The sequence below is a fragment of the Pseudomonas sp. D(2018) genome, from assembly GCF_005502555.1.
In the GTDB taxonomy this organism is placed as follows: domain Bacteria; phylum Pseudomonadota; class Gammaproteobacteria; order Pseudomonadales; family Pseudomonadaceae; genus Metapseudomonas; species Metapseudomonas resinovorans.
Map to the genome: position 1 here is coordinate 1 of NZ_SCOK01000020.1, position 100,586 is coordinate 100,586.

The 100,586-nt window shown below is 64.5% G+C and carries 94 protein-coding genes and 2 pseudogenes; 56 read left to right on the top strand and 40 right to left on the bottom strand.

The genetic code is table 11. The features are described from left to right. Window positions 1–360: 360 nt before the first annotated feature. Together FFS60_RS14545 and FFS60_RS14550 are read left to right on the top strand one after the other, a co-directional pair. Window positions 361–1,095, top strand: a complete 735-nt coding sequence (locus FFS60_RS14545) for a DUF599 domain-containing protein (RefSeq protein WP_028629426.1) — start codon at window positions 361–363, stop codon at window positions 1,093–1,095. Then, window positions 1,092–1,481, top strand: a complete 390-nt coding sequence (locus FFS60_RS14550) for an MAPEG family protein (protein WP_028629425.1) — start codon at window positions 1,092–1,094, stop codon at window positions 1,479–1,481. Before FFS60_RS14545 ends, FFS60_RS14550 begins: the two co-directional genes overlap by 4 nt. A gap of 58 nt (window positions 1,482–1,539) precedes the next feature. Here the strand turns inward: FFS60_RS14550 and FFS60_RS14555 are convergent, their stop codons facing one another. Next, window positions 1,540–1,764: a hypothetical protein gene (locus FFS60_RS14555; protein WP_028629424.1), complete on the bottom strand. Its 225-nt coding sequence runs from the start codon at window positions 1,762–1,764 to the stop codon at window positions 1,540–1,542. A 172-nt stretch (window positions 1,765–1,936) separates the two neighbouring features. Between FFS60_RS14555 and FFS60_RS14560 the strand changes: the two genes are divergently transcribed. The 6 genes from FFS60_RS14560 to FFS60_RS14585 all read left to right on the top strand — a co-directional run bounded on the left by FFS60_RS14560 (window position 1,937) and on the right by FFS60_RS14585 (window position 7,466). After that, complete coding sequence (locus tag FFS60_RS14560) at window positions 1,937–2,392, top strand: PaaI family thioesterase (RefSeq protein WP_028629423.1); 456 nt, start codon at window positions 1,937–1,939, stop codon at window positions 2,390–2,392. Beyond that, complete coding sequence (locus FFS60_RS14565; RefSeq protein WP_137822355.1) at window positions 2,389–2,832, top strand: PaaI family thioesterase; 444 nt, start codon at window positions 2,389–2,391, stop codon at window positions 2,830–2,832. Before FFS60_RS14560 ends, FFS60_RS14565 begins: the two co-directional genes overlap by 4 nt. Before the next feature lie 40 nt (window positions 2,833–2,872). Further along, window positions 2,873–4,117: an MFS transporter gene (locus FFS60_RS14570; protein WP_137822356.1), complete on the top strand. Its 1,245-nt coding sequence runs from the start codon at window positions 2,873–2,875 to the stop codon at window positions 4,115–4,117. Window positions 4,118–4,291: 174 nt separating this feature from the next. Further along, entirely contained in the window at window positions 4,292–6,190 is a 1,899-nt protein-coding gene (htpG, locus tag FFS60_RS14575) for a molecular chaperone HtpG (RefSeq protein WP_137822357.1), read from the top strand. A 214-nt stretch (window positions 6,191–6,404) separates the two neighbouring features. Continuing rightward, a complete protein-coding gene (locus FFS60_RS14580; protein WP_028629419.1) occupies window positions 6,405–7,193 on the top strand; it encodes a dienelactone hydrolase family protein in 789 nt (262 codons plus the stop codon). Between the two features lie 3 nt (window positions 7,194–7,196). Next, window positions 7,197–7,466 (top strand): dienelactone hydrolase family protein, encoded by a 270-nt coding sequence (locus FFS60_RS14585; RefSeq protein WP_137822358.1) that lies wholly within the window; start codon window positions 7,197–7,199, stop codon window positions 7,464–7,466. A 60-nt stretch (window positions 7,467–7,526) separates the two neighbouring features. Here the strand turns inward: FFS60_RS14585 and FFS60_RS14590 are convergent, their stop codons facing one another. Next, the gene (locus FFS60_RS14590; RefSeq protein WP_171016526.1) at window positions 7,527–8,387 is read right to left on the bottom strand and encodes a pirin family protein; all 861 of its coding nucleotides are present in this window, start codon (window positions 8,385–8,387) and stop codon (window positions 7,527–7,529) included. A gap of 20 nt (window positions 8,388–8,407) precedes the next feature. Then, window positions 8,408–8,827 carry an OsmC family protein gene (locus FFS60_RS14595; RefSeq protein ID WP_028629416.1) on the bottom strand — a complete coding sequence of 140 codons (420 nt, stop codon included), beginning with the start codon at window positions 8,825–8,827 and terminating at the stop codon, window positions 8,408–8,410. Window positions 8,828–9,014: 187 nt separating this feature from the next. Between FFS60_RS14595 and FFS60_RS14600 the strand changes: the two genes are divergently transcribed. From FFS60_RS14600 to mddA, 5 genes are all read left to right on the top strand, one after another. Then, a complete protein-coding gene (locus FFS60_RS14600) occupies window positions 9,015–9,989 on the top strand; it encodes an amidohydrolase family protein (RefSeq protein WP_256658091.1) in 975 nt (324 codons plus the stop codon). A gap of 63 nt (window positions 9,990–10,052) precedes the next feature. Next, entirely contained in the window at window positions 10,053–10,517 is a 465-nt protein-coding gene (locus tag FFS60_RS14605; RefSeq protein ID WP_028629414.1) for a DUF3859 domain-containing protein, read from the top strand. Between the two features lie 65 nt (window positions 10,518–10,582). Continuing rightward, a complete protein-coding gene (locus FFS60_RS14610; RefSeq protein ID WP_028629413.1) occupies window positions 10,583–11,302 on the top strand; it encodes a response regulator in 720 nt (239 codons plus the stop codon). Window positions 11,303–11,515: 213 nt separating this feature from the next. Then, window positions 11,516–14,338: a PAS domain S-box protein gene (locus tag FFS60_RS14615; protein WP_028629412.1), complete on the top strand. Its 2,823-nt coding sequence runs from the start codon at window positions 11,516–11,518 to the stop codon at window positions 14,336–14,338. Between the two features lie 94 nt (window positions 14,339–14,432). After that, window positions 14,433–15,206, top strand: coding sequence for a methanethiol S-methyltransferase (mddA, locus tag FFS60_RS14620; RefSeq protein WP_028629411.1), 774 nt, complete (start codon window positions 14,433–14,435; stop codon window positions 15,204–15,206). A gap of 63 nt (window positions 15,207–15,269) precedes the next feature. Here mddA and fabB read toward each other — a convergent pair whose 3' ends face one another. The 3 genes from fabB to FFS60_RS14635 form a co-directional block, all read right to left on the bottom strand. Then, complete coding sequence (gene fabB, locus FFS60_RS14625) at window positions 15,270–16,487, bottom strand: beta-ketoacyl-ACP synthase I (protein ID WP_028629410.1); 1,218 nt, start codon at window positions 16,485–16,487, stop codon at window positions 15,270–15,272. A gap of 11 nt (window positions 16,488–16,498) precedes the next feature. Beyond that, entirely contained in the window at window positions 16,499–17,014 is a 516-nt protein-coding gene (gene fabA / locus FFS60_RS14630; protein ID WP_028629409.1) for a 3-hydroxyacyl-[acyl-carrier-protein] dehydratase FabA, read from the bottom strand. Window positions 17,015–17,272: 258 nt separating this feature from the next. After that, entirely contained in the window at window positions 17,273–19,180 is a 1,908-nt protein-coding gene (locus FFS60_RS14635; protein ID WP_137822360.1) for an ATP-binding protein, read from the bottom strand. Between the two features lie 324 nt (window positions 19,181–19,504). Between FFS60_RS14635 and FFS60_RS14640 the strand changes: the two genes are divergently transcribed. The 11 genes from FFS60_RS14640 (at window position 19,505) to FFS60_RS14690 (ending at window position 29,234) form a co-directional block, all read left to right on the top strand. Continuing rightward, entirely contained in the window at window positions 19,505–20,527 is a 1,023-nt protein-coding gene (locus tag FFS60_RS14640; protein WP_028629407.1) for an NAD(P)H-dependent glycerol-3-phosphate dehydrogenase, read from the top strand. Between the two features lie 28 nt (window positions 20,528–20,555). Beyond that, entirely contained in the window at window positions 20,556–20,903 is a 348-nt protein-coding gene (locus FFS60_RS14645) for a DUF4389 domain-containing protein (protein ID WP_028629406.1), read from the top strand. Further along, window positions 20,900–21,364 carry a phosphohistidine phosphatase SixA gene (sixA, locus tag FFS60_RS14650; protein WP_028629405.1) on the top strand — a complete coding sequence of 155 codons (465 nt, stop codon included), beginning with the start codon at window positions 20,900–20,902 and terminating at the stop codon, window positions 21,362–21,364. Before FFS60_RS14645 ends, sixA begins: the two co-directional genes overlap by 4 nt. 105 nt (window positions 21,365–21,469) lie before the next feature. After that, a complete protein-coding gene (locus tag FFS60_RS14655) occupies window positions 21,470–23,137 on the top strand; it encodes an AMP-binding protein (RefSeq protein ID WP_137822361.1) in 1,668 nt (555 codons plus the stop codon). 50 nt (window positions 23,138–23,187) lie between these two features. Further along, complete coding sequence (locus FFS60_RS14660; RefSeq protein ID WP_028629403.1) at window positions 23,188–23,634, top strand: hotdog fold thioesterase; 447 nt, start codon at window positions 23,188–23,190, stop codon at window positions 23,632–23,634. A 203-nt stretch (window positions 23,635–23,837) separates the two neighbouring features. Continuing rightward, on the top strand, window positions 23,838–24,641 hold the full coding sequence (locus FFS60_RS14665) for an AraC family transcriptional regulator (RefSeq protein ID WP_137822362.1): 804 nt from the start codon (window positions 23,838–23,840) through the stop codon (window positions 24,639–24,641). A gap of 42 nt (window positions 24,642–24,683) precedes the next feature. Then, the gene (locus tag FFS60_RS14670) at window positions 24,684–25,334 is read left to right on the top strand and encodes a LysE family translocator (protein ID WP_028629401.1); all 651 of its coding nucleotides are present in this window, start codon (window positions 24,684–24,686) and stop codon (window positions 25,332–25,334) included. A gap of 85 nt (window positions 25,335–25,419) precedes the next feature. Further along, window positions 25,420–26,226, top strand: a complete 807-nt coding sequence (locus FFS60_RS14675) for an alpha/beta fold hydrolase (protein ID WP_137822363.1) — start codon at window positions 25,420–25,422, stop codon at window positions 26,224–26,226. Then, a complete protein-coding gene (locus FFS60_RS14680; protein ID WP_028629399.1) occupies window positions 26,223–27,086 on the top strand; it encodes an alpha/beta fold hydrolase in 864 nt (287 codons plus the stop codon). The genes FFS60_RS14675 and FFS60_RS14680 overlap by 4 nt, the downstream gene beginning before the upstream one ends. Window positions 27,087–27,245: 159 nt before the next feature. Next, complete coding sequence (locus tag FFS60_RS14685; RefSeq protein WP_137822364.1) at window positions 27,246–28,049, top strand: DUF4892 domain-containing protein; 804 nt, start codon at window positions 27,246–27,248, stop codon at window positions 28,047–28,049. A gap of 99 nt (window positions 28,050–28,148) precedes the next feature. After that, window positions 28,149–29,234 carry an AI-2E family transporter gene (locus FFS60_RS14690; RefSeq protein ID WP_256658088.1) on the top strand — a complete coding sequence of 362 codons (1,086 nt, stop codon included), beginning with the start codon at window positions 28,149–28,151 and terminating at the stop codon, window positions 29,232–29,234. Window positions 29,235–29,409: 175 nt separating this feature from the next. On the opposite strand, the pseudogene FFS60_RS14695 reads toward FFS60_RS14690, so the two are convergent. The 10 genes and pseudogenes from FFS60_RS14695 to FFS60_RS14735 form a co-directional block, all read right to left on the bottom strand. Then, window positions 29,410–29,628, bottom strand: a pseudogene (locus FFS60_RS14695) (cell filamentation protein Fic); the annotation flags it as partial. Continuing rightward, the gene (locus FFS60_RS14700; RefSeq protein WP_137822365.1) at window positions 29,628–29,798 is read right to left on the bottom strand and encodes a YhfG family protein; all 171 of its coding nucleotides are present in this window, start codon (window positions 29,796–29,798) and stop codon (window positions 29,628–29,630) included. The pseudogene FFS60_RS14695 and the gene FFS60_RS14700, both read right to left, overlap by 1 nt. Before the next feature lie 153 nt (window positions 29,799–29,951). Further along, window positions 29,952–30,698 carry a response regulator gene (locus FFS60_RS14705; protein WP_137822366.1) on the bottom strand — a complete coding sequence of 249 codons (747 nt, stop codon included), beginning with the start codon at window positions 30,696–30,698 and terminating at the stop codon, window positions 29,952–29,954. Between the two features lie 278 nt (window positions 30,699–30,976). Then, a complete protein-coding gene (locus FFS60_RS14710) occupies window positions 30,977–31,882 on the bottom strand; it encodes a hydroxymethylglutaryl-CoA lyase (RefSeq protein ID WP_028630058.1) in 906 nt (301 codons plus the stop codon). Between the two features lie 181 nt (window positions 31,883–32,063). Beyond that, window positions 32,064–32,255 (bottom strand): hypothetical protein, encoded by a 192-nt coding sequence (locus tag FFS60_RS28690; RefSeq protein ID WP_218570597.1) that lies wholly within the window; start codon window positions 32,253–32,255, stop codon window positions 32,064–32,066. Between the two features lie 6 nt (window positions 32,256–32,261). Beyond that, window positions 32,262–34,205: an acetyl/propionyl/methylcrotonyl-CoA carboxylase subunit alpha gene (locus FFS60_RS14715; RefSeq protein WP_137822367.1), complete on the bottom strand. Its 1,944-nt coding sequence runs from the start codon at window positions 34,203–34,205 to the stop codon at window positions 32,262–32,264. Window positions 34,206–34,207: 2 nt separating this feature from the next. Beyond that, the gene (locus FFS60_RS14720) at window positions 34,208–35,002 is read right to left on the bottom strand and encodes a gamma-carboxygeranoyl-CoA hydratase (protein WP_137822368.1); all 795 of its coding nucleotides are present in this window, start codon (window positions 35,000–35,002) and stop codon (window positions 34,208–34,210) included. 101 nt (window positions 35,003–35,103) lie between these two features. Beyond that, entirely contained in the window at window positions 35,104–36,711 is a 1,608-nt protein-coding gene (locus FFS60_RS14725) for a carboxyl transferase domain-containing protein (protein WP_137822369.1), read from the bottom strand. Window positions 36,712–36,820: 109 nt separating this feature from the next. Then, entirely contained in the window at window positions 36,821–37,984 is a 1,164-nt protein-coding gene (locus tag FFS60_RS14730; RefSeq protein ID WP_028630062.1) for an isovaleryl-CoA dehydrogenase, read from the bottom strand. Window positions 37,985–38,023: 39 nt separating this feature from the next. Continuing rightward, window positions 38,024–38,422, bottom strand: a complete 399-nt coding sequence (locus tag FFS60_RS14735) for a MerR family DNA-binding transcriptional regulator (RefSeq protein WP_137822370.1) — start codon at window positions 38,420–38,422, stop codon at window positions 38,024–38,026. A gap of 221 nt (window positions 38,423–38,643) precedes the next feature. On the opposite strand from FFS60_RS14735, the gene FFS60_RS14740 reads away from it, so the two are divergent. From FFS60_RS14740 to FFS60_RS14755, 4 genes are all read left to right on the top strand, one after another. Next, entirely contained in the window at window positions 38,644–40,545 is a 1,902-nt protein-coding gene (locus tag FFS60_RS14740) for a sigma-54-dependent Fis family transcriptional regulator (protein ID WP_028630064.1), read from the top strand. 160 nt (window positions 40,546–40,705) lie between these two features. Next, window positions 40,706–42,439, top strand: coding sequence for an ABC transporter ATP-binding protein (locus tag FFS60_RS14745; RefSeq protein ID WP_137822371.1), 1,734 nt, complete (start codon window positions 40,706–40,708; stop codon window positions 42,437–42,439). Further along, window positions 42,429–43,103: a peptidase S8 gene (locus tag FFS60_RS14750; protein ID WP_028630066.1), complete on the top strand. Its 675-nt coding sequence runs from the start codon at window positions 42,429–42,431 to the stop codon at window positions 43,101–43,103. The genes FFS60_RS14745 and FFS60_RS14750 overlap by 11 nt, the downstream gene beginning before the upstream one ends. Next, window positions 43,096–44,385 (top strand): NAD(P)/FAD-dependent oxidoreductase, encoded by a 1,290-nt coding sequence (locus FFS60_RS14755; RefSeq protein WP_137822372.1) that lies wholly within the window; start codon window positions 43,096–43,098, stop codon window positions 44,383–44,385. The genes FFS60_RS14750 and FFS60_RS14755 overlap by 8 nt, the downstream gene beginning before the upstream one ends. Before the next feature lie 273 nt (window positions 44,386–44,658). Here the strand turns inward: FFS60_RS14755 and FFS60_RS14760 are convergent, their stop codons facing one another. The 3 genes from FFS60_RS14760 to FFS60_RS14770 all read right to left on the bottom strand — a co-directional run bounded on the left by FFS60_RS14760 (window position 44,659) and on the right by FFS60_RS14770 (window position 46,814). After that, entirely contained in the window at window positions 44,659–44,892 is a 234-nt protein-coding gene (locus tag FFS60_RS14760; protein ID WP_028630068.1) for a hypothetical protein, read from the bottom strand. 82 nt (window positions 44,893–44,974) lie between these two features. Beyond that, window positions 44,975–46,177 (bottom strand): NAD(P)/FAD-dependent oxidoreductase, encoded by a 1,203-nt coding sequence (locus FFS60_RS14765; RefSeq protein WP_028630069.1) that lies wholly within the window; start codon window positions 46,175–46,177, stop codon window positions 44,975–44,977. Between the two features lie 250 nt (window positions 46,178–46,427). Beyond that, on the bottom strand, window positions 46,428–46,814 hold the full coding sequence (locus FFS60_RS14770) for a response regulator transcription factor (protein ID WP_028630070.1): 387 nt from the start codon (window positions 46,812–46,814) through the stop codon (window positions 46,428–46,430). A gap of 387 nt (window positions 46,815–47,201) precedes the next feature. Here FFS60_RS14770 and FFS60_RS14775 point away from each other — a divergent pair, with 387 nt between their 5' ends. The 8 genes from FFS60_RS14775 to FFS60_RS14810 all read left to right on the top strand — a co-directional run bounded on the left by FFS60_RS14775 (window position 47,202) and on the right by FFS60_RS14810 (window position 60,526). Beyond that, the gene (locus tag FFS60_RS14775; RefSeq protein ID WP_137822409.1) at window positions 47,202–48,128 is read left to right on the top strand and encodes a LysR substrate-binding domain-containing protein; all 927 of its coding nucleotides are present in this window, start codon (window positions 47,202–47,204) and stop codon (window positions 48,126–48,128) included. Between the two features lie 118 nt (window positions 48,129–48,246). After that, entirely contained in the window at window positions 48,247–48,918 is a 672-nt protein-coding gene (locus FFS60_RS14780) for a response regulator transcription factor (protein ID WP_028630072.1), read from the top strand. Between the two features lie 78 nt (window positions 48,919–48,996). Further along, the gene (locus FFS60_RS14785) at window positions 48,997–54,483 is read left to right on the top strand and encodes an AAA family ATPase (RefSeq protein ID WP_137822373.1); all 5,487 of its coding nucleotides are present in this window, start codon (window positions 48,997–48,999) and stop codon (window positions 54,481–54,483) included. A gap of 245 nt (window positions 54,484–54,728) precedes the next feature. After that, window positions 54,729–56,180, top strand: a complete 1,452-nt coding sequence (locus FFS60_RS14790) for a sensor histidine kinase (protein WP_256658089.1) — start codon at window positions 54,729–54,731, stop codon at window positions 56,178–56,180. Further along, entirely contained in the window at window positions 56,177–56,803 is a 627-nt protein-coding gene (locus tag FFS60_RS14795; RefSeq protein ID WP_137822374.1) for a response regulator transcription factor, read from the top strand. Before FFS60_RS14790 ends, FFS60_RS14795 begins: the two co-directional genes overlap by 4 nt. Before the next feature lie 98 nt (window positions 56,804–56,901). After that, window positions 56,902–57,390 carry a heme-binding protein gene (locus tag FFS60_RS14800; protein WP_028630076.1) on the top strand — a complete coding sequence of 163 codons (489 nt, stop codon included), beginning with the start codon at window positions 56,902–56,904 and terminating at the stop codon, window positions 57,388–57,390. Window positions 57,391–57,607: 217 nt separating this feature from the next. After that, window positions 57,608–58,366, top strand: coding sequence for a DUF4239 domain-containing protein (locus tag FFS60_RS14805; protein ID WP_137822375.1), 759 nt, complete (start codon window positions 57,608–57,610; stop codon window positions 58,364–58,366). Between the two features lie 192 nt (window positions 58,367–58,558). Continuing rightward, a complete protein-coding gene (locus FFS60_RS14810; RefSeq protein ID WP_137822376.1) occupies window positions 58,559–60,526 on the top strand; it encodes an alkyl/aryl-sulfatase in 1,968 nt (655 codons plus the stop codon). Window positions 60,527–60,648: 122 nt separating this feature from the next. Here the strand turns inward: FFS60_RS14810 and FFS60_RS14815 are convergent, their stop codons facing one another. From FFS60_RS14815 to FFS60_RS14830, 4 genes are read right to left on the bottom strand one after another with little or no spacing between them, the layout of a single operon-like run. Further along, the gene (locus tag FFS60_RS14815; protein ID WP_137822377.1) at window positions 60,649–61,044 is read right to left on the bottom strand and encodes a DUF202 domain-containing protein; all 396 of its coding nucleotides are present in this window, start codon (window positions 61,042–61,044) and stop codon (window positions 60,649–60,651) included. Window position 61,045: 1 nt separating this feature from the next. Further along, complete coding sequence (locus FFS60_RS14820; RefSeq protein ID WP_028630079.1) at window positions 61,046–61,420, bottom strand: YidH family protein; 375 nt, start codon at window positions 61,418–61,420, stop codon at window positions 61,046–61,048. A 60-nt stretch (window positions 61,421–61,480) separates the two neighbouring features. Continuing rightward, window positions 61,481–62,851 carry a DUF1329 domain-containing protein gene (locus tag FFS60_RS14825; protein WP_137822378.1) on the bottom strand — a complete coding sequence of 457 codons (1,371 nt, stop codon included), beginning with the start codon at window positions 62,849–62,851 and terminating at the stop codon, window positions 61,481–61,483. A gap of 12 nt (window positions 62,852–62,863) precedes the next feature. Beyond that, entirely contained in the window at window positions 62,864–64,714 is a 1,851-nt protein-coding gene (locus FFS60_RS14830; RefSeq protein WP_137822379.1) for a DUF1302 domain-containing protein, read from the bottom strand. A gap of 307 nt (window positions 64,715–65,021) precedes the next feature. Between FFS60_RS14830 and FFS60_RS14835 the strand changes: the two genes are divergently transcribed. Next, the gene (locus tag FFS60_RS14835; RefSeq protein WP_137822380.1) at window positions 65,022–65,993 is read left to right on the top strand and encodes a LysR family transcriptional regulator; all 972 of its coding nucleotides are present in this window, start codon (window positions 65,022–65,024) and stop codon (window positions 65,991–65,993) included. On the opposite strand, the gene FFS60_RS14840 is transcribed toward FFS60_RS14835, so the two are convergent. The 9 genes from FFS60_RS14840 to FFS60_RS14880 form a co-directional block, all read right to left on the bottom strand. Continuing rightward, window positions 65,957–67,255, bottom strand: coding sequence for an MFS transporter (locus FFS60_RS14840; RefSeq protein ID WP_137822381.1), 1,299 nt, complete (start codon window positions 67,253–67,255; stop codon window positions 65,957–65,959). The genes FFS60_RS14835 and FFS60_RS14840 overlap by 37 nt on opposite strands. A 71-nt stretch (window positions 67,256–67,326) precedes the next feature. Further along, entirely contained in the window at window positions 67,327–68,490 is a 1,164-nt protein-coding gene (locus tag FFS60_RS14845) for an acyl-CoA dehydrogenase family protein (RefSeq protein WP_137822382.1), read from the bottom strand. Between the two features lie 13 nt (window positions 68,491–68,503). Beyond that, window positions 68,504–70,051: an AMP-binding protein gene (locus FFS60_RS14850; protein ID WP_137822383.1), complete on the bottom strand. Its 1,548-nt coding sequence runs from the start codon at window positions 70,049–70,051 to the stop codon at window positions 68,504–68,506. 318 nt (window positions 70,052–70,369) lie between these two features. Further along, entirely contained in the window at window positions 70,370–70,627 is a 258-nt protein-coding gene (locus tag FFS60_RS14855; RefSeq protein ID WP_137822384.1) for a hypothetical protein, read from the bottom strand. Then, entirely contained in the window at window positions 70,624–71,091 is a 468-nt protein-coding gene (locus FFS60_RS14860) for a BRO family protein (RefSeq protein ID WP_137822385.1), read from the bottom strand. Before FFS60_RS14860 ends, FFS60_RS14855 begins: the two co-directional genes overlap by 4 nt. 427 nt (window positions 71,092–71,518) lie before the next feature. Next, window positions 71,519–73,516 carry a DUF3732 domain-containing protein gene (locus tag FFS60_RS14865; protein WP_137822386.1) on the bottom strand — a complete coding sequence of 666 codons (1,998 nt, stop codon included), beginning with the start codon at window positions 73,514–73,516 and terminating at the stop codon, window positions 71,519–71,521. Further along, complete coding sequence (locus FFS60_RS14870) at window positions 73,500–74,006, bottom strand: three component ABC system middle component (RefSeq protein ID WP_137822387.1); 507 nt, start codon at window positions 74,004–74,006, stop codon at window positions 73,500–73,502. The genes FFS60_RS14865 and FFS60_RS14870 overlap by 17 nt, the downstream gene beginning before the upstream one ends. Then, entirely contained in the window at window positions 74,003–75,208 is a 1,206-nt protein-coding gene (locus FFS60_RS14875) for an ABC-three component system protein (protein WP_137822388.1), read from the bottom strand. The genes FFS60_RS14870 and FFS60_RS14875 overlap by 4 nt, the downstream gene beginning before the upstream one ends. A gap of 249 nt (window positions 75,209–75,457) precedes the next feature. After that, window positions 75,458–77,110 carry an SIR2 family protein gene (locus tag FFS60_RS14880; protein WP_137822389.1) on the bottom strand — a complete coding sequence of 551 codons (1,653 nt, stop codon included), beginning with the start codon at window positions 77,108–77,110 and terminating at the stop codon, window positions 75,458–75,460. A 293-nt stretch (window positions 77,111–77,403) separates the two neighbouring features. Between FFS60_RS14880 and FFS60_RS14885 the strand changes: the two are divergent. Then, window positions 77,404–77,544 (top strand): annotated as a pseudogene (locus FFS60_RS14885) (integrase); the annotation flags it as partial. Window positions 77,545–77,838: 294 nt separating this feature from the next. On the opposite strand, the gene FFS60_RS14890 reads toward FFS60_RS14885, so the two are convergent. The 7 genes from FFS60_RS14890 to FFS60_RS14920 form a co-directional block, all read right to left on the bottom strand. After that, complete coding sequence (locus FFS60_RS14890) at window positions 77,839–78,366, bottom strand: cytochrome C (protein WP_137822390.1); 528 nt, start codon at window positions 78,364–78,366, stop codon at window positions 77,839–77,841. 15 nt (window positions 78,367–78,381) lie between these two features. After that, window positions 78,382–78,903: a methylamine dehydrogenase light chain gene (locus FFS60_RS14895; protein ID WP_028630094.1), complete on the bottom strand. Its 522-nt coding sequence runs from the start codon at window positions 78,901–78,903 to the stop codon at window positions 78,382–78,384. A 15-nt stretch (window positions 78,904–78,918) separates the two neighbouring features. Beyond that, window positions 78,919–79,530, bottom strand: coding sequence for a methylamine dehydrogenase accessory protein MauD (gene mauD / locus FFS60_RS14900; RefSeq protein WP_028630095.1), 612 nt, complete (start codon window positions 79,528–79,530; stop codon window positions 78,919–78,921). A 3-nt stretch (window positions 79,531–79,533) separates the two neighbouring features. After that, window positions 79,534–80,073 (bottom strand): MauE/DoxX family redox-associated membrane protein, encoded by a 540-nt coding sequence (locus FFS60_RS14905; protein WP_028630096.1) that lies wholly within the window; start codon window positions 80,071–80,073, stop codon window positions 79,534–79,536. A gap of 12 nt (window positions 80,074–80,085) precedes the next feature. Then, window positions 80,086–81,240, bottom strand: a complete 1,155-nt coding sequence (locus FFS60_RS14910; RefSeq protein WP_137822391.1) for an amine dehydrogenase large subunit — start codon at window positions 81,238–81,240, stop codon at window positions 80,086–80,088. A 442-nt stretch (window positions 81,241–81,682) separates the two neighbouring features. Then, on the bottom strand, window positions 81,683–82,756 hold the full coding sequence (locus FFS60_RS14915; protein ID WP_256658093.1) for a polyamine ABC transporter substrate-binding protein: 1,074 nt from the start codon (window positions 82,754–82,756) through the stop codon (window positions 81,683–81,685). A gap of 236 nt (window positions 82,757–82,992) precedes the next feature. Beyond that, a complete protein-coding gene (locus FFS60_RS14920) occupies window positions 82,993–83,610 on the bottom strand; it encodes a LysE family translocator (protein WP_137822393.1) in 618 nt (205 codons plus the stop codon). A gap of 133 nt (window positions 83,611–83,743) precedes the next feature. Between FFS60_RS14920 and FFS60_RS14925 the strand changes: the two genes are divergently transcribed. The 18 genes from FFS60_RS14925 (at window position 83,744) to yjiA (ending at window position 100,206) form a co-directional block, all read left to right on the top strand. Then, a complete protein-coding gene (locus FFS60_RS14925) occupies window positions 83,744–84,190 on the top strand; it encodes an Lrp/AsnC family transcriptional regulator (RefSeq protein ID WP_028630100.1) in 447 nt (148 codons plus the stop codon). Window positions 84,191–84,587: 397 nt separating this feature from the next. Beyond that, window positions 84,588–86,657, top strand: a complete 2,070-nt coding sequence (locus FFS60_RS14930; protein ID WP_137822394.1) for a bifunctional diguanylate cyclase/phosphodiesterase — start codon at window positions 84,588–84,590, stop codon at window positions 86,655–86,657. Window positions 86,658–86,731: 74 nt separating this feature from the next. Beyond that, the gene (locus tag FFS60_RS14935; RefSeq protein ID WP_028630102.1) at window positions 86,732–87,001 is read left to right on the top strand and encodes a metal-sensing transcriptional repressor; all 270 of its coding nucleotides are present in this window, start codon (window positions 86,732–86,734) and stop codon (window positions 86,999–87,001) included. A 120-nt stretch (window positions 87,002–87,121) separates the two neighbouring features. Beyond that, complete coding sequence (locus FFS60_RS14940) at window positions 87,122–87,562, top strand: YeeE/YedE family protein (RefSeq protein WP_137822395.1); 441 nt, start codon at window positions 87,122–87,124, stop codon at window positions 87,560–87,562. After that, the gene (locus FFS60_RS14945) at window positions 87,559–87,996 is read left to right on the top strand and encodes a DUF6691 family protein (RefSeq protein WP_137822396.1); all 438 of its coding nucleotides are present in this window, start codon (window positions 87,559–87,561) and stop codon (window positions 87,994–87,996) included. Before FFS60_RS14940 ends, FFS60_RS14945 begins: the two co-directional genes overlap by 4 nt. 25 nt (window positions 87,997–88,021) lie before the next feature. After that, window positions 88,022–88,885 (top strand): MBL fold metallo-hydrolase, encoded by an 864-nt coding sequence (locus tag FFS60_RS14950; RefSeq protein ID WP_137822397.1) that lies wholly within the window; start codon window positions 88,022–88,024, stop codon window positions 88,883–88,885. Between the two features lie 146 nt (window positions 88,886–89,031). Continuing rightward, on the top strand, window positions 89,032–89,415 hold the full coding sequence (locus FFS60_RS14955) for a DUF2946 domain-containing protein (RefSeq protein ID WP_137822398.1): 384 nt from the start codon (window positions 89,032–89,034) through the stop codon (window positions 89,413–89,415). 57 nt (window positions 89,416–89,472) lie between these two features. Next, window positions 89,473–89,718 carry a hypothetical protein gene (locus FFS60_RS14960; protein WP_137822399.1) on the top strand — a complete coding sequence of 82 codons (246 nt, stop codon included), beginning with the start codon at window positions 89,473–89,475 and terminating at the stop codon, window positions 89,716–89,718. 77 nt (window positions 89,719–89,795) lie between these two features. Then, on the top strand, window positions 89,796–90,185 hold the full coding sequence (locus tag FFS60_RS14965) for a DUF2946 domain-containing protein (protein WP_256658090.1): 390 nt from the start codon (window positions 89,796–89,798) through the stop codon (window positions 90,183–90,185). Window positions 90,186–90,293: 108 nt separating this feature from the next. Then, on the top strand, window positions 90,294–92,333 hold the full coding sequence (locus tag FFS60_RS14970) for a TonB-dependent receptor (protein ID WP_137822401.1): 2,040 nt from the start codon (window positions 90,294–90,296) through the stop codon (window positions 92,331–92,333). Next, window positions 92,330–93,754 (top strand): PepSY domain-containing protein, encoded by a 1,425-nt coding sequence (locus tag FFS60_RS14975; RefSeq protein WP_137822402.1) that lies wholly within the window; start codon window positions 92,330–92,332, stop codon window positions 93,752–93,754. The genes FFS60_RS14970 and FFS60_RS14975 overlap by 4 nt, the downstream gene beginning before the upstream one ends. After that, entirely contained in the window at window positions 93,751–94,524 is a 774-nt protein-coding gene (gene exbB / locus FFS60_RS14980) for a tonB-system energizer ExbB (protein WP_137822403.1), read from the top strand. Before FFS60_RS14975 ends, exbB begins: the two co-directional genes overlap by 4 nt. Before the next feature lie 98 nt (window positions 94,525–94,622). Next, the gene (locus FFS60_RS14985; RefSeq protein WP_137822404.1) at window positions 94,623–94,823 is read left to right on the top strand and encodes a hypothetical protein; all 201 of its coding nucleotides are present in this window, start codon (window positions 94,623–94,625) and stop codon (window positions 94,821–94,823) included. A 290-nt stretch (window positions 94,824–95,113) separates the two neighbouring features. Further along, the gene (locus FFS60_RS14990) at window positions 95,114–95,701 is read left to right on the top strand and encodes a hypothetical protein (RefSeq protein WP_137822405.1); all 588 of its coding nucleotides are present in this window, start codon (window positions 95,114–95,116) and stop codon (window positions 95,699–95,701) included. Window positions 95,702–95,788: 87 nt separating this feature from the next. Beyond that, a complete protein-coding gene (locus FFS60_RS14995; RefSeq protein WP_218570598.1) occupies window positions 95,789–96,406 on the top strand; it encodes a LysE family translocator in 618 nt (205 codons plus the stop codon). 405 nt (window positions 96,407–96,811) lie between these two features. After that, window positions 96,812–98,869: a carbon starvation CstA family protein gene (locus FFS60_RS15000; RefSeq protein ID WP_028630111.1), complete on the top strand. Its 2,058-nt coding sequence runs from the start codon at window positions 96,812–96,814 to the stop codon at window positions 98,867–98,869. Between the two features lie 13 nt (window positions 98,870–98,882). Beyond that, on the top strand, window positions 98,883–99,086 hold the full coding sequence (locus tag FFS60_RS15005; RefSeq protein ID WP_028630112.1) for a YbdD/YjiX family protein: 204 nt from the start codon (window positions 98,883–98,885) through the stop codon (window positions 99,084–99,086). Between the two features lie 145 nt (window positions 99,087–99,231). Further along, window positions 99,232–100,206, top strand: a complete 975-nt coding sequence (gene yjiA, locus FFS60_RS15010; RefSeq protein ID WP_137822406.1) for a GTPase — start codon at window positions 99,232–99,234, stop codon at window positions 100,204–100,206. 104 nt (window positions 100,207–100,310) lie between these two features. Here the strand turns inward: yjiA and FFS60_RS15015 are convergent. Further along, a partial coding sequence (locus FFS60_RS15015) for an OprD family outer membrane porin (protein ID WP_137822407.1) occupies window positions 100,311–100,586 on the bottom strand: 276 nt, incomplete at its 5' end.

A 100,586-nucleotide genomic window follows, 5' to 3' on the forward strand; every position in this document is an offset into this window, starting at 1 on the left:
CAGGTCGAGTAACTGCTGCTGGAAAGACATAAAAAATCCGATGCCAGAGATCTGGCATCGGATTCTCGGGGAGCCTCGGCAACAGCTCAAATGCTTATGTGAACAGCATTACGCCGAAGGGCGGCCTTTTTCGTGGCGCTGGGTAACGGGGAGGAGAGGCGCTTGCTTAGCCATCGGGTCTCGTAAAGTGCGCCGGAATCCCACTTCAGGAGTTCCGTCCGCTCAGGTCTCCCGGCGCAGCTTGCCGGCCCGGATACCGGTCGAATGACCAGCGCGTTTCCGCTTGGTAGTGCATTGCAGGTGTCGTGTTGTCATGGCCATGGATCGCTATAATTCGCCGCGTTCTTACAAGGAATTTGCATGTCGACCATTCTGCGCAACTGGCCTCATCTGGTGGCCATTCTCTGGTTCATTACCTGCTGGGTGGGGTACACCCGCTACGCCATCTGGAAGGGCAAGGACACCGCCTGCCTGGCTTCGGTCCTGCATCTCTACCGCGAGGACTGGATGCGTCGCCTGTTGCTGCGCGACAACCGTATCGCCGACGCCAGTGTGATCGGAAACCTTGAGCGCAATGCCTCGTTCTTCGCCTCCAGTACCCTGATTATCCTGGCCGGCATTCTCACGGTGTTCGGATCCACTGATCGCGCGGTGTCGGTGCTGGCCGACCTGCCGTTCGTGCAGGCTGCCAGCCGCAGTATTTCCGAGTTGAAGCTGTTGGGTCTCGCCGTCGTCTTCGTCTACGCCTTCTTCACCTTCAGTTGGTGCATGCGTCAGTACAACTTTGCCGCCATCCTCGTGGGATCGGCGCCGATGATCGGAGAGAAACACGTCAGCGAGCAGGAGAGGAAGGCCTTCGCCGAGCGTACCGCGCGGGTGATTTCCCTGGCGGCCAACCAGTTCAACTTCGGCTTGCGCAGCTACTATTTCGGCTTGGCCATGCTGGCCTGGTTCATCAATCCCTGGTTTTTCATCATTGCGACCACGGGTGTTGTGCTGGTGCTGTACCGCCGCGAATTCCATTCCGATGTGCTGGATGTGATGGTCTACACCCCAACTCACGCGCTGGAAGCGCCCAAGGAGAAGGTCGAATGAGTATTCCTTTCTGGTGCCTGTTCTTCTCGGCCCTGCTCATCTACCTGGCGAAGATTCCCGTGGCCAAGGCCATGCGTGAAGAGGGCAGGGGCTACGACAACCGTCATCCACGTGCGCAGCAGGCACGGTTGACGGGTTTCGGTGCGCGGGCTGTGGCGGCGCATCAGAACAGCATCGAGATTTTCCCGCTGTTCGCCGCCGGTGTGCTCATGTCCCATGTCACCCAGACCCACGGCTACTTCGTCGACCTGCTGGCGATCATCTTCATCGTGTCGCGCGTGCTCTACCTGTTCCTCTATTGGAACGACAAGGCCACCCTGCGCAGCTTGGTCTGGGTCGTCGGCCTGGTCTGCTGCCTGTTGTTGATGCTCAGTCCGGCGCTCTGACCCACGGAAACAACAAGGCCCGCGCAATGCGGGCCTTGTCGTAGCTATTGCCAGGAGTTTACTGGCTCTGCTCCTCGGTCGGTGCAGTCTCCGGAGCGGCCGGAGCGGCGGGTGCGCTCGGAGCCGGGGCGGCTTCCGGAGCCGGAGTCGGGGCTGGGGCCGGTGCGCTCGGCTGGGATTCGGTCGCCGGTGCAGCCGGTGCCTGGGCCTCTTCCTTCTTGTCGCAGGCAGCGAGACCAAGGCTAGCGGCCAGGAGCAGGGCGAGAGACAGGGTTTTCTTCATCATTGAGCCTCCATGTGTGGCTTTTCCTCATCGATAGGCGTTGGAGTTTGTGACCTGTTTCTAAGTTCCGTGCTTAATGCAAAAAGCCTTACCCGAACGCTTGGCCACGGCGTAGGCGCGTCCGTCAGGGTATCATTTAGCACTTTGCCCACTTTCCGCCAAGGTTGCAGTCATGACGGACAATTCCCTTATCGAACGGTCGCAGCGCTTTCTTTCCGCGTTGCGCCACTGCCAGGTGCTCGGCCTAAGCGTGCATGACGCCACTCCCCAGGGCCTGACCCTGCGTTTGCCTTACAGCCAACAGATCATCGGCAACCCGGAAACCGGCGTGATCCACGGCGGCGCCATTACGACCTTGATGGACACCACCTGCGGCATTTCCACGGTCTGCGTACTGCCGGAGTTCGAGATCTGCCCGACCCTGGACCTGCGCATCGACTACATGCACCCGGCCGAGCCGCACAAGGACGTCTACGGATTCGCCGAGTGCTACCGGGTGACGCCCAATGTCATCTTCACCCGTGGCTATGCCTATCAGGACGACCCGACCCAACCCATCGCCCATGTGGTCGGCGCCTTCATGCGCATGGGCAAGCCCGGCCAGTTGAAGCAGGGAGGTGCAGTATGAGCCTCGACTTCAACGCGCTGGTGCGCGAGGCCCAGGAGAAGAATGACTACGACTCGCTGGTGTGCCTGATCCCCTACGCCAAGCTGATCGGCATGGAATGCCTGCGCCTGGGGGATGACATGGTGTTCCGTCTTCCAGCAAGCAAGGAAAACATCGGCAACCCGACCCTGCCGGCCATCCACGGCGGTGTGATCGCCGGTTTCATGGAACATGCGGCCATGCTCCACCTGCTGATGTTCATGGGCACGCCACATATGCCCAAAATCATCGACTTCTCGATAGATTACCTGCGCGCCGGACACTATCGTGACACCTTCGTCCAGTGCCAGGTCTGGCGACAAGGCCGCCGCGTCGCCAACGTCGCCATCACCGCCTGGCAGACCACCCAGACCGAACCCATCGCCACCGCACGCGCCCACTTCAAGGTCGATGAACCCTGAGGGGCGCCAGTAAGGTCCGGTCGCTCTCAAGGAAAGTCCGATGGTTGCGTTACTGATACTTGGTGGCCTACTGCTGATCGTCACCGGCCTGGTCTGGCTGGTGATGCTCGCTTTTGGTACCAGTTTGCTCTGGGGCTTTGGCAGCTTGTTGCCGCCGGTCACGCTGGCCTATGTGCTCAACCATTGGCGCACCGCGCGCAAGGCTGTGGCCCTGGGCGCGATGGGCTTCATTCCGCTGGTGGTGGGGCTGACGATGCTGGCCGCGCAGGACCCTGAGCGGTTGCAGTCAATCATCAGCCTTCGCTGGCTGGGCGATGAGCCGCAGGCCGCGTCAGAGCTGGATATCCGTCTCAACGGGGAGCTCAACGGCCAGCGTTTCTCGCCGCTACAGGCCGAACTGGTGGACGGCATTCTCAGCCTGCGCGAGGGGCAGGATTTCTACGCCCGTCGCGAGTTGACCATTCGTGTCGGCAACCTGCCGAAGGGGGCCTTGCGCCTGGACGTGCTGCCCCAGGACCCTGGACCGCAACCGGAAGTCGAGATCAGTTGGCTGCTACCGGAGCAGGAACTACCGGAGGCCCGGCGTATCCCCCGTGGCTACACCCTGCATCTGGACTTGCAGCCCGTGGCGCCAAACCGTCTGGCCGGCGACTTCCATCTGGTCTTGCCGCCGAAGTTCGCCACTACGCTCACGGGCCATTTGGAGGTCTTTACCGACCGTCTGCGCTACCGCGATGGACGGGTGGATACCACCTATGACTCTCGCGACACCCTGGCCTATGTGGTTCGTGACTACCTGCAGCGGCGCTTCGCCACCCATAACGTAGAGCTGGCCCAACTGCCAGCTGTCAGCTTGCCGGCGCGCGATTTGGATCTGGACGTGGAGGCCCGTGTCGACGGCCAGGTTCAGCATCTGGCCTTGCAGCTGGCCAAGAGCGCGGCCCGGGGCTGGCGTGTGCGCCATGACAGTTTCCCGCCACTGACCACTCCCAGCGTGGCGCCTGAAACGCCTAGCGGGGCGCAGGAGCTGGCGCCTCTCGCGGACACCGGTGCGGTGGATCGTCGCTTGCGTTTCTCGCTGCAACGTTTGCTGAACACCCCCAGCCAATACCAGGAGCTCAGCATGCGCGTGTACACAGTGCGTGGCAGCACCGCCGAAGGCCGCTTCGCCGGCCTGGATCGCGATGGCCGGATCCTCATTCGTCGTAACCTGGGCGGGGCAGGGGCCGCCAGTTTCAGTTTCGATGTCGAAGAGGTGTCCGACGTGGAGCTGCTGGAGCCCTGAGCCGGTCGAGTGAAACGCGCTTCTCTTTTCACTGTTTCCGGGCAATGGCAGGTGCCATTGGCGGGCAAGTACTGTTCGATTTTCCTAAGCACTTGAAATCCTTGTCGAAGCCCCCATCTGGATGACATCCGCCGCCGTATGCGGCTCAAACCATCCACGTGGAGTTAGACGACCATGAGTGTGGAAACTCAAAAAGAAACCCTGGGCTTCCAGACCGAGGTGAAGCAACTGCTTCACCTGATGATCCATTCCCTGTATTCCAACAAGGAAATCTTCCTCCGCGAGCTGATTTCCAACGCCTCCGATGCTGCCGACAAGCTGCGCTTCGAAGCGCTGGCCAAGCCCGAGCTGCTGGAAGGCGGCGCCGAGCTGAAGATCCGCGTCAGCTTCGACAAGGACGCTCGCACCATCACCCTCGAAGACAACGGCATCGGCATGAGCCGCGACGAGGTGATCGCGCACCTGGGCACCATTGCCAAGTCCGGCACCGCCGACTTCCTGAAGAACCTTTCCGGCGACCAGAAGAAGGACTCCCACCTCATCGGTCAGTTCGGCGTGGGCTTCTATTCCGCCTTCATCGTCGCCGACAAGGTAGAAGTTTTCACCCGCCGCGCCGGTCTGTCGGCGAGCGAAGGCGTGCACTGGTCGTCGCAAGGCGAGGGCGAGTTCGACATCGCCACTGTCGACAAGGCAGAGCGTGGCACCCGCATCGTCCTGCACCTGAAGAGTGGCGAAGAGGAGTTCGCCGATGGCTGGCGTCTGCGTAACGTCATCAAGAAATACTCCGACCACATCGCCCTGCCCATCGAACTGCCGAAAGAACACCACGGCGAAGATGCGCCCGCCGAGCAGGAGTGGGAAACCGTCAACCGCGCCAGCGCGCTCTGGACTCGCCCGCGTACCGAGGTCAAGGACGAGGAGTACCAGGAGTTCTACAAGCACGTTGCCCATGACTTCGAGAACCCGCTGTCCTGGAGCCACAACAAGGTTGAAGGCAAGCTGGAGTACACCTCGCTGCTCTATGTTCCGGCCCGTGCCCCGTTCGACCTTTATCACCGCGAGGCACCGCGTGGCCTGAAGCTGTATGTGCAGCGCGTGTTCATCATGGACCAGGCAGAACAGTTCCTGCCGCTCTACCTGCGTTTCATCAAGGGCGTCGTGGACTCCAATGACTTGTCGTTGAACGTCTCCCGCGAAATCCTGCAGTCGGGTCCGGTGATCGACTCCATGAAGTCGGCCCTGACCAAGCGCGTGCTGGACATGCTGGAGAAACTAGCCAAGAACGAACCCGAGCAGTACAAGGGCTTCTGGACCAACTTCGGTCAGGTGCTGAAAGAAGGCCCGGCCGAGGACTTCGCCAACAAAGAGAAAATCGCCGGCCTGCTGCGCTTCGCCTCCACCCAGGATGCATCCGGTGAGCAGAGTGTTTCCCTTGCCGACTACATCGGCCGCATGAAAGAAGGCCAGGACAAGATCTACTTCCTCACCGGCGAGAGCTATTCGCAGGTCAAGAACAGCCCGCACCTGGAAGTCTTCCGCAAGAAAGGCATCGAAGTGCTGCTGCTCACCGACCGTATCGACGAGTGGCTGATGAGCTACCTGTCCGACTTCGACGGCAAGGGTTTCGTGGATGTCGCCCGCGGTGACCTGGACCTGGGCAAGTTGGACTCGGAAGAGGACAAGAAGGCCCAGGAAGAAGTCGCCAAGACCAAGGAAGGCCTGATCGAGCGCCTGAAGAAGGTGCTGGACGAGCAAGTCAGCGAAGTGCGCGTTTCCCACCGACTGACTGACTCCCCGGCGATCCTCGCCATCGGCGAACAGGATCTGGGCCTGCAGATGCGCCAGATCCTTGAGGCCAGTGGCCAAAAGGTGCCGGACTCCAAGCCGATCTTCGAGATCAACCCGGCCCACCCGCTGATCGAGAAGCTGGATGGCGAGCAGGACGAGGACCGCTTTGGCGAGCTGTCCCACATCCTCTTCGACCAGGCCGCCCTCGCCGCCGGCGACAGCCTGAAGGACCCGGCCGCCTACGTGCGCCGCCTGAACAAGCTGCTGGTGGAACTCTCGGCCTGATAAGAGGCTGGAACGGAACAGGCCCGCGAATTGCGGGCCTTTTTCGTTGTGGGTGCTTGACGCTTCGGCGGAGCGAATTCGTTCGCTACGCCGACCGCACAAGGCCAGGTCGACACTGCCGCGCTCTTGAAATCCCATGCAACGAACCCGGCAGGAGGGCTCAGCCGGCATTGGGTCTAACCTTAGTCATTCCCCCTGGCACTGGAGAGTCCCCATGAACCGTTTGCTCCTGCCTTCGCTGCTGTTCGCATTCGCCGGTCCCGCTTGTGCAGCCATGGTTACCCAGGCTGTTCCGTACGAGATAGACGGCAAAGCCTTTGAAGGCACCCTGGTCTATGACGATGCGGTGAAGACCCCACGCCCCGGCCTGCTGATGGTGCCCAACTGGCTGGGCGTGACCCCGGCCGCAGCCGAGCAGGCCAAGGAAATCGCCGGCCAGCGCTACGTGATCTTCATTGCCGACATGTATGGCAAGGACGTTCGCCCAACCAATCCGGACGAAGCCAGGGCCGCCGCGACGGCCGTACGCGGTGATCGGCCCTTGATGCGCAAACGTGCCCAGGCCGGTGTGGAGACTCTCAAGGCCCAGGCTGGGCAGGTGTCGCTGGACCTGGCGAGTCTCGGCGCCATCGGCTTCTGCTTCGGTGGCGGCAGTGTCCTGGAACTGGCGCGCTCAGGCGCACAGCTGAAGGGCTTCGTGTCTTTCCACGGCAACCTGGACACGCCGAACCCGGCCGATGCGCGCAATATTCGCGCGCCGGTACTGGTGCTGCATGGCGCTGACGACCCTGCCGTGCCCAAGACCCAGGTAGAGGCTTTCACTGCCGAAATGACGGCCGCCAAGGCCGATTGGCAACTGGTCAGCTACGGTGGTGCGGTGCATTCCTTCACCGAGCGCGGGGCCAGCGTGCCCGGGCGTAATGAATACAATCCCAAGGTCGCTGCCCGGGCCTACCAGGCCATGAACGACCTGTTCGACGAAGTCTTTGGCGGAACGAGGTAATCCATGACGCAGATCCAATCCCAGAATATCCAGGGCGCGGTCCTGATGTTGGATGGCGCGTTGGACCCGCTGGTGCCCCGTGAACAGCTACCGGCCTTCGCCAGGGAGATGGGCGAGGCCGGAGTGGATTGGCAGTTGCTGAGTTATGGTGGCGCGGTGCATTCGTTCACCGATCCTGCCGCCAACAGTCCTGGTACCGCGCAATACAACGCCACGGTTTCGCGGCGCGCCTTCACCGCCATGTACGCGCTGCTGGACGAAGTCTTCGCCTGAGCCCTAAGCCAGGTGTGCGAGCCCGTAGGGTGGGCTTCAGCCCACCACCCGCCGTCCAGATCAGCGCGGCAACTCAATGCGGCTGGTTTCGCCCGGCACCACTGGCCAGTCTCCGGCCGCCCAACGGCTGCGCGCCTGCTCGATCAGTTCCGGGCTGCTGGACACGAAATTCCAGTTCATCCGTCGCGGCCCATCCAATGGTGAGCCGCCGATCATCGCCAGGTGGCTACCGCTGCATGCGGAAAGCACGTACTCCACGCCCTCTGGCAGCACCACCAGACTGCGTGCTTCGAGCGGCTGGTCGTCCAGCATTGCTTCGCCTTCCAGCAGATAGAGCGCCCGCTGGGGATGTTCGCAGGGGATGGTCAAGGTGGCGCCGGCTTCCAGATGCAGGTCTGCGTAGAGGGTAGGGGAGAGCACCGGTACAGGCGATTCCAGGCAGAAGCCGGTTCCGGCGATCAGGCGGATGCGCACACCGAGTGCTTCCTGCTGCGGCAGGCTCGCCGCCGGATGATGGCTGTAGCTGGGTTCGCAATCCTCGAATTCCTTCGGCAGGGCCAGCCAGACTTGCAGGCCGTGTGCGCGCGAGCCGCTGGTCATCAGCTTCGCCGGGGTGCGCTCGACATGGGCAACGCCGCGGCCAGCGGTCATCCAGCTGACGTCGCCCGGCTTCACCAATTGGTCCGAGCCCAGGCTGTCCTTGTGTTGCAGCTCGCCTTCGAACAGGTAGGTGAGGGTGGATAGGCCGATATGGGGATGCTGGCGCACGTCCATGCCGGTGCCGGGGGTGTAGTCAGCTTCCAGCATGTGGTCGAAGAACACGAAGGGCCCGACGCTGCGGCACTGGGCCGACGGCAGCGGTCGGAGGATGGGTTGCCCGGCGACTTCTTCGGCGCGCGGCCGTATGGTGAGAATGTTCATGCTCAGGTTTCCTGCTCGGGTCACTGGCTGAAGTTGCCTTCGGCAAGGCGCGTTTCGATGCTCACTTCCACCTGGGTCATCAGCTTGTGTACCGGGCACTTGTCGGCGATGCGCAGCAGGGTGGCGCGTTGCTCGTCGGTGAGGGCGCCGCGCAGGGTCAGTTTCACATCCAGGCGGTAGTGCCCCTTGCGTTCCTCGCTGTCGTCGCGGGTCACCTCAACGTCCACGCCAGTCAGCGGGATGCCGTTTTTCTGGGCGTAATAGGTGACGGTCAGGGCCTTGCAGCTGCCCAGCGCTGCATCGAAGTAGTCATGAGGCTCCGGGTCCCCACCGGCGCCGCCAAGGTCCGTCGGCAGGTCAGTGAACAGCGGTGCCTTGCCTTCCAGTTCGATGCGTTGGCGGGTGCCGTTGGCGGAATCACGGGTGAGACGGATGGTCATGGTGGGCCTCCTGGCCGATGAGCGGAACAGTCCCCGCTAGGCTAGCGCAAAGGGCGGCGGCCGGGCAGCGGGTAACCCGGTTGAACGCGGTCAGCCGGCTGCCGGTCTATAGTCGCTCATACATCCGGGAGGACCTGCCTTGTATCGACTGAGGACCAGTCTCGCCGCACTGCTGCTGACGGCGACCATGCCGGGGGAAGCGCGCGAGTACCACTACAGCGACGCCCACCTGCACTACGTGGATTTCTTCCAGGAAACCGATGGCATGAAATCCCTCCTGGATGCGATGGACAAGGGTGGCATCGACCACGCAATGATCTCTGGTATTCCGGTGGCCAAGAAGTGGCACGAGGATGAACCCAAGCGGCCGCGCTACTACGCTGGCGACGACGCCGGAGCCTACTGGTACAGCGCCACCGACGTGCTGGTGGCCGCAGCGGTGAAGCAACTGCCGGTCGAGCAGCGCAAGCGTTTTCATCCCTTTCTCAGCGGTTTCAACCCCAACGACAAGAACTCCGACGCCCACATTCGCCGCATGCTCGAACTGGACCCGGGCCTTTGGCAGGGTATTGGCGAGGTGTTCACCCGCCACGACGACCTCACCGCCCTCATCGATGGCGACACGCCGCGCGCCAACAACGAGGCCATGAGCCGCATCTACCACCTGGCGGCCGAGTACGACCTGCCGGTGCTGCTGCACTCCAACATCACCTCCAAGCGTGAGCGCAATCCGCTTTACCTGCAGGAAGTGGAAGAGCCGCTGCGCAACCATCCGCACGTGCGCTTCATCTGGGCCCACGCCGGCTCCAGCCTGGAGATCCACCGCCACCAGACGAAGATGGACTTTCTCCTGTCCACCCTGGAGCGGATGCTGGGGGCCTACCCGAACCTCTACGTCGACCTCTCCTGGAGTGTGCTGAAACCCTACTTGCTGGATGCCGGCGGCAAGCCGGACCGGCGCTGGCTGGCACTGGTGGAGCGGTATCCAGACCGCTTCATGCTGGGCTCCGACGTGGTCGGGCATTTCGACGGCCTGGGGGACTACCTGGCGGCCTACAATGCCTTCCTCGACGCCCTGCCCGAAGCGGTGGCGCGCAAGGTTGCGCGGGACAATTTCCTGGCAGTGCTCCCGCGCAAACACCGGAGCGACATCGCGCAGTGAGTCTGTCACGAGGCTGTCATGGCCGCGTCATAACCTCGCGCCACCGCAAACAAGGAGCGCGACATGATCCCCTTTCGAATGACAGCACTCGTGGCCCTGGGCCTGGCTTCCGGCGTGGCCCTGGCTGATGTACGGGTGGATGGCCCGGTGGAGTACGGCATCTTCGAATCGCAGTATCAGGACTACCAGCCGGGCGAGCGCGTGCTGACCCGCAGCAACCAGAATATCGAGCAGACCGACGAGATCCCGGCCAAGTTGGGCACCAAGTTCGGCATGCGTTACACGCTGCTCGGCAAGCAGGAAAAGGACACCCCGCTGACCCTGCTGTACTTGACCCCCGGTGTGGTTACCCCGGACGGCAAGCGTCACGACAAGTTCGTGGTTGAGCAGAAGATGGCCCCCGGCGCGCCGACGGACGTGATGGCCTACGAATTCACCGAGCACTACGAAGTGGTGCCGGGCGAGTGGCGTTTCATGGTGTTCCAGGGCGACCGTCTGTTGGCCGAGCAGCGTTTCACCGTCCGCTGAGCCCGCGCGTGTCGTCAGGGCGCGCTATATTCGCTGGGTCATAGGTAGGCGCGAGGCGCGGGTCCATGGCCGAACAGATCAGCATCCTGGTGGTGGACGACGACGAGGCGATCCGCGAACTGTTGCTGGATTACCTCGGCGGTCAGGGCTACCAGGTCCATGCCGTCGGCGACAGCGGCCAGCTGCGCGCGCGGTTGGCCGAGGCGCTGCCCGATCTGGTGCTGCTGGATGTAGGGCTGCCCGGCGAGGACGGCCTGAGCCTTGCGCGCTACCTGCGCGAACATCACGACCTGCCGGTGATCATGGTCTCCGGCGCCGGCACGCCACTGGATCGCATCGTCGGGCTGGAGGTCGGTGCTGACGACTACCTGGCCAAGCCCTTTGACCCGCGCGAGCTGCTGGCGCGGGTCAAGACCGTGTTGCGGCGCTATCGTCGCGCCCCGGCGGCTTCCACCCAGCCCGCCACGGAAAGCGAGGGCACCTGCCTGCAACTCGGCCTCTGCCGCCTCGATCTGCAAAGCCGCCAGCTGCTTGACGCCGCCGGAGAGGAAATCCCCCTGACCGCCATGGAGTTCGACCTGCTCCAGGCCTTCGCCCAGCGACCCAACCGGCCGTTATCTCGCGACCAGTTGTTGAACCTGACTCAGCATCGCGACTGGAACCCCTTCGACCGCTCCATCGACATCCGCATAGCGCGCCTGCGCCGCAAGTTGGAAACGGACCCGGACAAACCGCAGATCATCCGCACCGTTCGCGGCGTCGGATACATGTTCGTCCCGGGCTGAGTCTGCAAGAAGCGGTAGGGGCGAAATCATTGCCCGTAGGCGCTGGCTGTTGGCTCGATGGTAAATCTCTTGCAACAGCTAACGCAGACATGCGAATGAATTCGCCCCCACGTCAGCCCTTTGTTTCAATTGTTTCAATGGCTCCGAGGCCCTCCGGGCGCGGCCCGGCTGTCTCTATACTCAGGCTGTCCGCTACCTCCGGAGGGCCTACCGGTGAGCCAGCCCCTGACCAGTCGCTTCGCCGTCAGTGCCGAAGAGCATCGCTTGCGGCAGATCGTCGATAACAGCAGTGCGGTGATCTACGTGAAGGACCTCGACGGCCGCCTGGTCCTGGTCAACCGGGCCTTCGAGCGGCTGTTCAAGGTCCGCGCGGAACGCGTGCTGGGGCATACCGACCACGATTTCTTTCCCAGGGAAATGGCCGATGTGCTGCGCGCTAACGACGTGCGTGTAGCCCAGCTCGGCCATGAGCTGGAGTTCGAGGAACAGGTGCCCATGGGCGGTGGTATCCGCACCTATCTGTCGAACAAATTCCCACTCTTCGATGGTGAAGGGCGGGTCAGCGCTATCTGCGGCATTTCCACTGACATCAGCTCACGCAAGAGCCTGGAAGAGGTGCTGCGATTTGTTGCGCTGGGCGTTTCCGCCGCCACTGGCAACGAAGTGTTCGAGGCCATTGCCCGCTACATGGTGCGCTCCCTGAATGCCGACTTTGCCTTTGTCAGCCGCATCAGCGACCAGGGGCCGCAATGCCTCACCACGCTGGCGCTCTACTACGAAGGACGCTTGCACCAGAACGCTACCTATGACCTGAAGGGGACGCCCTGTGCCGAGGTATTCGGTCGCAGTTTCCACTTCGTGCCTCGCGACCTGCGCTGTTCCTACCCCAGCGACGAAGTGCTGGCCGCTTTCGGTGTCGACAGTTATGCCGGCTACCCGCTCTTTGCCAGTGATGGCCGGCCGCTGGGCCTGATCGCCGCTGGCCGGCTGGGGACGATGAGCGATCGTGACAGGGTGGAATCCGTGCTGCGGATTTTCTCGGTGCGGGCCGCCGCAGAAATCGAGCGGCTGGAGGCGGAAGCCAGCTACCGGGCAATCTTCAACAACTCCGAAGATGCCATCTTCGTCCACGACATCGAGAGTGGCGCCCTGGTGGACGTCAACCCCAAGGCCTGTCGCGCCTACGGCTACAGTTACGAGGAAATGCTCAAGCTGGACATCGATGCCTTCAGCGCCGGCTACGCCCCGTATACCGGCAAGGACGCGGCGGGTTACCTGGCCCGCGCCGCGGCCGGCGAGGTGCAGCGCTTCGAATGGCATCGACGCAACCGCGACGGAAGCCTGCACTGGGATGAAGTGCTGCTGAAGCGCGTCACCATTGGCGGCGTTGACCGCATCCTGGGCATCACCCGCGAGATTACCCAGCGCAAGGAGGCCGAGCAGGCCCTGCGCGCCAGCGAGCTGCAGTACCGGGCCATCACCAACACCGCCCTGGACTGCTTCATCAGCATGGACGAGGCCGGGCGCGTGCTGGCCTTCAACCCGGCGGCCGAGCAGTGCTTTGGCATCAGTCGTGAGCAGGCGCTGGGGCATTCGCTGCTGAAGTTGATCATCCCGCCGCGTTTCCGCGATGCCTATGAACATGCACTGGAGCACTACGTGCAGACCGGCCATGGCGCATTCCTCGGCAAGCGCATGGAGGTGGTGGCGCAGCGCGCCGATGGCCGAGAGTTTGCCGCCGAGCTGGCCCTGACCCAAGTGCCGGGTGACGAGGGGCCGCGCTTTATCTGTTACTTGCGCGACATCACCGAACGTACCCAGGCTGAAGAGGAACGTGCCCGACTGGAGCAGCAGCTACGCCAGGCTCAGCGCATGGAGGCCATCGGGCACCTGACGGGCGGCATCGCCCACGATTTCAACAACTTGCTGACCAGCATGCTGGGCTACACGGTGATGGCCCAGGAGCTGGCGGAGCAGGACAGTGATGAGCGCCTGCGCAAGTACCTGTCGCGGGTTCAGCGCTCGGCGGAGAAGGCTCGCGACCTGATCCAGCAGATGCTCACCTTCAGCCGGGGCAGCCGCGGCAAACCGCAGGTGGTGGCGCTGGACTTGCTGCTGGGGGACTTTATCCGCCTGGTGGAGTCCACCCTGCCGGCGACGGTCGAGCTGGAGGTGCAGCTGGGTCACGACCTGCCCCGGGTACTGGCCGATCCTGTGCAGCTGGAGCAGGTGCTGATGAATCTCTGCATCAATGCCCGCGACGCCATGGGCAGCGTCGGGCAGTTGCGGGTGAGCCTGGCACAGCAGGACCTGGCGGGCGTCTGTGCCTCTTGCCAGCAGCGGATCGCGGGACACTTCGTGGCACTTACCGTCAGCGACAGCGGGCCGGGGATCGATCCGGCGCTGCGGGCGCAGATATTCGAGCCGTTCTTCTCCACCAAGGCCAGCGGTCAGGGCAGTGGCATGGGCCTATCCATGGTGCACGGCATCGTCCATGAGTATGGCGGCCATATTCATCTGGACAGCGCGCCGGGGCAGGGTGCCACCTTCCGTGTGCTGATGCCGGCCCATGGCCCGGCGTCGAACGCGGACGCTGCAGTCGCGCCGGCCGCAGAGCGCCCACAATTGCGTTCGGCCTTGCAGGGGCGGGTGGCCGTGGTGGACGACGACGCTACGGTAGCCGAGTTCATGGGCGAACTGCTGGAGGGCTGGGGGTTGGAGGCCGGCATCTTCTGCGATGCGGAGCAGGCCAGCCTGCTGCTCTGTGCCGACCCTTATGCCTGGGACTTCATCATTCTCGACCAGAGCATGCCGCGTCTCTCTGGCCTGCAACTGGCGCGGCGCCTCCTGGCGTCTCGCGCCGACCTGCCCATCGTGCTTTACACCGGTTTCAGCGACGCCCTGCTGGAGAGCGAGGTGCAGCAGCAGGGCGTCAAGGCACTGTTGACCAAACCCCTGAACCAGCAGCGCCTGCACCAACTGTTGCAGGCCTGGCTGGGCAGTCCGAGGAGCGGATACAAAGCCGAAACAAACTGAGCGCTGCCAGCCATAGGGCTGATACAGGACGGGACGAAGCTGGTGTCCAAGGCGGGGCGTTTCCGCCGACCAGAACCCGAGGCAGGAGCGCATCATGTTCACTTACTTCAAGCGCAGTTCGATTTTCTTCTACGGCCTGATCAGCTACCTGATCTTCCTGGCCACCTTCGTCTATTCCATCGGTTTCATCGCCAACCTGCCGTTCGCGCCGCGAACCCTGGATGGCGAGCCACGCCTGCCGTTCTGGATCGCCCTTGGAATCGATGTGGCGCTGCTGGCCATCTTCTCCGTACAGCACAGCCTGATGGCCCGCCCGGCCTTCAAGGCCTGGTGGACGCAGTGGATACCACCGGCGGCTGAGCGCAGCACCTATGTTCTGTTTTCCAGTCTTGCGCTGATCCTGCTGTACAGCTACTGGCAACCCCTGGGCGGTGAAATCTGGAACATCGAAAATCGTTCGGGCCGCCTGGTGATGGGCGCGATCTTCGGCTTCGGCTGGGCGCTGGTGCTCTACGCCACACTCCTGATCAACCACTTCGATCTGTTCGGCCTGCGCCAGGTCTGGCTGAACCTGCTGGGCAAGCCCTACACCGAGTTGGAGTTCAAGACTCCGGGCGCCTACAAGCTGGTGCGCCATCCGCTCTACCTGGGCTGGTTCCTGTGCTTCTGGGCCACTCCGACCATGAGCGCGGCCCACCTGCTGTTCGCGGTACTGACCAGCATCTACATCCTGGCTGCCATTCAGCTGGAAGAACGCGACCTGCTGCGGGCGCATCCTGAATACGCCGACTATCGGCGCCAGGTGCCCATGCTGCTGCCGCGTATGGGTGGCCGGGACAAAGCTGAGCACGATCGCGAAGCGGCCTGAACCGCAGAAAGCAGAAAGCAGAAAGGGCGCCAATGGCGCCCTTTCTTCGTTGCGAAACAGCCGTTAGCCGTTGAAGCGGCGCAGCACCAGGGTGGCGTTGGTGCCACCGAAGCCGAAGCTGTTCGACATCACGGTGTCGACCTTGGCGTTCTCGCGGGTCTCGCGCAGGATCGGCAGGTCGGCGACTTCCGGGTCCAGTTCGTCGATGTTGGCGGAACCGGCCATGAACTTGCCTTCCATCATCAGCAGGCAGTAGATGGCTTCCTGCACGCCGGCGGCGCCCAGGGAGTGGCCGGACAGGCTCTTGGTGGAGCTGATGGCCGGGGCCTTGTCGCCGAACACTTCGCGCACGCCGCGGATTTCCGCCACGTCGCCGACCGGAGTGGAGGTGCCGTGAGTGTTCAGGTAGTCGATCGGGGTGTCGACGGTGGACAGCGCCAGCTGCATGCAGCGGATGGCGCCTTCGCCGCTCGGGGCGACCATGTCGTAGCCGTCAGAGGTCGCGCCGTAGCCGACGATTTCGGCGTAGATCTTGGCGCCACGCTTGAGCGCGTGCTCCAGCTCTTCGACTACCACCATGCCACCGCCACCGGCGATGACGAAACCGTCACGCTTGGCGTCGTAGGCGCGGGAGGCTTTCTCCGGGGTTTCGTTGTACTGGGTGGAGAGGGCGCCCATGGCATCGAACAGGCAGCTCTGGCTCCAATGTTCTTCTTCACCGCCGCCAGCGAAGACCATGTCTTGCTTGCCCAGTTGGATCTGCTCCATGGCCTGGCCAATGCAGTGCGCGCTGGTGGCGCAGGCCGAGGAGATGGAGAAGTTCACGCCCTTGATCTGGAAGGGGGTGGCCAGGCAGGCGGATACGGTGCTGCCCATGGTGCGGGTCACACGGTATGGGCCAATGCGCTTGACGCCCTTTTCACGCAGGGTGTCGATGGCTTCCATCTGGTTGACGGTCGAAGCGCCGCCGGAGCCGGCGATCAGGCCAACACGCGGGTTGGAGATCTGCTCTGCGCTCAGGCCGGCGTCTTCGATGGCCTGCTGCATGGCCAGGTAGGCGTAAGCAGCGGCATCGCCCATGAAACGGAAGATCTTGCGATCGATCAGTTCTTCCAGGTTCAGGTTGACGGAGCCGGACACCTGGCTGCGCAAACCCATCTCCGCATAGGAGGGGTTATGGCGAATACCGGCACGGCCGGCGCGCAGGTTGTCGGAGACGGTGGCTTTGTCATTGCCCAGGCAGGAAACGATGCCCAGGCCAGTGATCACGACGCGACGCATGCGGATGTCCTTCAGAAGCTGTCGGTAGAGGTGAACAGGCCGACGCGCAGGCCTTCGGCGCTGTAGATCTCGCGGCCATCGACGGCAACGGTGCCGTCGGCGATGCCGAGGATCAGCGAACGATTAATAGTGCGCTTGATATGGATGTTGTAGGTGATCTTTTTCGCGGACGGCAGGACCTGGCCGAAGAACTTGACTTCGCCGGAGCCGAGGGCGCGGCCGCGGCCAGGGTTGCCCTGCCAGCCGAGGTAGAAGCCGACCAACTGCCACATGGCATCGAGGCCGAGGCAGCCGGGCATGACCGGATCGCCCTCGAAGTGGCAGGCGAAGAACCACAGGTCAGGATTGATATCGAGCTCGGCGACGATCTCGCCTTTGCCGTACTTCCCGCCGGTCTCGCTGATATGCACGATGCGGTCGATCATCAGCATGTTGGGGGCGGGCAGTTGCGCATTACCAGGGCCGAACAGCTCGCCGCGACTGCAGCGCAGCAGGTCTTCCCGGGAATAGGCGTTTTGTTTGGTCATGCGAGCTCCTCAATGGTCCCCGTGTGGCACAGGGCTTTGCATTCATCCTGCTGCCGTGGCCGTTGTAGGGGGGCCAGCTGGCAGACTAGTCATAGACTGTTGCGTTGCGGTGAAAGTCACAGAGTGGCGAGCACAGTCGTTCACCTGAGTGACCTTGACCCGCCCAAAGGGCGCGACAGGGGCATCCCGCTCGCAAAGCGTGGTGCACTTTAACATCCCGGAACACTCGACGAATGTCTGGAAACAGCATCAATCGTTTCAGTCCGACGGTTTGCTTAGCCAGCGCTGCATCACCCGCAGCAGGTCGGCGCGCTTGAAGGGCTTGGCCAGGTAGTCATTCATGCCTGCGGCCAGGCAGGCCTCGCGGTCGCCCTGCAGGGCGTTGGCGGTGAGGGCGATAATCGGCAACGTTGCGCCGCCATTCATCTGGCGAATCTGGCGCGTGGCTTCATAGCCATCCAGCACCGGCAGGCGGCAGTCCATGAGAATAGCGGCATAGTGATGGCGTGACGCCTGGTGCACGGCTTGTGCACCGTCGCCCACCAGGCTCACCTGGAAACCGAGGCTGCGCAGCATGGCCTCTATCACGGTCTGGTTCACCGGGTTGTCCTCCACCAGCAGCACGTGCTGACCGCTGCCTTCACTGGGGGCGTGTGCCTGATTGGTAAGCGTTTCGGCTCCCTCGGGACGGAAAGGCAGGGGAATTTCCAGGGTGAAGACCGACCCCGAACCTTCATGGCTTTCGGCCCGCAGCGTGCCGCCCATGCGTTCGGCCAGGGTGCGGGCGATGGGCAGGCCGAGGCCGGTGCCGCCATAGCGGCGGGAGATCGAGTGATCGGCTTGCTGGAACGCATCGAACATATGCTCCAGGCGGTCGGGGGGGATGCCGATCCCGCTGTCGTGCACGGCACAGGTGAGCCAGAGCACTTCGCTGTCCAGTGCCTGCCAGCGGGTTACGACCTTGATGCCACCTTCCTCGGTGAACTTCAGGGCGTTGCCTACCAGATTGACCAGGATCTGCCGTAGGCGCGTCGGGTCGCCCTGCGCCTCCACCCGCTCCAGGCCGCCCTGGGTGTCCAGCGTCAGGACCAATCCGCGCTGCTGGGCACTGTGCTGGAACACTTGCACCGAACCCAGGATCAGGTCCAGCAAGTTGAAGGGAATGCGTTCCAGCTCCAGGGCGCCGCGTTCGATACGAGAGAAGTCGAGGATGTCGTTGATCACCTTGAGCAGGTGCTCGGTGGACTCGGTGGCCAGCGCCGCGTACTCCGTCTGTTCCTCGGTCATCTCCGTGGTTTCCAGCAGCTGGAGCATGCCCAGCACGCCGTTCATGGGGGTGCGCAGTTCGTGACTCATCATCGCCAGGAAGTCGGATTTGGCCCTGTTTGCCATTTCTGCTTCCTCGCGTGCCTTGATCAGCTGACCCATCGCCTGCTGCTGCTCGTGGCTGGCCTGTTGCAGGCCGCTGGCGAGGTTGTTGATGTGGCGGCCGAGGTCGCCCAGTTCACTGTCGTCTACCACGGGTAGGCTGGCGTCGTAGTTGCCGTCCTGGATGGCCTTGACCGCGTCGCCCATCGCGCTGATGGGTTGCGATAGGCGAGTGGCCAGGCGGCGCGCGAGCAGGAAGGTGAGGAGGAGGGCCATGAACGCGAGCACAGTGGCCTTGAGGAGGATCTCCTGCTGGCGGCTGCTGAAGGCGTCGTTGGACATGCCCACGACTACGCGACCCAAGTAGTTGCCGTCATTGCTGCGGCTGTCTCCCCTGGCCAGGGTGCGCTGCGCCTGCAGGTGCATCTGCTGCTGGATGATGGGCGCGTGGAAAACCTCCACCTGCGCGCCGCTCTTCTCGAGGCGGTCCTGCTGCTCCAGGTAGACCAGGATATTGTCGGCGCGGTCGCGCACTTCGAGAAACCGCACATGGGGCGTGCCCAGGCTGGCCTGGAGCAAGCCTTCCAGTACCTCCAGGTTGCCGGTGACCACACCGTATTCCGCTGCCGGTGCGAGCTGACTGGCGATCAACTGGCCAGTGTGGTTCAGCTCCTGACGCAGGTCCTGCAGGCGGGCGAAGGTGAAGAATCCGGTGAGCAGCAGGGTCAGCAGCAGTGCCGGGCCGAGGCTGATCAACTGGGTGCGGGTGTGGATGTCCCAGCGATGCCGCAAGGTCATGGGCGCGGCTCTCCTTCAGCGGCGGGAGAGTTCGGCGATCGGGGGGAGGGTAGGCACATCTTCCTTTTGCCTCGGTGCGGGGGCGTCCGTGAGGTGAATCTATGTTGGAACTTTAGTCTTGTTATGCCCCAATGCTGGGGGAATTTTTGATACGCGGCGGTCGTTGGGGCGCGAATGCGGCAACCTTGACGTCAAAGAACTGCGGCATCTTAACCGAGGATGATCGCTTTGCCAGCGCGATGGCTCTGGATTGGCGCTGGCCGGTAGACGGCGCCTCCGTATAATGCGTGGATTCGCCATTCCTTTGGCCTACATGGACCCGTTATGACTGAACAGCAACCCGTCGCGGTGCTCGGCGGCGGTAGCTTCGGCACCGCCATCGCCAACCTGCTGGCCGAGAATGGCCAGCGCGTGCGCCATTGGATGCGCGACCCCGAACAGGCCGAGGCGATCCGCACCCTGCGGGAGAACCCACGCTACCTCAAGGGTGTGAAGATCCACCCCGGTGTCGAACCGGATACCGATCTGCCCGCCGTGCTCGCCGATTGCGAGCTGGTTTTCGTCGCCGTGCCGTCCAGTGCATTGCGACCGGTGCTGGAGCCGGTGTCCGGGCTACTGACCGGCAAGCTCCTGGTCAGTACCACCAAGGGCATCGAGGCGAAAAGCTTCAAGCTGATGAGCCAGATTCTCGAAGAAGTGGCTCCGGATGCGCGCATTGGCGTGATTTCCGGCCCCAACCTGGCCAAGGAAATCGCCGACCACGCGCTGACTGCCACGGTGGTTGCCAGCGAGGATGCCGAGCTCTGCCAACGGGTACAGTCCGCGCTGCATGGCCGTACCTTCCGTGTCTACGCCAGCCAGGACCGCTTCGGTGTCGAGCTGGGCGGTGCGCTGAAAAACGTCTACGCCATCATCGCCGGCATGGCCGCCGCCCTGGACATGGGCGAGAACACCAAGAGCATGCTGATCACCCGCGCCCTGGCGGAGATGACCCGCTTTGCCGTCAAGCTGGGCGCCAACCCCATGACCTTCCTGGGGCTGGCCGGTGTGGGCGACCTGATCGTCACCTGTTCCTCCCCCAAAAGCCGCAACTACCAAGTGGGCTACGCCCTGGGCGAGGGCCTGTCCCTGGAAGACGCGGTTTCACGTCTGGGCGAGGTTGCCGAGGGCGTCAACACCCTCAAGGTTCTCAAGAGTCGTTCCGAGGAGCTGCAGGTCTACATGCCGCTGGTCGCGGGGCTGCATGCCATACTTTTCGAAGGGCGTACGTTGGCCCAGGTGATCGAGCTGCTGATGCGCGGCGAGCCCAAGACCGACGTAGACTTCATTCCAACCACCGGCTTCTGATTCACACTTTCGGACAAGGAGATTCCCCATGAGTGAAGAGCGCGAAGACCTGCAGCGCGAGCACATCCTGCTGCGCGTCCTGTGGATGCTGATCTTCGTCATCGTCTGGCAACTGGCTGAAATCGTGCTGGGTGCAGTGGTCCTGCTGCAGTTGGGCTACCGCGCCTTCTACGGTGCACCCAATGCCGGCCTGCTGTCGTTCGGCGACAGCCTGAGCCAGTACCTGGCTCAGATTGGCCGTTTCGGCACCTTCAACACCGAGGAGAAACCCTGGCCCTTCGCCGATTGGCCCGAGGCTCGTGCTGCCGAGGGCGAGGCGCCCCATGCGGTGCCGCCAGCTGCTCACCCGGTGCGTGACGAAGAGCCCAAGCTGTGAGGCTCTGGCTGCTGCGCCATGGCGAGGCTGAACCCCGCGCCCGGACCGATGCCGAGCGCGAGCTGACGCGCCACGGTCGCAAGGACGTGCTGCACACAGCTGCCCAACTCGCCGGGCAGCCGCTGGGCGCCATTCTGGCCAGCCCCTATGTGCGGGCGCAGCAGACCGCTGAGCTGGTTCGTGATGCCCTGGCCTTCAGCGGTGCCGTTGGCACCGCGCCCTGGCTGACCCCGGACAGCGACCCGCGAGAGGCGCTCGACTTCCTCGCCGAACGCAGCGAGCAGGACCTGTTGCTGGTCACCCACAATCCCTTCGTCAGCGAACTGGCCGGTCTGCTGATCCATGGCCATCGCCAGGAGCCGCTGCCCATGGGCACTGCCAGTCTGGCCGAGTTGGAGGGCGACCTGCTGGTCCCCGGTCTCATGTCCTTGCGCGCCGTCCATCACGTTCGCCATCACTGACGATTCGCAACATTTCTTAACTTGCGCCTCCTCCCAAGTGCGTGGAATAGTCGACCAAGCAAGTGCTTGGTTGTCCCCTAAAAAAAGAACAAAGGAGGAGGCCCTGTGGCTGATGCAGTCCGTTTGCCGCTTGAAATGTTTTTCGAGCGTGAAGCCCGTCACCCGAATACGCGCTACCTGGTCCAGCCGCTCGGCGGCGGACGGATCGAGGAGCTGACCTGGGCCGATGTGGGCGAGCAGGCCCGTCGGGCCGCCAGCTGGCTGCGGGGGCGTGACCTGCCCCAGGGCAGCCGTATCGCAATCATTTCCAAGAATTGTGCCCACTGGATCGTGGCCGACCTCGCCATCTGGATGGCTGGCCACGTTTCCGTTCCCCTCTATCCCAACCTCACCGCCGAGTCGGTGCACCAGGTGCTGGAGCATTCCGAATCGGCCCTTGCCTTCATCGGCAAGCTCGATGACTGGCCCGCCATGGCCAGCGGTGTGCCTCAGGGCGTGCCGACCATTGCACTGCCGATTCACCCGGCGGGTGAGTTCGACTTCAACTGGGCCGACCTGCAGGCCGTCAACCCGATCCAGGACAGCCCCAAGGGCGCCCCGGATCAGCTCGCCACCATCATCTACACCTCCGGGACCACCGGCACGCCCAAGGGCGTCATGCACAATTTCAGCAATTTCGCCTTCGCTGCCGGTCATGGCGTGGAACTGTTCCAGACCGGAGAGGACGACCGCCTGCTGTCCTACCTGCCGCTGTGCCACGTGGCTGAGCGGATGTTCGTGGAGATGGGGTCGCTCTACGCCGGGCAGACGGTGTTCTTCGCCGAGAGTCTGGAAACCTTCCTCGATGACCTGCGCCGTGCCCGTCCCACCGCGATCTTTGGTGTGCCGCGCATCTGGACCAAGTTCCAGATGGGCGTCTATTCGAAGATGCCGGCGGCAAAGCTCGATCGCCTGCTTCGGCTGCCTGTCATCGGCCGCATCGTCGGCCGCAAGGTGTTGGCTGGCCTCGGCCTGGATGCCGTGCGCAACGCCCTGTGCGGCGCCGCGCCAGTGCCCGGTGCGCTGCTGAACTGGTACAAGCGCCTCGGCCTGGAAGTGGCGGAGGTGTATGGCATGACCGAGAACTGCGGTTATTCCCACCTGTGCCTCAAGGGGCGGCACAAGCCCGGCTGGATCGGCCAGAACAGCCCCGGCGTGGAGGTCCGGATCAGTGAGGAGGGCGAGGTGCAGGTGCGCAGCGGCGCCACCATGCAGGGTTACTACAAGGACCCGGAACGCACTGCCGAGACCATCACCGAAGACGGCTTCCTGCGGACCGGCGACAAGGGCGAGCAGGACGCCGACGGCAACCTGCGCCTGACCGGCCGCATCAAGGAAATCTTCAAGACCAGCAAGGGCAAGTACGTGGCGCCGGCGCCCATCGAGAATCGCCTCGCCGTGCATCCGCGCATCGAACAGGTCTGCGTGGTGGGCGACGGCCTGCCCCAGCCCATGGCCCTCTGTGTGCTCTCCGATGTTGGGCGGCAGGAGGCGGCGAACAGTGCCCGCGCCGAGCTGGAAGTCAGCCTGCGCAACCTGCTGGAGGAGGTCAACGGCGACCTCGACAAACACGAGCGCCTGCAGGGGCTGGTGCTGGTCAAGGAAGTCTGGGCGGTGGACAACGGCTTCCTCACCCCGACGCTGAAGATCAAGCGCAACAAGGTGGAAGATGCCTACGGCAAGCGCTTCCCTGAATGGCTCGAACGCCAGGAAGCGGTTGTCTGGCACGAATGATCCAGCCAGGTCGGGACGCTTCGTCCCGGCCTCCCACAAGGAGTGACCCCATGGGCCTGTGGCGACAAATCCCCGATCTCGCGCACCTCAACGAATCCCTGACGAACACCATTGGCGAAGGCCTGGACATCCGCTTCGAGGCCTTCGACGAAGAATCCCTGACCGCCAGCATGGTGGTCGACCAGCGCACCCATCAACCCTACGGCCTGCTTCACGGCGGCGCCTCAGTGGTGCTGGCGGAAACCCTGGGCTCCACTGCCAGCTACCTGTGCATCGATACCGCGCGCTTCTACTGCGTGGGGCTGGAGGTCAACGCCAACCACCTGCGAGGTCTGCGCAGCGGCCGCGTCACGGCTGTCGCCCGCCCGGTACACCTGGGCCGGACCACCCATGTCTGGGACATCCGGCTCTCGGGCGAAGACGGCAAACCCAGCTGCATTTCCCGCCTGACCATGGCCATCGTGCCCCTCGGTGCCGAGCCGCCGCGGCGCGGCTGACATGTAGGAGCGTCAGGCTTCATGCTGCCGTCACAGCTGCGTAGAGTGGATCACGCTTCACCGATCCACCATCGGAGCATGGGCGGGCATCGGACGGTGGAAATGAAAAGCGATTTCCACCCTGCGGGACTACGTCACTCCGGACCAATCCTTCCGCAATTTTGTCCAAGAAGCGCACGGCGCCACGGAGTAAAGTGGCGCCCATGGACCAGACCAACCACATCCCCAGCTGCCTGCCGGGCGTCCGCCTGATCGACGCCCAGTACCAGCACTTCGCCTTTCCCCGGCACTTCCATCTGGAGTACCACCTGGGGTTGGTGGTGCGCGGCCGGCAACGCTACCTGCACCAGGGTGAAAGCCATCAGGCCGACACCGGGGACGTGCTGTTGATGGCGCCGGAGCAGATCCACGATGGTGCCGGAGTCGATGGCCAGAGCTATCAGATCCGCGTGCTGGCTTTCGACCCGCAATGGCTGGACGACGCCAGCCGCAGCTTGAGTGATGAGCGCCAGGGCGCGCCGCGCCTGACCACCAGTATTCTTCGCGACGCCACACTGCGTGGACAGCTGCAAACGTTGCACGGCGCGCTAGCCCAAGGCTCGCGGCTGGAGCAGGAAAGCCAGCTCTGGCCGACCCTGGCCAACCTGCTGGGGCAGGGTTCCACGCTACGCGTCCGTGAGCCGGAACATGGCTTCGATGCCCGCACCTGGGCGCGCTTGCGGGAGTGGCTGGAGTCGCGTCTCTATGCACCGCCCTCGCTGGAGGAGCTGGCCGCGTTCTGCGGCCTCAGCCCCTGGCAGGCGTTGCGCCGCTTCAACCGTCAATGCGGACTGCCGCCTCACCAGTGGCTGACGCAGTTGCGTCTGGAACGTGCCCTGCCAAGGGTGCTGCGCGGCGAGGTTCTGAGCGAAGTGGCGCTGGACCTGGGTTTCTACGACCAGGCGCACTTCTCGCGGCTGTTCCGCCGCACCTATGGCGTGCCGCCGGCCAAGCTGCGCAACCGCTGACCCGCCATCACCGCTGAATCCTCACGATCCTGGAGAACATCCATGCAGGAGACTTCCGTCTTGCTGTCGCTGGCGGCCGTGTTCGCCGTCGCCCTGGTCAGCCCCGGCCCCGATGTCGCGCTAGTCGTTCGCACCGCCGTGCATCAAGGGCGTCGGGCGGGGTTGCTCAGCGCACTGGGCCTGGCCTGCGGCATCCTCGTTCACGGCACCCTGGTGCTGACCGGCGTGGCGCTGTTGCTCAGTCGCTCGCCGCTCCTGTTCGATCTGCTGCAACTGCTCGGCGCCAGCTACCTCGGCTGGCTCGGCGTCGGTGCCGTGCGCAGCTGGTTCCAGCGCGGGGAGGGCGCCAATGGACGGCTGGCCAGCGCGCTGCCGCCCTCAGCCCTGGGGCCCTGGCTGCGAGGGCTGGCCACCAACCTGTTCAATCCGAAAGCGCTGGTGTTCTTCCTCGCGCTGCTATCGGGGCTGATTCCGGCGGATATGTCCGTTGCCGGCAAGCTCGGTGCCGCCGGCATCCTTTTCGGCATGGGGCTGGCCTGGTTCAGCGTGCTGGGCCTGGCGTTGACCCGTGGCAGCGCCCAGCAGCGCCTGCTGCGCGTCGCGCCGGTCATCGATCTGGCCTGCGGGCTGGTGTTCCTCCTGGTGGCGTTGGCCATAGTCGGGCGGCTGTTGGCACCGGGGGTTTGGCAGTAGCGCCATCATCACTGGCGGTTACAGTCATTGCCGCGTGAACGAGGCTGCCGGAGAATCCCCAGCATCCCCCGACGAGCTGGACGCCATGTCGCACACCATCTTCTTCGCCCACGCCAACGGCTTTCCTTCGGCCACCTACGGCAAGCTCTTCGCCGCCCTGGCCCCGGACTTCCGCGTCGAACACCTGGAACAGCACGGGCACGACCCGCGCTTCCCGGTGAACGACAACTGGGAGAATCTGGTGGACGAATTGATCCACCACCTGGAAGGGCAAGGCGATCCGGTCTGGGGCCTGGGTCATTCGCTCGGCGGCGTGCTGCACTACCATGCCGCGCTCCTTCGCCCCGACCTCTATCGTGGCGTGGGGATGCTGGACTCCCCGGTATTGACCCTGGCCGACCGCATCGTCATCCGTGCGGCCAAGCGCTTTGGCTTCATCGACCGCATCACCCCGGCCGGCCGCACCCTGGGTCGTCGCGAGGAGTTCGGTGACTTCAACGAGGCCCGTGGTTACTTCGCCGGCAAGGCCCTGTTCCGCCGTTTCGACCCCGAGTGCCTGGACGCCTATGTCCAGCATGGCCTGGCACGCCAGGGCGAAAGCCTGCGGCTGAAGTTCGACGCCGCCACCGAAATCAGCATCTACCGCAGCGTGCCGCACCGCACGCCGGGCCGTCCGCAGCAGCTCAAGGTGCCTTTGGCGCTGGTGCGCGGACGCCACAGCAAGGTGGTGTTGCCGCACCATGCGCGGTTGCTGAAGCGGGTACCACACGGGGAATACCTGTCGCTGCCCGGTGGGCATATGTTCCCCCTCGAACGCCCGCAGGAAACCGCCGAGCTGCTCAAGTCCGTATTCGGCCGCTGGGACGGCCGCCGTCAGGAGGCCAGCGCATGACTGCCCAGGTCGAAGAAATCCGCCTCAACCTGCCGCACATCGAACTGGCAGCGCACCTCTACGGGCCCGAAGACGGCCAGCCGGTGATAGCCCTGCACGGCTGGCTGGACAACGCCAACAGCTTCGCCCGCCTGGCGCCGCGCCTGCCGGGGCTGCGCATCGTCGCCCTCGACTTCGCCGGCCACGGGCTGTCCGCCCACCGTGCACCGGGGGCCAGCTACCTGCTGTGGGACTATGCCGCTGATGTGCTGCTGGTGGCCGAACAACTGGGCTGGGAGCGTTTTTCCCTGCTTGGCCACTCCATGGGCGCCATCGTCTCGGTGATGCTGGCCGGTGCCATGCCCGACAGGGTCGAGCGCCTGGCCCTGATCGATGGCCTGATGCCCTACACCGGCGAGGCCGAGCAGGCGCCGACCAAGCTGGGTGAGGCGCTGCGCGCGCAACTGGCGCTGACGGGCAAGCGCAAGCCGGTCTACGCCGCTATCGACCGCGCCGTCGAGGCACGCATGCGTGGCACTGGTGGGGTCAGCCGCGAGGCCGCTGAACTGCTCGCCGAGCGCGGCCTGATGCCGGTGCCTGGTGGCTACACCTGGCGCACCGACAGCCGACTTACCCTGCCGTCGCCGCTGCGCCTGACCCGCGCCCATGCGCTGGCCTTTGCCCATGCGGTGAAGTGCCCGTCCATGCTGGTGCTGGCGGAGGAGGGGCTGCTGCATGTGGAACCCAAGTTCGCCGGCCTGCTGGAAGGGTTGTCATTCGACGTGCATCGCTTGCCTGGCAAGCATCACCTGCACCTGGATGACGAGGCCGGTGCCCAGGCGGTAGCAGACTGTTTCAATCCCTTCTTCGCGATTCCTTGACTTGAACCCGCCAACCGGGAAGGCTGGCGGCTTTTGGTCAGGGAACAGCGGGATGGTCGAAACCGTTGTGCGGCGCGGCTCGATCCGTGGCAAGCGGCAGGAAAAGGCCCGAAAGCTGGTCCAGACTGCTCACTCCAGGACCTATCGATAAGGATGCGCATGCGCCTCACCCTTCTTGCCGGCTTGCTGCTGGCAACATCCGCCCAGGCTGCCGACCCGCCTGGCAGCCACGACCTGGCAGCGCTGCCGCGCTTTCCCCACGCCGAAATCACCGAGTTCCAAGAGAGCCCGGACCAGGAACGGGTCTTCCCGCAAAGCTCCATCCGCCGTATCAGCAATAAGTTGCGCATGGAGCGCAAGGTCGAAGTCGAAGGGCGACAGACCTCGGTGACGTATCGCCTGCCCGCCGGCCACAGCTCGGCCGACGCCTTCGACCGCGCCCGAAAGGACCTGCTGGCCAATGGGGCCGAGCTGCTCTACTGGTGCCAGGGCCGCGACTGCGGCTCCAGCAGCCTCTGGGCCAATTCAATCTTTGGAAACGCCAAACTGTATGGCTCTGATGAGCAACAGGCTTACCTGCTACTGCGTCTGGCCGAACCGCACCAGGACAGCCTGCTGGCCCTCTACAGCATTACCCGGGGCAACCGCCGGGCCTACCTGTATGCCGAGCAACTGGATGCCAGCGCGCCCCTGGGTGAACTGCTGCCCACACCCGATACCCTGATGCGTGAACTCAAAAGCAGCGGCGAGCTGCACCTGGCCCGTCTACCGAACGAGCCGTCGGACGCCTGGGCCACGCTGCTGGGGCGTTGCCTCAACCTCGACAGCACCTTGCGCGTCAGCCTGGCCGGCGCAGGTGCCGAAGCCTGGCGCGAAGCGCTGGTGGGGCAGGGCGTGCGTGCTGCTCGACTGGAACTGGGCGAAGGCAAGGCCCCTGGCCTGCACCTGAACCTTCTGCGCTGAGAAACGGTCAGGATCAGTCTCTATGCTTGTGCTTGCCGGTCACGCAATGCGTTCTGGCAGGCACGGCCTTTCTTATCTGCTCGCCGGAGTGATTCAGGGATGTTGAACAACGATCGCCTATTGGTGCAGATACTCTTGCTGACCTTGCTCGGCGCATGCCTCTGGGTGCTGGCGCCCTTTGTCTCGGCGCTGTTCTGGGCTGCCGTGCTGGCCTTTGCCAGCTGGCCGCTGATGCGCCTGCTGTGCAACCTGCTGAAGGGCCGCGAAACCGCCGCCGCCGGTGTGCTCACGGCAGGCTGGGTGGTGCTCGTGGCGTTGCCCCTGGCCTGGCTGCTGGGCAACCTGGCCGAGCATGTGCGCGACGCCACCGAACTGGTGAAGAACGTGCAAGTGGAAGGGTTGCCGCCGCCGCCGGCATGGCTGCCGGAGATTCCCCTGGTGGGTGAGCGCCTGGTGCGCGTCTGGCATTCCATCGATGCCCAGGGCTCGGCCATCTTCGCCAGCCTCAAGCCTTATATGGGGCAGGCCGGCAACTGGGTGCTGGCGCGCAGCGCGCAGATCGGCGGCGGCATCGTCGAGCTGGTGCTTAGCCTGGTGCTGGTGTTCTTCTTCTATCGCGATGGCCCGCGCATGGCCTTGTTCGTCGAACGTGGCCTGGAGCGGTTGATTGGCGAGCGCGCCGAGCATTACCTGGCGCTGGTGGCCGGCACCGTGCAGCGGGTGGTCAACGGCGTGATCGGTACTGCCGCTGCCCAGGCCGTGCTGGCGCTGATCGGCTTCTGGATTGTCGGCGTTCCCGGTGCCCTGGTGCTGGGTATCGCCACCTTTGCCCTCAGCCTCATCCCCATGGGGCCACCGCTGGTGTGGGGGCCGGTCACCGCCTGGCTGGCCTGGCATGGTGATTATGGTTACGCCATATTCCTCGGTATCTGGGGCATGTTCGTCATCAGCGGCGTGGACAACGTGCTGAAGCCCTACCTCATCAGCCGGGGCGGCAATCTCCCGCTGGTGGTGGTATTGCTCGGGGTATTCGGCGGCATTCTTGCTTTCGGCTTCATGGGGCTGTTCCTCGGCCCCACCCTGCTGGCGGTGGCCTACAGCCTGATCTCGGACTGGATCGGCGATACGCAGCCGCAGGTGGTGGTTCCGCCGGAGACCAAGGTGCAGGAGCATCCGCCATCCTGAGGGGGCCGTGGTCATGAGTCATCGGCTCTGCCTGTGACGATCGAGCATCCCTGATGTACAGGATGAAGCCGGATTGCCTGTAGGAGCGAGCTTGCTCGCGAACAGCCCGAGCACGATCTTTCGCGAGCAAGCTCGCTCCTACACGTCAGTAGCCCGGATGAAATCCGGGGAAAGTCCAATTGTAGATGTCCTGGAACAACTGGTGATGAATACGCTTTAGGGATACCAAGTCGTATGGCGGGGGGATGAATTCGATTTCGCTGGCAGCGATTGCGGAGAGTGTGCGCTCTGCTTCGTTGAGCGCTTCGTCAGAGGTTAGGCCCAAGCGGTTTCTAAGCACCGAAGTGCCGGGGTAGCAGTAGGGGTCTTGGCCGACGCCGTATTTGTCGACCATCAGCCTTGCTTGTTGCGGTAAGCGTCCAGGGCAGCTTCGCGAGTAGGCAGCTTGCGGTCCGCATCGGCCGGCGTCACGTCAAAGCCTTCCAGACGGAGACTGGCGGCATAGTTGGACTGGCGCACCTTGGCGAAGTAGGCCTTTTTGGCCTGTAGGGACAGAGCTGGCATTGGGTCGCGTCTCTCGCTGATTACTGCGCGATTATAGCGGATACCCCGGTTGCGTAGTGGGCAACAGCGGCTGCCGAAAGTGGTGACTACATTAGGCGTTTTTTCTGGAAAGCTTTGGTTTGGCGAGGTTGGCGGGTGCCTGGACAGCCCGTTTTATGGGCCTTTGGGGTACAGCAGGTTGCCGCTCGGGTGATTGATCAGGCGCGGCGAGCGCGGGTCGTCGCCGAGCTTCTGCCGCAGGCGCGAGACCAGCAGGTCGATGCTGCGGTCGAAGGCCTCGATCGAACGACCCCGCGCAGCGTCCAGCAACTGCTCGCGGCTGAGCACCCGGCGCGGGCGTTCGAGGAAAACCCAGAGCAGGCGGAACTCAGCGTTGGAAAGCGGCACCACCAGCCCTTCGGGCGACTGCAACTGGCGCAGCACGCCGTCCAGACGCCAGGCGTCGAAGCGGATGCTGCTGCGGCTGTCGGTGCGAGGCGTGTCGTGGTCGTCACGCACCCGACGCAGGATGGTCTGGATGCGTGCCACCAGTTCGCGTGGCTCGAAGGGTTTGGCCATGTAGTCATCGGCACCCAGCTCCAGGCCGATGATGCGGTCCGCCGGCTCACAGCGGGCGGTGAGCATCAGGATCGGGATACCCGACTCCGCACGCAGCCAGCGGCACAGGGACAGGCCATCCTCGCCGGGCAGCATCAGGTCCAGCACCACCACGTCGAAGCGTTCTTCGGCCAGGGCCAGGCGCATGGCCTGGCCATCGTCCACGCCCACCGTCTCGATATTGAAGCGCGCCAGATAGCCGCAGAGCAGCTCACGGATGGGCGCGTCATCGTCCACGATCAGGGCGCGGACGCTCCAGCGGTTCCGGGGAAAGGGCGTGTCCGAAGCGGAAGTCGATTGCATGGTGAAGCTCGTGCCGAGGGGGAGGGCGGGCGTTTGCCGGCCCAGGAACTACAAGGAGGGATGCTACCGCGCGCGAGGCGTTGCGGCCATTGGCGGGCAAGGCTGGGGCAGGCGGGTATCGGGGACATGTCGGGTTTGTATCGGGGAGGATACAAAGCGGCCGAACGCGTGCGTGCTTCGGGTGGATGCGCTCATTGGCGACGGACGTCGCGTGGCGCGGTGGATTCCCTCACGTCCAGCCCTTACCCATTCGGAGAGGGCTGGGAGTGGGGGATGCCTCAGCCTGCCCGAGCGAGAATGGCGCGCGCCACCCTCGACCCGTTCTCCTTGCCCAGCACCGCGCAGATGCGTTGCCCGGCTTCCACCAGCTTGTTCATGTCGATACCGGTCTCGATGCCCATGCCGTTGAGCAGGTAGAGCACGTCTTCGGTGGCGACGTTGCCGGTGGCGCCCTTGGCGTAGGGGCAGCCGCCGAGGCCGGCGACCGAGCTGTCGAACACGGTGATGCCTTCCAGCAGGCTGGCATGGATGTTCGCCACGGCCTGGCCGTAGGTGTCGTGGAAGTGACCGGCGAGGCGGTCACGCGGCACACGGGTGCCCACCACGTTGAACAGGTGGCGGGTGGCGCCGGCCGTGCCGGTACCGATGGTGTCGCCCAGGGACACTTCATAGCAGCCCATGGCGTAAAGCTCGGCGGCAACGCTAGCCACTTGCTCGGCGGGCACCTCGCCTTCGTAGGGGCAGCCCAGCACGCAGGACACATAGCCACGCACGCTGATGCCGTGGGCCTTGGCCGCGTCCATCACAGGCACGAAGCGCGCCAGGCTCTCGGCGATGGAGCAGTTGATGTTCTTCTGCGAAAAGGACTCGGACGCGGCCGCGAACACCGCCACCTCCTTCACCCCGGCTTCCACGGCGGCTTCGAAGCCCTTGAGGTTCGGCGCCAGGGCGGCGTAGGTCACGCCGGCCTTGCGCTGGATCTGCGCGAAGACTTCGGCGGAGCCGGCCATCTGCGGCACCCACTTGGGCGAAACGAAACTGCCCACTTCCACATAGCCGAGGCCGGCGGCGGTGAGATCGTCCACCAGGCGCACCTTGTCGGCGACGCTGATGGGTTGCTTCTCGTTCTGCAGGCCATCGCGCGGGCCGACTTCGACCAGGCGGACCTTGCTGGGAATAGTCATTGCGTCATCTCTCTTTCGGTGCGAAACCCATCAACCCCGCGATGGGTTTCGCGGGCTCTACCCATCCTACGGTCATACCGGGTCAGGCTTCTTCCAGCTTGTAGGATGGGTAGAGCGAAGCGATACCCATCAACTCCGCGATGGGTTTCGCGGGCTCTACCCATCCTACGGTCATACCGGGTCAGGCTTCTTCCAGCTTGTAGGATGGGTAGAGCGGAGCGATACCCATCAACTCCGCGATGGGTTTCGCGGGCTCTACCCATCCTACGGTCGTACCGGGCCAGGCTTCTTCCAGCTCGTAGGATGGGTAGAGCGAAGCGAAACCCATCAACTCCGCGATGGGTTTCGCGGGCTTAACCCATCCTACGGTCATGCCGGGTCAGGCTTCTTCCAGCTCGACGAGGGCGGTGCCTTCGTTGACCAGCTCGCCTTCGCTGCAATACAGCGCCTTGACCACGCCATTGTGGGGCGCGCGGATGCTGTGTTCCATCTTCATGGCTTCGAGCACCACCAGGGCGGTGCCGGCTTCTACTGTCTGCCCGGCTTCCACCAGGACGCGCACGATACTGCCGTTCATGGGCGCCGTCAGCCCGCCGTGGTGGGCGTGGCTGGCTTCGACTTCCTCGATCGGGTCGACCCGGCCGACGCTGCGCAGCTCGCCATCCCACTCCAGGTAGAGGGTTTCGCTCCGGCGGATCGCCAGATGCTGGCGGCGCAGGCCGTCCTGCTCCAGGGTGACGTATTCGCCCTTGAGCTGGATCGGGCTGGCGGCGGTGCCACGCAGGCGTATGACCTGGCGCTCGTCGCCGCAGGTCAGGTGCAGGTCGGTCGCGCTCGGCAGGCCGGCACGCCAGCCGCTGTTGCGGCTCCAGGGCGAGTGCGGGTCGTCGCCGCGCACGCGCTCGGCCTCGCTCTGGCGGAAGGTTTCGCCAGCCACCTGCCAGAAGACCGGGGGCAGGGCGGCCGGGGCGGGCAGCAACTGCTCCTGATGACGGGCAATGAAACCGGTGTCCAGCTCGGCAGCGGCGAAGGCCGGGTGGGCCAGCACGCGGCGCAGGAAGGCCAGGTTGGTCTTGAAGCCGCCCACGGCGGTTTCGTCGAGCATGGCCAGCAGGCGTTGGCGGGCTTCTTCGCGGTTCTCGCCCCAGGCGATCAGCTTGGCCAGCATGGGGTCATAGAAGGGCGATACTTCGTCACCTTCGGCCACCCCGCTGTCCACGCGGCGGCCGGGGCCGGCGTTGGCTTCGCGGTAGAGGGCCAGGCGGCCGCTGGCGGGCAGGAAGTCCTGGTCCGGGTCTTCGGCGTAGAGGCGCACTTCGATGGCGTGGCCGATCAGCGGCACCTGCTCCTGGGTAATGGGCAGGGCTTCGCCACGGGCAACGCGAATCTGCCAGGCCACCAGGTCCAGGCCGGTGATGGCTTCGGTCACCGGGTGCTCCACCTGCAGGCGGGTGTTCATCTCCATGAAGAAGAAGTCGCCGCGTTCATCCAGCAGGAATTCCACGGTGCCCGCGCCCACGTAGCCGATGGCCTGGGCAGCACGCACGGCGGACTCCCCCATGGCCTTGCGGATTTCCGGCGAGAGGCCGGGGGCGGGTGCTTCTTCCACCACCTTCTGGTGGCGGCGCTGGATGGAGCAGTCGCGCTCGTTCAGGTACAGGCAGTTGCCATGGCTGTCGGCGAATACCTGGATTTCCACGTGGCGCGGCTTGAGGACGTACTTCTCCACCAGCATGCGCGAGTCGCCGAAGGCAGACTGCGCTTCACGCTGGGCGGAGGCCAGGGCCTCGGCCAGCTCGCTTTCACGCTCCACGACCTTCATGCCCTTGCCACCGCCACCGGCGGCGGCTTTCAGCAGCACTGGGTAGCCAATGCGCTCAGCGGCGGTGCGGAAGGTGTCCAGGTCCTGGGCTTCGCCGTGATAGCCGGGCACCAGCGGCACGCCGGCAGCTTCCATCAGCGCCTTGGCGGCGGACTTGCTGCCCATGGCGTCGATGGCGGTGGCCGGTGGGCCGAGGAAGATCAGCCCGGCATCGGCGATGGCGCGGGCGAAACCGGCGTTCTCGGAGAGGAAGCCGTAGCCGGGGTGGATGGCCTGGGCGCCGCTGGCCTTGGCGGCGGCGATGAGCTTGTCCACCAGCAGGTAGCTTTCCGCCGGCTTGGCGCCGCCCAGGTCCACGGCCACATCGGCCTCGCGCACGTGGCGGGCGTTGCGGTCGATGGCGCTGTGCACGGCCACGGTACGGATACCCAGCGCCTTGGCAGTGCGCATGACGCGGCAGGCGATTTCACCGCGGTTGGCGATCAGCAGGGTGGTGATCATTGTTATTGCTCCTGCCAGGACGGTTTGCGTTTCTCCAGGAAGGCGCGCAGGCCCTCCTGGCCTTCGGGGCTCACACGGATGCGGGCGATGGCGCTTTCGGTGTAGCGGCGCAGATTGGGGCTGAGGGCACCGCTGCCGACTTCGCGCAGCAGGTCCTTGGTGGCGCTCATGCCCTGCGGGCTGTTCTGCAGCAGGTTGGCCGTCCAGGCTTCCACGGCCTGGTCCAGCTCCTCGGCTGGATAGCACTCGGCGAGCAGGCCCAGTTCACGGGCGCGTTCACCGCTGAAGCGTTCGGCGGTCAGGGCGTAGCGGCGCGCGGCGCGCTCACCGATGGCCTGGACGACGAAGGGGCTGATCACCGCCGGGGCCAGACCAATGCGCACTTCCGACAGGCAGAACTGCGCGTCCACGGCGCCGATGGCCATGTCGCAGCAACTGATCAGGCCCAGCGCGCCACCGAAGGCCGCGCCCTGCACCACTGCGAGGGTTGGTACCTTGAGGTGGTAGAGGTTGTACATCAGCTCGGCCAGTTCGCGGGCATCGTCGAGGTTGGCGGCGTAGTCGAGCTGGGCGGATTCCTGCATCCAGGCCAGATCCGCGCCAGCGGAGAAGTGCCGGCCACGGCCGCGCAGGACCAGGAAGCGCACCTTGCCATGCGCCTTGACGGCATCCAGGGCGAGGATCAGCTCTCGGATCATCCCGGCGTTGAAGGCGTTGTTCTTGTCCGGACGGTTCAGCCAGAGGGTGGCGACGCCGTTGTCGGCGATGTCCAGTTGCAGCGTGTTGAAGTCGGTCATCCTGCTCTCCTGTAGGAGCGAGCTTGCTCGCGATCAGCGGTGGTACCCGGGTTCGCCAGCAAGCTGGCTCCTACGATGGCTCCACCGCTCGCAAGCAGGGTTTACATGCGGAACACGCCGAAAGTGGTTCGCTCGATCGGGGCGTTGAGGCTGGCCGAGAGGGCGAGGCCGAGCACGTCGCGGGTCTGCGCCGGGTCGATCACACCGTCGTCCCACAGCCGTGCGCTGGAGTAATACGCATGCGCCTGGCGCTCGTACTGCTCAAGGATCGGCTGCTTGATGCGGGCTTCGTCGTCGGCGCTCAGGCTGTGGCCAGCACGTTCGCTCTGCTCGCGCTTGACCTGGGTGAGCACGCCAGCGGCCTGCTCGGCGCCCATCACGCCGATGCGGGCGTTGGGCCACATCCACAGGAAGCGCGGGTCGTAGGCGCGGCCGCACATGCCGTAGTTACCGGCACCGAAGCTGCCGCCGATGATCACGGTGAACTTCGGCACCTTGGCGCAGGCCACAGCGGTCACCAGCTTGGCGCCGTGCTTGGCGATGCCGCCTTCTTCGTACTTCTTGCCCACCATGAAGCCGGTGATGTTCTGTAGGAACAGCAGCGGGATGCCGCGCTGGCAGGCCAGTTCGATGAAGTGCGCGCCTTTCTGCGCGGCTTCGGCGAAGAGGATGCCGTTGTTGGCGAGGATGGCGATGGGGTAGCCGTGCAGGTGGGCGAAGCCGCACACCAGGGTGGTGCCGAACAGCGCCTTGAACTCATCGAACTCGGAGTCGTCCACCAGGCGGGCGATGACTTCGCGTACGTCGAAGGGCTGCTTGGCATCGGCCGGGATCACGCCGTACAGCTCATCGCTGGCGTAGCGCGGCGCCAGGGGCGTGCGCAGGTTCAGTTCGCCAGCCTTGCGCCAGTTGAGGTTGGCGATGCTGCGCCGGGCCAGGGCCAGGGCGTGCTCGTCGCTCTCGGCGTAGTGGTCGGCCACGCCGGACACCTTGCAGTGCACGTCGGCGCCGCCCAGTTCTTCGGCGGTCACCACTTCACCCGTGGCGGCTTTCACCAGCGGCGGACCGGCGAGGAAGATGGTGGCCTGGTTGCGCACCATGATGGTTTCGTCGCTCATTGCCGGCACGTAGGCGCCGCCGGCGGTGCAGGAGCCCATGACTACGGCGATCTGCGGGATGCCCATGGCGCTCATGTTGGCCTGGTTGAAGAAGATGCGGCCGAAGTGCTCACGGTCCGGGAACACGTCTTCCTGGCGCGGCAGGTTGGCGCCGCCGGAGTCCACCAGGTAGATGCAGGGCAGGCGGTTCTGCTGGGCAATGGTCTGGGCGCGCAGGTGCTTCTTCACGGTCAGCGGGTAGTAGGAGCCGCCTTTCACCGTGGCGTCGTTGGCCACGATCATGCATTCCACGCCTTCCACGCGGCCGATGCCGGCCACCACACCAGCGGCGGGTACGTCTTCGCCATAGACCTCATGGGCGGCGAGCTGGCCGATTTCGAGGAAGGGCGAGCCGGGGTCCAGCAGGCGATTGATGCGCTCGCGGGGCAGCAGCTTGCCGCGCGAGGTGTGGCGTTCCTGGGCCTTGGCGCCGCCGCCTTCATGGATGCGGCCGAGCAGACTGTGCAGGGCGCCGACCTGTTCGAGCATCGCCGCGCTGTTGCGGGCGAAGTCCGGGGAACGGGTGTTGATCTGGGTGTGCAGGATGGCCATCTGGCGCGCTCCGTCGAGTGTCTGTACCGGCGCTTTCCTGTAGGAGCCAGCTTGCTGGCGAAGGCTTGTCCGCGAGCAAGCTCGCTCCTACAGGGGCTCGGTGTGGCGATCAGCGGGTTTCGTTGTACAGCTCGCGGCCGATCAGCATGCGGCGGATTTCGCTGGTGCCGGCGCCGATCTCGTAGAGCTTGGCGTCGCGCAGGAGACGGCCCGCCGGGTACTCGTTGGTGTAGCCGTTGCCGCCCAGCAGTTGGATGGTGTCCAGGGCCATCTTGGTGGCCATTTCGGCGGTGTAGAGGATCACTGCGGCGGCGTCCTTGCGCGATTCCTCGCCGCGGTCGCAGGCCTTGGCCACGGTGTACAGGTAGGACTTGGAAGCGTTCATGCCGGCGTACATGTCGGCCAGCTTGCCCTGCACCAGTTGGAATTCGCCGATGGACTGCTTGAACTGCTGGCGCTCGTGCACATAGGGCAGCACCACGTCCATGCAGGCGCTCATGATCCCGGTCGGGCCGCCGGAGAGCACGGTACGTTCGTAGTCCAGGCCGCTCATCAGCACGGCCACGCCACGGCCTTCCGCACCGAGGATGTTTTCTTCCGGCACCTCAACGTCTTCGAACACCAGCTCGCAGGTGTTGGAACCGCGCATTCCCAGCTTGTCCAGCTTCTGGTGGCGGGAGAAGCCCTTGAAGTCGCGCTCGACGATGAAGGCCGTCATGCCGCGTGAGCCGGCGTTGACGTCAGTCTTGGCGTAGATCACGTAGGTGTTGGCGTCCGGGCCGTTGGTGATCCACATCTTGTTGCCGTTGAGCACGTAGCGGTCGCCTTTCTTGTCGGCGCGCAGCTTCATCGACACCACGTCCGAGCCGGCGTTGGGCTCGCTCATGGCCAGCGCGCCGACGTGTTCGCCGGAACACAGCTTGGGCAGATACTTGAGCTTCTGCTCGTGGGTGCCGTTCTTGCGGATCTGGTTGAGGCAGAGGTTGGAGTGCGCACCGTAGGACAGGCCGACCGAGGCGGACGCGCGGCTGATTTCTTCCATCGCCACCACGTGAGCCAGGTAGCCCATGTTGGTGCCGCCGTATTCCTCTTCCACGGTCATGCCGAGCAGGCCCATGTCGCCGAACTTGCGCCACATGTCCATGGGGAACTCGTTATCACGGTCGATCTGCGCGGCACGCGGGGCCAGTTCGGCTTGGGCGAACTGATGGACGGAATCGCGCAGCATGTCGATGGTCTCGCCGAGACCGAAGTTGAGAGTGGGGTAGCTCATCGTTACACCTGTGCTTGTCATTGTCGGAGGATGAGTGGATCAGGCGTTGACGCCCTGTTTGCGTTCGGTTTCGGCCATGGCCGCCAGGCAGCGTTCCTCGGCCGTATCCAGTTCCAGCTGCATCTGCTGGATATCCAGCAGCTGCTGTTCAAGCTGCGCGCGGCGCACGGCGATCTTGTCCATGAAGGTCTGCAGCTGCTTGCGGTTGCCGCTGCTGGGGTCGTAGAGGTCGATCAGTTCCTTGCATTCGGCCAGCGAGAAACCGATGCGCTTGCCCCGCAGGATGAGCTTGAGCGCCACCAGGTCCTTCGGGCTGTAGATGCGCTCCTGGCCACGGCGCTCGGGGCTGAGCATGCCTTGCTCCTCATAGAAGCGGATGGCGCGGGTGGTGACGTCCAGTTCGCGGGCCAGATCGGAAATGCTGTAGGTGGTGGGCATGGTCGGGGCTCGTGGCTGTGTTTACCTTTACGTTAACGTAAACCTGTGCCAACCTGACTGTCAACTACGCTTCGCAAGAGCAGGCGACGGCCGGAATGGCTTGATACTTGCTGCCTGCAGGGGAGTTGGCCCGCTCTTTACGGACGTGGGCCGGGGGTGTAGACATTCAAGGCGAGCGACTTGACCGCCGGCCCATGCCGGGGCGCACGCTGGAGCGAGAGATGGCGCAAGACATTCGAATAAAAACCGCTGCCGATCCATTGCACGAGTCGCGTCAGGCTCGTTTGAAACTGGCCAGCGAAGGCGAACTGCCCCAGGGCGTGCTGCGCGACGAGATCGATGCCTCGTGGCGGCGCAGTCTCGGCCACGGCCTCAATTGCCTGGAGGGCGAGCAGGTCGAGCAGCGGCACGACCTGCAATTGCTGCTGGACAGCAACCGCCTGCTGATCGATGCCGCCACGCCGGAGCTGGAGTACCTGGTCAGCCAGCAGGGCAAGGGCGGGCTGATCATCCTCGGCGACGCCCAGGCCAACGTCCTGGCCATCGAAGGCCAGACCGAATTCCTCAAGAGCTTCGGCCTGCGCGACCTGCGTCCCGGCAGCTGCTGGAGCGAGTCCCTGCGCGGCACCAACGCCATCGGCACCGCCGTAGTGGAAGGGCGACCGACCCTGATCAACTGCGGCGAACACTACCTGGACCGCCTCAGCCCGTTCTCCTGCACCTCGGTGCCCCTGCGCGACCCCCAGGGCCGGGTGGTCGGCGTGATCGACCTGACCCGAGAAGGGGTCATGGCCCAGCCCCAGGACAACCTCGCCACCCTGATGCTGGCCGCCGGTAACATCGAGAGCCGCATGTTCGGCCTCTGCTACCCGGATCATCTGGTGCTGGCCTTCCACAGCCGCCCGCAATATCTCGGCAGTGCCTGGCACGGCCTTCTGGCCGTCAGCCTGGACGGCGAGGTACTCGCGGCCAACGAGCGTGCCTGCGACCTGTTGCAGATACGCCGCGAAGCGCTGGTGGGCCGCCGTTCGAGCGACCTGATCGGTGAGCGCTCGCCGCAATTCATCACCCGTCTGTTGCAGGGCGGGGTGAGCAGCGTGCAGACCGCCAAGGGCGAGTTCTTCTTCCGCGCCCTTCAGGTGCCGCGCCACACCAGCCTTGGCGGCACCGCACCCGCTGCCAGGGCGCCGGCCTCGCAGAAAACCTTGCTACTTGATGAACTGGCCGGACGCGACAGCCGTTTCGCCCGCGCCCTGCGCATGGCGCGCCAGGGCCTGGCCAATGAGCTGCCGGTGCTGCTGCTGGGCGAGACCGGCACCGGCAAGGAAGTGGTGGCCCGCGCGTTGCACCAGTCCAGCCCGCGTGCCGACAAGCCGTTCGTGGCGGTGAACTGCGCCGCCATCCCGGAGGGCCTGATCGAGTCCGAACTCTTCGGCTACCGCGAAGGCGCCTTCACCGGTTCGCGTCGCGGCGGCATGGTCGGACGGCTGATGCAGGCCCACGGCGGCACCCTGTTCCTCGACGAGATCGGCGACATGCCGCTGAGCTTGCAGGCGCGCCTGCTGCGGGTGCTGCAGGAGCGCAAGGTGGCGCCCCTGGGTGCCGGCGAAGAGCAGGACATCGACGTCGCCGTGATCTGCGCCACCCACCGCGACCTCAAGCGCCTGGTGCAGGAAAAGCACTTCCGTGAAGACCTTTACTACCGCATCAACGGCGTCAGCCTGCGTCTGCCGGCCCTGCGCGAGCGGGATGACCTGGGCGGAATGATCAGCGGCGTGCTGCACAAGTTCGGCGCGTCCAACGTAAGCCTCGACAAGGACCTCACCGAACTGCTGTCCGGCTACGACTGGCCGGGCAACATCCGCCAGCTGGAAATGGTCCTGCGCTCGGCGCTGGCCATGCGTGAGGCGGGCGAGAAGGTGCTGGGGCTGGATCACCTCACCGACAGCCTGCTGGACGAACTCACCGCCAGTTGCCGCCAGCCCGGCAGCATCCGCGAGAACGAGCTGGAGCTGATCCGCAGCGCCCTGGACCGCCACCAGGGCAATGTCTCTGCCGCCGCCGACGCCCTCGGCATCAGCCGCGCGACCCTGTATCGCAAGCTGAAGCAACTGAGGGGATGACTCGCCCAAGCTGCCAATGCGGGGCTGAAACCCTGTGGGGGCGAATTCATTCGCTAAGCAGACCGCAGGTCTGCCCTGCAAGACCGAAGGGGGCTGCGTTGCAGCCCATAGCGAATGAATTCGCCCCCACAATGAACGTGCAATCCCTGGCGATTACCCGATGACCCGTCTCCTCCTCAAACTGGTGGAAACCAGCGACCCCGACCTGCTGCGCCGTGCCCTGGCCTGGCTCTATGGCTTCGTCCGCCCGCAGCTGCGTGCCATCCTCGTGCTGCTGGGCCTGTCCCTCGGCGCCTCCCTGCTGGTGCTGGCCCAACCCTGGCTGACCAAGACCCTGATCGACGACGGCCTGCTCGCCAAGGACTTCGGCCTGCTGGTGCAGGTGGCGGTGGCAATGATCGCCGTCGGCATCCTCGGCACCGTGCTGTCTGGCATCAACCGTTACCTGCACACCCGGCTCTCGGGGCGCATCCTCTTCGCCCTGCGGGATGACCTGTACCGCCACCTGCAGCAACTCTCGCCGGCCTTCTATGGCCGCAAGCGCATCGGCGACATCCTTTCCCGGCTGGATGGCGACGTGGCGGAAATCCAGCGCTTCGCCGTGGATTCGCTGTTCTCCGCCGTCTCCAGCGTCATCGGCCTGATCGGCGCGGTGACCCTGATGCTGCTGCTGTCCTGGCAACTGTCATTGCTGCTGGCGCTGCTGATCCCCATCGAAGTGCTCTGGCTGCGCTGGATGCGACGCAAGGTCGAGCGCGAGGTGCGCAGCCTGCGCGAACGCTCGGCGGACGTGTCGTCGTTCCTGGTGGAAACCCTGCCGGCGATGAAGTTCATCCAGGCCGCCGGTCAGCAGAAACGCGAGTCCGGCCGCCTGGAAAGACTCGGGCAGGGCTACATGAGCCAGTTGCTGCGCGTGCAAATCACCGAGTTCTTCACCCATGCCGTGCCCGGCACCCTGACCTCGCTGTCCCGCGCCTGTGCCTTCCTCATCGGCGGCTACTGGGTGATCCAGGGCACCTGGCAGTTGGGCGCGCTGATCGCCTTCTCCACCTACCTCGGCATGGCCGTGGGGCCGGTGCAGAGCCTGCTGGGTCTCTACGTTGCGCTGCAACGGATGACCGTGAGCCTCGGCCGGGTGATGGAACTGCAACAGGAGCCGGTGCCGGTACGCCAGCCCGACGCGCCCAAACCTATGCCGGAGGGCAGGGGAGAGCTGCGCCTGGAAGGCGTGCATTTCGCCCACGAGCAACGTGCCGGTGCCGTGCTGCGCGACGTAGACGCCTGCATTCCCGCTGGCCTCAAAGTCGCCATCAGCGGCGCCTCGGGCGTCGGCAAATCCACCCTGATCGACCTGCTGCAACGCTTCTACGACCCGGACCAGGGGCGCGTCCTGCTGGATGGCGTCGACCTGCGCGAGCTGGACCTCTTTGCCCTGCGTCGGCGCATCGCCGTGGTCAGCCAGGACATCATCCTGTTCCGTGGCACCCTGGCGGAGAACCTCGGCTACAGCGCCCCCGACGCCAGCCGTGAGGCCCTGGAACAGGTGGCGCGGCTGGCCCGCCTGGACAGCCTGATCGAATCCCTGCCGCTTGGCCTGGACAACCCACTGGGCGAGCGCGGCCAGCAACTTTCCGGCGGGCAGAAACAACGCATCGCCATCGCCCGCGCGCTGCTGCAAGACCCGCTGATCCTGGTGCTGGACGAAGCCACGTCGGCGGTGGACGAAGCTACCGAGCGCGAAGTGATCGCCGCCATCGACCAGCTCTTCGCCGGGCGCACGCGCATCCTTATCAGCCACAGGCCATCCACCCTGGCCCAGGCCGACATCGCCTTCCGCCTGGAGCACGGCCAGTTGCACAGCCTGGAACCCGAGCAGGTGAGCCATGGCCAATGAACTCGCTATCGGCATTATCGACAGCGGCTTCGCGCCGGAGCAGGGGAGCCACGTTGCCCTGGCCCGGCGCTTCTGGCTGGAAGGCGGTGAGTTGCTCGATGGCGACACGCAGCCGGATGCCCTTGGCCACGGCAGCGTTGTGCTGGACACCTTGACGCGCCAGTGCGGCCCGGTCCGCCTCTGTGTGGCCCAGGTATTCGCTGAGCGCTGGCAGACCAGCCCGCTGCAGATTGCCGCTGCCCTTCACTGGCTGATCGAGCAGAACGTGGCCCTGGTCAACCTGAGCCTCGGCCTGCGCAACGACCGCCCGGTGCTGCGTGAGGCCTGCGTGCTGGCCCATACCGCCGGCATCCTGCTCTGCGCCTCCAGCCCGGCCCAGGGCGAGCCGGTGTACCCGGCGGCCTATCCGGGCGTGATCCGCGTGACCGGCGATGCCCGCTGCGCGCCGGGGCAATGGTCCTGGCTGAACAGCCCGCAAGCCGACTTCGGTGCCCATGTGGCAGCGGCCAATGGCGTGGCGGGTTCCAGCGTCGGTTGCGCGGCCCTTTCCGGCATCATCGCCGGCTTCCTGCAAGCCCATCCCGGCGCCGGCCGCGAGGCTGTGCTCCAGTGGCTACGCGAGGGTGCGGCCTTCACCGGACGGGAGCGCCGTGGCCATGACTGAGATCGTCGTGCTGGGTGCCGGCCCGGCTGGCGCGGCAGTGGCCCTCGGGCTGCGTCGGCTGGGCTACTCCGTGCGGGTGGTCAGCGAATGGCGCCGCTTTGCGGCAGTGGAGGGCGTGTCCCAACGGGTGCTGGATGGGTTGCGGCAAGCCGGTCTTGATCGTGCGCTGGCCTGCGCCGCCGCTCCCTCGCCGCGGCGGGTGCAGTGGAACGGCGACGGCCAGTCGATCAATCAGGAATGCCTGCTGGATCGCCCGCAGTTCGATGCTGCCATCCGCGAAGACCTGCGCGCTGCCGGCATCGAGGTGCTGGCGGCGCGCGTGCTGAAAGTGGAAAGCACCGGCGATGGTCATCTGATCCATATCGAACCGGGCGAACCCCTGCGCGCGGACTTCCTCGTCGAAGCCCGTGGCCGCCAGGCGCCGCTGGCCGGTGGTCGCCTGCGCGGACCGGAAACCTTGAGCCTGCTCAACCAGTGGCAGGACGCCCCCGGTCAACCGGCCTCGGCGGTGGAAAGCCTGCCCGATGGCTGGGCCTGGATGGCGCGCCTGACGGACGGCCGCTGCTACTGGCAGATCACCCTCAACGCCCGCGATCTGCCGCCCAAGGAGCAACTACCCGACTACTGTGCCCACCGCCGCAGCGAGTCCGTGCTGGTGCGCGAGCTGTTCGGCGCCCAGGCCCTACAGCCGGCCAGCCTGCACGCCCGCAGCAGCACGGCGATTCTCTTCCACGAGGCCAGCGGCCCCAACTGGCTGCGGGTAGGGGATGCCGCGATGGCGGTGGACCCGCTCTCCGGCAACGGCATCTTCCAGTCGCTGTCGTCGGCCCTGCAGGCATCGGCAGTGATCAACACCATGATTCAACGCCCCGAGTGCGCCGAACTGGCCCGGCGTTTCCACCAGCGCCGGGTGGAACACCTCTTCCTGCGCTTCGCCCGCACCGGGCGGGACTTCTACGCCCTGGAACAACGCTGGCCAGACGCAGCCTTCTGGCGCGACCGCCGCACCTGGCCCGACGCCGAGCCCATGCACGCGCCGGCGGACTTCAGCCAGGTGCGCGTGGAGCGCGCACCGGTGATTCATGGCGACCTGATCGAAGAAGCCAATGTGGTTGTAACGGCGGACCAGCCGCTGGGCATCTGGCACCTGCAAGGCATCGAACTCGCCCCTGTCGTTTCCGCCCTGCATCGGGGTGAGCTGCCCCAGGCCCTGGCCACCCTCCCGGAGCAGCCTCGTCGCCTGGTGCAAGGCTGGCTGCTGGCCCAGGGCTACAGACCCTGAACCCCGCTCGGGCCACTGCTTTTTCTGTTGGGGGCGAATTCATTCTGCTTGGCAATTGAGATGGCTATGTCTGCGTTACGTGTTGTCGGGCGCTGCATTGCCCGTAGGAGCTGGCTTTCCAGCGAATGGCCGCGTTTCGCTGGCAAGCCAGCTCCTACAAGGCTCTTGGCCCGATGGTCAATCTCTCGAAACAGCTAACGCAGACATAGCGATTGAAATCGCCCCTACAACGGCAACGCCTGGCCGACCGACCTTACGAATCGGTAGAGGCAATCAGGTGCTTGCATTGAAGCGGTACAGCGCGTGCAGGCGCAGCACGTAGCCGATCTTGATCGAGGTCGGACCCAGCATCGTCAAAAGGTGCGCCAGTACCAGCGCACCGATCGACAGGTAGGCGTCAAGGAAGTAGGCCAGCAGGACCCCGATTGCCAGCATCGCCGCGCCGCCTGCCAGCATATGGGTGGAGATTTTCAGTACGCGCCTGGGTGATTCGAAGAAGGCCAACATGGCCGGCTCCCTCTACAGAAGCAGCAGCGTTGCTCGGCTGGCTTCCGCCACGGGGTGACGGAAGCCAGGGTCGGATGAGGGCTCAGGCCACCGGAATCATCGGGTCAGCGGCTGCCAGGGCGGTGCTGCGATCAGCTGCCGGGGGGTAGATCCAGATGCTGTTGATCTGGCTCTTGAGCTCCTTGGCCTCCTGTTTCAGCAGCTTGACCTGGCGGTCCCAGCCTTCGGTGAACACCGCACCCCAGGCGCCGAGGTCCAGGCAGGTCACGTACTTGGGCTGGCGGTAGGCGGTGGGCGGCACGCCCAGCAGGTCGGCCGCAACGTTGTTGCCGGCATGGCGACCGAGGGAGATCGCGTGCTGGCAGGACATGGCGGCGAAGTTGCCCAGGTCATCGGTGGCGGCATAGGCAACGTCGCCAGCGGCGAAGATGTTGTCCTGACCGAATATCTTGAGGTTCTGATCCACGTGCAGGCGTCCCTGGCCATCGCGCACGCTGGTCAGTTGCTCGGTCAACGGGCTGGCGCGAAAACCAACGGTCCAGATCAGCGTCCGGCTCTCGATGCGACGGCCATCGGAAAGGGTCACGCCATCGGCGTCGACCGCCGATACGCTGGTATTCAGCTCCCATTCGATACCCAGGTGTTCGCTGGCCTCGACTATCGGCGGGCGGATTCCATCGCCCATGGCTGCCGCAATCTTCGGGCCGCGGTCGACGATGATCACGCGGATATGCTGGTCATCGCCGAGTACGGCGCGCAGGCGTGCCGGCATCTCCGTGGCGGTCTCGATGCCGGTGAAGCCGCCACCGGCGATCACCACGGTGTTGCGCGCGTCGCTGGCCGGCAGGTCTTTGAGGGACTTCAGGTGGTTCTCCAGGCGCACGGCCGACTCGATCTGGTCGACATCGAAGGCGTGGTCCTGCAGGCCGGGTACCGGCGGCCGGGCCAACTGGCTGCCGGTCGCCAGTACCAGGCGGTCGTAGCCCAGTTCGTGCGGCTGGCCGGCCTCGTCGCGGTAGCCGACGATCCTGGCCTGCTCATCGATGCGCTCGGCCGTACCCTTGATGAAACGCACGCCTACCGTGTCGAGCAAGGCCTCCAGGGGCGCGAACATGGCATGCACGTCGGGCTCGTAGAAACGCGGACGGATGCGCAGTTCGGCCTGGGGCGCCAGCAGGGAAATATCCACGTCGTGACGACCGTGCATGTCCAGCAGGCGCGCTGCGCTCAATGCACTCCAGAGTCCGCCGAATCCCGCGCCAATTACCAGAATATGCTGCTTCATGACTTGCTCCTGAAAAGAGTGGGTAAATGACATTGAAGTTGTTAGTTCATGTTCGGCGGAACGAGTTATATAGGCCGGGTTTGCCGCTGCGAGTTTCGTCGCATTCATTCGTCCGCTGTGGGTTCATGCTATTTGCGGACTGCGAAAGATGCACTTCTACATCGGTGCATTGGCGTTATGCGTGGGGTGGGTTGATATATACGAAGGTATATTCGAAGGGCGCCAAAGAATTTGCCGGATCGGCTCGGTGCTACTGGCGAAGGGCGTTCTCGATGCACTCCAGCAACTGGTCGGCCGAGAAAGGCTTGGGCAGGCAGGCGATCAGGCCGGGCATCGTGGTGCCGATGCGCGGAGCTGCTTCGGGGAAGGCAGTGATCAGAATGGTAGGAATCCGCAACCCCATGGTGATGAGCCGTTCGTGCAGTTCGACACCGCTCATTCCCGGCATCTGGATATCGGATATCAGGCAGTGCGTGTCCGCAGGGCCGGCGGAGTCGAGAAACGCCAGGGCATCGCAATAGGTACGGGCCTGGTAGCCGCTTGATCTCAATAAACCTTCCAGCGCCGTCCTTACGGATTCGTCATCATCGACGACTGCAATGACTGCCGTAGTGCCTGCCTGAGTTTGTTGCGTCATTTTAAGTCGCTCGTGATGGCGATTGTCGTAATTGAAAGATACGCCGTCCGGAACTGCGGAGAAGTATACCTATGTATAGTCAATCGACACTGAGGTGTTGATATCCATACCTCGACAATGCACGGCAAAATGGCTGGGAAGATTGCATCGGTATAGACCGCATCGGGTTTTATGGGGCATCTACCCAACTTCTCCTGACGGTCGGCAAGTCGCCGCATGCAATACCCATGTACAAGGGCGCACGCCCAAGAGGTATCCCGGCGGGACAGATGTACAAGTGACCTCCCGTCGTTGGCCTGAATAAGCTGGACCCACATCGTTGGCCTCTGGCTATCCGGACGGACAGCGAATTGTCGTGCGAATCCACCTATCCAGGCAGCGAACATGATGAACCGAAATGACCTGCGGCGTGCCGACCTCAACCTGCTGGTTGTCTTTGAAACCATGATGCGGGAGCGCAATGTGACGAGGGCCGGTGAGCGACTGTTCCTGGGGCAGACCACCATCAGCAGCGCCCTCGGGCGATTGCGCGCGTTGTTCAACGACCCGCTGTTCATTCGCACTGCCGGGGTGATGGAGCCTACGGCGCGTGCCGTGGAAATCCATGCACGGCTGGCGCCGGCCCTTGAAGGCATAGCCGAGGCCTTGAGCTGTACGCAGGCGTTCGATCCGCTGACCAGCGATGCGTCCTTCCATGTCGGGCTTTCGGACGATGTCGAATACGCACTGCTTCCGCGCCTGATGCGGCAGCTGCGGGACGAGGCGCCGAACGTGACCCTGGTGGTGCGCAGGGCGGACCGCTGGCAACTGCCCCAGTTGCTCAGCGCCGGCGAGATTTCCCTGGGCGTCAGCCTGACGCAGGAACTGCCGGCCAGCACCCACTGCCGCAGTCTGCGACCCATGCAGCCGATGTTGTTGCGCGCCGACAGCGCTGCCGGCCCTCTGGATCTGGACGCGTTCTGCCGACGTCCCCATGTGGTGGTGTCCTCCATGGGCAATGTCATCGACGACGTCGATCACGCCCTTGGGCTGGCCGGGCGCCGGCGCAAGGTGGTGTTGGCGGTGCCGCAGTTCAGTGCCTTGCCCGCGCTGCTCGCCGCAAGCGACATGCTGGCCATGGTGCCGGACTACGTCGCCCAGGCCATGGCACAGCTGGAAGGCATGCGCGCCGAGTTCGTGCCGCTCGACCTGCCAACGCCGGACCTGTCCATGGCCTGGCGCGGCGCCAGCCACAACGATCCGCGCGAACGCTGGCTGCGCTCGCGCTTCTGTCGCTATGTTGGCACGCAGGAGCGCGCCGCAGTGGCCGCCTGATGACTCGGTGTCTGCGTTTGTCCGTACGGCCGGTGGCGTTGCCGGCCAGGGTGACGTGGACTAAATTTTTCTGGATATCTACACCGCACGCACAGTCGGTCGGTGAAGAGGAGGCGAGATGAGTTCCTGGTCGCATTCAACGACGACCCAAGCCCCAACCGACCACAAGGAACCGATGGTCTATGTGGTCGACGACGACGAGTCGATGCGGCTCGCGCTCGACGGATTGCTACGTTCGATCGGCCTGCGCGTTGAGACGTTCGAATCGTCGCAGGACTTCCTCGCCTTCCCCAAGCAAGACGTGCCCAGCTGCCTGATCCTCGACGTCCGGCTGCGCGGCGAGAGCGGCCTTGCCCTCCAGGAACAGTTCGAGAAAAGCGGCGTGTGCATGCCCATCGTGTTCATGACCGGGCACGGCGACATCGCCATGACGGTCAAGGCGATGAAGGCGGGAGCGGTGGACTTCCTCGCCAAGCCGTTCCGCGACCAGGACATGCTTGACGCGGTCGCCGCCGCCCTGGCGCGGGATGGCGAGCGCCTGACCGCCGAGCGCTCGAACGCCACGCTGCGCGCCGCCTACGACTCGCTGACCGTGCGTGAGCGGGAAGTCATGGGCTTCGTCGTGGCCGGCCTGATGAACAAGCAGATCGCCGCCGAACTGAACCTCAGCGAAGTGACGGTAAAGGTCCATCGCGGGCAAGTGATGAAGAAACTGGCAGCGCGCTCCGTCGCCGACCTGGTGCGCAAATCGGAAGCCCTCGGCATCCAGCCGCCGCGCAAATCGTCCTGATCGCACCGCCATGGCGCGCCGGCAGCTACCTGATGGCCACATGCGGCGGGCCCACCACGACCAATGACACCGACCTCTATGACTAACAGACAGCAGATCGTTTGGGACGACGGCGAGCGCGTCTTCTGCCGGGAGCCGTACCCGGAGGAGGGCGGCAGCCGCGTGCTGGTCGTCCGGCTCGCCGCCGAACAGCCGTCACCGGCCAGCCTGGAGCGCCTTGCCCATGAATTCGGCCTGAAAGATGAGCTGGATGGCGCCTGGGCGCTGCGCCCGCTGGAGCTGGTACGCGAGGCCGGGCAGCACCTGCTGGTGCTCGAAGACCCCAATGGCGAGCCGCTTTCTCGGTTGCTTGATGCACCTATGGAGATGGGCAGTTTCCTGCGCCTGGCCGCGAGCATGGCCGCGGCGCTGGGCAAACTGCACCAGCGCGGGCTGGTGCACAAGGACCTCAAGCCTGCCCACATCCTGGTGAACTGCGCCGACGGCCAGGCGCGGCTCACCGGCTTCGGTCTCACCTCGCGGCTGCCGCGCGAGCGCCAGGCCCCCGAGCCGCCGGAAACCATCGCCGGCACGCTCGCCTACATGGCCCCCGAGCAAACCGGCCGGATGAATCGTTCGATCGATTCGCGCAGCGATCTCTACGCCCTGGGCGTCACCTTCTACCAGATGCTCACCGGTGCGCTGCCGTTCGCCGCCACTGACGCCATGGAGTGGGTGCATTGCCATATCGCCAGAAAGGCCGTGCCGCCGGACGAGCGGGAAGCGACGGTGCCCGGCGTGGTCTCGCGCATCGTCATGAAACTGCTGGCCAAGACCGCCGAGGAGCGTTACCAGACCGCTGCTGGCGTCGAGCATGACGTGCTGCGCTGCCTCTCGGACTGGCAGCGGCAGGGCCACATCCACAACTTCCCCCTGGACGAGCAGGGCGTGCCGGACCGGCTACTGATCCCTGAGAAGCTTTACGGCCGGGAGCGGGAGGTGAACACCCTGGTTGCCTCGTTCGGGCGGATCGTCGGCAGCGCCTCGCCGGAGCTGGTGCTGGTCTCCGGATACTCCGGCATCGGCAAATCCTCGGTGGTCAATGAACTGCACAAGGTGCTGGTTCCGCCGCGAGGGCTGTTCGCCTCCGGCAAGTTCGACCAGTACAAGCGCAACATCCCCTACTCGACGCTGGTGCAGGCCTTCCAGAGCCTGGTGCGGACGCTTCTGGGCAAGAGCGACGCGGAACTGGAAACCTGGCGCGGCTCACTGCTGGACGCCCTGGAACCCAACGCCCGGCTGATGACCGACCTGATTCCCGAGCTGAAACTCATCATTGGTGAGCAGCCACCCGTGCCAGAGCTGGAACCCCAGCAGGCGCAGCGCCGGTTCCTCCTGGTGTTCCGCCGTTTCATCGGGGTTTTCGCCCGGGCGGAGCATCCGCTCGCGCTGTTCCTCGACGACCTGCAGTGGCTCGACGCGGCGACCCTCGATCTGCTGGAGGATCTGCTGATCCATTCGGAACTGAGGCACCTGATGCTGATCGGTGCCTACCGTGACAACGAGGTCGATGCCACGCACCCGCTGACCGGCAAACTCCAGGCCATCAGGAATGCGGGCGTGCGGATCGATGAAATCACCCTGACGCCGCTCGCCCTCGAACACATCAAGCAACTGATCGCAGAGGCGCTGCATTGCGAGCGCGCGCGCATCGCGCCGCTGGCCCAGCTGGTGCAGGACAGGACCGCCGGTAACCCGTTCTTCGTGATCCAGTTCCTGCAGGCGCTCGCCGACGAAGACCTGCTCGCCTTCGACCATGCGACACGGCAGTGGCGCTGGGACGCGGAGCGCATCCTTGCCAAGGGCTACACCGACAATGTCGTGGACCTGATGGTCGGCAAGCTGGCACGCCTGCCCCTGGAGACGCAGCAGGTATTGCAGCAACTCGCCTGTCTCGGCAACGCCGCCGGGATCGCGACACTGTCGACGGTGTTGGGCGTCACGCCGGAACAGGTCCACGCCGTCCTCTGGGAGGCCGTGCGTCAGGAACTGGTCGAGCGGCAGGAGGGCGCCTACTCGTTCGTTCACGACCGCATCCATGAAGCAGCCTATTCCTTGATCCCCCTGGCTTCGCGCGCGGAAAGCCACCTGCGTGTCGGGCGCTTGCTGGTGGCGCAGCTATCCCCGGAACGACGCGAGGAGGCCATCTTCGAAATCGTCGGCCAGCTCAATCGCGGTGCGGCGCTGATCAGCGACGTGGGCGAGCGGGAGCGGCTTGCCGAGTTCAACCTGCTCGCCGGCCAGCGCGCCAAGGCGTCCACAGCCTATGCGTCGGCGCTTGCCTACCTCGGCGCCGGTGCCGAGCTGCTCGACGAGCAGTGCTGGGAACACCGGCATGAGCTGATGTTCAACCTCGAATTGAACCGCGCCGAATGCGAGTTCCTGACCGGGCAGTTGTCCGTCGCGGACGCGCGGCTGGCGGCTTTGTCCCATCGCGCCACGAGCACGGTCGAGCGAGCGCAGGTCGCCTGCCTGCGAATGGATGTCTACCTGCTCCTCGATTGCAGCGACCAGGCGGTGGCGGTCTGCCTCGCCTACCTGCGGCATGTCGGCATCGAGTGGTCGCCCCATCCGGAGGACGCCGAGGTGCGTCGCGAGTACGACCACATCTGGTCGATGCTCGGCGACCGCGAGATCGAGGACCTCATCGACCTGCCGCTGATGGACGATGCAGCCACCCTCGCGACTGTCGATGCCCTGACCAAGCTCTTCCCGTCTGCCTTGCAGACGGATGCAAACCTTGCCGCCCTGACGATCGGCAAGGGGATCAGTCTCAGCCTCGAACGGGGCAATTGCGATGCGTCGTGTGTGAGCTACGCCAATCTGGGCAGGGTCGCCGGACGGCGCTTCGGCGACTACCAGGCCGGCTACCGCTTCGGCCTGCTCGGCTGCCAATTGGTCGACCGGCGCAATCTGAAGCGTTTCGAGGCCAGTAGCTTCCTGTGCTTCTCGATCTTCTCTGTGCGCTGGATGAGGCCCGTGGGAGAGTGCCGTGCCCTGTTGCAACGTGCGTTCACCGCGGCGAACCGGGTGGGCGATCTTGCCTACGGCGCCTATGCGGGCAACAGCCGCAACTCGGACCTGCTCTTCGCCGGTGAGCCGCTGCCCGAGGTGCAGGTTGAAGCCGAACGCGGCCTGGCGTATGCCGAGAAGGTGCGCTTTGGCCTGGTCACTGATTTTATCTCCACTCAGCTTGCGCTGATCCGCATGCTGCGCGGCCTGACACCGGTGTTCGGCTGTTTCGACGACGAGCCGCGCACTGAAGCCCACCTGTCCGCCAGCTCGGACCTGGCGCTCGCCTTTTGCTGGTACTGGGTACGCAAACTGCAAGCCCGCTACCTGGCCGAGGACCACGAGGCCGCCATGGACGCCGCGCTCCGGGCGGAAGAACTGCTCTGGACCTCGTACTCCTTCTTCGAAGAGGCCGAGTACCACTTCTACGGCGCGCTGGTCCGGGCCGCCCGTTGCAATAGCTTGCCGGCCAGTGAGCATGCAGCGCACCTGGAAGCCATGGCTGCGCACCACCGGCAGCTTCAAGTGTGGGCGCAACAGTGCGCGGAGAACTTCGCCGGCCGGGTTGCGCTGGTGGGTGCCGAGATCGCCCGCGTCGAAGGTCGCCTGCTGGATGCCGAGCAGCTCTATGAGCAGGCCATCCGCTCGGCGCAGGAGAGTGGCTTCGTGCATATCGAGGCCCTGGCCAACGAGCTCGCCGCCCGCTGCTATGCGGCGCGCGGTCTGGAGAAGATCGCCCGCCTGTACCTGCGCGACGCCCGCTACGGCTACCTGCGTTGGGGGGCCGACGGCAAGGTGCGGCAACTGGAGGCGACGTACCCCTACCTGAGGGCGGAGGAAATCGCGCCGGGCCCGACCACCACCATCGCCACACCGGTCGAGCACCTCGACCTGGCCACTGTACTCAAGGTCTCGCAGGCGGCCTCGGGCGACATCGTCCTGGAACGGCTGATCGATATGGTCATGCACACGGCTATCGAGCAGGCCGGCGCCGAACGGGGCCTGCTGATCCTGTCGGAGGGCGGCGAGCACCGGGTCGTTGCGGAAACGGTCACGGGCGACGACATGACCCGGCTGCGCGACGAGGCGGCCAGTTCCGCGCTTTTGCCCGAGTCGATCCTCTACCGGGTGCTGCGCACTCGCGAGAGCGTTGTGCTCGACGACGCCCTGGCCGAGCCACCTTTCGCCGCCGACCCGTACGTCAGCCAGCACAGCACCCGCTCCATCCTCTGCCTGCCGCTGATGAACCAGGCCAAGCTCATCGGCGCGCTCTACCTGGAGAACAACCAGACCGCCCGGGTGTTCAGCCCGGCGCGCACCGCCGTGCTCAAGCTGGTGGCCTCGCAGGCGGCGATCTCCCTGGAAAACGCCCGCTTGTACCGCGATGTCGAGGAGCGTGAAGCGAAAATCCGCCGCCTCGTCGACGCCAACATCATCGGCATCATCGTCTGGAGCGCCGAAGGCGAGATCCGCGAGGCCAACGACGCCTTTCTCCACATGGTGGGCTACGAGCGGGAGGACCTGCTCTCGGGCCGTGTGCGCTGGTGGGACATGACACCGCCGGAACAGCGCGAGGACAGCGAAAAGGCCTTGGCGGAGGCCGTCCAGTACGGGCGTGCGCAGCCCTTCGAGAAGGAATACATCAGGAAGGATGGCAGCCGCCTGCCCGTCATCCTGGGCCTGGCCTCCTTCGAAGCGAGCCTCAAGGAAGGCGTCGCCTTCGTGCTCGACCTGACCGAACGCAAGCAGGCCGAGGAAAAGGTCCGCGAGGGTGAGCGGCGTTATCGCGAGGTCCAGACTGAACTGGCCCACGCCAACCGTGTCGCCACCATGGGGCAGCTCGCCGCCTCCATCGCCCACGAAGTCAACCAGCCAATCGCCGCCACGGTCACCAACGCTCATGCCGCGCAGCGCTGGCTAGGCGCCCAGCCACCTAACGTCGACGAAGTCGGGCAGGTGCTCGCGCGCATCATCAAGGATGCCAATCGGGCCTCGGAGGTCCTTGGCCGGATTCGCGGATTGATCAGGAAGGCGCCGCCGCAGAAGGAGCCGGTGGACGTCAACGAAGCCATCCGCGACATGATCGACTTCACCCGCAGCCAGGCCACCAAGGGCGGCGTCTCGGTACGCACGCAACTCGCCAATGGCCTGCCCCGCATAGAAGGCGACCGGGTCGAGCTGCAGCAAGTGCTCCTCAACCTCATCATCAACGCACTGGAGGCCATGGGCGCCAACGCCGACGCACCGCGGCACCTGCACATCACCACGGAGGAGGGCGATCCTGGCGGCGTGCTGGTGACCGTGAGCGACAGCGGACCGGGCTTCGCTGAACCGGCCAGCGAGCAGTTATTCGCCCCGTTCTACACCACCAAGCCCACGGGCCTGGGGATGGGCCTGTCCATCTGCCGCTCGATCGTCGAAAGCCACGGTGGCCGGATGTGGGCCGGCGCTAACCAGCCCTGCGGCGCCATCGTCCGGTTCACCCTGCCGGCTCATCCAGTCGGGGAGGCGTAGCGGCAAGTCCCGCCACCACCCTGGATGGCGTCCGGGCTAGGATTGTCTGCCGCCCGGCACGCACGCTTCCTTGCTCACACAGGCCTCGCGACCATGACCAGATCAGGACCACCGGCGCGGGTGATTTCCACCCGCCGGCGATGCCGCCACGACTCCGACGCCATGTGCCCGAGCCAAGGCAACGCAACGCATGCCTGCCCGGCCTCCGTAGCCCTACGGATGGCTGGAGCGCGGAGGCGCGAGTCATGATGTCCGCCGTGAAACCCCTGACGCTTACCCGCACATTCCTGTTCTGGCTGGTGCTGTTCTGCCCCGTCGCCGCCTGGATCGGCTGGCAGGATTACGCCGACCGCTACGAGCGCTTTTTCCAGGACACCAGCATCGTGCAGCGCATGCTCAGCCAGAAGACCGTGCAGCACGAAGCTGTGCTGGAAACCCTGGCGGCGCTGTCGCACGCCCCCATTCCTGAACGCCTCTTGCCCAGCCTGCAGGCGTCCATGCCGCAGCTGCTGGGCCTGGGCCACCTGCGTGACGGGGGCTGGGCGGGCAGCACTGCTTTGCCGCCAGCCCTGCCGGCTGCGCTGGAAGAGGCCCGCCAGGCGGGGCACCCCGTCACCCTGCCGCTGGACGAGGCGTGCTATTGGCTGGTGGCCCCATCGGGCTGGAGCCTGTTGCTGGACGCGCGGCAGCTTCTGCCAGCCACCGATTTCCCGCCCTCGCTCGCCTTGCTGACGCTGGACCTGGGGAAGGGGGCGCTCACGCTGCTGGCGCGTCAGCCCGCCGCCGGGGCGCCGGGTTGGGCCCTCGATGTGCGCAAACCGTTGGGTGCGGTCAGCCAACCCTTTGCCCTGCACAGCTGGCGCACGCTGACGCCCGCCGACTGGCCCTGGCTGGAATGGTTGGCCTGGGTCGTCGCCAGCGGCCTGCTGGTGGCCGGCGCCGCTGCCTGGCAGCGGTCGCGCGCTGAGGCCAGGCGGCGACAGGAGGAGGTCCGCCTGGCAGCAATGGCACGGTTGAACACCCTGGGTGAAATGGCCGCGGGCCTGGCCCATGAGTTGAACCAGCCACTGACGGCCATCCTCGCCCAGGTGCGCGCGGCCGAGCGCCTGCTGGACGACGAAGAAGAGCGCCCCGCCGTGCGCCAGGCCCTGCTTGCCAGTGCTGGCCAGGCTCGCCGCGCGGCCGACATCATCAGCCGCATGCGTGAGCTGGTGACACCCAGCTCACCGTCATCGCGCACGCTTGTCGACCCCGACGCCCTGATGGCTTCGCTGCTGTTCCTGCGTGAAGACGAGCTGGCGCGTCGAGGCATCCGCCTGGCGTGGCGCAACGCCAACCCGGGCGTTCGCCCGTTGGGAGACCGGGTGGCGCTTGAGCAGATCCTGCACAACCTGGTGCAGAACGCCGCCGATGCGCTGGTCGGCACACCGGCCAGCCGGACCATCGTCGTGACCGGCGGCGTCGAAGGCAGATACTACGTATTCAGCGTCAGCGACAATGGCCCCGGTATCCCTGCCGAGGCCCTGCCGCGGCTGTTCGAGCCCTTCTACAGCACGCGGCCGCAAGGCATGGGGCTGGGCCTGGCATTGTGCGAAACGCTCGCCGGTGCCATGGACGGCCGCATCACGGCCAGCAACCTCGAACCCCGGGGCGCTCGCTTCACCCTGAGCCTGCCCCTGGCTGGAGCCGATGCATGAGCCTCCCCGCGCAATCCCCGCTGGTCTACCTGGTCGACGACGATGATGCGGTGCGCGACGGGCTGGCGCTGCTATTGCGCAGCGTCGGGTTGCGCAGCGAGGGCCATGGCGACCCCCGGGCCTTCCTGTCGTCACTGTCGCCACAGGCCATCGGTTGCGTGGTGCTGGACATCCGTATGCCGGGCATCGGTGGGCTGGATGTGCTGGCAAGGCTGGCGGAGTCCTCCGATCTGCCGGTGGTCATGCTGACCGGCCACGGCAACGTCGACTTGTGCCGCCGCGCCTTCAAGGGGGGCGCCGTGGAATTCCTGCAGAAGCCGGTGGATGACGACGTCTTCCTGGACGCCGTGCAGGCCGCCGTACGCAGCCATATCGCCAGCCGCGAGCGCCTGGCGGTCACGCAGGCAGCCGCCGAACGCCTGGCGCGCCTGTCCGGGCGCGAGCGTGAGGTGCTGGTGCGCATCGTCCAGGGCATGAGCAACAAGGAAATCGCGCGCGAGTTCGATCTGTCGCCGCGCACGGTGGAAACCTACCGCGCCAACGTCTTCGCCAAGCTGGAGGCCGACTCGCTGGCGCAGCTCATTCGGCAGTACGCCAGCTTGCTCGACGCCCCGTCTCCGTAGCGCTACGGAGGGCGTCCCGTAGTCGGGCGCATACCGCGGCAAGCGGGTTCTGGACACACTGGCCATTCCTGAAATCGAACCACGAAAAGGACATAGCCATGCCTCGTTCCTCCCTTGCCGCACTGCTCGGCGCCCTGGCTTTCGCGGGCACCGCCAACGCCGCCGTTCTGAACGAAAGCAACCTCTCGAGCGCGGACGCCCAGAAGCTGGCCGCCGCCACCGTCGCCGCGTGCCAGGCCAAGGGCTACAACGTGAGCGCCTCGGTCGTGGACCGCGCAGGCCTGCTGAAAGCCTTCGCCCGCGCCGACAACGCCGGCCCCCACACCATCGAGGCCAGCCGTGCCAAGGCATTCACCGCCGCCTCCGCCAAAACGCCGACCCTGGCCATCATGGAAAACGCCCAGAAGAACCCGGTCGCGGCCAACCTGACCGACATTCCGGGCTTCCTGCTGCTGGGGGGCGGTGTTCCGGTCAAGGCCGGCGATACCGTCATCGGAGCCATCGGCGTGGCGGGTGCCCCTGGCGGTCATCTGGACGCGCAGTGCGCCGACGCCGTCCTGGCCGACAACGCCGCCCTGTTCAAGTAAGCGCAGTGCCCGGCCTCTCTCGGCAGGGGGGCCGGCCACTCCGGTGACCATGAGCATCGGCCTGGTGCTGGCCCAGGTGCTCGAGACTACGCACTGAGGCGATTGCGTCGCTCGGACTGCCTGGGCTGCCAATGGGCGTCGCGTTGGCTTGAACGCTGCCGATAGTCTTTTCTCCAAGGATGTGATCGCGAGGTCGTCATCTTGGAGAGCCTTGTTCATGGAAAGTCTGCTGGTCGCTGCCGGGGTATTCATCTGCCTGAGCGTTGCCTCGCTCACGATGATGCATTTCTATCCGCGTCTGTCCTTGCGCCATCGGGATGAAGAGACCAACACGGTTGTGCGCCTGGTGGCCAACATATTCGTGGTGATGACATCCCTGGTGTTCGGCCTGTTCATCAACTCGGCCAAGAACACCTTCGAGTCCATCGATGCCAGCATCCATGCCTATGCCGCCGACATCATCATCCTCGACCGGACCCTGCGCACCTACGGTTCCGGCGCCGATGCCGCGCGCCGCCAACTGACCACCTATGTACGGGAAGCCATCGCGAATCCGTCCAGGAGCAATGATGCGCTGCAGCGGCGGGTGAGCGGGGCAGTCCGGTACCTGGACGACCTTGGTGACGAGCTGGCCGCCATCAGTCCTACCGACCGCTACCACGAAACCATGCTCGCGGACCTCCGCCAGCAGTACCACAGCCTCCTGCAGAAACGGTGGCAGATCGTGGAGCAATCCGAAGGCAACATCCCCAGCCCGCTCATCACCATGCTCGTTGCCTGGATGACCCTCGTCTTCGCCAGCTTCGGCTATCGTGCGCCCCGCAATCCCATGGTCGTCACCATGCTCCTCGTGTCCGCATTGCTGTTCGCAGGTTCTGTCTACCTCGTGCTCGACATGGACATCCCCTTCAGCGGGCCCATCCAGATATCCGACGAGCCCCTGCGCAGGGCCCTGGCCGAGATCGAGACGCTCTAGCAGCAGGCCGGCGGGCAAGGCGAGCGGCGTCGCCGCACGTCAGTGTCTTGGTCTCGCCTGGCCTTCGTTCGCTATCGCAACCCGCTATGGGCGGCATGCGCCTCTGGTATTGGCGTGGGTTGGCGGGTCTCCCTAGAGTCGCGGAGGGACCGCGTGTCCGCTCATACCAACAAGACCAGAACGAGCCTTTACATGCCCAGCTTCCGCCTCAGCGCCATCGCCCTGGCGCTTCTCCTGTCCGGCGGCGTCCATGCCGACCTGCCCGCTGCCGGCAAGCCTGCCACCGAGTTCACCCGCACCCTTAACCAGGGCTGGCTCGAGCGCCTGCCCTTTGCCGACAAGGCCGATTTCGAGAACGCCCGCCGGGGGCTGCTCGAGCCCTTCAAGGGTGTCGTCGAAAATGCCGACGGGCTGCCGGTGTGGAACCGCAAGGCCTACGACTTCCTGGATGGCAGGGATGCCCCGGCCAGCGTCAACCCCAGCCTCTGGCGCATGGCACAGCTGAACAACATCGCCGGTCTGTTCCAGGTACGCGAACGCGTTTACCAAGTGCGCGGGCTGGACCTGTCGAACATGACGATCATTGAAGGTGACAGCGGGTTGATCCTCATCGACCCGCTGATCAGTACCGAAACCGCCCGTGCCGGCCTGGAGATGTACTACCGGCATCGCCCGCGCAAACCGGTGCTGGCCGTGATCTACAGCCATTCCCACGTCGACCATTTTGGCGGTGTTCGTGGGGTGATCGAGGAGGCTGACGTGAAGGCTGGCAAGGTGCGGGTGATCGCGCCGGAGGGCTTCTACGAGCACGCTGTCAGCGAGAACGTGCTGGCCGGCCCGGCGATGATGCGCCGTGCCCAGTACATGTACGGTTCGCTGCTGCCTCGGGGCGAGCGGGGCCAGGTGGATGCCGGCCTGGGCAAGAGCACGCCGATCAATGCCACGGTGACGCTGATCCCCCCCACCGAGCTGATTGCCAAGCCCCTGGAGACGCGCACCATCGACGGGGTGGAGATCGAGTTCCAGCTCACCCCCGGCACCGAGGCGCCGGCGGAGATGAACCTCTATTTCCCGCAGTTCCGCACCCTTTGCATGGCCGAGAACGCCACCCATACCCAGCACAACGTGCTGACCCTGCGGGGCGCACTGGTGCGTGACGCCAAGGTCTGGGCGCACTACCTGGACGATGCGCTGGTGCGCTACGGCGACAAGGCCGATGTGCTCTTCGCCCAGCACCACTGGCCCACCTGGGGAGGCGCCGAGATCCGTGACTATCTGGCGGACCAGCGTGACATGTACGCCTTCCTCGACAGCCAGACGCTGCGCCTGATCAACCAGGGCCTGACGCCCACCGAGATCGCCGCGCAACTGTCGTCGTTGCCGCCGCGTCTGGCCAGCAAGTGGTACAGCCGCGACTACTACGGTTCTCTCAGCCACAACGTGCGTGCCGTCTACCAGCGCTACATGGGTTTTTACGACGGCAACCCGGCCAACCTCGACCCCTTGCCGCCGGAAGACGCCGGCACGCGCTACGTCGAAGCCATGGGCGGCGCCGACTCGGTACTGGCCAGCGCCCGCAAGGCATTCGCGGCCGGGGAGTATCGCTGGGCCGCGCAGTTGCTTAACCATCTGGTCTTCGCCGAGCCCGGCAACCAGGCGGCGCGGGACCTGCAGGCCGACACCCTGGAGCAGTTGGGTTACCAGAGCGAGAACGCCACCTGGCGCAACGTCTACCTGAGTGGCGCCCAGGAACTGCGCCAGGGCGTGGCACAACCCCGTGGCCGCAACGGCGCACCGGACATGATCCGCGCCCTGACGCCGAGCATGTTCTTCGACTACCTGGCGGTGCGCATCGACGCCATGAAGGCCGCCGGGGAGGACCTGCGCATCAACTGGCGTTTCAGCGACCTGGGCGAGGATTACGCCTTGACCCTGCGCAACGGCGTGCTGACCTACCGCAAGGGCATGCGTCATGCCGAGGCGGAGGTGGACTTGACCATGACCAAGGCGCTGCTGGATCGCATCTCGCTGAAGGAAACCGGCTTCCTCAAGGAGGCTACCGTGGGTGGCATCGAGTTCGAGAGCGGCCGCCTCAAGCTGCTCAAGCTTCTCGGTGGGCTGGACGAGGCTAATCCGCAGTTCAACCTGGTGGAACCCTGATTCCACGCCAAGGCCCCGGTCGCGCAGTGTGGCTGCTGCGCGCCGGGGCTTTTTTGTGGCGGTAGGTCAGGCCGGCGGTTATCTGCGCGATTCCGCCAACTTCCAGGCTTCGGCGCGGCTTCCTAGTGTGGGGCTGGGGGTGTTGTATTCCCGTGTTGGGTAGCCGGCGCGCGGATAGTCATTGTTGTCGCTTCCTTGTGAAGGGCAGTGGGCTGCGCCGAGCGCCAGGCGCCCTGGAGGGCGACCAGCGTCATCACCACCAGGGCCAGGCTGGTACCGATCACCAGGACCGGTCGCGCACGACCGCATTCGTCCTGCAGCATGGCCTGGCTGATCCGGTAGCGCCCGCTCTGGCCGGTCCACAGCAGACCCGCGGTTGCCAGGGCGATGATCATCAGCAGGGGCGACTGGCCACGTAGCGCCAGGCAGGCGATCACCAGCAGGGACACCTGGGTGCGACGCCAGGCCAGCTCGGTGCGCTCGGCCTGCAGGCCCCGATCAGTGTTGTTGGTGGCCATCTCAGCGGGGCCAGAACAGGCTGGCCAGGATCAGCGCCGCCAGGCAGCAGCCCAGGGTCAACAGCGGCACCAGCACTGGTAGGGGCAGGGCGCGGCCGTGGCGCAGCGCCCGTTCCACAGCCAGCCAGCGCAGGCAGGCGCCGATGCTGACCAGCAGGCTCAGGGCCAGCAAGCAGAGGGTGATGGTCAATCGCAGCCAGGGCTCGAAAGCCTGGCCCGCGAAGGTTTCCACGGCGATGCCGCCGCCCATCAGGGCGAGCGCCGTGCGGACCCAGGCCAGGAAGGTGCGCTCGTTGGCCAGGGTGAATCGCGGGTCGGGTTCGTCGCCGCCAAGCAGGGTGTCGCTGAGCGACTTTCGGGGGGATGGGGTGGGCATGGTGTTCCGGCCAGGAAGGGCCGCCATCGGCAGGGCGCACGATGGCGGCAGGAGGGTCACTCAGCGCAATCCCTTGCTGCGCAGGGCGCCGGGTGAGTAGTCAGAAGTGCTGGCCTGATAGCTGAAGTCGAATGGATGGCGCTGTTCGCTGGTCAGGCCGGAGGCCAGGTAGCGGCCGTTGTTGAGGTCGTAGGTGATCTCCATGGCGTTGACCGCCGACTGCCCGCTGTAGTGGTAGTAGCTGTGGGCCTCGCCGATGCGCCAGAGCTCGCCACGGTTGTCGTAGTGGTCAGCCTCGAGGATGGCCCAGGTGTCCTCGTCGATGAAGTAGTGACGCTTGCTGTAGATATGCCGCATGCCGGGCTTGAGGGTGGCAACCACCTCCCATACGCGGTGCAGCTCGTAGCGGGTGGCGTTGGGGTTGACGTGGCCGGGTTGCAGCAGGTCGTCGTAGTGCTGGTCGGGGGAGGCCAGCCGGTAGCTGTTGTAGGGCACGTAGAGGGTCTTCTTGCCCACCAGTTTCCAGTCGTAGCGGTCCGGCGCACCGTTGAACATGTCTCGGCTATCGGCGGTACGCAGGCCGGCGGTGGTGGGGCCAGCCGTGTCATAAGCGATGCTGGGGGCACGCCGTACCCGCCGCTGACCGGCGCTGTAGACCCAGGACAGGCGCGGCTCGGCCACCTGGTCGAGGGTTTCATGCACCAGTACCACTTCGCCCACCATGCGCGAAGGCGCGGTCAGCAGGTGGCTGTAGTAGTAGAGGATGTTGCGCGCCTGCTCCGGTGCCATGCCTTTCACCGCGTCGCGGCGGGTGAAGTATTGCTGGGTCGTCATGATGGTGTAGGCGCCGTCCTTCTGGGGCGCCGCGCTGTCGGAGGTCAGGCTGAAGCTGGCGTTGCGATTGCGGGTCAGATGGTTCCAGAGCACCTCCAGCCCATTCTGCGGGATGGGGAACGCGACCATTCCAGAGAAGCCTTCCACGCCGTTGCCGTCATTCATCAGGCGGGCGCTGGTGGCGTTGCGTGCGGCAGATTCACGGAGGGCGTCGGGTACGGCCGCCGAGCGGTGGCTGGGGTAGACCGGCAGGTGGAAGCTGTTCGGGTAGCGCTTGAGCAGGGCGATCTGCCCGGGGCTCAGATGCTCCTGGTGCTCGGTGTAGTTGCGCGCATCGATAGTGAACAGTGGCTGCTCACCGCGAAAGGGATCGGCCGGCGTGCCATTGGCCGTCAGCTCGGGTTTGGCGGGTTGCAAGCCGCCGTCCCAGGCCGGAATGCGGCCGTCGGCGCTGCCGGTGCGTTCGGCACCGATCGGGGTCAGGGGGCCTTGCAGTTTGGCCGCCTCTTCCGGCGAGACAGCGGCCAGGACCTGGCCGGACAGGAGGAGGGTGCAGAAGAGTGCGCCGCCACGCACCAGGCTGTGGGTGTTGATCATGAGGGACTCCACTTAGAAATTGACGCCCAGGCTGATGGACAGGTAATCGCGGTCACCACGGGTGCCGTAGTCGCCGTCGATGAAGTCGGTGTATGCCAGGCTGGCGCTGTAGGTGTTATTGAGGGAGGCGTCGAGGCCGACGCTGATGGCCTTGGAACCTTCACTGAAGGCCGAGCCTTCGCCGGGGCCGTTGCCGTCCACATCGTGCTGCCAGGAGAGGTTGGGGCGCAGGTCGATACCGGCGATGGCGTTGGGGTAGCTCAGGTTGGTGCGCACCCGGTAACCCCAGGAGAAGCGCGTGAGAAAGCCCTGGTCGTTACAGTGCTCTGGCGTTTTCGAGGTACCCGCACAGGCGCCGCTGGCGAGGATGCCGCTGCCATAGGTGCCGCTGCGGCCATAGCGCGGACCGAAGATGCCTTCCAGGCCGCCGACCCAGGTGGCTCCCGCTTCGCCCACCACCACCAGTTGATCGGCCCCCAGTACCTGGGCGAAAGAGTGGGTGGCGGTGACCTGCGCCTGGGTGACTTCCTTGCGTCGGTAGCCGTTGAACAGCGTGCTGTCCGCGTTGGGGCGGATGTCTTCGGCCACCAGGGGCGAGCGTGCGGCGTTGTTCAGCAGCGATTGGATGACGTCTGTACCGTTGAGCTGGATCGGCATGTTCGGCCGGTAGCTGATCTCACCCTGTAGCGCGGTACCGGTGCTGAGGTTGGTGGAGAACGACAGGCCATACAGGCGGATGTCTTCCGGGTACTGGGCCAGGTACTGGGAGGTACCCAGGCGCAGGGCACCGGCCAGACTCTGGCCGTTGGCGCTGCGAAGGAAGGCACCGCAGTTGGCCAGGGGCACGCCGAGGTTGGCGCACAGCTGCGGGGCGAAGCTGGTGTTGGTGTAGTAGGGGCTGCTGATGGTGCCCATGTAGGGCACGCGGCTGTGGTAGTTGGCGATATAGGCGCCGAATTCCGTGTCCAGGTTGGCGGCGAACCAGCGCAGGGACATCCCCCACTGACCACCGTTGCGGGCATCTTCATCGCCGGCACGGGGAATACGGATGCCCTCGTCAGTGAGGTTGACGCCGAACGGGGTAAGGCCAGCCACTGCCGCCGGGTTGCCGGTGAGCACGTTGCCCACGTCGAGGCCGTCGCAGCCATCGGCGAGGAAATCGTTGCTGGAGAAGAAGGTGCCGCAGTTGTCCAGCTGGGTCTGTTCCCAATCCAGCTGGTAGAAGAAGTCCCCGGAGATCGCATCAGTCAGGTTCTGCGACACGTAGAACATGTTTACCGGAACAAGGCCTTCCTTCACCTCCGAACCCGGACGGCGCAAGGCCGAAAGATTGAAAGGGTTGACCACGTTCATACCACCCTGGATGAACGTGCTTTCGCCCCAGTTCACCACCTGCTTGCCCAGGCGCGCCGAGCCCGGTTGATCGGCGATGGCGTAGTTGTAGTAGACGAAGGCGTCCAGCAACTCGGTGCCCGCAGTCTTCGCCGAGCGCTTGCGGTTGTTGTCTTCCACATTCTTGAAACGCTGGTCCTGGTCCCGCAGGACGTAGTCGTACCAGTAGCTGCCCCGCACGAAGACGCCGACGTCACCGTGGCTCAACTGCAGGTCATGGGTGCCTTTGAAGATGCCGGAGAAGGCGTCGCCCGAGCGGAAGTTGCGCCTGCCGTCGTCGCCGGTGGCGCTATTGAGCTGCTTCGGATCGGGGTTGGCGGTAGAGATGCTGGTGCCGATGGAGAGCGAGGAATCCAGTTGGCCCTCGATCTCGCCGATCTGGAAATCGGCTGCCAGTGCATGACTGACAAGGCAACTCAGCGGCAATAGGAGAAAAGGCGGACGAATAATGCCGCGCATATTGAATCTCATCACTCATTATCCTCTTTGTTTTCGAGTGAGAACCAAGTTTCAGGCGCAGGCACAACAAGTTCGGGTATATCCAGGCAATAGGAATCCCGGCCGCTTGAGCGACGAATCGACACTATTCGGCAGAATGGATATCGAGGTGGGAAGTTGGCTCTGGTTGCCTTTTACTTATTGTTCTGCGTAGTTGGGTGAAGTTGCGGATACTCCCTTCTGTCGGATGTTTAAGCGATACTAGGGGCGCCCCGGAACCCCGACAAATAGTGTCTTCCGATAGTTGCCATATCACTTCGGCATAGCCAGCGAGACCCCTATGACCCTCAAGCAGCTCCGCTACCTGATCGCCATCGCCGAGGCAGGAAGCTTCTCCGCCGCCGCGCGCCGCTCCTTCATCGCGCAGCCGGCCCTGAGCCGGCAGATCGGTCTGCTGGAAAGCGAGCTGGAAATACAGCTGCTGGAGCGCCAGCACGATGGCGTAGCCCTGACCGATGCCGGCCGGCGCCTCTACGAGGTGGCGCGTTCGGTAGTGCAGAAGCTGGATTCGGTGAAGGACGAACTGACCTCGACGCGCGGTGATCCCAAGGGGCATGTGTCCGTTTCCATTCCTGCTACCGCCTCGGCATTGCTGCTGCCGGAGATCATCTCGCGGGCGGCGGAGAAGTTCCCCAGCATCACCCTGACGGTGTGCGACGGCCTCACCCGCGAGGGCGGCCAGGCCATCGAGCTGGGCAAGGTGGACTTCGGCGTGGTGCCCAATGCCGAGGAGCTGGAGCACGTAGCCGCCGAACCCATCTTCAGCGAGGACCTGTATTGGGTGGGGCCGGCCAGCGAGGCCGAGAAGAACACCCCCATCACCCTGGCCGAGGCGGCCGCCACGCGGCTGGTGGTGGCGCCGCGTGCCTTGCACCTGCGGCGACGCATCGAGCAGGCGGCGATGGAGGCGGGGGTGGTGCTCAACGTGGCCTACGAACAGCAGTCAGCCCCGGGGATTGCCAGCCTGGTCCGCAGTGGGTTGGCGGCGACCATCTGCAACTGGCCGCCGCTCGTGGAGCTATTCGAACCGACTGGCGCGCGGATGGTGGTGGAACCGCGCATCACCCGCACCGTGTCCATCGCCCACTCGATCCACAAGCCGCTGTCCTTCGCCGCGTCCTGCATGCGGGACCTGGTGCGCACGATCCTGCTGGATGCGGTGCGGGAAGGCCGCTGGCGCGGCAGCCTGATCGAGCGCGTCGACGAGGAGGAGGCTCAGGCCCTGGAGCCGAGCGCGGGCGAGTCGTCCTGAGCCAGTCGCTCGCGGGAGCGCTGCGGGTTCATCGTCACCAGGCCGATCAGGCCCGCCACGATCAGCACGCCGCCGCACACCAGGAAGCCCTGGGCGTAGCCCTGCGGATGCCCGGCACCGGCGCCATGCACCAGCAGGCCGGTGACCACAGGGGCCGAGAGCCCGGCCAGCGAGGCCACCGCATTGCCGATGGCGAGGATGCCGCCGCGCTGGCTGCTGGGCGTGAACTCCGCCAGCATCGCCGGCCCCACCGAGTACATCACCAGTGCCAGGCCGCCGCTCAGGGTCAGGGTGATGATGCGCGTGGTGACCGAAAGCTCCTGGAGGATCAGCGACGCGGAGAACAGCCCGGCGACGATCAGGCAGCCCGAGACGAAAGCGCCACGAGCCAGGCGTGACGGCACGCCGCGATGCAGCAGGCGCTGGGACAGCCAGGCCATGAACAGGCTGAGCGGTGTGGTCACCACCACGAAGAGGACGAACATGCGGCCGGTGTTCAGCGGGTCGATACCCAGGCCCACTTCCAGGTAGCTCGGCACCCAGGTCAGGGTCAGCGCCAGGGACCAGTTGGCAGCGAAGTGGCAGGCGTAGTTGCCCAGCACGCTGCCATCGGTCAGCAGGCGGCGGTAGGGCACGCGGTGGGTATCCGGGGTCACCTGGCCGGCGCGCAGGTTGTCGAGGGTGCCTTCCCGGCCCAGCAGCAACCAGAGGGCGCACCAGACCAGGCCAATGGCTGCCAGCACGGCGAAGTTGGTGCGCCAGCCGTAGTGCAGGCTGATCCAGGGGATCATGGCGCCGGCCACCAGCAGGCCCATGGCGCTACCGGAGTGCAACAGCGCGACTGGCAGGCTGCGGCGATCATCGGGAAACCACTTGTACAGGGCGTGGGTCGCCACCGGGGAGGCGGGGCCTTCACCGATGCCCAGCAGCACACGGCAGGCGACGATCATCCAGAGGGAACTGGCGAACAGCATGGGCAGCTGGATCAGCGCCCAGAAAAGCCCCATGCCCAGCAACAGGGTGCGGGTAGGCCGGCGGTTGGCGAGAAAACCGCCGACCACAGCGGAGACGGCGAAGAGCCAATGCAGGGCTCCGCCGATCAGGCCGAATTCAGTGGGGGTCAGGCCCAGCTCCTCCGTCATCGGCACGGCGACCAGGCCGATCACCACCTTGTCGAGGAAATTGACCAGCATCATGAAGGCCAGCAGGACCGCAATGGTCCAGGCGCTGGCAGGGCGGAAGGCAGTGTTGTCTCGGTTCATGGGGATGCTCTTGTTGTAGTTGTAGACGACCCCGTCCGGCTTCCCCGGCCAGACGGGTACTGCAGGGCGCTTCAACCGGGCATCAGAATACCCTTGGCGATGGTGTTGCGCTGGATCTCACTGGTGCCGGTCAGGATGCGCATCATGCGCGTCGCGCGGAACAGCCACTCGACGGGATGGCCCGCAACAAGCCCCGAACCGCCGTGGATCTGCACCGCACGGTCGGCGATGCGGAAGGCGGTTTCCGAGGCGTACAGCTTGCACATCGATGCCTCGACCTTGATATCGCCGCCGGCGTCGTTGCTGAGGGCGGTGGCGAACATCATGCTGCGTGCCGCATGGAGCTCGGTGGCCATGTCGGCGAGCATGTGGCTGATGGACTGGAACAGCGCAATGGGCTGGCCGAACTGCTTGCGCGTGCGGGCGTGGTCCATTGACAGGTTCAGGGCCAGGCCCGCCATGCCGAGCATGGTTGGGCAGTGCAGCAGGCGGTTCAGCGTGATGCGCCCCATGGCCAGCTTGAAGCCAGCGCCTTCGTCACCGATGCGGTTCTCCACGGGGACGCGGACGTTTTCCAGCAGGATGTTGCCGTGGGCGCCGCCACCGGACATCACCGAGTAGTCGCTGTCCACCTGAACCCCGTCGGCAGTGAGGTCGACGAAAAATGCCGAAATGCCCTGGGGGCCGCGCCCCGGCTCAGTCACCGCCAGCAGCACGGCGATGTCGGCGTAGGAAGCGCCGGAGATGTAGCGCTTGGCGCCGTTGAGTACGTAATGGTCACCCTCGCGGCGGGCTTCGGTACGGATGGCGGTGGCGTCGGAACCGGCTTCCGCCTCGGTCAGGGCAAAGCACACGGCCTTATCCGCCCGGCACACCGGCTTCAGGAAGGCGTCCACCTGGAAGTCGCTGGCGACCCGGAACAAGTGGCCGATACGGGGTGGCCCGGAGAGTTCGCCCAGTATGTGCGGGGCGAGGGGCGAGCCGGTCAGCACCGCCGCCTCCTTCACTGCACAGAGTTCGGCAATGCTGAGTCCGGCGCCGCCCAGGTTTTCCGGTAGCAGGGCGTTGTAGAAACCCAACTCGCAGGAGCGCTTCCAGATATCCCGCAGCAGGGGCCGGGCGACCGGTTGGCCCCAGGTGATACCTTCCCGCTGCACCAGCGGGTCGAGTTCGTCGCGGACAAATGTGTTGATGCCGTCGATAACGCGACTGGCCTTCTCGCTTGGTTTGAGCATTTGCCTGTCTCCCTTAGATACGTCGTTCGCTGTTCTGCCAGTACGCTTCGCGGATCAGGCGGCGCACGACCTTGCCGTTGGGGTTCTTCGGCAGTTCCTTGACGAAATCCACCGCGCGGGGCTTCTTGAAACCCGCCAGGGAACGCCCGCAATACTCGATGATGGCTTCGGCGCTCAGGCTCTCGCCCGGTTTCAGGACCACCACCGCGCGGACTGCCTCGCCCCATTGCTCGTCCGGTACGCCCACCACGGCCGCCTCGAACACCTGGGGCAGGCTGTAGAGCACTTGTTCCACTTCGGTGGGGTAGATGTTGAAACCGCCGGAAATGATCATTTCCTTCTTGCGGTCAACGATGAACACGTAGCCGCGCTCGTCCACCGTGGCCAGGTCGCCGGTGAGGTAATAGCCGTCGCGCATGACCTCGGCGGTCAGCTCCGGCGCCTGCCAGTAGCCCTTCATGATGTCCGGGCCCTTGACCACGATTTCGCCGATCTCGCCGGGGCCTACGTCCTCGAAGGCATCGTTCACCACCCGCAGGGTGGTCTCGAAATAGCAGCGGCCGCAGGAGGCCAGGCGGCGCTGGTCGTCGCCCTCGATCAGGTGGTCCTGTTCGGTCAGCACCGTCACCAGGGAGCACGTCTCGCCCGCACCGTAGCCCTGCGCCAGGATCGGCCCGAATACGTCGATGGCGCGCTTCACCAGGGCAGGAGCCATGGGGGCGGCGCCGTACATCACCAGGCGCAGGCTGGAGAGGTCGAAACGCTCCACCTCCGGGACGTTCACCAGGCGGTTGATCATGGCCGGCACCAGGAACAAACGGGTGACCCGCTCGCGCTGGATGGTTTCCAGCAGCAGATGGTCGTCGTAGCGCTCCAGGAGCAGGTTGCAGGCGCCCACGGCCAGCAACGGCATGATCTGCATGCCACTGGCATGAGTGATGGGGCCCACATGGGCCATCACATCGCCCGGGGCAGCACGCCGGGTAGGGCTGGCGATGCTCTTGCGGATCAGCGCCTTGCGGTTGCCGAAACTGAGCATGGCGGCCTTGAGTACGCCGGAGCTACCAGAGGTGTAGTGCAGCACCGCCAGGTCATCGTCGTCTGGATCACAGTGCACCGGGGCCTCGCTGCCACGTTCCAGCACGTCCGGATAGCGGGCGTCGCCAGCTTCGTCGTCGAGGGAGATGATCCAGCGCAGGCGCGGCACTTCACTGCGACGGGCGTGGAGGGCAGCGGCGAAGCGGCCGTCGGCCAGCACCGCCTGGCTGTGGGAGTCGTCAAGGACCTGGAGGATTTCGTCCAGGGAGAGGCGGGCGTTGATCGGCACCTTGACCATGCCGGACTTGTAGAAGGCGATCTCCGCTTCCACCAGCTCCACCCGGTTCAGCGCCAGAATCGCCACATGGGCGCCTCGGGTCAGCTCCAGGGCCTGGAGCCCGGAGGCAAGACGATTGGTGCGGGCCTCCAGCTGCGCGAAAGTGATCCGTTGCCGGCTATCGACAACCGCCTCGTAGTCGGGCCAGTACAGGGCACTTCGACTGATGATCTTTCCTAAGTTCATTTATTGTTCTCATCGGCAGGACAACTGCGCCGATGCTAGCCAAGCGAACTTCGCGGCAACTAATACAACAGTACGATGCAGGCCATAGCGATATGGAATAGCTGCAACAACGCGGTGAATTCGCCCAACTTTCCTGTGGCGGCGATTTCAGTTGCCCCGGACGCCGTACCCAATCACCTGCAGCGCACGGCCAACCCCCTCTCCCTTTGGGAGAGGGCAGGGGTGAGGGAAATCAATCCTCGCTCGAACGTTGGGCCCGGTCCTGTGGAGGCGACTTCAGTCGCGAAGAAACAACCCCCACAACACCGAGCCCTCACGTCACAGCACACGCCGCCCAATCGGCAACTTCACCATCTCCACCAGTTGGCAGAAATCCTCGTGGCTACTGCGGGACAAGTGAATCACCGCATCCAGGAGGGCGCCTTCCCGGTACTCGTTGAGGTAAGGCCCCGGATCGCCGTCGCGCAGTGCCGCGTTATCCATCAACACCTCGGCAATTACCTGAGTGGTATGCAGCCGCGCCTCCAACCGCTGCACCAACTGCCGGACCCGGCGCTCTTCATGGGAAGCACTCATGGCGACACCTCCACGCCGTCCGCAATGAATGCCGGCAAATCCCGCCAGGCCACCCACAGCTCCCGCTGCCAACGCACCACACCCACCTGCCGGTTGGCCCAACTGATAAAAGCCCGTCGCGGCTCGGCACTTGGGTCACGGTGATAGTCGTGCAGCGTCGGCACCAGCACCTCGCTCAGCCAGCGACTGATCTCGGCATGCGCGGGTCGCGCGAAGCGAAACAGCGCCTTGTAGGCCCCGGCATCGCTGATGGCTTCCACTTCTTCATGAAGGCCGCTGGCGCTCGCCAGCAAAACGGTGCGCCTTTCAAAACGCTCCAGGGCATGGAGCAAGCGACGGGCATTGCGAACACCCATCAACTGGGCAAAGTCATGGGCGACGAACCAGGGCTGGTTGTCGATCATCACGGCGCGCAGGCGGTGGGTGTGGTGATGGAAAAGGATGGGGGTGTATGCGTCGTGCATGGTGAAGCTCCTAGCTCTAGTCCTTGGAGTCGTCACCGTCCGCTGTCAGTCGAAGGGTGACGGACCACGCGGGGTTGACAGACCGGAGCTAGGACCCGGCAGACCCGAGGGCCTCCCCGCGCGATCCGCCATAGAGCAGTGCAGTTCAAAAACTGCATACGCGTGGAGGCCTGCAAAAAACGTCCGCCGTTTTTCGCATGCACCTTGTGGCGCAATCGCGCCTAGCTAACAGGCTGTCAAACCCGGCCACGGGATTGACCGTGGCCGGGGCAGGATAGGGATAGAGGAGGGGGAGGGCAAGGGGATACGGAAGGGGCTGCTATCGGCCAGAAGCGGACTGTTGCCCAGTAAATAAATCTGTCCCCTTTTCCAATCTGATTAACACCTAAGCCAGTTGTGCCCGAGCAACACAACTGGCCACGTGTACTTACGCTAAGTCATTGTGACGGTGGATCCAGTGGGCAGGGATGAGTCCGTCGTCCTTGCTCTGCCACGCCGCTACGGGCACGGTGTCAGCGACCTGTCCCCAGATGTCCGGGCCAGCATGTTCAAGGACAATGATCTGAATGAAATGGCCTGCACGCTTGAGGCCTTCAGCCAAGACTTCGAAGATTCGGCGCGTGGCAACGACATCCGCTGGCCGGGCTTGATTCACCGCTTCGAAACCCGCATCCAGTGCGTTGATGCCACCGGTATTGCTTGGGAAATAGACCTGGCTCGGCTGGTCGATCACGATGAAGCTGAAAGGCGGGAGCCTGCGATTCTCTTCCTTCGACAAGTATTCATGGATCCCGAGGAACGTCGCGATGTGATAACCCATCCAGTTCGCACCACTGCCGATTTCCCAGAGGTAATCCCGCTGGCCGTGAGAATCGAAACGAAGCGTGAGCTCTTTCCTGTCCAGATAAATCTCAGCGCCAGGCGTTCCGTTCAAGCCGAACTGATCCGCATAGCCCTCGAACATCGGGGCTAACTGGGCATCCACCTTGCGCTCTTGCTCAGCCATGTCGGTCAACGACATCTGGAAGTTGTAATGCCGAATCAGGCTTTCCAGCTCGGTCATGCGCTTCTTCAGACCTTCATCCGCTTCAGAGCCATCCAGTTGCTTGATCAGTCTGCTGATCTCACCCGCCACATAGTAGATCTGGCCAATGGCATTTCGGGTACGCTCATCCTCTTGGATCAAGCGCGCCTGCTCCCGCATCAAACGCGACAGCTCACGCTCCTCTTTGGCGCGCTGCCGTTTCAGCGTTGCCAGTTGCTTGTCGACGACGGGGTTGTCCTTGAGCGCGTCCGAAATCCGGGTAACCTTGTTGACTTTCTCTTCCAGGTTCTCGATCACCATAGGCAAGGCGTTGGTGAATGAGCCGCAGGCCACACAGTGCCCACCATCAGAGACGCTCTGCTTGAGCCAGTCGAGCCCAATGACATGGGACTTCTCAGTATCAATCGCTGCGACGAATTGCTTGCTGTTACGCGCCAGGTGGTCAAAGCCATCGATCTGGGCATCAAGTTCGTCAACGATACGTTGTTGCTTCCCAACTTCCTCGATGACCACCTTCAGCTTTTCTGAGATATGCAGTCGTTGAGGTTCCAGGAGTGTCTGCTCAAGCCGCCCTTCATGGGTAGCGATGACGACCTTTTTAAGCAGTTCGACTTTCTGAGCGCCCTGGGGGCTTGTGCGTTCAAGCAAGCCCAGCTGAATGCAGCGATCAAACAGTTGGTCGACGTCAGCGTAGTGGCTCGCCTTGGCCGCATCGTGGACTGCTAGCTGCTTACGCAGCCGATCCTGCTCGCGCTGCGCTTCATCCCGACGCCGTTCATTCATGATGTAGTTTGCATCCACCATACCGAGCGCGTAGGGCATGGCTCGCGTCAGGCGCTCCTTGTGAGCAAACGAGTCGGTTTTGAAGAACAGGGTGTTGGGGTTTGCCACGATGTGCTGAGGCAGGAAGTTGAACGCCGCCATGTCGCGGTAGGAGCTGCGGCGATCGAAGCTGGACGGCTCCTCATCATCGGAGTGGGGGAGATCACTGACCCGAACCATGCCATCAAAGGCGGCTTTGTACTGCCCCAAGGAGTGGGTACGGTAAACGGAGTCCGGGATCTGTTCATCGTCGACCTCCAGCATGCAAAGCTCGTTGGAGCCTTGGGAGTTTCCTGGAGTGCGTCGCGCTACGACGTAGGTGGTATCGAGAAGGCGGATTTTCATCCCGAACCACTCGACTGTGTCGCGGATTATACCGATTGGAATCTGGCACTTGGTCGCGCCCAGCACATAGTCAATGATGTGGACAATTGACGACTTGCCGGTGCCGCTCAGCCCATAAATGATGTTGATCTTCCCGTCTTGAAAGGGAATGACTCGTGGCTCCAAGCCAGGACAGCGAGGCCAGAGGATGACTGCGTCAATCGTGAATTTCATTGGGAATCCCAAACAAGAGCTTGTACAGGTTCTCTGTCGTGTCGGTGGCAAACCACTTCGCCAGTTTCTCAGTGGTCTGCAGCATGGCCGCGGGGATGGTGCTCTTGATGCCTCGTGGCCAAGGATCGACCAGGACTTGGAAGCTGGTCTCACTTCCCTTGGGGCCGATCTTTCCAACCAGACGCGAAGAGACGGCGAGATTGAGCCCTTGTAGGGTGGTAGCCGCATGAGCGGACACCCTTCGCTGCAGATCAATTTTCAACACCGGGGTCTCCCTGAGCACTGCACCCAAGGTGGAGCGGCTGGTGCGCTTGCTCAACGCGTCGCGTGAGCGCTGATTCCACACCAGCGGCAGCACCAACATCAGTTTCGGTAGATCCGGGGTTTGCCCGAGCCCTGCCTCTTGGTATTCGCCTATGAAGTGCGTCAGGAGAAAGCAGGCCAATGAAGAGTTGTGGATCAATTGATGATCCAGATACACCTCACTCATGACTCATCCTCCGAGGTCGGTGCGTCACGGTGCCAATGGATGGGCGAGTGTGTTCCATCGGCGTTGGCCATCCTGTGATAGGTGCCGCTGAACAGGTACTGAGCCGTGGAGTTCACCCGTCCAACCTTCATGGGAAAGGTTTCTGGAAACAAGGTTTTTGTCATCACAGATCTGTAATCAGCAGTGCCGTAGTCATCTAGCGACGTCATATTGTCCAACTGGTGGCGGTCGTTGATCGCCTCCCAGCGATCACTGAGCACACGCTCAGCTACATCAAAGTCCTTGGCCAGAACTGCACCTGATTCCAGAAGGCGGATGCGCTCAGAGTAGGCGGCACAGTAGAAGCCGAATTGCTTCATCAGCAGGTCTTTCGGCATGTTGATTTTGTTGAGCTGTTCCACGAACAGCATGTCCGCAGGGTCGATTTTCTCAGCCCACTCTGCGAACTCGGTTTTCTCGAAGGGCAAAGGTTCCCAAGGGCCATTCATGAACGCTTCAACGAGCGTTTGGCGCTTGTTGTAGTAAGGCTGAGCGGTCGTCCAGAAAGGCTTTCGGGCTACCCAGGTCTCTTGGCAACGGTCGAACAGGAAACCGACCAGACCATGGTAGATGTCCTCAGCATTCGCCACCGCGTCCTCCGGGAGGTGGAGAGAAGCGATCACACGCTGCTTCATCTGGGCATTGAGCTGGCCGTCCTCAATGGACATGTGCTCGATCAGAAATGCCAAGTCGGCGTCCGAGTAGGCGATGACATCCCGAGCGATCTCGCCAGGCTTGCCTGTCATGCCACCGGCATGCGTTCGAAGCGCAATGACCGCGTCTGCCACATCTTGCTTTGAAAGGGCATCAGAAAGCCGCATAGCCAGCGTGCCTTTCTTAAGCACGCGGTTCGTGACGAGGAGAAACTGCAATTCCTCATACTCTTTTCGAGCAGCCGCTAACCCGCTCAACCAGATGCGGAGTGTCTTCCACAGGTTTCTACTGCTGTCTTGCAGTGGGTTTTTGCGAGGTTGCACAGAGAGCTTCGCTTGCTCTGACACACGCCGAGAACCTGTCTCTGTCTGGCTGACCTCTTCAACATCATCAGCCGTTTCAATGCCGAACCTGGTCTGCGCGTTGGGTGCTGTGAAGATGCGGTACAGCGCGCGTTCGTACTGGTAGCCATACCCCGCTGCGCTGGAGCTAGCATCTGGATCCTTCATCCTTCTATCTCTCAGTCCATACCCATTTAACGGCGGGGCCGAGCCCCCATTCCTCTTTCCACGGAGCAACGGGTACAGGAATGTACCGGCGAAGATGTCATTTGGCCATAACTTTGAGGGTGCTAAATCGCCCTTTGTTTGGTAGATACCTCGAGTGGCTGCAAAGGGTCGATTTTTGCCGGTCAAGACCGGCAATGAACGGCCAGGAGCGGCCATCGCCTAACTTTGGAGGTATGCGGCCCACAAAGGCTATGCCGTTGTGGGTACGCTGGACCGACGGGTTAGATTCGCATCTCGGAGCTTTGCCGTCGCGCCCGCGATTTCGCGGACGATAGTCTTAGCTTGCGCGGCCGAGACTTCAACGCGAGTGTGAGCGATTCGGTTTCGGACGATCATATGGGCCCGAATGCGCTGATATTCCTTGACGGTAAAGACCTCTTCCTTTTTCGCGTATTCGAGCAGCATTCCGAGGCTTGATCGAGAGGCAAAGCTGTCAAGACCAGAGAGCTCGAGCAGTTGTCGAAGATCGTGCTCGAGAAGTGAGAAGGCAGCTAAGACCGCTGCGCGGTACTCCTTCTTTTGAAGGAGTCGATTTGGCTCATCTTCTAGGGATGGGGAAATTCGAGAGAATGCTTCGGCAAACGCAGCCTCAATTGCCTTAATGAAGGTAGGAGACTCCTCGTCCAGCGACCGAGGGCGTCTTATGACTTGGTGGCTAGCGATATCAAAAGGCACGGTCGCCTGATCTTCGGTAATCAAGATCAGAGGTTTGGCCATGCCCTCTTTAGAGAGAGCCATACCTACTTCCAGCATGGTGTTTGGCGAGCTTAGGTCGGCAAATACGATGGCAGAACGCTCAATGAGCGCGTACACCTTGGCCATGAGATTGTCGCCCGGGGTGGCCACATCGGTAGCCATGATTGGGCTGAAGCCGTATCGCTCGGCAATCGGGTATATGCGAGCCTTGTAGACTGCAGCATACCGAGTTGGGACAGAGAAGAACGCGAGGCGACTCTGGGCGCTTGATGGAAGCGACAGCTCGGCTTGCGGCTCTGGTTCCGTGGCCGTACTAAGAGAGATGATCTTAGAGGACCAGTACTCCAGAAGCTCTCGGAAGACGATCTCCAGGATTTCTCCGTACGACCGATTTGGTGTCTTCGGAAGATTGATGACCTTCACACCTCGGCGCTCATAACGCGCTACGGTATGCGCAGGTGCTCCAACTTGGAGCACGTAAGCTGGTCGCCGAAGTGCCCCCAGTCGATCCTTGACCACTTGCCAAATCTGTCGGAAGTCAGGGTCATCGAGGCTGTAGCCGATGAAGAGCGCGGTGTGATCTATCAGGAGGCTTGAGAGGTGAGTAGCAAGCAAGGGGAGGCTCGTGAGGAACGCGTCGTAGTCCTCCTCTGTAACGACCAGGCGATTTGGGTGGTGGAGGTCGCCGTGGAGCTTAAGCAGCCTGACCCCAGCTTGAGAGTCACCTACCGCGAGTTGATCCTCTGAGATTAGAGGAATGCAGTACTTGCTGATTCGTGCGTACGCCTGCTCTAGCAGAAAGTCGAAATTGGTCGTCACCACGCGTTCAAAGGGAAGCCTGCAGAACTCTTCGTGCGTCTTTGCTGGCTGGATCGTCGTGATGAGTAGCGCCGACGAAAGTAGTTCGACTAGCTTCACCCGAGTGAACTCATGCGAGTAGGCGGATAGTGCCTCAACTGCTGATGTGTACTGGTATTCGGGCAGCGCTGCTGCCACTTTCTTCCCCAATCCGTCCCAATCGAGCATCTTCTTGCCCTTGGGGATTTTGGCATTAAGCGAGAAGCCCGCCCCGACAAATGGGAGGCAGCGACCTTGAACCATGTCTTCGAGAAATGGCTCTGGAAAGTGACCAAGGTAGTCCGGCACAGGGGTTCCTTGCGATCTAACTACTATTAGGCGACATTGCTGCCGGATAACGTTCCTTGTCGCTTGATAAGTCCTTGTTCAGCTTGAGGATGGTCGCGGGATGTGCAACAGCCTCAGGGAGAAATGCGACATGGGGACAAGCCGAGGCTGCTTGAAAAGCTTCGGCAGCAAACTCACAGGAAACACTACTTGATTCCCACGGCGCCAGTCTATTGCCATGGACCGCTTCTGGCCGGTTAGCGCCCTGTGTCATGACTGGCGATCCTTGTCCTCCCTCACGTGGAGGGCAAACCATGAACACCATTGCTATCTGTAGCCGCCAAGCCTGGAACAAAGGAAAACTGGTTGGGCAAAAAGCCCCGCTCCGTCTACGAGATATCTGGGCGATCCGGGTGAGACTTCAAATTGCGGAGAGAGCAAGGGATCTGGCTCTCTGAATCGGCCCTGGCTTTGTAGATATCTACGAACGACTGGAGAGGAGTGGCAGCGGGCTTCGGCGAGCGAATGCTTCTGGCCGACAGCACCACTACATCCCCCACCTACGCACTTCAAAGCCGGGAAACCGACAACGTTGTGCTTTGGCCGTCCAAACCGACACCGCTTGCGGGGCCGTCCGTTGGGTTTCGCTTCGCTCTAGCGGAACGCCGCCCGCACCAACCTACGTCGCTTTTTCTCGCGCGCAAAAAAAGCCCGCCATGAAGGCGGGCACAAGCCGTCCAGCATAAAACTCAGTAGGCGTCGTCCATGCCGTCGTCGATGGCGATGCCTTGTTCGCGCATCTGTTTGATCAGGCCTGCGCGGGTTTCGGGCAGGTTGAGCAGGGCGACTTTGCGGACTGCGGCCACTTCGGCCTCGGTGTAGGGCTGGTAGTTGTCCGGCACGCTCGTGCCGGCCATGCCGTCCTTGCGCATCAGCCAGTTGAGCAGGTCGGCCAGTTGGGCGTTGTTCAGCGCCGACTGGGACATGCCCGGCACTCGCACCAGGAACTCACGACCGCCTTCTACCTTGAGGAAGTTGCCGACGAAGTCCTTCATCTTCGGCGTGTCGTTGGCCTTTGAGCCGGTGCCGTCGCCCAGGTGGCAGCCGGCGCATTGCAGTTGGTAGTTCACCGGGGTGCTGTAGCCCGCCTGGGCGATGGGCTTTTGCAGCTCTTCGTTGCCCGGTGCGTGTTTCTGGTTCGGGTCTGGAATGGCGCGGGCCAGGGCCAGCGGGGCCGCCATGGCGCACATCAGTCCAGCAATCAACAGGTAACGCATGGCGGCCCTCCGGAGTCAGATGGCGACGCCGCGGATGATGGAGACGGTGCAGTGGTAGATGTGCGATTTAGCTGCCAGGCACCAGTTCACGTCGTTGTTGTTGAACGGACGGTACATCGGCTCTTCGCTGTCGTTGCGGGTGCAGGCGCACTGGGCGCAGCTGTGCTTACCACAGCAGTCGTTGTAGGAAATGATGTAGTCCTTGTTGTCGGCCGGGTTACGGCAAGTGCCGATCCAGGTCACCTGGGAGGCCTCGGTGCCGGGCGGGCAGGAGGTCACCGAGCCGCCGCAGCAGCTGCACAGGAAGCCGTCGATGGAGCAGTAGCGCCAGTAGTCGCAGCTGTTGGGGTCACCCGGATCGCCGGCTTTCGGGGCTTCGGCGGCCAGGGCCTTGCTGGTGCGGTCGATGGGCAGCAGCACCGGCAGGGCGGCGCCGGCGACCATCAGCGAGCCCAGGCGGGCGAGGAGTTTGCGTCGCGAAGTGGTGTCAGCGACGTGGCGCGTGGAGCGCTCGAACAGGCGGTCTAGCAGTTTCATGGAGAGCTCCCTTCCTCAGTGGTTGTGTGCGCCGTGGGCGTGCGAGTGGTTGTGCAGGTACTGCTGCAGGGTGGCGCTGCCCAGGTGCTCGGCTTCGAACAGGCTGTCGAGGTGCTCGCGGGAGTTCACCAGGCCCTTGGAGCGCAGCACGCCGGCGTTGTCGATCAGTGCGGCGTAGGGGAGCTTGCCGATCTGGTAGGTCATGCCCACTTCCGGGCCGACTACGTAGGTGGCGTCTTCCAGCTTGTGCTCGGCGATCAGCGCCTTCTGGGCATCCATGTCGCCGTCGCTGACGTAGATCACGTCGAGGCGGTCGGCCTGGTCCTTGGCGATGGACTTGATGGCCGGCAGCAGGGATTTGCAGATCGGGCAGGTGGGCGAGAGGAAGAACAGCAGTTGGGCTTTCTCGCCGGCATAGCCGAAGTTGACCGGGCGGCCGTTACGGTCGGCGGCGGTGACCTTGGGGGCGGGTTCGTTGACGGCCACGCCTTTGTCGACCATCAGCGCGCCGGCCGGGGCCAGGCGGCCGTGGAGTACGCCGATCTGGCGAACCAGGCCCATCACGGCGAAGGCCAGGGCAATCAAGAGGCACCAGAGCAGGACGTTGGAAACGATCAGGGCTTCCATAATTCACCTTCCAATAAGTTTGAGCAGACGGGGAGCGTTGGCCATCAGGCCATCGGCAGCGGCATAGATGAGCAGGGCCACGGCGCTGGAGGCGATCACGACGAAGCTGTCGAAAACGCCCAGCTCGCGGCTGAGGGGGGCGAGGCTGGCGATCAGCGCCAGGCCCACCAGTACGGCGTTGCGGGCCAGCAGCACCGGACGGATCGGCTGGGCCTGTTCGGGGCCAGCGCAACCGCAGTCGATGTCGCGGCGGCCGCGCCACAGGTTGATCGCGATGGCCCCGGCGTAACCGGCCAGCAGGGCGGCGGCGACCCATGCGGCAACCGGGCGGCTGGCGGGTACCAGCAGGGCGAAGGCCACGGCCACTTCGATGAAGGGCAGTACCCGTGCTACCGGGCGTACCAGGCCGCGCGGCAGCAACTGGTAATCCTCCACCTGGTTGGCGAAGCGCGCCGGCGCACGCAGCTTGTGGGTCGCTGCGCTGGCCAGGATCACCGCAACCGCAACGGCGGCGGCGATGACGAAGATAGGATCAGGTTGCATGGCTGCACCTCGTCAGTGGCTGAGGACCTGGATCGGCGTCTTGGCGATGCGTTCCATGGTGCCGGTGTGCTTGCCGCTCTTCAGGTCGAAGACTTCCAGGCCGCCGCTGATGTTGGTGCCCAGCAGCAGGGGCTGGTCATCGCTGGTGGCGTGCAGGCTCCAGATCGGGTTGGGTGCTTCCAGGGTGCCGATTTGCTTCTGGGTCTTGAGGTCGTAGACCCAGACGAAGGGGCTCGGGTCTTCCCACTTCATCGGCTCATGGGCGTCATGCATCAACACGTAGAGGCGGTTCAGCTTGGGCGCGACGGTGATCAGTTGCCAGCCGCCCGGTGCCCAGCCGGCTTTCTTCTCGGCGGCATCGCTGACCAGTTCCCAGGCCTCGAGGATTTTCGGCGACTTGCCGGAGAAATCCACGCCGCGCACGGTGCCGGTGGTGGTGACGAAGTAGTAGGTGTCACCCACGGCGTAGGCGCGCTCCACCAGCTTCTCGGCGTTCGGGTCGAAGAAGGCGGTGTGGGTACGGGAGATTTCCTTGCCTTCGTCGTTCAGCGTCACCAGTTGCAGGTTGCCGTCGCCACACAGGGAGGCGAAGGAGCGCTTGCCCACCGGGTAGTTGAGCACGCAGCCGGGAATGGCGATCTCGGTCGCGACGGCTTTCGCCTTGGTATCGACCACGGTCACCGAGGTGGACGGGGTGAAGTTGTAGACGTAGACGAAGCGGTCATCGGCGCTGGTGCCCAGGGCGTAGCGCTGGGTCAGGGTTTCGGCGCGCTTGGTGGGGATCAGTACTTCCCAGGACGGCGACAGGTTGCTGGTGTCCCAGGCGGTGAGTACGTCGGTGCGGGTGCCGCGGGTACCACGGGAGTAGAACAGGTCGGCGGTGTACAGCAGCTTGCCGTCGCGGCTCAGGGTGGAGGGCGCGGCAAAGCCGGTGCTTACCATGCCGAGCATCTTTTTCTTCTCGGGGTCGACCACGGTCACGCGGCCGGCGACGAAGTTCTCGAACTCCACGTCGACGATGTAGGCGCGGTGCGGTTCCGGTGGGAAGGGCAAAGTGGTCTGGCCGATGCCTGGATCAGCGGGCAGCTCGGCACTTGCGTTGCCGAGGCCGATGAGCGAGACGCCCAGGGCCAGCGTTGATTGGGCGAGGATCCTGGTTATTCGCATAGGGGCGGCTCCCTGAATTATTGGTCTTTATCGCGGGTGCAGGGCAGAAATCTGCAGTCCTAGTCTGCCTCTGGCTGCCGGCGGGGAGCTTGTTGCCCGTGCCAACCCCTTGTGTGCCTGTGCCACTTCTTTTGGCAGGCTGCCAACGCTTTGGAGAACGCGACAGAAAGCATAGACCCGGCGGGGGGAAGCTCAGGCAGGGGGAATGAGTGGTGGAATTGCATCGGGGGGGCAGCTGCGCTGCCCTTGGCGCTTGAAATGGCTCTGTCTGCATTACGTGTTGTAGGCAGCTGCATTGCCCGTAGGAGCTGGCTTGCCAGCGAATGGCGGCGTTTCGCTGGCAAGCCAGCTCCTACAAGTCTCTAGGCCCGAGGGTCAATCTCTTGCAACCGCTAACGCAGGCGTCGCGATTGAATTCACCCCTACAAGAGCCGCGAGGCCGTCAGGTCCCCGACTTCAACTTCGTCCAGGCACGGGTGCGGGCGCGTTCGGCGTTGCGCTCCAGCGGTATCAGGGTGAAGAGCGTGGCCTGGGCTTCGGCGGTGGGGTAGAGGTTGGGGTTGTTGCGGATTTCCGGGCTGACCAGGGCGGTGGCGTCCTTGTTCGGGTTCGGGTAACCGACGAAGTCACTGACCGGGGCGATCACCTGGGGCTGTAGCAGGTAGTTGATGAACGCATGGGCGTCCTCGGGGTTCTGCGCGCCCTTGGGAATGGCCAGCATGTCGAACCATACCGGTGCGCCTTCCTTGGGCAGGCGCATGTCCACCACCACCCCGTTGCCGGCTTCCTTGGCGCGGTTGGCCGCCTGGGAGAAGCTGCCGGAGTAGCCCACGGCCACGCAGATGTCACCGTTGGCGATATCGGCCATGTATTTGGAGGAGTGGAAGTAGGCGACGTTGGGGCGGATCTTCTGCAGCAGCGCGCCGGCCTTGTCGTAGTCCTTCGGCTCGTTGCTGTTGGGCGGCAGGCCCAGGTAGTGCAGGGCGATGGGCAGGATCTCCGACGGCGAGTCCAGCAGGGCGACGCCGCACTGCTTGAGCTTGGCGATGTTCTCTTCCTTGAAGATCAGGTCCCAGCTGTCCACCGGGGCGTTCTCGCCCAGGGCCGCCTTGACCTTGGTCGGGTTGAAGCCGATCAGCACCGTTCCGTACATGTAAGGCACGGCGAAGCGGTTGCCCGGGTCGTTGGCCTCGATCAGCTTCATCAGCTGCGGGTCCAGGTGGTTCCAGTTGGGCAGCTTGCTGCGGTCGAGCGGTTGGAACACGCCTGCCTCGATCTGCTTGGCGAGGAAGACGTTGGACGGCACCACCACGTCATAACCCGAATTGCCGGTGAGCAGCTTGGCTTCCAGGGCCTCGTTGGTGTCGAAGATGTCGTAGATCAGCTTGGCGCCGTTCTCCTTCTTGAAGGTGTCCAGGGTCTGCGGGGTGATGTAGTCGAACCAGTTGTAGACACGCAGGGTGCGCTCTTCGGCCAGGGAATGGGTGGCGAGCAGGCCGCACAAGGCGGCGCCCAGAAGGCGGGGGAGTGTGTGTTTGATCAATTGCGGCAACCTTTGGGTGAGCTGAGTTGGGCCTAAATCGATATCTATCCGTTCAGGTCGCAATTCTGTAAGCAAATGCCGCGCCATGTAGGTGGGAAGGCCGATATACATCGATAAAACCCCAAAAAGACTGGGCGCGAGGGGAAGCGGGGATTACCGGGCGTAACGGCCGATGGCACCGGGCTACCCAAGTGAGTTCAAACGAACCCCTACACGATCACCCGCACCAGTTGCCAGGCAGCGAAGCCCAGCAGAAAGACCCCGGCGGTGCGGTCGATCCATTGCATGGCGCCCACGCCCAGCCGATGGCGAATCGTGGAGACGCCAAGGCTCAAGGCCAGCCACCAGAGGGCGGAGCCGAAGAACACCCCCAGCACCATGACCAGGCCATCCGCTCCGGAAAGGGCCTCGCCGCCGGACAGCGTGGCGAAGATGGCGATGAAGGAAAGGATGGTCAGCGGGTTGCTGAGGGTCAGCACGAACACCGAGGCGAAGGCCGGCAGTGCGCGGGCCGGGTCGCCTGCGCTGGCGGCGCGCTTGGGTGGTGCGGCGCGCAGCATCTTCAGGCCCATCCAGGCCAGGAACAGGGCGCCAGCGAGGGCGAGTGGCGTGGAGAGCACGACGAAGACGCGGGTGATGGCGCCAATGCCGAAGGCCCCCAGCGCGCCGTAGCAGGCATCCGCCGCGGCCGCGCCCAGGCCGCTGATGAAGCCAATGCGCGCGCCGTGGCCCAGGGTGCGCTGGATGCACAGCAACCCGATGGGACCAACCGGGGCGGCGATGGACAGGCCGATCAGGACGGACTTGAGAAACAGCAGGGCTTCCATGCGCAGGCTCCGGAGGCAGTGGACATGGCGAATATTCTGCGCTGCACTGCCTGGAGCTTGAATGCAGGAACTACGGTAGTTTCGTCGGATCGCTTGAATATTTAACGAGATGAGGTGGGGAGGCCTGAAAAATATGGAGCTTGACGCAAAGTCCTGGAAAATCCTGCAAGTCGTGCAGCGCGAGGGGCGTATTTCCCTGACCGACCTGGCCTCGCGGGTAGCGCTGTCTCTGCCGGCCACCTCCGAGCGCCTCAAGCGCCTGGAAGAGGCCGGCGTGATCGAGGCCTACCGCGCTGCGGTTTCGGCGGAGAAGGCGGGCTACTCGGTCATGGCGCTGATCGGCATGACCACTCCGCAGCCGCAAAAGGCGCGGCTGATCGCCCAGCTGCAGCAAATGCCTGAAGTGCTGGAGTGCCTGCACGTCACCGGGCAGGACTCTTTCATCCTGCGCGTGGTCACCCGCGATATCCGCCACCTGGAACGGTTCGTCGGCAGCATCAACCACTTCGGCGAAACCCGAACCTCCATCGTGATGTCGGCACCCATTCCCCTACGCGGAGTAGAACCGCCGGATGGGTGACAAAACCGTGTAGGGGCGATTTCAATGGCTATGTCTGCGTTGGCTGTTGCGAGAGATTTGCCATCGGTCCAAGAACCTTGTAGGAGCTGGCTTGCCAGCGAAACGGGGCCATTCGCTGGCAAGCCAGCTCCTACGAGCAATGCAGCTGCCTGCAACACGTATTGCAGACATAGCCATTTCAATCGCCAAGGGCGGCGAAGCTGCCCCCCCGGTCATGAAGCCCGGACCTGCGGCCCGGTTGGCCAATGAACTCGCCCCCAAAGATGGAGCAATCCATCTTCTTGGCTCGAATGGCGGCAATCTGCCATACGGTCTCACTGCCCATTCCGAGTTTGTTTAGAATGCCTCCCGTTTTGCCGTCCGTTCTGGGGCGGCTCTTTCGAATGAAAGGTTCTTCATGCTCACCGGCAGCTACGACTACTCCCTTGTTCTCATTTCCCTGCTGGTGGCCATCCTGGCGTCCTACACGGCGCTGGACCTGGCTGGGCGGGTGGCCCGTAGCCAGGGACGTGGCGCGGTGCTGTGGATTGCAGGCGGTGCCATCGCCATGGGCATTGGAATCTGGTCCATGCACTTCATCGGCATGCTCGCCTTCAGCCTGCCCATTCCGCTGGGCTACGACCTGCCGTTGACCCTGCTGTCCCTGCTGATCGCCGTGCTGGTATCCGGTTTCGCCCTGTGGCTGGTGAGCCAACCCGAGCAGCCCGTCTGGCAGTTGCTCTGTGGCGCCGTGACCATGGGCGCTGGAATCAGCTCCATGCACTACCTGGGCATGCACGCCATGCGCATGGTGCCGGGAATCGACTACGACCCCGGCCTGTTCTACCTCTCCCTGGCCATCGCCGTTGCCGCCTCCGGTGCGGCGCTGTGGATCGCCTTCCGCCTGCGCCACGACGCCCCCTATGTGCGCCTGGCGCGGGCGGGGGCGGCCGTTGTGATGGGGGTGGCCATCGTCGGCATGCACTACACCGGTATGGCGGCGGCGAACTTCCCGCTGGGCAGCATCTGCGGCGCGGCCGTTGCCGGCCTCGACAGCCGCTGGCTGGCCAGCCTGGTGATAGTGGTCACCCTGGCGATCCTGGCCATCGCCCTGCTGACCTCGGTGCTGGATGCCCGCCTGGAGGCGCGCACCGCCCAGCTCGCCAGTTCCCTGGAGCGTGCCAACCAGGAGCTGACCCACCTGGCTCTGCACGACAACCTCACCAAGCTGCCCAACCGCACGTTGCTGGAGGACCGCATCGACCAGGCGATCCACAAGGTCAATCGCAATGGCGGATGCTTCGGCCTGCTGTTCATGGACCTGGATGGCTTCAAGCCGGTCAACGACGCCTTCGGCCACCATGTGGGCGACCTGTTGCTGCGGGACGTGGCCCAGCGTCTGCGCGAACACCTGCGCGCCGAGGACACCCTGGCGCGCATCGGCGGTGACGAATTCGTGCTGCTGGCCAGCCTCGGCGAGCCGAATGACGCAGTGACCCTTGCCAGCCAACTCGTCGCCCTTGTGGGCAGTGTCTTCGAGGTGGCTGGCCAGGAGCTGCGGGTGTCCACCAGCGTCGGCATCGCCCTCTATCCCGGCGATGGCGCCACCCGCGAAGAGCTGCTGATGAATGCTGACGCGGCCATGTACCACGCCAAGGGCGCGGGCAAGAACGGTTATAGCTTCTTTGAACAGTCGATGAACACCAACGCCCGCAACCAACTGCAGCTGCTCCACGACCTGCGCCAGGCGCTGGATGCCGGTGAGCTGGTGCTGCACTACCAGCCCAAGTTCGCGGCCGGTGACGGTCGCCGGGTGATCGGTGCCGAGGCGCTGCTGCGCTGGCAGCACCCACGCCGGGGTCTGCTGATGCCCGACCAGTTCATCGAACTGGCGGAGAAAACCGGCCTGATCATTCCCATCGGCAATTGGGTGTTGGACCAGGCCTGCCGGCAGATGAGCCAGTGGTACGCCGAAGGTCGACGCGACTGGCGCGTGGCGGTCAACCTGTCGGCCCTGCAGTTCTGTCATGCCGGGCTGATCGACAGTGTCCAGGCGGCCTTGGAGCGATATGCGCTGCCGGCCAACTGCCTGACCCTGGAGATCACCGAAACCACTGCCATGCAGGACGCCGACACCAGCCTGGGCATCCTCGGTCGATTGGCGGAAATGGGCGTGGACCTGTCCATCGACGACTTCGGCACCGGCTATTCCAGCCTGCTGTATCTCAAGCGCCTGCCGGCCAATGAGCTGAAGATCGACCGCGGATTCGTTCGCGACCTGGAGCGCGACAGCGATGACGCGGCGATCATTTCCGCCATCGTCGCACTCGGCCAGGCGCTGGACCTGCGCATCGTTGCCGAAGGGGTGGAGACCGAGTCCCAGCAGGCGTTCCTGACCGGCCTTGGCTGCGATTCGTTGCAGGGTTTCCTGTTCGGCAAGCCCGTTCCCGCGGATCAGTTCATGGTCGGGGTCGAGGCGCTGGCCTGAAGGAGGGCAGTGCATATGGCGAGCCGTTGCGCTAATTTCATACCCCCCGGGGTAATCGCCAGCAGAGACAGCCAATGACCAACGAAGTGGTGGCCGCCCATCAGGACGCCATGCTCAAGCGCCTGGCCCGCGTTGAAGGGCAGATTCGTGGCCTGCAGGCGATGATCCGCCGTGGCGATGACTGTGAAGCTATCGCCCAACAGTTCAGCGCCTCGCGCAAGGCGCTCGACCGTGCCTACCAGCAGATGCTGATGTGTCTGCTGGAAGAGGCCATGCTCGACCCGGAGCAGGATGCAGGCGACACCCTCGAGCGCGTTCGCGCCATCTTCACCAAGTACACCTGAGTTTTTCGTGGCGGCGTTAGCAGCCCGTCGCATAGGGTTTTGAGCGTCTGGATCACATACCCCTGGGGGTATATGATCACGCCACCTGAAGCCTTGTGGCCGTCGCGGCCAGGAGTCCCTATGACAATCGACTGGCTCTCTTTCACGCCCTGGAGCGCCCTGGCCGGTGGCGCGCTGATCGGCTTGTCCGCCAGCCTGTTCATCCTCGCCAATGGCCGCATCGCCGGCATCAGCGGCCTGCTCGGCAGCCTGCTCGAGCGCGCCGGTGATGGCCTGGGCGAGAAGGCCCTGTTCCTCCTCGGCCTGTTGTTGGCGCCGGTGCTCTGGACGGCAATCGCCGGGGCGCCGCAGGTGCGGATCGACGCGGGTTGGCTGGCGCTGCTGTCTGCCGGCCTGCTGGTGGGGGTGGGTACCCGCTACGGTTCCGGCTGCACCAGTGGCCACGGCGTCTGCGGACTGGCGCGCCTGTCGCCGCGCTCGCTGGTAGCGACCCTGGCCTTCATGGCGATGGGGTTCCTCACCACCTATGTGATGCGACACCTGATTGGAGGTGGCCTGTGAACAAGCTCAGTGCTTTTCTCGCCGGCCTGATATTCGGTCTGGGTCTGCTGCTCGCGGGCATGGCCGACCCGGCCAAAGTGCTTGCCTTCCTCGATCTGGCCGGCGCCTGGGACCCGTCCCTGGCCCTGGTGATGGCCGGTGCCATCGCCGTTGCGTTGCCGGCCTTCAGCCTTGCCAGGCGACTGCCGGAGTCCTGGCTGGGGCAGCCGATGCAACTGCCCGCCAAGCGTGGCCCTGATCGCCGGCTGATCGGCGGCAGCCTGCTGTTCGGTGCGGGCTGGGGCATCGCCGGCATCTGCCCGGGCCCGGCTGTGGTACTGCTGCTGACCGGCCATTGGCAGGCCTGGATGTTTTTCCTGGCCATGCTGGGCGGGATGCTCCTTTACGCAGGCCTGGACGGTGGGTACAGGCGGCTGAGCCTGAAACTAAGCTGAAGAAACCAGGATTGGAGCTCGCACTATGAAACCGCGTGTGGAAGCCTTCTTCGACCCGGCCACCTGTTCTTACAGCTACGTCGTCAGTGATCCGGCTAGCGGCCGCTGCGCCATCATCGACCCGGTGCTGGACTACTGCGCCGCCAGCGGTCGCACGTCCCATGCCGGGGCCGAGCGCATTGCCGCTTACGTGCGGGAGCAGGGCCTGACGGTCGATTGGCTGCTGGAAACCCACGTCCATGCCGATCACCTTTCGGCCGCGGCCTGGCTCAAGCAGGAACTCGGCGGGCGCCTCGCCATCGGTGGGCTGATTACCCAGGTGCAACAGCGCTTCGGCGCGCTGTTCAACGCCGGAAAGGACTTTGCCACCGACGGTCGCCAGTTCGACCGCCTGCTGCAGGACGGCGACCGTCTGGCCATCGGCGAGCTTGAGCTCCGCGCCCTCCATACGCCGGGCCATACCCCGGCCTGCATGACCTACCTGATCGGGGACGCCGCGTTTATCGGCGACACCCTGTTCATGCCCGACTACGGAACCGCCCGCTGCGATTTCCCAGGGGGCGACGCCCGTTCCCTGTACCGTTCCATCCAGCGCCTGTTCGCGCTGCCGGATAAAACCCGAGTGTTCCTCTGCCATGACTACAAGGCGCCGGGCCGCGACGAATACTGCTGCGAAACCACAGTGGCCGAGCAGCGCGCAGGAAACGTCCATGCCCACGAACGCATCGACGAGGACGCCTTCGTCGCCATGCGCACCACACGGGACGCCACCCTGGCCATGCCGGCGCTGATCCTGCCGGCGGTGCAGGTGAACATGCGCGCCGGCCAATTGCCGCCGGCCGAAGGCAATGGCATCCGCTACTTGAAGATTCCCCTCGATACGCTCTGAAACGTCAATTCCGCCTGCCCGACATCCCGCTATCACACGCACGTGCGCCCGCTACGGGGGCGCCCTCCGCTCACCGGAGCTGCGGCAATCCACCGCACGCAGGTTCGGCTTCCGGCCCTGAAACCCGGATGCTAGAGTCGCCGCCCATGAAAATCGCCCGCCAAGACCGCTCGCTGATTGCCTGGATGCTGTATGCCTGCGTCCTGTTCAATCTGTTCGCCTGTGGTTTGCACCACGGCCAGGCGATGGGGCTGGAGCTGAGCGGTCTGGGCGGGGCGTTCTGTTCCACCGTATCCGATGCCGGCCCGACCCTGGATGGCGACTTGAGCGGCAGTGCCAGCAGCGGCTGGACCGGCGCCTTCAAGTGTCCCGTTTGCGGCACCGTCACCCTCGGCATCGCTGCACTTTTCGTCCTGGCCTGGTTGCTGGGCGTTCGCGATGCCCGCCCCAGAACCACCGAGCCGCGCCGCAAGGTGCCGCCGCGCTATCTCTGGCCTTCGGCCAATCCCCGCGCTTCCCCCCTCTGCTGAGCCTTCCACCGGGCCACGCCCGGCTTCGCTGACCATAGCCCCGGTCCGGGACGCGGCGTGCTGCTGCGTGCCTGCTCCGACGGCGCCGAACGGATCGTCTCCAGGAAGTTTCTCAGCATGCGCTTCAAGCTCAGCCCCCTTGCCGCAGCCCTGCTGCTTGCGGCCCAACTGCCCGCGACCGCCTTTGCCGCGAGCGGCGACAGCACCGACATCAATGCCTCGGCCAGCCTCAGCTTTGGCGGCTTCGTCTCCGACCTTGGCTTTGCCCAGCACCAGATCACCCAGCTCTACTCGAGGGGATGAGTGTCCTGGTGAAAGAGGCGCGGGCCGCTATCCTGCATTGAGCAGGGTCCGCAATTGCAAAACGCATGCATGTCGAGATGGAAGTCGTTCTTATGGGTCAGGTTCGCCGACACCGCTCGCTGATCGCCTGGATGCTCTATGGTTGCGTCCTGTTCAGCGCCTTTGCCTGCGCCATCAGCCACGGCCAGATGACCGGCCTGCAGCTGAGTGGGGTAGGGGGGCTCTATTGCTCGGCCAACGAAAACGCCTTGCCCGGCCTGGATGAAGCCCCATCCGATCTGCCCAGCGGCAACCTGATGCCGATGCTCGACTGCCCGTTGTGCTCAGCCTTCACCCTCGCCGTCGGGCTGTTGTTCAGCCTGGGCTGGCTGCTGCGCCCGTCCCGAGTGCCGCAACCAGCGCCGGAACACCCTGGAAACACCCACCCGCGCTTCAACTGGCCCCCCGCCAACCCCCGAGCTCCCTAGCGGCGTCACGCCGACTTCCGCGCATTTGTCGCGCGGCGGTCGCCCGTGCCTGACCGGTCTGCAGACCGGATTACAACAACGCCAATACAAGACCTTAGGGAGTGCGCCATGCACAACGTCTCCATGCTCAGCCTGCTCGCCATTTCGGTGGCGCTGGCCAACTTCGCCCACGCCGAATCCGTGGAACTGGACAACACCCTGGTGCAAGGGGAGTACCGCAAAGACCCCACCGCCCCGACCATCGCCGAGAAGAAGGAAGAGTTTTCCCGCATCCCCGGCGGTGCCGGGGTGGTGGACGCGGAAACCTACAAGACCGGTCGCAGCAGCACCCTGCAGGACGCCCTGGGGATGGCGACCGGCGTATTCATTCAGCCGCGCTTCGGTGCCGAGGAGGCGCGCCTGTCGATCCGTGGCTCGGGCCTGCAACGCACCTTCCACGGTCGCGGCCTGCTGCTGATGCAGGACGGCGCGCCGGTGAACCTGGCCGACGGCAGCTTCGACTTCCAGACCATCGAGCCCCTGGCCACCGACCACATTGAAGTGCTGCGCGGCGCCAACGCCTGGCGCTACGGCGCAGCCAATCTGGGCGGCGCCATCAACTTCGTCAGCCCCACCGGCAAAACCGCTCCGCCAGTGACCCTGCGTGCCGAGGGCGGCAGCTTCGGCTATGAGCGCCTGTATGGCGCCTTCGCCCAGGACTTCGGCAACTGGGACGGCTTCGTCAGCCTCAACGGCTACAACCAGGACGGCTACCGCGACCATTCGCGGCAGGAGAACCAGCGCTACTTCGCCAACCTCGGCGGGCTGATCAACGAGGACCTGGCGACCCGTTTCTACTTCACCCATGTGGAAACCGACTCCGATCTGCCGGGTAGCCTGACCAAGGCGCAGATGCGCCGCGATCCGGAGCAGGCGTCTACCAGCAGCATCACCGGGGACCAGCAGCGTGATTTCGACCTCAATCGCGTCGGCAACATCACCGCCCTGCAACTCGGCGGCGGCCACAGCCTGGAACTGGCCACCTTCTACAGCGAGAAGAGCCTGTTCCACCCGATCTTCCAGGTGCTCGACATCAACAGCGAGGACTACGGTGCACGCCTCTCGCACAAGTGGCAGAGCGACCAGGGCTGGCGCTGGACCGGCGGCGTGGAAACCAGCCATGGCCGCAACTGGGACTCGCGCTATGTGAACGTTGGTGGCGAGAAGGGCCGCAAGGTCAACGAACTGCACCAGACCGCACGCAACGTCAACGCCTTCGGCGAGCTGGAAATCCCCCTGGCCGAGCGCCTGGCGCTGATCGGCGGTGCGGCCTGGCTGCACCAGGAGCGCGACGTCGATGACCGCCTGCGCTGCAATGCCTTCGTGACCGCGGTGTGCGTGCGCCAGGATGAGTCTTTCAACAAGAGCTACATCGGCCGCCTCGGCCGGGTCGGCCTGCGCTATGAGCTGAACGAGGACGTGGTGCTGTTCACCAACTTCAGCCAGAGCTTCGAGCCGCCGACCTTCAGCGAGCTCACCGGTGGCCAGGTGATCACCGCCAACGATGCGCAGAAGGCCAATACCCTTGAGGCGGGCATGCGCTGGCAGCGTGATGACGTTGACCTCGACCTGGCCGTGTACCGCAGCGAAATCCGCGACGAACTGCTGGCACTCAACGACGGCAATGGCCAGCCGCTGGGCACCATCAACGCCGACCGCACCATCCACCAGGGCATAGAGCTGGGCGGCGCCTGGACCCTCGGTCAGTTCGTGCTGCGCGGCCAGTACCTGCTCAACGACTTCCGCTTCGACGACGACGATGTCTATGGCGACAACCGCCTGGCCGGCCTGCCGCGCCAGTTCATCAAGGGAGAGGCGCTGTGGCAGCGTGAAGGCTGGTACGCCGGCCCGACCTTCGAGTGGGTGCCTAACCACTACAACGTCGACCAGGCGGAAACCCTCTATGCCGATGGCTACGCCATCTGGGGCCTGAAGGGCGGCTACCGTCCGACCGAGGGCTTCGGCTTCTTCGTCGAGGGCCGCAATCTCTCGGACAAGACCTATGCCGCCACCACCGGCGTGATCGCCGATGCCCGGGGCCTGGACAGCGCCCAGTTCATGCCGGGCGATGGTCGTAGCGTGTACGTCGGCCTGGAGTGGCGGATGTGACGGCGGCGCTGGGAAGCCTCGCCCCCCAGCGCCTGACCTGGCGCCAGCGCGTGCTGCGGCTCATGCCGTGGCACCGGCGGCTGGCGCTGCTGGCCTGTGTCGGGGTGTTCTGCTGGGCGGCCACCGGCATGCTGCATCCGCTGATGAGCGCGCTGCAGCCAAGGCCCGCACAGGTGCTGCCGCCGCAAGCGCCGCTGGACCTGACGGGGCTGCGGGCGCCCGGGCCGCTACTCTCGGCAGCGGGCATCGCCGAGGTGGAAGGGCTGCGTCTGCTGGTACTGGACGGCCAGCCCTACTACCAAGCGCGCCTGCCCGGAGCGACGGAGCCCCGTTACTGGGATGCGCGCAGCGGGGTACCGGTGAACCTGGTGGCGCGCCATGCCGAACGACTCGCCGCCCACTACCTGGGCAGCGCTGAGGGGGTGGCCTACGGTGGCAGCCTGTCGTCCTTCAATGGTGAGTACGCTTTCATCAACCGCCTGCTACCGGCGGCGCGGGTGGATACCTCACGGGATGACGGCCTGCGTGTCTACCTGGACCTCTATCAGGACCGCCTGGGAACCCTGGTGGATGAGCGCAAGGCCTGGTTCAGCGTGCTCTTCCAGCAACTGCACACCTTTGCCTGGCTGAAGTCGGCGGGCTGGCTGCGCCCTGTGTTGATGCTGCTGATCCTGGCCTCTGTGGTGGCCACTGTGGTGTTGGGCGTCGGGCTGTTCTTCGCCCGGCAACGTGCCCGCACCCGGTTGCGCCGCGTGCATGGCTGGGTCGGCCTGGGCATTGCCCTGGCCAGCCTGAGCTTCGCCAGCAGCGGCGCCTGGCACTTGCTGCACAAGGTGGGCGCAGAGCCACTGCCCCCGGCATTTGGCCCGCGCTACCCGGTGCAGGCCCTCGGCGCCGCACCGGCAGCGGACTGGTTGCTTCCCGGGGAAGTCGCGATGAAGTTGGCACTGGTGAGCCTCGACGGGCGGCCGGTCTGGCGCCTGAACAGCCTGTTCGAGGTGCGCTTCCTGTCGTTGGACGGCCAGCCACTGGGCGATGACGCGGCCCAGCGCTACGCCGCGCAGCGTTTGGCCCACTACGCGGCGCAGATGGGGCTTGGCCAGCCGACCGGGGTTCAGGTGCAAACGCGGTTCGACCACGACTACGGCTTCGTCTTCAAGCGCCTGCCAGTGCTCAAGGCCAGCTACGCCGACGCGCACCACACCAGCCTCTATGTCGACCCGCTGGATGGCGCCCTGGCGTCACGGGTGCAGGACGCCGACCGCGCCGAGGGCGCCGCCTTCGCCTATCTGCACAAGTGGGACTACCTGAGTGCGCTGGGCAAGCCGGTGAAGGACGGCGCCCTTACCGCGCTGGCGGCCATCCACGTGTTGCTGGCCCTGCTGGGGCTCTGGCTGTTCGGCCGGGGGCGGCGGGCGTGAGCCTCGCGCTGGCGGCTCACGCCGACCTGTCGCCATTGGGGATGTACCTCAATGCCGGCCCGGTGGTGCAGGCCATCATGCTGTCACTGGTGGCGGCGTCGGTACTGGCCTGGACGGTCTGCCTGGCCAAGGTCTGGGAGCTGTTGCTGGAACGTCGGCGGCTGCGTCGTGACCTCGCGCTCCTGCGCCAGTCTGCACGCTTCGAGGACGCCTGGGAGCTGCTGGGCCGGAGCCCGGGGCTCGCCGGGGAACTGCTGGTGGAGGCCCGGGACGAACTGGAGCGCTCGGCAGCCCTGCCGGACCCGGCAGGGTTGCCCGGGCGTATCCGCCTGCGCCTGGACCGCTGCACCGAGGCCCGCGCCCGAGAGGTCGGTCAGGGCGTCGGTGTGCTGGCCACCATCGGCTCCACTGCGCCTTTCGTGGGGCTGATGGGCACCGTCTGGGGCATCATGAACAGCTTCATCGGCATCGCCGAATCCCAGGCCACCAACCTCGCGGTGGTGGCGCCAGGGATAGCTGAGGCTCTGCTCGCCACTGCCCTGGGTCTGGTGGCGGCAATCCCGGCGGTGGTCATCTACAACGCTCTGGTGCGCGGCATGGCGGGCCACAACGCCGCGATGATCGACATCTGCGCTTACGTACGGCTCCTGGCCGGGCGTGAGATCGATAGACGTCTGGCGGCGGAGACGGACGCCGTCGAAGGCCTGTTTGATGCGATCGGTGACCCCGTTGAAGCGACTGCCCGGGAGCGCGATACAGCGACTGGCTGAAGGGCGGTTTTCCTCCGATGTAAGGACTGGGCTTTCTCGCAGGGGCACATACCCTTGAGGTTAAGGCCCCAACTGCCCAAGGGCCGGGAGCAGCCCCTATGAGCAGTCGTGCGTTCTCCCGCGTTCGCCGCAATCGCCGTTGGCCACTGACAGGCGCCTGCCTCTGGCTGTTCCTGATGACCCTGCTGGGGGCCGAGTTGGCCGGTGGTGACCTGCGGGGCGCCTTCCCCGACGAGGGGCATGGCCAGGGCCAGGGCAGGGGACGGACGGAAAGGGGGCACGAGGGCACGGGCTTATAATGGCCGGTGCAGTACTTCCAGAGTTCAAGCACCCCCGCCATCCAGCTTTTCGCGCTCGTGCCAACTCTGACGGACGGTCGGGGCCTCGCGGCCCCCTGCCACCGGAGGAGAAAGGCGATTCGCCCGGCCACCCCGTTCGGCCAGCGGCAGTCCAGCGGTCCATTCATCCCGGAGCGCCCTTCGGGCCCCGCAGCCTCCACCCTTGCGACAAGGGTATTCGGCCTGGCGCCATTCTCCGTTCAGCGACCACCCGCCCCACCCAGGGCGGGTGCCTGACAGGAGCTGCAGTCATGAAAAGAACAATTGCGCTCTCCATCCCCGTATTGCTGCTTGCCGGCGCCCTGGTCTCCACGGCGTTGGCGGAGGACGATCTGCTGCGCTTCAAGGGCGGTATCGGTGTGTTGCCCCTGTCCAGCGGTCAGGGCACTGAAGCCATCGCCACCGTGGTCAACCGCAACATCGTGCGCGGGGTGCAACCGGCCGGGCAGATCTGGCTGATCCGCAGCTTTGATGCGCAGCTCAGTATTGCCGGGGCTTTCCGGGCAGAAGGTCGTGGACTGATCCTGGGTGGCGGCAACAACATCGGCAGGGCCACCGGGCAGTCCGTGTTCGCCACCCTGTTCTGCGGCAGCGTGGCGCCTTTCACGGAAAGCAGCACCGACCTGCTTGGTGTGCCGCTGGACGAGGAGGGTGACTTCAGGATCAACGATGTCTTCGACCCCGTGCCGCCGAACCCTTGCGACAGTCCGGTGCTGCTGATCCGCAATGCCGCCAATGCGAGCTGGTTCGCAGCGGGCATTCCGCGGAGCAACGACCGGGTGGATGAGCCTGACGACGAACCGCCGATGGGCGATGTGCCCATGCCGGTTACGCCCTGAGGTCTTGAGCGGCTGACCATCGCTGATGATCCAGCCTCCCGATATACTCGCCGGCATCTTCCCCAACCGATACGACAGGAGGGTGCCGTGGACTACCTCGGTGCGTTGCTGGCCATCTCCGGCGTACTGATGCTGAGCGTCGTCAGCCCCGGTCCCAATTTCGCCATCGTCACTTCCACGGCGACCCTGCGTTCCCGTCGTGCCGGCGTCGCCACCGGGCTGGGCCTGGCGGCTGCCTCCGCCACCTGGGCACTGCTGGCCGTGGCCGGCCTGGGGCTGATCGTGTCGCAGGTGGAATGGCTCTACCTTGGCATCAAACTGGCCGGTGCCGCCTACCTGATCTGGCTCGGCGGCCGGATGATCCTCGGCGCGCGCAAGCCCCCGGTTGCCACGCCTGATGCCCTCGAGTCCGGGGTTTTCGCTGCCGCCCGCAAGGGTTACCTGGTCAGCATGACCAATCCCAAGGCCCTGGCCTTCTACGGCAGTATTTTCGCCGTGATGGTCCCGGTCCATGCGCCGGTCTGGTTCCATGCAGCCATCGTCGTCATCGCCGCCGGATTCTCCGGCCTGTGGTACTGCAGCATGGCACTGCTCTTCTCCAGCCCCGCAGTACGCAGCGGCTTCATGCGCTTCAAGGCGGTGTTCGAGACTCTGATGGGCGTGTTCCTGCTGGGCTTGGGCGGACGGTTGCTGCTCAGTCGCTGAGCACCAGGGCGAGACGTGCAGTTCCGTAGGATGCGGTGGAGCGGAGCGATACCCATCAGAGCGTGTGTCGATGCGGCCGAAGGGCGAACCTGCGGTCCGCTTGGCGATTGAAATGGCTCTGTCTGCATTACGTGTTGCAAGCAGCTGCATTGCCCGTAGGTTCTTGGCCCAATGGTGAATCTCTCGCAACAGCTGACGCAGACATGGCGATTGAAATCACCTCCACAGGAAAGTCGAGTGCCCTGAGAAGGGGCATGCTGGCTACGTAGTATTACGTAGTCGTGCTTCGTAGTTGTGCGAATGTCTCCGCGGGCTCAAGGCGCCGATAGTGTCCGCTGCCCCTATCCGGGCATAAACAACAACAAAAGCCGCCGCAGGTAACCCCCAGCGGCAGGAGACAATTCAATGACTCAACTGGCTACTCGAATCGCCTGGTTCGCCGTTGCCCTGCTGGGCGCAGTTGCGCTTGGTACCGTGGCGCTGCGCCGGGGCGAAGCCATCAACGCCCTCTGGATCGTTACTGCTGCAACCGCGATCTACCTGATTGCCTACCGCTACTACAGCCTGTTCATCGCCAACAAGGTGATGCAACTGGACGCCTCCCGCGCAACACCTGCAGTGCTCAACAACGACGGTCTGGACTACGTTCCAACCAACAAGCACATCCTCTTCGGTCACCACTTCGCCGCCATCGCCGGCGCCGGCCCGCTGGTGGGCCCGGTACTCGCCGCTCAGATGGGCTACCTGCCCGGCACGCTCTGGCTGATCGCCGGTGTGGTCCTGGCCGGTGCGGTGCAGGACTTCATGGTGCTGTTCCTCTCCACCCGTCGTAACGGCCGTTCGCTGGGTGACATGGTTCGCGAGGAGATGGGCCGTATTCCGGGCACCATTGCCCTGTTCGGCTGCTTCCTGATCATGATCATCATCCTTGCGGTGCTGGCGCTGATCGTGGTGAAAGCCCTGGCCGAAAGCCCGTGGGGCATGTTCACCGTGATGGCGACCATCCCGATCGCGGTGTTCATGGGCGTCTACATGCGCTACATCCGCCCGGGTCGCATTGGCGAGATTTCCGCCATTGGCGTGGTGCTGCTGCTGGTGTCCATCTGGCTCGGCGGCATCGTGGCTGCCGACCCGGTGTGGGGCCCGGCCTTCACCTTCACCGGCGTGCAGATCACCTGGATGTTGATTGGTTACGGCTTCGTCGCTGCCGTGCTGCCGGTGTGGCTGATCCTCGCCCCGCGTGACTACCTGTCGACCTTCCTGAAAATCGGCACCATCGTTGGCCTGGCCATCGGCATCCTGGTTCTCGCGCCGGAGCTGAAAATGCCGGCCCTGACCCAGTTCGTCGACGGCACCGGCCCGGTGTGGAAGGGCACCCTGTTCCCGTTCCTGTTCATCACCATCGCCTGCGGCGCGGTATCCGGCTTCCACGCGCTGATCAGCTCCGGTACCACACCCAAGCTGCTGGCCAACGAAACCCACGCCCGCTACATCGGTTACGGCGGCATGCTGATGGAATCCTTCGTTGCCATCATGGCCATGGTCGCCGCCTCGGTGATCGAGCCGGGCGTGTACTTCGCCATGAACAGCCCGGCCGCCCTGGTAGGCAGCGACGTGCACACCGTTGCCGCCACCGTCAGCAGCTGGGGCTTTGCCATCACCCCGGAAGTGCTGCAGCAGACCGCCACCGACATCGGTGAGCACAGCATCCTGGCCCGTGCCGGCGGTGCGCCGACCCTGGCCGTGGGTATCGCGCAGATCCTTCACCAGGTGCTGCCGGGTGAAAACACCATGGCCTTCTGGTACCACTTCGCGATCCTCTTCGAAGCGCTGTTCATCCTGACTGCCGTGGATGCCGGTACCCGTGCCGGGCGCTTCATGCTGCAGGACCTGCTGGGCAACTTCGTACCGGCCCTGAAGAAGACCGAATCCTGGACCGCCAACGTCATCGCCACCGCCGGCTGCGTGGCCCTCTGGGGCTGGCTGCTGTACCAGGGCGTGATCGATCCGCTGGGTGGTATCAATACCCTTTGGCCGCTGTTCGGCATCTCCAACCAGATGCTGGCGGGTATTGCGCTGATGCTGGGCTGCGTGGTGCTGATCAAGATGAAGCGTCAGCGCTACGTCTGGGTCACCCTGGTGCCGGCCGTGTGGCTGCTGATCTGCACCACCACCGCAGGCCTGATCAAGCTGCTCGACCCGAACCCGGCCGTCGGCTTCCTGGCCCTGGCCCAGAAGTACAGCGATGCCGCCGCCGCCGGCCAGATCCTGGCTCCGGCCAAGGACATGGGCCAGATGCAGCACGTGATCTTCAACGCCTACACCAATGCCGGGTTGACCGTGCTGTTCCTCTTCGTGGTGATGAGCGTTCTGTTCTTCGCCATCAAGGTAGGGCGCGGTGCCTGGATGAAGACCGAGCGCACGGACAAGGAATCGCCCTTCCAGCCGATTCCGGACGCTTGAGGAGACCGCGAGCATGTTCAATGACCTCGGCCGCATGGGTAAGTACCTCGGGCAGGCCGCGCGCATGCTCGTGGGCATGCCCGACTACGACAACTATGTCGAGCACATGCAGAGCAAGCACCCGGACAAGCCGGTAATGAGCTACGAGGAATTCTTCCGCGAGCGGCAGGATGCCCGCTACGGCGGCGGCAAGGGACGGCCCATACGCTGCTGTTGAACCTTCGATGCGTTAACCTGAGCGCCACGCCTGTCGTGGCGCTTTTTACTTGTAGGAGCGAGCTTGCTCGCGAACGGTTTTGCCCGGGCTTTTCGCGAGCAAGCTCGCTCCTACGGGTTCGCTCCTGATTCCGAGGAAACCTCCGATGTCTGCCCATCTCCCCATTCCCGTCACCGTGCTCAGCGGCTTCCTTGGTGCCGGCAAGACCACCCTGCTGAAACGCATCCTCAAGGCCGATCACGGCCTGAAGATCGCCGTGATCGAAAACGAGTTCAGCGAGACACCCATCGACGGCCAGTTGCTGGGCGATGAACCGGTGCAGGTGATGACCCTCGCCAACGGCTGCGTCTGCTGCTCCATCCACGTCGAACTGGAGAAGGCGCTGTTCCTCCTGCTGGAGCAGCTGGATGCCGGCGAGCTGGCGTTCGACCGCCTGGTGATCGAATGCACCGGCCTGGCTGACCCGGCGCCGGTGGCGCAGACCTTCTTCGCCGATGAAGAGCTGTGCGAGCGCTATGTGCTGGACGGCATCATCACGTTGGTGGACGCGGTGAACGCTGAGCGCCACCTGCAGGAAACCATGGCCCAGGCCCAGGTGGGCTTTGCCGACCGTATCCTGGTGAGCAAGCGCGACCTGGTGGATGAGGCGCACTTCGATGCCCTCTGCCAGCGCCTCTCGCGCATCAACCGTCGCGCGCCGATTCGCGTGGTGGACCACGGCCGCATCGATCTCGCCGAGTTGCTCGACGTGCGTGGCTTCAACCTCAACGCCGATGTTGGCCCGGCAATGACCCTTCGTCCCCTCGTGCCGGCAGGTACGCCGGATCGCATCGGCACCTTGGTGTTGAAAAGCGAGCGGCCGCTCGACATCGACCAGCTCAGTGCCTTCATGGAGCAATTGCTGGAGGAGCATGGCAATTCCATGCTGCGCTACAAGGGCGTGCTGTCCATCGCCGGCGAAGAGCGCCGCCTGGTGTTCCAGGGCGTGCTGAGGCTCTATGGCTTCGACTGGGACAGCGAGTGGCAGGCTGGGGAAGCGCGCGAGAGCGTGATGGTCTTCATCGGCGACCAGTTGCCGGAAGAGCAGATTCGCGCGGGGTTCGAAGCGGCGCAGGTGTGATGCCAGCTCCGCGAGTGAGTCGGTCCGCTCGGATCGACGCGTAGGATGGTGTTGAGCGAAGCGATACCCATCAGTGGAAGCGATGGGTATCGCCGTTCACAGGCTTACCAGAGCGGCAGCACGTAGCTGAGGATCAGGCGGTTTTCGTCGATATCGCTACCGAAATTGGTGGAGCGCACCGTTGCGTTGCGCCATTTGACGCCGAAGTTCTTCAGCGGGCCTTCCTGGAAGACGTAGGCGATGTCCATGTTGCGTTCCCACTCCTTACCGTCTTCACGACCGGCACCCAGGTCGATGTTGTCGCCGGTCAGGTAGCGGGTCATGAAGGTCAGGCCGGGAATGCCGAGGCTGGCGAAGTTGTAGTCGTAACGGGCCTGCCA

Bases quoted from the DNA above. Each gene is read 5' to 3' on its own strand.
- fabA (WP_028629409.1), bottom strand. From the start codon at position 17,014: ATGACCAAACAAAACGCCTATTCCCGGGAAGACCTGCTGCGCTGCAGT.
- FFS60_RS14985 (WP_137822404.1), top strand. From the start codon at position 94,623: ATGAGCAGTCGTGCGTTCTCCCGCGTTCGCCGCAATCGCCGTTGGCCA.
- FFS60_RS14745 (WP_137822371.1), top strand. From the start codon at position 40,706: ATGACCCGTCTCCTCCTCAAACTGGTGGAAACCAGCGACCCCGACCTG.
- FFS60_RS14875 (WP_137822388.1), bottom strand. From the start codon at position 75,208: ATGAAGGATCCAGATGCTAGCTCCAGCGCAGCGGGGTATGGCTACCAG.
- FFS60_RS14765 (WP_028630069.1), bottom strand. From the start codon at position 46,177: ATGAAGCAGCATATTCTGGTAATTGGCGCGGGATTCGGCGGACTCTGG.
- FFS60_RS14640 (WP_028629407.1), top strand. From the start codon at position 19,505: ATGACTGAACAGCAACCCGTCGCGGTGCTCGGCGGCGGTAGCTTCGGC.
- FFS60_RS15005 (WP_028630112.1), top strand. From the start codon at position 98,883: ATGTTCAATGACCTCGGCCGCATGGGTAAGTACCTCGGGCAGGCCGCG.
- FFS60_RS14675 (WP_137822363.1), top strand. From the start codon at position 25,420: ATGTCGCACACCATCTTCTTCGCCCACGCCAACGGCTTTCCTTCGGCC.
- FFS60_RS14835 (WP_137822380.1), top strand. From the start codon at position 65,022: ATGACCCTCAAGCAGCTCCGCTACCTGATCGCCATCGCCGAGGCAGGA.
- FFS60_RS14810 (WP_137822376.1), top strand. From the start codon at position 58,559: ATGCCCAGCTTCCGCCTCAGCGCCATCGCCCTGGCGCTTCTCCTGTCC.
- FFS60_RS14560 (WP_028629423.1), top strand. From the start codon at position 1,937: ATGACGGACAATTCCCTTATCGAACGGTCGCAGCGCTTTCTTTCCGCG.
- FFS60_RS14990 (WP_137822405.1), top strand. From the start codon at position 95,114: ATGAAAAGAACAATTGCGCTCTCCATCCCCGTATTGCTGCTTGCCGGC.
- FFS60_RS14815 (WP_137822377.1), bottom strand. From the start codon at position 61,044: ATGGCCACCAACAACACTGATCGGGGCCTGCAGGCCGAGCGCACCGAG.
- FFS60_RS14730 (WP_028630062.1), bottom strand. From the start codon at position 37,984: ATGAGCTACCCCACTCTCAACTTCGGTCTCGGCGAGACCATCGACATG.
- FFS60_RS14690 (WP_256658088.1), top strand. From the start codon at position 28,149: ATGTTGAACAACGATCGCCTATTGGTGCAGATACTCTTGCTGACCTTG.
- FFS60_RS14750 (WP_028630066.1), top strand. From the start codon at position 42,429: ATGGCCAATGAACTCGCTATCGGCATTATCGACAGCGGCTTCGCGCCG.
- FFS60_RS14580 (WP_028629419.1), top strand. From the start codon at position 6,405: ATGAACCGTTTGCTCCTGCCTTCGCTGCTGTTCGCATTCGCCGGTCCC.
- FFS60_RS14700 (WP_137822365.1), bottom strand. From the start codon at position 29,798: ATGCCAGCTCTGTCCCTACAGGCCAAAAAGGCCTACTTCGCCAAGGTG.
- mddA (WP_028629411.1), top strand. From the start codon at position 14,433: ATGTTCACTTACTTCAAGCGCAGTTCGATTTTCTTCTACGGCCTGATC.
- FFS60_RS14920 (WP_137822393.1), bottom strand. From the start codon at position 83,610: ATGGAAGCCCTGCTGTTTCTCAAGTCCGTCCTGATCGGCCTGTCCATC.
- FFS60_RS14685 (WP_137822364.1), top strand. From the start codon at position 27,246: ATGCGCCTCACCCTTCTTGCCGGCTTGCTGCTGGCAACATCCGCCCAG.
- FFS60_RS14790 (WP_256658089.1), top strand. From the start codon at position 54,729: ATGATGTCCGCCGTGAAACCCCTGACGCTTACCCGCACATTCCTGTTC.
- FFS60_RS14940 (WP_137822395.1), top strand. From the start codon at position 87,122: ATGACAATCGACTGGCTCTCTTTCACGCCCTGGAGCGCCCTGGCCGGT.
- FFS60_RS14925 (WP_028630100.1), top strand. From the start codon at position 83,744: ATGGAGCTTGACGCAAAGTCCTGGAAAATCCTGCAAGTCGTGCAGCGC.
- FFS60_RS14680 (WP_028629399.1), top strand. From the start codon at position 26,223: ATGACTGCCCAGGTCGAAGAAATCCGCCTCAACCTGCCGCACATCGAA.
- FFS60_RS14775 (WP_137822409.1), top strand. From the start codon at position 47,202: ATGAACCGAAATGACCTGCGGCGTGCCGACCTCAACCTGCTGGTTGTC.
- FFS60_RS14820 (WP_028630079.1), bottom strand. From the start codon at position 61,420: ATGCCCACCCCATCCCCCCGAAAGTCGCTCAGCGACACCCTGCTTGGC.
- FFS60_RS14850 (WP_137822383.1), bottom strand. From the start codon at position 70,051: ATGAACTTAGGAAAGATCATCAGTCGAAGTGCCCTGTACTGGCCCGAC.
- FFS60_RS14865 (WP_137822386.1), bottom strand. From the start codon at position 73,516: ATGAAATTCACGATTGACGCAGTCATCCTCTGGCCTCGCTGTCCTGGC.
- mauD (WP_028630095.1), bottom strand. From the start codon at position 79,530: ATGGAAGCCCTGATCGTTTCCAACGTCCTGCTCTGGTGCCTCTTGATT.
- FFS60_RS14550 (WP_028629425.1), top strand. From the start codon at position 1,092: ATGAGTATTCCTTTCTGGTGCCTGTTCTTCTCGGCCCTGCTCATCTAC.
- FFS60_RS14605 (WP_028629414.1), top strand. From the start codon at position 10,053: ATGATCCCCTTTCGAATGACAGCACTCGTGGCCCTGGGCCTGGCTTCC.
- FFS60_RS14570 (WP_137822356.1), top strand. From the start codon at position 2,873: ATGGTTGCGTTACTGATACTTGGTGGCCTACTGCTGATCGTCACCGGC.
- FFS60_RS14965 (WP_256658090.1), top strand. From the start codon at position 89,796: ATGGAAGTCGTTCTTATGGGTCAGGTTCGCCGACACCGCTCGCTGATC.
- FFS60_RS14905 (WP_028630096.1), bottom strand. From the start codon at position 80,073: ATGCAACCTGATCCTATCTTCGTCATCGCCGCCGCCGTTGCGGTTGCG.
- FFS60_RS14825 (WP_137822378.1), bottom strand. From the start codon at position 62,851: ATGATCAACACCCACAGCCTGGTGCGTGGCGGCGCACTCTTCTGCACC.
- FFS60_RS14950 (WP_137822397.1), top strand. From the start codon at position 88,022: ATGAAACCGCGTGTGGAAGCCTTCTTCGACCCGGCCACCTGTTCTTAC.
- FFS60_RS14740 (WP_028630064.1), top strand. From the start codon at position 38,644: ATGGCGCAAGACATTCGAATAAAAACCGCTGCCGATCCATTGCACGAG.
- FFS60_RS14970 (WP_137822401.1), top strand. From the start codon at position 90,294: ATGCACAACGTCTCCATGCTCAGCCTGCTCGCCATTTCGGTGGCGCTG.
- FFS60_RS14860 (WP_137822385.1), bottom strand. From the start codon at position 71,091: ATGCACGACGCATACACCCCCATCCTTTTCCATCACCACACCCACCGC.
- FFS60_RS14855 (WP_137822384.1), bottom strand. From the start codon at position 70,627: ATGAGTGCTTCCCATGAAGAGCGCCGGGTCCGGCAGTTGGTGCAGCGG.
- FFS60_RS14755 (WP_137822372.1), top strand. From the start codon at position 43,096: ATGACTGAGATCGTCGTGCTGGGTGCCGGCCCGGCTGGCGCGGCAGTG.
- fabB (WP_028629410.1), bottom strand. From the start codon at position 16,487: ATGCGTCGCGTCGTGATCACTGGCCTGGGCATCGTTTCCTGCCTGGGC.
- FFS60_RS14795 (WP_137822374.1), top strand. From the start codon at position 56,177: ATGAGCCTCCCCGCGCAATCCCCGCTGGTCTACCTGGTCGACGACGAT.
- yjiA (WP_137822406.1), top strand. From the start codon at position 99,232: ATGTCTGCCCATCTCCCCATTCCCGTCACCGTGCTCAGCGGCTTCCTT.
- FFS60_RS14545 (WP_028629426.1), top strand. From the start codon at position 361: ATGTCGACCATTCTGCGCAACTGGCCTCATCTGGTGGCCATTCTCTGG.
- FFS60_RS14955 (WP_137822398.1), top strand. From the start codon at position 89,032: ATGAAAATCGCCCGCCAAGACCGCTCGCTGATTGCCTGGATGCTGTAT.
- htpG (WP_137822357.1), top strand. From the start codon at position 4,292: ATGAGTGTGGAAACTCAAAAAGAAACCCTGGGCTTCCAGACCGAGGTG.
- FFS60_RS14890 (WP_137822390.1), bottom strand. From the start codon at position 78,366: ATGCGTTACCTGTTGATTGCTGGACTGATGTGCGCCATGGCGGCCCCG.
- FFS60_RS14565 (WP_137822355.1), top strand. From the start codon at position 2,389: ATGAGCCTCGACTTCAACGCGCTGGTGCGCGAGGCCCAGGAGAAGAAT.
- FFS60_RS14600 (WP_256658091.1), top strand. From the start codon at position 9,015: ATGCCGGGGGAAGCGCGCGAGTACCACTACAGCGACGCCCACCTGCAC.
- FFS60_RS14930 (WP_137822394.1), top strand. From the start codon at position 84,588: ATGCTCACCGGCAGCTACGACTACTCCCTTGTTCTCATTTCCCTGCTG.
- FFS60_RS14935 (WP_028630102.1), top strand. From the start codon at position 86,732: ATGACCAACGAAGTGGTGGCCGCCCATCAGGACGCCATGCTCAAGCGC.
- FFS60_RS14720 (WP_137822368.1), bottom strand. From the start codon at position 35,002: ATGACCGACTTCAACACGCTGCAACTGGACATCGCCGACAACGGCGTC.
- FFS60_RS14610 (WP_028629413.1), top strand. From the start codon at position 10,583: ATGGCCGAACAGATCAGCATCCTGGTGGTGGACGACGACGAGGCGATC.
- FFS60_RS14665 (WP_137822362.1), top strand. From the start codon at position 23,838: ATGGACCAGACCAACCACATCCCCAGCTGCCTGCCGGGCGTCCGCCTG.
- FFS60_RS14800 (WP_028630076.1), top strand. From the start codon at position 56,902: ATGCCTCGTTCCTCCCTTGCCGCACTGCTCGGCGCCCTGGCTTTCGCG.
- FFS60_RS14830 (WP_137822379.1), bottom strand. From the start codon at position 64,714: ATGAGATTCAATATGCGCGGCATTATTCGTCCGCCTTTTCTCCTATTG.
- FFS60_RS14910 (WP_137822391.1), bottom strand. From the start codon at position 81,240: ATGCGAATAACCAGGATCCTCGCCCAATCAACGCTGGCCCTGGGCGTC.
- FFS60_RS14735 (WP_137822370.1), bottom strand. From the start codon at position 38,422: ATGCCCACCACCTACAGCATTTCCGATCTGGCCCGCGAACTGGACGTC.
- FFS60_RS14635 (WP_137822360.1), bottom strand. From the start codon at position 19,180: ATGACCTTGCGGCATCGCTGGGACATCCACACCCGCACCCAGTTGATC.
- FFS60_RS14595 (WP_028629416.1), bottom strand. From the start codon at position 8,827: ATGACCATCCGTCTCACCCGTGATTCCGCCAACGGCACCCGCCAACGC.
- FFS60_RS14845 (WP_137822382.1), bottom strand. From the start codon at position 68,490: ATGCTCAAACCAAGCGAGAAGGCCAGTCGCGTTATCGACGGCATCAAC.
- FFS60_RS14725 (WP_137822369.1), bottom strand. From the start codon at position 36,711: ATGGCCATCCTGCACACCCAGATCAACACCCGTTCCCCGGACTTCGCC.
- FFS60_RS15000 (WP_028630111.1), top strand. From the start codon at position 96,812: ATGACTCAACTGGCTACTCGAATCGCCTGGTTCGCCGTTGCCCTGCTG.
- FFS60_RS14840 (WP_137822381.1), bottom strand. From the start codon at position 67,255: ATGAACCGAGACAACACTGCCTTCCGCCCTGCCAGCGCCTGGACCATT.
- FFS60_RS14705 (WP_137822366.1), bottom strand. From the start codon at position 30,698: ATGCAATCGACTTCCGCTTCGGACACGCCCTTTCCCCGGAACCGCTGG.
- FFS60_RS14670 (WP_028629401.1), top strand. From the start codon at position 24,684: ATGCAGGAGACTTCCGTCTTGCTGTCGCTGGCGGCCGTGTTCGCCGTC.
- FFS60_RS14780 (WP_028630072.1), top strand. From the start codon at position 48,247: ATGAGTTCCTGGTCGCATTCAACGACGACCCAAGCCCCAACCGACCAC.
- FFS60_RS14715 (WP_137822367.1), bottom strand. From the start codon at position 34,205: ATGATCACCACCCTGCTGATCGCCAACCGCGGTGAAATCGCCTGCCGC.
- FFS60_RS14645 (WP_028629406.1), top strand. From the start codon at position 20,556: ATGAGTGAAGAGCGCGAAGACCTGCAGCGCGAGCACATCCTGCTGCGC.
- FFS60_RS14710 (WP_028630058.1), bottom strand. From the start codon at position 31,882: ATGACTATTCCCAGCAAGGTCCGCCTGGTCGAAGTCGGCCCGCGCGAT.
- FFS60_RS14785 (WP_137822373.1), top strand. From the start codon at position 48,997: ATGACTAACAGACAGCAGATCGTTTGGGACGACGGCGAGCGCGTCTTC.
- FFS60_RS14895 (WP_028630094.1), bottom strand. From the start codon at position 78,903: ATGAAACTGCTAGACCGCCTGTTCGAGCGCTCCACGCGCCACGTCGCT.
- FFS60_RS14805 (WP_137822375.1), top strand. From the start codon at position 57,608: ATGGAAAGTCTGCTGGTCGCTGCCGGGGTATTCATCTGCCTGAGCGTT.
- FFS60_RS14555 (WP_028629424.1), bottom strand. From the start codon at position 1,764: ATGAAGAAAACCCTGTCTCTCGCCCTGCTCCTGGCCGCTAGCCTTGGT.
- FFS60_RS14660 (WP_028629403.1), top strand. From the start codon at position 23,188: ATGGGCCTGTGGCGACAAATCCCCGATCTCGCGCACCTCAACGAATCC.
- FFS60_RS14870 (WP_137822387.1), bottom strand. From the start codon at position 74,006: ATGAGTGAGGTGTATCTGGATCATCAATTGATCCACAACTCTTCATTG.
- FFS60_RS14585 (WP_137822358.1), top strand. From the start codon at position 7,197: ATGACGCAGATCCAATCCCAGAATATCCAGGGCGCGGTCCTGATGTTG.
- FFS60_RS28690 (WP_218570597.1), bottom strand. From the start codon at position 32,255: ATGACCGTAGGATGGGTTAAGCCCGCGAAACCCATCGCGGAGTTGATG.
- FFS60_RS14760 (WP_028630068.1), bottom strand. From the start codon at position 44,892: ATGTTGGCCTTCTTCGAATCACCCAGGCGCGTACTGAAAATCTCCACC.
- FFS60_RS14590 (WP_171016526.1), bottom strand. From the start codon at position 8,387: ATGAACATTCTCACCATACGGCCGCGCGCCGAAGAAGTCGCCGGGCAA.
- FFS60_RS14770 (WP_028630070.1), bottom strand. From the start codon at position 46,814: ATGACGCAACAAACTCAGGCAGGCACTACGGCAGTCATTGCAGTCGTC.